This is a genomic window from Sporosarcina thermotolerans, assembly GCF_042658975.1.
GTDB lineage: Bacteria > Bacillota > Bacilli > Bacillales_A > Planococcaceae > Sporosarcina > Sporosarcina thermotolerans.
In genome coordinates this window covers 1-115,343 of record NZ_JBHSRM010000002.1, presented here as the reverse complement: position 1 = coordinate 115,343, position 115,343 = coordinate 1, and the positions used below count along the sequence as shown (strand labels likewise).

The window sequence follows — 115,343 nt, the reverse complement described above, 5'->3', positions numbered from 1 at the left end:
AGCAACTTATTAACGGGTCAACGTTTCAAATACCAGACGGTGTAGGTATACTACTTGCATCAAAGATGAAGAATGGAAAAATCCATTCCCGCGTAACCGGCGTCGACATGATGGCAAGACTGCTTAAATTCGCAGCAGACGAAAATCACCCCATCTATTTATATGGTGCTAAGAATGAAGTTGTCCAAAAAGCCGCCGAAAATATAAAACAACAAAATCCCGGAATCACCATTGCAGGAATCACGGATGGGTACGAACAGGATGAAGCTGCACTCATCCTACGCATAAATGAAAGTGGTGCTGAAATCATCTTCGTCGCCCTCGGTAGCCCAAAACAAGAACTTTGGATAAAACGAAACATGGACAACCTGAAGAACGTCTTAGTATTTCAAGGGGTCGGTGGAAGCTTCGATGTATTTTCTGGCACAGTCAAACGGGCACCAGCCCTCTTCAGAAATACGGGTACCGAATGGCTTTACAGACTGGCGAGCGATCCAAAACGGATAAAGCGCCAAATGAACTTGCCGCTCTTCCTCATGAACATCCTATTTAATAGAAGAAACTAAAAAAAGTAAGGAGTCACTAAAATGAAAAAGTCAATTTGCATCGTCGGTTTAGGATACATCGGATTACCAACATCAGTTATGTTTGCGAACCACGGACATAAAGTACACGGTGTTGATGTCAATGAAAGCGTTGTGGAAAGCATCCGAAACAAAAAGCTTCATATAGAAGAAAACGGTCTTCAAGAACGATTGGACGCAGCAATCGACTCGAACTCACTAACTGTTTCCACTACACCGGTAAAAGCAGACGTATTCATCCTTGCAGTTCCTTCACCGATCAGAGAAGACAAAACAGCGAACCTTGAATACATTCGTAGCGCATCCAAAGCGATAGCTCCATTTATTGAAAAGGGAAACCTTGTCATTCTTGAGTCAACAGTTCCACCAAGAACAGTTCAAGATGTCGTCATTCCTGAACTCATTCCGTCTGGTCTCGAAATCGGCACGGATCTCTTCGTCTCCCATTCACCTGAACGGGTAATTCCTGGTCGCGTTTTCGAAGAACTGATCACAAATGATCGCATCATCGGAGGCATCAATGAAGAATCAGCTAAAATGACTTCAGAATTATACCGTTCATTTGTCAAAGGCCAAATGCATGAAACAGACGATACAACTGCAGAACTCGTGAAAGTAATGGAGAACACTTACCGTGACGTCAATATCGCATTGGCAAACGAACTGGCAAAACTATGCGCAACAATCGGCGTGAACGTTTGGGAAGCGATCCGACTTGCAAACTTCCACCCGCGCGTCAATATCCATCAGCCAGGACCAGGAGTAGGCGGACATTGCATCGCAGTAGATCCTTGGTTCCTTGTTGAATTAAACCCGGAAATCGCAAAAATCATCAATCTATCACGTACTACGAATGATGGAATGCCTGCCTATACAGCAAATCTACTAACAACAATCCTCCAGGCAAAAGGTATTGAAACGCATTATGCAAAAGTGGCGGCCCTTGGCCTTTCATTCAAAGGAAATATCGATGACATGAGGGAAAGTCCGTCCATCGATGTCGTTGAGGAGCTTCAAAAGAAAGCATTGAATGTAGTAGCATTCGATCCACATATTAAAAAGAACAATCTTGAAGTTCAAACACAAAATATGGAAGAAGCATTGCAAGGCGCAGTAGCCGCTATCATCCTTACAAGCCACGATGAATTCAAGAATCTCGATCCAATCCAAATTGCCGGTATAATGGAAAATAAGATCATTATTGATACTAAGCAATGCATTGATCGAAAAAAATGGCAAGCAGCAGGATTTGAAGTGTATGTTTTGGGAGATTCCAAGAATAACCCGTTTTAAAAATCCTAAAGGCGGGTAAAGCCTTTAGGAATGGCTAAAAATAGTAATTGTTCAGAAGATATATCTAATATATCTTGAAATATTATTTTAGTTTGCTATACTTGTTAAAGAGCTGACGTGCCGTACTTCGTATTTTAATATATTTATACTTTCAACGGCTTCAATTCTACTATCATTTAATAGTAAAATTGAACCCAATTGAAAATTTAAGTAGATTAATATACGTATTGTTGGTATAATTCATATTGAATCTTGTACATAACGAGGTTCACTATGAGAGCTTCAATTAAAAGCATTATACAATAGGGAGGAATTCTACACATGGCTCATCAACCAAAAGCCTACAAAAAGTTTGTTGCAACTGCAGCAACAGCAACACTAGTTGCATCCGCAATCGCACCAGTCGCTTCAGCTGCTGCTGAAACGAAATCTTTCACAGATGTAAGCAGTGCTTACGCTGACGCTGTAAACTACCTTGTAGCACAAGACATCACTTCAGGTAAAACAGCAACAACTTTCGGTACTACTGAAAACATCACTCGTGGAGATGCAGCAGTATTCATCGCACGCGCTCTTAAACTTGATGTTGATAACGCGAAAGACCAAGGTTTCACAGACCTTAACAGCCGTGTTAAAAACGCAGTTAACGCAGTAGTAGCTGCTGAAATTGCTGGCGGTAAATCAGCAACTTCATTTGCTCCAGAAGCAAACATCACTCGTCAAGAAATGGCGAAAATGCTTGCTAACGCTTATGGCCTAACTGCAAAAGAAAATGCTAACTTCACAGACGTGAACAGCAACTGGATCGGATACGTTTCTGCTCTTAAAGAAGCTGGAATCACTCTTGGTAAAACAGACACAACTTTCGCTCCAACAGCTAACCTAACACGTGGAGAGTTCGCTCTATTCATGTTCCGTGCTGAAGGTGCTCCAGCAGCAGTAGGCGAAGTTGCATTGGCTTCTGTTAAAGCTACTTCTGCTAAAACAATTGAAGTAACGTTCAACCAAGCTGTTGATACAGAAAAAGCAAAAGTTGAATTGCTACGCGGTACATTCAAACAAAACGCTACACTTGAATGGGCAGATGACAAAAAATCTGTTAAGTTAATCGGCGCTGGAAACTTCCAAGCTGCTGACTACACTGTAAATGTTACTGGTTTAGGTGAAAAAACTTTAACTGGTTCTGTGAAAATCGAAGCTCAAAGAGTAGCATCTATCCAAATTTTGGATGACGTTGCCGTCGTATCTAAAGCTATGGTTGATGGTAAATTCACTGATACTACTGTAGCTACAGTTGGTTATTCTGTAAAAGACCAATATGGTGTAGATATGAATGCTACATTGAAAACAAATGATGATGCTAACATTACATTAAAAGATGGCGTAGTTACTATTTCCTCTGCACTTGTTAAAGGAAAAACTGTTGGAGATTTAGTACCTGTTGTAATTATTGACACAGCTACAGGAATCTCAACTACAAAAACCGTAAAACTTTCAGCAGAATCAACAGTATCTGATATTTCTGTTGCGGGCGTTTATAATGAAAAAGGCGAAGTTGTTGAATTGAGTGACAAATCTGATGCCTCAAAAGCATTTATTGTTCTTGACTTGAAAGATCAATATGGTAATGCTATCACTGATGCCGCAAAAGCTTCAGGAATAGTTGTTACAAATACTAATACTTCTAACATTGAATTAGAAACCGTAACAGTAGATCAAGTTAAAAAAGTTGTTATCAAAAGTGAAAAAATTGGTGATAAAAACAAACTTGTTATTGGCTTCGATTCAATTAAAAAAGCTGGAAATACTGATGTGTTATTAATTTCGACAACAAATGGTAAGTCAGCAACATACACAGTGAAGGTAGCAGAAACTTCAACAACTGATGTAATTACAGTTGGACAGCCGGAAGTGGCAGTTGTAGGTGAAGATACTTTAATTCCAGTAACAGTAACTGATAAAACTGGCAATGTAATTACAGATGTTAAGTTATTATCAGATGCTAATAAAGGAATTAAACTTGGCGATAAAACTGTAGATGTGAAGAAGTTGTCTGTTAAGGACGGTCAAGTTTACCTAACTCATAAATTTGATTCAAAAGGCACACAAGCATTAGTATTCACTACTTCAACTTACAAAGTAGCTACAATTACAATTGATGTAAAAGCTGCTGCTGAAGCTCAAGCAATCCGTGGATTACAAGAGCCTTTAGTTATTAAATCAGGTGCGGATAACGCTGTTACTGTAACTGCTGTAGATCACTTAGTTATCGAAGACCAATATGGTCGCGTTATGAAAAATGCTAAGGATGCAGTTACTGTTGAGTTAGTAGGTAAATCTGATGTTGTAAGTGTTGATGAAGACACTAACAAAGTAACAGGTCTTAAAAATGGTACTGCGACACTTAAAGTTCAATTGAAATCTGATACTAAAGGTGATTCCGCAGTAGAAGTAAAAGTACGTGTAACTGACGGTACTGAATACAGCGACTACGAAATTGTTACAATTGGTAAAGTTCAAGCTGCTGGTACAGAAGAAGATGCTGGACCAAAAGCATTCACTGTTAACGGTTTGTTGAATGGTGGAAAAGTTGCTCTTGATCCGAGCGAATTTACTGTTAAATTGACAGGCGGTAATTTTGAGCAAAACGAAGTAAATGTTAACAAAGGTAAATTCACTATTGATAAAGATGACTTGAGCAAAAACTCTTCTAGTAAGCCTATTGATACAGAATTTACTTTACGTGTGACAGTTAACGCAACAGGTAAAGTACTTGAACAAAAATTCGTAGTATCTCCTGCTAACAAATTAGTAGAAGACTTCTTCTTCACTGCTTCTTCTACTAGCACTACCTATGCTAATGCAAAAGGTATTACAGAGGCGATTGTTAAAGGCGGAACATACGCAATTGGAGAGAAAATTGTTGTAGATGATGCGGAAACGGCTCTAAATGTTGCAACAGTTGACCAATACGGCAACAAAAAAGTTGTTGCTGCTACAACTGCAAGCATCTTAACAATTGTTCCTGAAAAAGCAGGCAGTGTTGTAATTTCTGGTAACGGTACGTATAATGCAACAGCTGTTCTTGCTGAAGGAGTTAATGAAGCTGTAATAACTGTTAAAGTTAAAGTTGGAACAGCTACTAAAGAATTGAAAGTTACTTTGAAAAAATAATTAGCAATTGCTAATTAGGCTAACGAAGTCACTTAACAACAATCTATTTTTAAAATAGTATTGAAGTTTATATGAAAAAAGCTCCTGAATCGAGAAATCGATCCAGGGGCTTTTTCAATTTCAGGCTGAGTATTGATCGAAAGTTTAGTGTTCCTTAGAAACACCGAAACCTATAATAGAGTATATACGCTTGCCATAGTTCCCACCTACAGTACTTTACACCAGGTGCAGTTTCTCATTAAATATTCCCAGCACAAAAATCACTTTATAAATATCACAACCGCTTCAAATAACTTAGAGAACTTCTCGAATTATACAAAAACGACTTCTGCCGATAAAGCGAGAAAACTTGCTCGCGCTTTTGCAGTGGAGATGCAGAACCCTGAATTTATAGGGGTAATTGAAGTCCAAGATAATAACGATCCAGACGCTGGAGATACAAAAGCGGAGTAGAGTTATGAAAGACTGATTTAAGCAATTGTGGACGCTGGCAGAGTCAAATATAACTATGTGAAAATAGCCCCAGTAAACGGCAGGGATGGCGGACGACTGGGAGCGAAGATCCATGTCGGATTCCTTTACAAACCTGAACGTGTAACGTTGACCTAAGGCATTCCTCATGGGGATGCAACAACTGCAGACGACCCACCTGTCATTTCGGGTGGTGTCCAGTTTACAGGTGCATTTGCAGAACTCCTCGATAAAGGTTTTTAACAACAGAAGTTACAGTGAAACCTGTAGCAGCAAATGGAGGTGACGTCGCAAGAATGCTCTTTTACATGGCAACCCGTTATGAAAAAGGTGACAAAGTCGACTTGGAGTTGAATGAAAGTCTAAACAACGGAAAAAATCCATGCCGGGGAAAATTATCCATTCTTCTTGAATGGCATCTTCTCGATCCAGTAGGTGAATTTGAAATAAATCGAAACAATGTTATCCATGAAATACAAGGTAACCGCAATCCTTCATTGATCATCCGGATTGGGTTAATTTAATTTGGAAGAAACAAGGCAATTCCTATCAAAAGATTGCTTCTTAATAAATATAGATTAATAGAATGAACTTTAAGGGGAGCTTATTAAAAGTTCTCTTTTTTTATTAGCAGGAATTAATTCCTAATTACAATTACCAAGTAAATAATTTAATACTTTATTCAATCAAAGCATACTTTTTTACCTACTCTGTAATTTAACTCTCCCAAAATACCGAATTATATGATATATTCATAGAGACACGCTATTAATACAATTGCGTGAAAAAAGGTAAAAGGGGAGATGAGCTTGAAAAAGCGGGGTATTCTGAAGGCTTTAAGTAGTCTTTTAGCTTTCGTTCTTGTTCTGTCGCTGATGATGCCGTTTTCGGTGAGTGCATCGGCAGACCAAACAAAACCGTTCAAACCGAACACACAAAGCGAAAGCATTATGCAAATGAAAGCCGCGATTGCCGAGCAATTGAATCTGGCAAATGGCGGCCCGAAACTGCATAAGGATTTACAAGGACTTTCAGGTGATGAAGTAGTTGATGTTATTGTCAATCTATCTGAAGTACCTGTAGGACTCCAAAAAGGTATTAATGAGCTGTCTGGAAAGAAGTTTTCCTCAGCTGAATCATTGGCAGTACAAAAGAAAGTTAATGTACAGCAGCTTGATGTCAAAAAGGAAATGAAAGCACTTGAAATTTCCTATGAAGAAGGCTTCACATATGATACAGTACTAAACGGTTTTTCGGCTAAGATTAAAGCATCCGATATTCAAAAGTTACTACAAGTTCAAGGAGTAACTCTTGTTGAACCAGACGCTACTGTTTACGCATATGAAGATGTAGAAGCAAGTGGACAAGTTGAAGCAGCAATGAACACAAGTATTGACCACTTGGGAATCGAAGCTCTTTGGGCGGAAGGTTTTGAAGGACAAGGTATAAAAGTTGCAGTTCTTGACACTGGAATAGATGCTGATCACCCAGAATTTGAAGGCATCTACAAGGGTGGTAAAAACTTCGTTCCGCACACAGGAACCGACTATACACGCCCGCGTGCTGACGACGATGCATCTGAAACATCGCCGGCCGAGCGACCGAATCATAGAGATGAAGTAAACGATTCTGGTCGTACATTTTGGACTGATCACGGTACGCACGTTGCTGGAACCATAGCAGCAATCGGAAAAAACGAATATGGCGTTAAGGGAATAGCACCTAAAGTTGATCTTTATATGTACCGCGTTCTTGGTGCTTACGGTAGTGGATCGAATGCTGGAGTCATCGCGGCAATTGATTATGCTGTAAAACAAGAAATGGATGTCATTAACCTATCATTAGGTGGTGGTGTCAACACTGAAACTGCCAGTGATTCCTATGCGATAAACAACGCGATGCTTGCTGGAACAATTGCTGTTGTTGCAACGGGTAACTCCGGTCCGGGTCGTGGATCGATGGGAACGCCTGCAACAGCGAGACTTGGTATTGCTGTTGGTAACACGACGAATCCGGAATTATCGGCTGTCAAAGCTGAAGTAACGAACGGTGATTTCGAATTCTCCAAAGACGTGAAATTCTTCTTCACGCCACTTGGAATAGATCTTAAACAAGAATTGTCAGAGGAATTGGGTATCGTAGCAATTCCTAATGTAGGTAAAGAATCAGACTATGATGGGTTAGATGTCGAAGGAAAAGTTGTCCATGTTTCTCGTGGAGAAATCACATTCATGGATAAAATAAAATTTGCTACGGAAAAAGGCGCCAAAGCGATCATTATCTACAATACAAAAGATCATGCAGATGGAAACGATAATCCTATGTCAGGTGTAGGTGGCGGCGAGGTTTTCACTGTTGATATCCCTTCATTTAACTTCTCTTACAATGATGGGAAGGCAATCAAGGATGGTTTGGAAAACGGGGAAGGAAAAATCACATTCGATGTAGATAACATTGTTTGGACTGCTGGAGACGAAGTCAACAACTCTAGTTCACGTGGTCCATCCACTCCGAACTTTGATATCAAGCCAGATGTCACTGCACCAGGAACGAACATCTTGTCATCCGTACCGATGTATAAAGCGGACTACCCGGATGCTGAGTATGACAAAGCGTACGATCGCTTCACAGGAACATCAATGGCAGCTCCACATATTGCGGGGATTGTTGCATTGATTAAACAAGCAAACCCTGAATGGAGCCCATTCGATGTCAAGGTTGCGCTTTCTAACACAGCGAAGATTCTTGACACGGACAAGTACGATGTATTTGCACAAGGAGCGGGGCGTGTAAACGCTTATGCTGCTGCGCATCCTGAAATCCTTGCATATGCAATCGACGAGGCATTGCTTGTTGAAACAGGAGAAGTCGTTGAAAACTTGAAAGGTACAGTCACTTTCGGTCCTCAATCCCTTGAAGAAGGGGATATATCTGTTGAAAAGCAAATACTGGTTAAAGATGTTGCAGGAAACGGCGGGAAATATACTGTAACAGTCGATTATACAAAAGAGTTTGGCGATGCAGAAATCACAATAGATAATCCAACATTTACATTAGACGGCGAAATGATGTTAACAGTTACATTGACAGCATCCGCAGCAAGCACGAAAGCCGGCGATGAAATCCTTGGTTACATCTATATTACAGGTGGCGACACTACTATTTCCTTGCCATTCGCAGCCGATTTTGGCGGGGAAGTTGCAATTGAAATTCAAGATATGCGAATTACAGAAACAGATTTGAGCTTCAACGGCGATGGCGTGAAGGACGAAGCGATGCTTTACTTCACAATCACAGGCGATGTTGGCGAAAACTACCTTGAAATTTGGGATATGATGAATCCTGAAGGTGGCGTATTTGAGGATGGTTACATCGGCTACCTGCACGCGGGCGGTGCGCTTAAAGCCGGCTCATATGAATTAGCAATCAAAGGAAGCTATAGACCTTGGGATGGTTCTCCTGCAACAACGATTCCGGACGGTCTTTACACCATCGACTACAATGCATTGTCGGCATCCGGCAAAATCAGTGACTATGTCGGACCAGTTGTTGTAAAATCGACAGCAGGGACAATTGAAGGTTTCGTTGAGGGTACAACTGTCACTGGACAAGTTGATGATGCATATATAGGATATCAAGAAAAGTTGGTTTCTTACGGAATGGGTTATGACATTAATACAAAACTAAAAGCTTCATATGTAGTTTCCAAAGATGGTGTTGCTACAGATTCTGGTCCAATCACTTTAGAACAAGACGGGACATTCACTTTCGAATTACCGGAATTTGACGAAGAAAATGAAATACTTGTTATTAGATACGAGGATGCTGCAGGCAACAAGGCTCAGAGTGTAGTGGGGGGAGATCTTTTCGTGGACGATGCCCAATTGACACTCTACTCTGGCTCTGAGAAACAATTGAAAGTAACAGCAAAAATATTGCAACCTGACGGTACAGCTGTAGTGAATGATGTTACCGAAGCAGCCATTTATTCCTCAGGTGACGAGAAAGTTGTAAAAGTTAAAGAGGGACTATTAAGGGCAGTTGCATTCGGGGAAACTGATATTACAATAACGTATGGCGACAACGGACCGGTTATTGTAACTGTGAATGTAATAAACTCCGAAGTTATTGTTCCAAGTCCAGAAGCGCCAGCCCCTGAAGAGGAAAAGCCAGAGGTTGAAACACCAGAAGGCGAAAAACCAGATGGTGAAACTCCTGAAGGAGAAACACCAACAGTTCCAGATTTCAAGGACACTGCCAACACATTTGCTGCAAATGAAATCAATGCACTTGTAGCAAAAGGCATCCTTCAAGGAAAAACTGAAACTGAGTTTGCACCAAATGCACAAATCACACGTGCGGAATTCGCAGTATTGCTTGCTCGCGCTCTTGACCTTCCATTGGAAGAGTACGAAGGTAAATTCGGGGACGTGAACACAAGCAAGAAATGGGCATTTGCAGGAGTTGAAGCAGCAGCTCGCGCTGGAATCATCAACGGAACTGCAAATGGTAGCTTTAACCCAGACGCACCGATCAAACGCGAAGAAATCGCTGCGATGATCATCCGTGCAATCGAGTACCAAAACAAAGAGAAACTTGCAGGCCTTGAGGCACCAGCTAACTTTGGAGACCACGGATCGATCGGAACTTTCGCAATCGACTCCGTCTACAAAGCAGCATCACTTGGTGTCATCCAAGGAAACAACGGCAATTTCGTACCGAAGAACAATGCAACACGTGCAGAAGCAGCAGTTATGCTTTACCGCGCATTGGAAGTATTGGGATTGTTAGATTAATAGCACTATAAAAAGAGGAGCCCTCGGGTTCCTCTTTTTAAATGCGCGACTATTCAAGTGTTTCAAAGCAAGTATACCAGAAGTACTTTAATGGTTTACTAAAATATCACTGTAATATACCCAAACCTATTAAAAAATGATATATTATTATAGTCATATAAACCTTAATAATGCGATAAGTTGAAACACTCATGAGCTACAAGCAAGAAAGTAACATCATAGAAAGAGTAACGAGGTGAGGGTCTTGGTAAAGAAACAGTTTATAAAAATCTCTAAGAGTATAATAGCTTTTATTTTGGTTCTGTCCATGTTGACGCCGTTTTCATCAATCGTCAACGCAGAAGAAACTAGTCCGTTAAAAACAACAACAAATAGCGAAAGCATAGTACAAATGAAAGCCGCTATTGCTGAACAGTTAAACTTGGCAAACAGCGGACCAGTTATACATAAGGACTTAAGTGATCTATCGGGAGATGAACAAATCTCTGTCATCGTTCATCTATCAGAAACGCCTGCAGGGCTACAAAAAGGTATTAATGAATTGGCAGGGAAAAGCTTCACTGCCACACAAGAAACAAAAGCGCTTCAAAAAGTAAAAGCACAACAAAACCATGTCAAAAAGGAAATGAAAGCTCTACAAGTCTCCTTTGAAGAGGGTTATTCATTCGACACTGTCCTTAACGGCTTTGCAGCAAAAGTAAAAGCTGACGATCTTCAAATACTTCTCCAAGTCGAAGGTGTCAAATTAATTGAACCCGATGCAACTGTTTATGCTTTCGAAGATGAAGAAAATGTAATTCCAGCAGATGGTCAAGTTGACGCATTCATGGACACAAGCGTTGATTTCCTTGGTATCGAAAAGCTCTGGGCGGAAGGCTATGAAGGGCAAGGTATCAAGGTTGCCGTCCTCGATACGGGAATCGACGCCGACCATCCCGACTTCAAAGGCATTTATAAAGGAGGCAAAAACTTCGTCCCGCATATCGGTAACGACTATACACGCCCGCGTGCTGACGACGATGCTTCCGAAACATCACCGCTTGATCGTCCAGCAAATCGTCCTATATTCAATAGCAGTGGAAACACATTTTATACTTCACACGGCACGCATGTTGCGGGGATTATTGCCGCAATCGGCAACAATGAATATGGCCTGAAAGGAATTGCGCCAAAAGTTGACCTCTATGCATACCGCGTCCTTGGTGCGTACGGCAGCGGTTCTATGTCGGGTATCATTAAAGCGATCGACACGGCAGTTGCCGAAAAAATGGATATCATTAACCTGTCGCTTGGCGGCGGCGCAAACACTGAAACGGACGCTGCATCATTTGCCATTAATAATGCGATGCTTGCAGGAACTATCTCAGTAATTGCAACAGGGAACACTGGCCCTGACCGCGGAACGATGGGTACGCCATCCACATCCCGCCTCGGCATCGCAGTCGGGAACACGACAAATCCTGAAGCGCATTACGATGGAGAAGTGAATATCAACACTAACAGTTACAACCTGACCAAAAATTTAAACTTGATGGGAACACCATATGGCAAAGACATAGCTACTCAACTTGATGGTGTATTTGACATTGTCGCAGTACCTGGACTTGGTGAAACAAAGGACTATGAAAATCTTGATGTAAAAGGAAAAGTAGCCCTTGTCTCACGTGGCCAGGCCCCGTTCGTCGACAAAATTCAAGCTGCGAAAGACAATGGTGCGGTTGCTATCATCATCCATAACCATAAAGGCGGCTCAAACGCACCCGGCATATCAAAAACATTCCTTGGCGATGATTTTGACTTCATCCCCGCATTCGATATGTCCCAAACGGACGGCGAAGAAATCCGTGCGGCACTTAGCGAATCGGAAGGCACTATTACATTCGGTTCATTCAATAAAACATATATCGCAGGCGACGAAGTGAACAACTCAAGTTCACGTGGTCCTTCAACTCCGAACTTCGACATAAAGCCTGACGTAAGCGCACCGGGGACAAATATTATGTCTACAATCCCGATGTACAAAGCGGATAACCCGGATGCGAGTTACGAAAGGGCGTATGCCCGTAAAACGGGAACATCGATGGCTACCCCGCATATTGCGGGAATCGCAGCACTTATGAAACAGGCAAATCCTGATTGGAATGCTTTCGATGTGAAAGTCGCACTTTCCAACACTGCGAAACTATTAGATACGAAAAAGTATGATGTGTTCTCTCAAGGGGCAGGGCGTGTAAATGCTTATGCGGCCGCGCATCCAACCATTCTTGCTTATGCAATAGACGAAGCGGTGCTTGATGAATCAAATAAGATCGTTGAGAACCTAAAGGGAACAGTAACTTTCGGTCCTCAATCACTTGGAACAGATTTGAAAGTTACAAAACAAATTCTTGTTAAAGATATGAAGGGGAATGGCGGGGAGTATGACGTTACAGTAAATGTAACGAAATCGTTTGGCGACGCTAAAATTACCATCGATCAACCGAACTTCACGCTCGAAGACCAGCAACTCTTAAATATCACGCTGACTGCCTCTGCAAATACAAAGGCAAAAATTGGTGATGAACTGTTGGGCTATATCCACATTAAAAGTGGAGATGTAGAGGTGTCATTGCCATTTGCGGCAGACTTCAGTGGAGAAATTCCTGTTGAGCTGAAAGACATGAGCATATCGGAAACCGATCTCAACTTCAGCGGTGACGGTGTAAAAGACGAGGCAACGCTCTACTTCACCATCACGGGCGATGTTGATGCAAACTACTTGGAAATTTACGATATCATGAACCCTGATGGTGGCGAATTTGGTGATGGTTTCATCGGCTTCATGCACGCAAGTCCGTCACTTGACGCAGGCCAGTATGCATTTAAGATTAACGGAACCTATTCTCCATGGGATGATTCAGGAAAAACGATTATTCCAGATGGTCTTTACACATTCGATTTCACAGCAAAACCGAAATCCGGTATTCCGGCTGAAATTAATGACTACGTAGGACCAATTTTTATAAAGTCCACAAAACCCGTTGTCGAAGGTGTATTTAATGAAGGAACTCTAATCGGTAAAGTGACAGATAAGTATATTGAATTTAACGAGGCGTTGGCTCAATATGGACTTGACTATGATTTGAATGAAAAGCTGCATGCCTCTTATATAGTTTCGATAAACGGTGAAAACGCCAATAAATTACCGATTGTATTGGAACAGGATGGTACATTCAATATCAATATTGACTCGGAAGACTTCGACAATATTAGCAACTCTGCGAAAGTGACTATAATGATTGACGACGCAGCAGGTAATTCTTCTGAAACAGTCCTTTTTGAAAGAGATGCTCTTGGAGTAAAACTATCGGTAACTCCAACTGAGTTGAAATTGGTAGAAACACACCAGGCAAAGCTCACAGTAACAGAAACAACAATTACATCAGATGAAAAGACAACCGTGAAAGATGTAACAACGGAAGCGAAATACAAAGTAGCCGACGAAAGCATCATTACTGTTTCTGAAGGTACAGTCAAGGCAAATAAAGCTGGCAAAACAACAATTACAGTCAGCTACGGAAATTCTGAACCTGTAACAATCGATGTCCAAGTGGACAAGGCACCTGTTATTGTAGTTCCGGGACCTTCAATACCGCCAATCGTGATTCCTCCGGCGCCGGGCGGAGGAACACCTGAGGCCGGGAAGCCTTCTCAAGAGAAACCTGCTGAAGAGAAGCCGAAAGAAGAAAAACCAACGACACCACCAGCCTTCACGGATATTGCCAATACATTTGCCGCAAAGGAAATCAATGTATTAGCGGCAAAAGGCATAGTCCAAGGTAAGACGGCGACAGAATTTGGTGCGAACGCACAGATCTCCCGCGCTGAATTCGCGGTATTGCTTGCTCGTGCACTTGACCTTTCATTGAAAGAATATGAAGGTAAATTTAGTGACGTGAATACAAGCAAGAAATGGGCATTCGCAGGTGTTGAAGCTGCAGCTCGTGCAGGTATAGTGAACGGTACAGCAGACGGAAAATTCAACCCAGACGCGCCGATTAAGCGTGAAGAAATCGCAACAATGATTATGCGTGCAATCGATTATCGTGACAAAGCGAAACTAGCTAACGTTGAAAAGTTAGGTAACTTTGGCGACCATGGTTCAATTGGATCATTCGCCATCGAATCAGTTTACAAAGCAGCCGCAATCGGGATCATCAAAGGAAATAATGGATACTTCAATCCTAAAAACAATGCAACCCGTGCGGAAGCGGCAGTTATGCTTTACCGTGCACTAAATGTTTTGCAATTAATAGATTGATAGTGACGAAAAAAAAGGAGCCTTCGGGTTCCTTTTTTTATTACAATGAATCATTAGTACTTCCTGATGAAAGCTCCGAATTTCACACAAAATCCCATAACTCGAAGTAAATATAGGTTTAATTACCTTTTTAATTACATTATTTTTCATATTTTATTCCATTAATTAATTGCGACGTAATATTTTACCTATTTTTTGAGCCAATTCTCCCAAAGTATCAGACTTTATGATATATTCATAGAGACGCTCTATTTATACAATAGTGTGATCAATCAATTTAAAAGGGGAGATGGGGTTGAAAACGCGGGACTTTAGGAAGGCGCTAAATAGTCTATTAGCCTTCGTGCTTGTTCTGTCAATGATGATGCCGTTTTCGGCAAGTGCATCAGCAAAACAAGTAAAACCGTTCAAACCGAACACACAAAGCGAAAGTACCATGCAAATGATTGAAGGGTCCATTAATGGCACTATGGTCACTGGCCAAGTCGATGGTGAGATCACGTACTCCGTTAACTACGAATCACTACGGCTTGAACTCGGAGAAGGGCGGCAATTGACTGTAACTGAAACGACGACAAAGCCAGATGGCACTACAGTGGAGAAGGATGTAACAGCAGACGCAACATTTGCCTCAGCTGACAATACAGTTGCTATTGTATATGAAGGCTTTGTAACATCTGTTTATGCTGGAAAAACGTATATTACAGTTGATTATGGCGATTTCACTACTCTGGTGAACATTGAAGTAACGAGTCCTTCCCACGTAAACATGCATGAAATAAATATCGATGCTAACTCAGATGAAAGAATTATCAACTCTGGAAGAGGCATCCTATTAAGCAAAGTGCGTGATGGACAATATGGTAGATCTATAGACATGTCATGGTCTATAAGTAGTGAAGGAATTCATAAATTGAGTTTCCCTGCAGATTCTATTCAGCCGAATGACGAGTACAAGGTTATTTATTGGATTGAATATGAAGAAGACGGTGAGACCAACACTTATTATAATGAGATGGTTGTAAAAGGTGACGAACTATTGGAGGTCACTGGTAAAACCATCCCATCTGACGAGGATTTATTGAAAACAGCACTTAGTTCGGAAAATAGCGGTCTGGGTATCTATGAAATGCGATTCATACCGGTAGATAGAGAACAATGGAGTGATAACTACAACATACTTTATGTATCAAATGGATTGTTAGTCTCTGAAAACCCAATAATTTTGCAATATGTGATAGAAGGGGAAAAAGACGAAACAAAACATTTCCTTAATGGAAAGGTCACAATCGGTAAACCGATTGACTATGACACACTTTTGGCAGATTCTTCAAAGGTGGAGTTTGATGGAACTTATAATTGGGGTTATTTGAATTTGAAAAACTCCGATATTACTTTCCTTATTAACGAAGGTGAAAATGCAGCAATTCAACTGTCGAATGGAACTTATAATTTAAGTTTTTCAAATAACGCGAATTGGGATGGTGTGTTTGTAATTGATAGTGATCAAACAATACAAATTCCAACAGCGCCAACAAAATTAGAGTTTACAAGTCTAAACACAAATACGAATCATTTTTTGTGGGTGAATTATGAACTCACTTTAGGATCCGGTCAATTTAGGATGAGTGGAATTCCGGTGAACCCAATTGAGTTTGAACTATTCAACGGCTCGGAAAAAGTTTTTGAATGGTCCGACGAATATTTTCATTCATCAATCGAAATTGATGCTTCAACATGGAAAAGTGGTACTTACACAGTAAAGGCAACTTATCTTACCGAAGAAGGAAACGAGCTATCTGCAGAAGAATCATTTGTATTTGATTCGGGAGTTCAAGAATTAAAAGGAACTGTTTTTACTGCTGAAAACTCAAAAGGTGAACTACTACAATCAGGAATTGTCACTTTGTATGAAAAAACAGGTGAAAAAGAAAATCGTTATTACAATCGAGTAATTTCAAAAGAAATCAAATCAGTTAATGGTGTATATGAGGCATTCATTCCGGATGCTTATATTTTGGATGGCTTGAGCTATTACATGACAGTCGTAGATCATACTTCCAAAACAATGTATGCAAAAGAATTTACTGGTCAAGCGGATAAGAATTACCACTTCAGTGCAACCGACCTTGTGGAAATGAAAGTGGATACTGGATTCTTTAATACTGATTCAGTGAATTTCATGCTACTTGGAATGGATAACTCAACAAGTGTATCAGTGAATCTATTCGAATTTGGGTGGCATGTATCCAAGGATGCAAAATTCCTCGTTAACTGGGTTGGAACAAATGCAAACAATGAAAAATACAAATGGTTTGGATTTGTAAATGGGGATAATGAATTCTCATTGGATTTAACAAATGTGGATTGGCAATTATTAAAGCCATCTTCAAAATATGAGAATGCAAGTCTCTCCCTGTACCCATATGGGGAAACTTATTCCAAGCTATATGTTAGCGAAAAGATCATAGGCAATCCTTCTACCTATCTAACGGTAAGGGACGGAGATACGACTTATAAAGGACCAGTTCCTTATGGGAAAGATAAAAAAGAACAGGGGATTGAATTTACTACGTACGACGGTTACGCGTATACCAATTCAAATTCGACTATAGTCTTCACATACTTCGAAAATGACTATGGCCAATTGGATATTATAGGTGAAAACTCATTCACTTATGAAATTTACGATGAAAACGACAAACGTATCGGCGAACCGATTTTAACGCATTATTTCGATTCATTTGCATTAACGGAGCCGTTGAAAAAAGGCATCTATAAGATTAAATTGGTTGAAAGCACAGTTAATAAAGAAATCGTATCCCTCTCAATGGATTCATTCATTTACGTGGATGGGCAAGAAAAGCCATTGGCTATTCCGGTAGAGTTGGATACAAAATACGGTAAGTTCCAACCTCGACAAATGACTATTCAAAATGACGACTTGGACAGTCATGAGTACGGAAGAACATTCAACTTGAACTTGAACTTCTATGATATGCAATTTACTATGCCATATGGTTTGGAGTTGAATCCGGATTCACAGTATAAAATTTTACTGACTGGAACACTGCAAAATAATTTAGGTGTTATTGATATCCAAGCAATGAAAGGTGAGCAATTGCTGAACAGCAGTAAATCTAACCCATTGCAACTATCTGAAGACCTGAAGTCAATTAAAATTACGCATAATTTAAACCCGACAACTATTCAACGTGCGGAACTGAACTTTGGACTTGCTACAGATGGATACTCTCCATTTAGCCCAATACGTGTTAGTGGAAAAGAATCATTCCAAGTATTGGCGTCTCCGAACAACTATCATGGCCGCATAATAGTAGTTGACAATTCACAAAATGCAACGGTGTTAAACGTACCTAAAACAACTATTGCAGATAATATGGGAATCGAAGTCGATGGAAAAGACTTGGCTAAAGTTACTATTAAAGATATGAAGATTTCTGGATACGAGTACTATCCAAATAGATTCTCCCTTCATAGCGAGTCGGATTGGGTTTCATCCATGTCCCAACAAAAGGGGCAATACAGTCCACTAAGGTATTACATTGCTTCAAATGAGGAAAATGATACACCTTGGAGCTATAGTGTCGTTAAATTTGTCGATCTTAATGAAGACAAAGAATTCATTTTCGACAAAAAAGCAATATCAGGAAACATTTTCAATTTCCAATTAGACAAGATTGGAAATAAAAATTACTATTTACAAGCTTTTGTTTCACTCCACTCCGGTGACTTCCAAATAACTAACATTTACCGAGCGTTGGAGAATAATCCACAAATGATGTCGGCTGAAGCATCGGAAGATCCAATCAGGGATTATATTGGAGAATTCAGTGGAGAATACGATGTGCCTGTGGAGTATACAGTAAAAGATCATACAGGCAAGACAGTATGGCAAATGACAGGATCAATCAACGACCGAGAATTTGCCATTAATAAAGAGCTTATTGCAGGAACATACACATTTGAAGTGCATATCCCGACAGCTTTACGTCAATCCATTACTCTTAAAGAGGAATTTACAGTTACGGGAGAAAACACGCCATTCGTACAAATCCATACTCCGCAATCAGGTTTAATCACAAATGCAGAAAGCATTACAGTAATTGGTAAAGCAAATGCGGATGTAGAAGTAACATTGGAATTGCAAAAAGATGGTAAAAAAGTGAGTGGCACGGTTGTCGCGGCCGATTCAGAAGGTGCATACACGCATACATTCCATCCAGAAACTGATGGAGAGTATACGATTGTCGCATCCAATGAAGATGCTACAACAAGCGTTGTTGTAACAATCGACCGTACACCTCCTGAAAAAGCAAGTAATATTCAAATCACAAAAGAAGCAGGAAAACTAATTGTAACTTGGACAGGTGCAGAAGACGCTGTTTCCTATAAAGTTGAAGTTGCTGAAAACGATGGAGAGTTCACAGTTCTTAGCGAATCACAAAAGGGAACAACAGCAGTCATCTCGAACATTAAACCAGGCACAACGTATAAGGTGAAAATCACTTCATCAGATGCAGCTAAAAACACAAGCGTTTCAGATGTAGCCAGTTTCACTGTGGATGCATTCACTGCAACAGAAATTACACTTAAAGACGGTCGAAATGCAGATAAGCTGCTTTCAATCGGTGACGAGCTGGCTGTAACAGTGGATGGCTCTTATGAAGAAGGATTCACGGCGGTAGCGAATGTCTATGTAGACGGCAAAGCACACGAAGTGGTACTTTCTTACAATGAAACGTCTAAATTGTATGAAGGCATATTCATCGTAAAAGAAGGCCAGAAAGTCATTGAAAAAGTGACAGGTCAAATCTTGAATGGTGAAGAGAAAACCGAAGAAATTTCAAATGAACTTAATTGGTCTGTCGGTTCTACAGTTAAAGGACTTGTAAAGGACGGGCAACCTGTAGAGGATGCAACAGTTCGTCTTGTTTCGAATAAAACGTACACAGTGAAGACAGATGCTAATGGAGCTTTCGAGGTTAAAGGGCTTCCTTCAGGCAAGTACAAAATTTCAGTGCTTGTAAATGGAAATACTTATGCTCAACAAGATCTTGAAGTAGGTCAATCCAAGATTGTCGCTGCTCCAGATTACAAAGTACCTGCATTTACGGATGCTTCCATTACAATTTTCGATAAAGTTACTGACAAGCCTGTAACTGATGTACTGTCTGCGAGATTAACAGGTCCAAAAGGATATATTGTATTTGGATCTACAGTGAATGGTAAATTCACAACGAATAACGGGCAATCGGTATTAAAAGATTTGGAAACAGGCGAGTACAAATTGACAGTCTATGGTCAAGGTACTTACCTAACAACAACTGCATCAATCAATTTGGTGAAAGGGACGACGGATTATAAATTCGAAGTCGACAAGCTTACAATCGATGAAAAGACATTGACGATTAAATTTAATGCCGATGTCGAAAAAATTGATTCTATTTATTTGTATAGCTATTCAACTTATCAAAAACATGGTTACACCGGGGTTGGTAACTACTACAAGTACAATGTTAAGCCTGAAAATGGTGCAATTGTATTTGAAAATGTTGCTGCTGCGGATGACTACTGGTTAGACATCTATGCTGAAGGATTTATGTCCTATCATCAAAATGTTGTAGTGGCGGATAATCCCGAAATTAAAATCAATTTGGAGCAAGGACGTGTCATTACTGGTAAAGTAACGGATAGCCAAGGCCAGCCGGTAGCGAATGCGTACGTCTATGCTTACGGTGGATATACGAATGCGTACGCAGAAACAGATGCGACTGGTGAATACAAGCTGAGTGGCCTATCGAAAACAGATGATATTTGGATTGATGTCTATTCACAGCTTTACTTGTCTCATCAGGAAACAATTGTAGTTGGTGATGATGAAGTCGAGAAAAACATTCAATTGGCAAAAGCTGTAATGATGACTGGAAAAGTCGTCGACCCTAATGGCGATCCACTGGCGAATGTTTCAATTTCGGCAGATGGTCAAACAACTTATGGTTGGGGTCGTACTGCTACGGATGGAAGTTTTGCAGTAACTGGTTTGAAAGACACTGAGACCTACAATCTATCATTCTATTCTTACGGTTATCCGACTGTAACAATGGAAGGTAAGCAACCTAGCGATGTCGGAGAAGTAACGCTCCAAGCGAAGGGTGACGGAGATTTCGATGGTGACGGAAACTATCTTGCGGTTTCCAAAACTTCTGTCGTCTCTGGTGAAGAAGTCCAGTTCACGCTTGTCTATAAGAATAATGGAACTCAAAAGGCTGAGGATGTCCCTGTGACATTAACAATCCCTACAGGACTCAAGTTAATAGAAGAAACTGTTTCCCTGAATGGAAAATCAGTCAAATCTGATGGCAATAAAGTGGTTATTCCTGAAGTAGCTGCTGGAGAATCCGGTAGGATCACATTCAGTGCAACAGTTGGGGATGTTGAAGCTTCTTCCTTAACCGTAACTGCAAAAGTGACTGAAAAAGGATCAATCCTTTCGTCTACAACATCAGTCGTATTCGTAACACTTGAAGCACCAGCGCTTACGGGTGTAAAAAATATCAAGGTTTACGGTAATGCTAAATATGGTTCAAAAGTAGAACTGTTTGCAGGCAATAAAAAAGTCGGTGAAACAAAGGTCGACGGCAAATGGTGGTTCATCGATGTAGAATTGCCGGTAGCTGACTCTAAGGCGAAAGAAACATTCATACTGTCCGCAAAAGTAACTGACGGTCAGCAAACGACGATGTCCAAGCAACCGGTAACAGTCACTTATCAGCCAGACGTTCCGAAAATGACTGATGTAACAGTCCATGCAGGTTGGAATGGCGATGTAAAACTGAACCCTTATACGGGCGTTGCGACATTTGCAATTGTCGAGCATACACCACTCGATACGACAGTGAAATTCGATATGGATGTGGATTCAGCGAAAATCAGCTTCCTTGGAAAAGAGTATGACCTTGTCAAAGGTACAGATAACACATTCACATTTGACGGTAGCCTGCTTGGTCGTTGGACGTCATACGGTGAGCAATTGCTGGAAATCACGTTCAAAAAAGATGATGTGGAAATCACGCTTCCATTGATGAACATTATCGTCTTGATTGACCCATCTGGTTACGTATTCGAAGGCAGCATGGACAACAGACTTGAAGGAGTTCGTGCAGTTGTCGAAATGCAAGTTGGAGATGACGATGATACAGAGTGGGTACAATGGGATGCGGCAAAATATGGCCAAGTCAACCCACAAATCACTGACGAAGAAGGTCGTTACGGCTGGGATGTCATCGCAGGAAAATGGCGCGTCATCTTCACGAAAGATGGTTATGAGCCATACATTTCACGTATCATGGACGTTCCTCCTCCGGAAACGGAATTGAATGTTCCGATGGTGAGAATTTCGGATCCTGTAATTGTTACAACAGAAGTAACGGGAGACGATCTGACGATTGAATTCGATCGATTGATGAATACAGCTGACAAAGCGACACTTATCCAGCTGTTCGAAGAGGGCAGCGATACACCAATCGAGGGAACTGTTGAAACGATTGATCTAACAGGTTACAAGTCAATTGAAACACCAGATGATAAAAAAGATGGTCACGGCGGAAAAGATAACAACGATGAAGATGGATTCTTCGTTACAGATGACTCGAAGAAACTATCGAAAACGTTTAAATTTGTTCCAAGATCAAAATTGAAAGCTGGAACAACTTACCGCCTTGTTGTTAGTGAAGATATTGAAGATAGTTCAGGAAAGATATTAGGTGCAGATAAGGAATTAACGTTCACAACGGCGAAATCCGATGGCGGAACACCTGGAGGAGGCGGAGTATACATTCCACCAACACCACCAGTAGATCCGAAACCAGAAAAGCCGGAGCCGATCATTCCAGACTTCAAGGATATTAAAAACACATTTGCTGCAAAAGAAATCAATGCACTAGCAGCAAAAGGCATCATCCAAGGTAAGACGGAAACTGAGTTTGCTCCGAATGCACAAATCACTCGAGCGGAATTCGCAGTATTGCTTGCGCGCGCGCTTGACCTTCCATTAAAAGAGTATGAAGGGAAGTTCGGTGACGTGAACAAGAGCAAGAAATGGGCATACGCAGGAGTTGAAGCTGCAGCACGTGCTGGTATCGTTAATGGTACAACTAACGGGAAGTTCAACCCAGACGCGCCGATTAAGCGTGAAGAGATTGCAACAATGATTATGCGTGCGATTCTTTACCAAGACAAAGCAAAGCTTGAAGGCATCGAATTGCCTGCACACTTCAACGACCACGGTTCGATTGGATCATTCGCCATCGAATCAGTCTACAAGGCAGCAGCAATCGGCGTTATCAAAGGTAATACCGACAACTTCATGCCGAAAAACAATGCAACACGCGCAGAAGCGGCAGTCATGCTTTACCGTGCACTGGATGTATTGCGATTGATTGATTGAAAGTGGAGTTGGTCTATTTTAGTGAATAATAAAATAGCTCATTTACGTATAGTAGATAGTTTGGTAGATTATATTTAAGATCTTTTCTGAAGGTTTTACCATAGGAAAAGTACCGGGGGGTGTGCGGAAACACATCACCCGGGTCCCATTAAAATCTAAACCCACCCTATCTGCTTGTACTTTGATAGGGTGGGTTTTCATATACTCGTTAGGTGAAGTTATGAAGTAGTTTCAGTATAATAACTTTTTGTGATTATATTTCCAGGAAAGAAGAAAAATGTAAAACCTATTTCGACAAAAAGTTCCAATTGGCTTGTCTTAAATTGTGTTTTATATTAGACTATTAAATATGTAGTAAAAAATATATAGTGGGGTGAAGGAATGACAACGAAAAATACTAGCTCTAAAGTTCTAAAAGCAACAATGATTGGTGCAGTAGCATTGACACCGGTCCTTGCGGTAGGTGCTACTGCAAATGCAGCAGACTCTAAACCATTAGGTGCGGCGGCACAGAAAAAAGTCAATGACTTAATTAGCAATTTGAATAAAGCATTTGACAAGTTAAAATCTAAAGATGCAAACGCAGAAGTGTTGTTGAGAGAGGCGCACTTGGAAATTAAAAAACAACTTGCAGCAGGGGATTTCACTAAGGATATACTAAATTATCCAAACGATGAAAGCTCCATAAAAGTAGTAAATGCATTATTGGAATTCTTGGCTAATTCAACAACTGCGGTCGAAATGGGAGATGCTTTCGACACATTAACAGAAACTGTATCTGATGCAGATTTAAAAGCGGCTTTCGACCAAGAATCATATAAAGGCGATTTGCGTGATTTATTTGTTGAATACTTAGTTGATGTACAAACTAAAGTATTGTCAACTATGGACACGACAAAAGGATCACAGGCTGATAATTTTATTGATGCTTTATTTGGCGTATACCATGCAAACACTGATTACACTCCTATTAAGGATGGAGTTAATTATGCTGTTAAAAAGCTTCAAGTTGGACTTGCGTTAAATGAGATTGTTTCATCTGAAGAAATCACACAAGCTCACAAAGATGCTTTTAAAGCATTGGCCAAAGAATACAAAACTGTTCTAACTCCTCCTGAAGTAATTACACCTCCGGGAGTAGTAATCCCACCAACACCACCAACAACTGGCGACAATGCAGTTGAGGTTGATGGTTCAACTATCGGCAGCAACCCACAAGCTACTATCGATGCAATCGAGAAAGCAGATAAAGTTGATCAATTAGTTGTTAAAGTACAAGCTGGCACAACAGTTGCTGACATCCCTGCAACAATCTTGAACGCACTTTCCAAGAAAAACAGCAATGCTGTAGTTGTGCTACAATTCGGCGATGTTGCATATGAATTGCCGGCTAACGCATTTGACCTTGCTGCAATTGCAAAAGACTTGGATGTTGCTTCTGCTGAACTGAAACTTAATGTATCAGTTACAAAAGTGGACAACCCACTTGCGGGCAAAGCAGCATACAAAGTACTTGCAGACGCATTTGACTTCAACGTTTCAGTTGTTGCACCAGGCGGTAAGTCACAAGTATTGAACGTATTCCCAACACCAATTAAGCGTTCAGTACCTGCTGCTTCAGAACTAAACCCACTTACAACAGTTGGTGTAACAGTTGATGCAAACGGTAACGTAACTGCAGTACCGACATACGTAACGGAAGGTAAAAAGTCAGCAAACCTATACCGTTCAACAAACTCTGTTTATACATTGATTGAACACTCTAAATCATTTACTGACATCACTGCAGGTACAAGCTGGGCTGAAGAGTACGTTAATCCATTGGCTTCCCGCATGGTAGTCAACGGTGTAACAGCTACTGAGTATGCTCCTACTAAGGTGATCACTCGTGGTGAGTTTGCAGCAATCCTATCTCGCGGACTTGGTATCGTAGCGATGGATAAATCTGCAAATGTCTTCGCAGACGTATCTACAAGCCAAGCATTCAACAAAAACGGCGAAATCGCTGCAGTTGTTGAAGCTGGAATCGTAGCTGGTTTCACTGACGGTTCATTCCGTCCGTACGAAGAAATCACTCGCGACCAAGCGGCAATCATGATCAGCCGTGCAATCGACTATGTTGGTGCTGACAAAGTGACATTCGACACGAAGAAAGCATTGACAGCATTCAAAGATAACAAGGAAATCGGTGCAGCATCACGTAAACACGTTGAGCGCGTTTACCAAGCAGGCCTACTTGACGGCTACCTTGATGACACATTCCGTCCGAACGCTGACGCTAACCGTGCACAAATGGCGAAAATCATTTACAACTTCCTTGCAGAAATCAAATTCATTAACTAATTATGAAACTATCAAGCCCTTCAAAGCGTCTAAGCTTTGGAGGGCTTTTCCTATCTCTTTCAAACAGTACAATATTATAGTAGTCTAATATGAAGGAGGGAAACATAATGAAAAAAATAATAGTATTTATCGCAGCAGCCACTCTTTTCGTTACAGGCGGTGTAAATTCTGCCAAAGCGGAAGGTTTTACGGATGTAAGCGCCACCTACCAATTCTATGAACATATTAATTATTTAGCAGGCCAAGGGGTTATCAAAGGGAAGGAAGGAAACCGTTTCGCACCCGACGATGTAGTAACACGGGCGGAGGCGGCAGTCATGATTGCCAGAGCGTTGGATTTACCGACTGAAAAAAGGGCAACTATCTTTCCAGATGTCAGCAGCCAAAGCTTCGCATCAGGTGCAATCCAATCTGCCAATGATGAAGGGATCATCAAAGGCTATACAGACGGCAATTTTAAGCCTGATGAAACCGTAACAAGAGGGGAAATGGCAATCTTCCTTACAAGGGCATTCAAATTGACCGAGGAAGAACCGATGACATTCACAGATGTGCCGGTCAGCTCTGCGGGATATGCATACATACCCAAAATCATCGCCGCTGGAGTGACACAAGGCTATTCGGAAACTACTTTCGCACCGAATAATCCAGTCACGCGTGCACAATTCTCTGCATTCCTTGCACGTGCAACAAACGAAAACTTGCGCTTGACGGTGCATGCTTGCGGCTACAATCCGGCAAGCAAAGTGAACCCGGATCGCCAAACGTTAAATTGCCTCGTGACAAAAGCAGCAAGAAATGCGAATGTTCCACCTGAAATTGCAAAGGCTATTGTAGAAGTCGAAAGCGGCTGGAAACATTTCCTAAGCAACGGCGAACCGCTTATTAGTGAAGACAACGGAATCGGGCTTATGCAATTAACGAACAGAACTGAGTTCGACACTGAGCGCCTTAAATACGATATTGCTTACAATATCGAATCGGGTATTAAGGTCCTATCAGACAATTTCGTGAGGACAGATCTTCCTATTATCGGCACCAACGACCGCAACGTCCTTGAACATTGGTACTTTGCAGTCATGGCCTATAACGGAACAAAACCAATGAACAGTCCTTTTTACCAGGCGACAGGCGAAAGAAACCTGAAAGCTTACCAGGAAAAAGTCTATAGCAAACTGAGCAATGGCTTCGTCGCAACGAATATCAAATCCATCAACATGTCGATCGACGACTTCACATACGATGGCACAACAACAAGCAACATTGAATTCAATAAAAAAGCCTTCACAATGACAGGCGACAACACAATATCAGCAGAACTTCTCAAAGAAGGCTCAGTTGTAAACTACACCGGAAAAGGCCTTAGATCCAAGCCAAGCTCCGGCACTGACTCAATCCTAACAGAAGTTACCAAAGGCTCATTCACAATAATCGGTGGACCAGTCTACGACATGGACGCCAATTCACCCAACCAGTACATCTGGTACCCGGTAAAGACAACACTTAATGGCAAAGTAAAAACTGGCTTCATTGCGGCACCATATATCCAATAAACCTAACATCACCAAGGGGGAAGTCGATGGCTCCATCGCAATCGATTTCCCCTTGAATTTTTGCAACAAGAAGGAGAACGTGGAATGAATAAACGTTTACTGCAACTCTGCTTCGTCATCACCATCATATGCCTATCCATCATCGGGACATCAACAGCACATGCATCCACATTCAAGGACGTTTCCTACAAATACTGGGCCTACGAAGATATTCAATTTGCAGCACAACATAATGTAATCCGTGGATTTTCCGACGGCAATTTCAGACCCGGCTACGACATCAAACGTAAAGACGCAGCAGTCATGCTGACTAGAGTCCTTGATCTCTACGAACTAAACAGTGAACCGACACCAGTCGAAGACCTATTACCAACTTCACCCGGCTACAAGGAAATCATGATTGCACTTGAAAACAATTGGCTTTCACTTGACAAAGGTTACTTCCATCCAGACGAACCACTAACACGTGACGAAATGTCGAAAATGCTCGCAACTGCCTATGGATACGAAGGAAAGGGCGGCAGTCAATTCGTAGATGTGCCTTATGAGGATCCTTATTTCCTTTACATCGACGCCATTGCATTCGAAGAAGTGACAACAGGTTATAAAGACGGGACATTCCGTCCGGGTGAAACCGTGACTCGCGCCCAATTCAGCGCTTTCCTGAACAGGGTATACCAGAAGCCTGTCGCTTACGAAGTGAGAAACGAAGGAGAACTTGTTGAGATCGTGCGGAATGTCGATGACGCGATTGAACTTGCCCTTTATTATCCAAAGGGGACAGTACATCCCCAAAGTAATAAATTCAATAAATACCCACAAACGATCGCCGCTGCAGATAAAACCAATCTCAACAGCGGAGTACTCATTTACAACGGTTTCAATGAAACGGAGAATTTCTCACCTTACTTTTTCAGACAATACCTAAAAACGAAGCCAGTAAACAGTGGTCAAATAGACATGTTCGACACATTCGTTATCCTTGGTCTACGCTATAATGAAAGTGGTGATCAATTCGTAGATGGACCATCGAACCATGCAAACTACTCTGACTGGAGAACCTATATCGAAAGAACCTTCGCTCAAGACGGAGCGATTAATAACCTGAACATGACGGCTGGCTTTGTGAATAGGAATGTTGATGTATATATCGCAATCCCCTATCCAAAGAGAAATGAGCCTATCATTAATTTTAGTGGGGATAGTGTTGGAAGCGACGTCTACGCCCGATACGATCTTGTCAATTGGTATGTAAACGAAGTCATGCAACGCTTCGATAACGGTAAATATGACAATTTGAACTTCAAAGGTTTCTATTGGCTAAGTGAAACAGTCCGTACAGTCGACGATGAAGTCATCATCTCATCCATTTCAAGCATCTTGAAGAAGAATGACAAGTTCTTCATCTACTCACCACACGCAACATCTACAAATTTCTATAAATGGAAAGACTACGGCTTCGACGCCGCATTCCTCCAACCTAATGCATTCAGATCAACCATCAACAACAAAGAAGAACGGCTGCACCGCGCATTCCTGAACGCTCAAATATACGGCACAGGAATTACAATAGAAATCGATTCCTACCATATGGACAAAGCCGAACAAGGTGTTGAAGCATTCGACCTCTACATGGATATGTCAAAACGCTATGGCTTAGATGAAAAAGGCATGATGTTCTACCAAGGAGTAAACATGGTCGAACGAATGGCAACATTTAATCATCCTGTATACAAACGTTGGTATGAGCAGTTGACAGAAACGTTTTTTAATAAAGAAGAAGTGAAGAATTGAGGAGCGGTTTACCGCTCCTTTTTGATGAATCCTTTCCCAGTCCGAATCGTCCACATAATTATGAAATAAACCTGCCGATACATACTAACGCTATGTTATACTATTTAAATGTGAAACAACTACAGAAAGGGTCATTCCATGAATCTTAACCTTAGAGAAATGGCTGTGCCGATCATTGGGGTTCTACTCATCGCTGTGGCGCTCGTCATTCCGAATACTATGATTGCCTATGGCATCTCACTTGTTCTCGCAATCGCTGCATTGTTCAGGCCGAAACAGGCCATTTTATTTTTGCTTATCTACTTCCCGCTTCGCTCATTCCTGATCGAATTAAGCCCAGGATTAAAACTTGTTGGTGATTTAATCATCGTCTTCACTTTCCTTCGCGTACTTTGGGATGCTCGGAAAGACTGGAAGTCGATTTTCCGTTTCGAACTATTCGAATGGGCATTTATCGCATTCATCTTAATGGGAACCGTTTCGGCATTCCTATCAGGCGTCGTCCTAACGGCAATCATTTTCCAAATCCGCGCATTCGTAATCATGTTCCTTCTACTATATATCGTTAAACGATTGGACATTACGAAACGGGATATTATGAATTTCCTTGCTGTGACTTTATTTGTTACGGTTGTCCTTATCATCCAAGGAATCGTCGAAAAGCTATCTGCCCGTTCACTCCTCATGCCGGATCAATGGGTGAACCGTCAGCTTTCGAAAAATAACGCAAGCCGTATTTACGGCCTTGTAAACAACCCGAACGTGTTCGCCGTCTATTTAACGATTTCCGGCATTCTTATTTATTACTTAAAGACGTTGCTTCCGAAGTCGAAGCTTCAATGGTTGCTTAATATCGTTCTTGTAGTGCTTGCAGGTACATGGATTCTTACGTATAGCCGTGGAACATGGATTGCCTTCATCATTGGAATTGTCATCTACTTCCTGTTCACAAGGAATTGGAAGTTCGTCCTGAAAGCAGGACTTGTCGCTGCATTGGGCTTCGCGCTTATTACTGTACCGGTGACAAAGGCAGCACAATGGATCAGTTCGAACACTGAAATCGGTGAAATCGTACGGACAGGTGCACCTGAACCTAATGAAACTTTCGCCATTGAAACGACACGCATTAAAGAGACATTCCAGTCAGATACGTTTGAAAAGAGTAAGACAACTGGACGTTTGTTCATTGTATATAAAGGATTCGAGATCTTTAAAGACTATCCGGTAATCGGAACGGGCTTTGGAACGTTCGGGGATTCTGCTTCGAAAGTGTACTCGTCGCCATACTATAGCCAATACGACATCCGTTTCAATATCTATTCGGACAACCAGTACATCCAGGTCATTACTCAAAATGGTGTTGTAGGCGTATTGCTATTCGCCGTCTTCCTATTAGGCATGTTAGTCGTGTTCTGGAAGAGACGTAAGCAATCGGATAAAGCCATTCCGATGTTAGCTTTACTCATAAGCGTCTACTGGTGCGGGTTTATCTACAATATCTGGGAAGACAAGACGTTCACGATGTACTTCTACATTCTGACAGCTGTCTTCTTGGCTTATACTTCAAAGAAAAATACGCGTTTGCAATAAATAGAACAGCCCCTTTCCGAGTTTGTACTTGGAAAGGGGCGTTTTTTTGTTTAATGAACCCTAATTTGTCAAAAGCACTTCTCGCGACAGGAAAATATATTGCAAGATTGCATACCCGCGATCCATATGTCCCTCCAAATACACATATTCTGACCGAAATGCGCATAAATCCCATAACAAGCTTATAAATGCTTTGAAACACTCATATATCCCTCCAATTACGCATAAAGCGCTTGAATCACGCATAACTGCCCGCTGGGCTTTCTTTTTTTAGTAGTCTATTAGAACGAAAAGCTCCCATAACTATACAAATAAAATAATAAGAGATTATAATAAACATACATCAAATAACAAAGGGGAATGAATCATTGCATAAACGTAAACAACTGTCGAAACTCAGCACCCTACTCCTTGTGATCTTTCTATTAATACCAAATTTTGCATTTGCAGAAACATCAGATACTACCGCAGAAACAAAAGCGGTGGCACCTATTACAGAATCTACAAAAATCTCACAAGGTGTCCACTATGAATATACGAACACAACCATAAATAACGATCCACAAGCATTTAGCCAGTTAGTCGTTGACTTGAATGACCCATTCACAACAGTCGACGTCAGTTACCCGACGCCGCTTAACAAACTTGCAACTACTACAAGCCAAGCAAATGCCTACACAGCATTAGGCCAGCAAGTAGCAGGAGCTATTAACGGCTCGTTCTTCTGGTCATCCGACCAAGGCTATTTACCAATGTATCTCATCGCTTACCGCGATAGACTTATGAATGCCGGCATCATCGCATCCGGAAGAGACCAGTACGTCAACCAACCGATCGCATTTGGTATTGACAGCACTGGCAAAGGAAAGATAGATTCATATAACTTGAGTCTATCATTCAATCATAATGGACAAGAGTATCCGATCACATCGACGGACAAGCACCGTTCGAATGACAACTTGATCCTTTATACACCTCTCTATCCTAAACCGACTACAGAAACAAACGCCCTTGGCATTGAGCTTGTCCTTGAAGGTGTTACAGGCGGAACAGAACTTAACTTTGGTGAAACAGTAACAGGTAAAGTAACGCAAATTCGGGAACGCAACAACCCGACAGCATCTACTATCCCTAAGGACGGCTTCGTTCTGTCTGCTCATGGTGAAGCGATGCAACTCATCAAAGACATCGGAATCGGAGAGACAATCTCCATCACAGCAGATATCGATGACAAGTGGAAAGGCGCATCATTCATGCTTACGTCCGGTCCGGAACTTGTCAAAGACGGCAAAGTAAACCTTGGCATCGATCCGAACAGTGATCGTGCAACAGAACGTGCGCCCCGTACGGCGATTGCAATCGATAAAACAGGAACGAAAGTATTCATGGTGACGGTGGACGGAAGACAATCTGGTTATAGCCGTGGACAAAGCTTGAAGGAATTTGCTGAATACCTTGTCTCAATTGGCGCTCACCAAGCGCTTAACTTGGATGGCGGGGGCTCCACGACGATGGCTGTTCGTAAGCCTGGTGACTTTAACGTCTCGCTTTTCAATAAACCATCCGATGGCAGAGAACGTTCTGTCTCCACTGCGCTTTTTGCGGTATCAAATGCACCTGTAGGAACGCCTACAACAGTTGGTGCACATCTGTCAAAACCTGGAGTCTATTTAAAAGGGACGAAAGGTTCCGTTTTGGTAGATTACGTTATGGACAACTATTACAACCCGGTTACTTTCGATAAAGCAGCTGTTAAAATAGCATCTCCACAAGGTCTTATCGCAGTGAACGGCCTTGAATTTACGGCTCAAAAAGCAGGAGCTGGCGCAATTACTGCTGAGTTCAGTGGTGCGACAGCGAATATACCATTTGAAGTCGTTGACAGCATTCATACAGTTCAGCCATCAAGCCCGTCATTCGAGGTTAGAAAAGATGGACAAACGACATTAACTGTCAAAGCATTCGATGCTAAAAACAGAGAAGTCATCTTTGACCCTACACTTGTTAAATGGAGTGCTCCTGCAAGTATCGGCACAATCACAGCTTCAGGTGTCTTCACAGCAGCTTCAAAAGAAGGTACAGGCTCTGTAACAGCAACATTAGGTGGCAAAACGATCTCCATCCCAGTAACAATAACAGGTGATTACTCCAGTGTAGATAAAATGGAATTCCTAAATAACTGGACATCTACAACAACGAACGGCAAAGCAACACTTTCAATGAATAGCGACAAAGAGCCGGCGTTTGAAGGCGTTGGCTCCCTAAAATTAACATATGATTTCACTGGAACAACAGGCACTTCAGCTGCGTATATCGAAGCGAAGACACCTGTAAGCCTATCAGGTACTCCGGTTAAGATTTCCGCTCGTGTATATGGGGATGCCGGGGATACATGGCTGCGTGGACGTATCCAAGATGCCCAAGGTAAGGAATACACAGTCGACTTCACGCCTGAAAACGGCTTGAAATGGCTTGGCTGGAACTATGTGACGGCTACTATCCCTGCAGGGGCAACTGGTAATCTAACACTTAAACAAATCTATATCGCACAACCGACAGACAGCCTGAAAACGAAGGGCAGCATCAGAATTGATGACTTGAAAGCGGTATTCGCGAACAACTACAAAGAAGCACTTTTCAAAGACACTGGACTGACGTTCCGTGCGGAAGGTGAAATTACTTCCCTGGTCAATGATGGGGTTATTGCAGGCTTCGCGGACGGCAACTTCGGTCCATATGAAGAATTGACAAGACAGCAAGCGGCAATCCTTTTGGCAAGAGCACTTAAACTTCCACTCGACAATGTAACAGATCCGGGCTTTGAAGACATGGCGCCGACAATGACGTTCTATAAAGAAGTGGCGGCTGTCGCGAATTATGGAATCATCAATGGGAAGGAAAAAGGTAAGAAATTCGACCCGAACGGTAAACTGACTCGTGCAGAAATGGCAGCGATCCTTCAACGAGGATTCAAGCTACAGCTCTCTGAGAAAGATTACTTCACGGACAGCAATGGCAGCTTCGCGAAAGATGCAATCAATTCTTTGGCATTTAACAATATTACCCAAGGTATTGGTGGTGGGAAGTACGGACCTGCGCAAAACATTAGTAGAGCTGATTTCTCGGTGTTCTTACATCGAACAATGGCAATAAAGTAATAGAAAAATAGTCTTTGAGATTGCAGAAAATTATGGTACACTATCTATGTAGAGTTTTTCCTTTTACACTATAGAATCTTAATGGCCTTGGTTGATGGTGCGGCAAAAAATCTGTGAAGATCCCTTCTTCGCGGATTTTTTTGCGTTTTAAACGAAAAGCGAAAGGCGCTTGCTCAGATGCGACAGGCATAAGGCGAAGATGCGGAGTGGCGGTTTTTGCCACATAGCAACTTTGACTTATGACCCGAGCATCTAGCGCCTGTAGCTGGACACGACAATATTCATATAGAAAACTATATTTCTACTACATTCGACTTTTTATATCAAACTTCCAGTTCACTTCCTTTTTCATTCATGGTAGACTTATAGATATATGGATTTTACGAAAAGGAGTAAATTATGAAAAAAAAGCTGATTATCTCATTGTCTGCACTCTTAGTCATTGCACTTTGCGTGGGGGGCTATCTTTTATACATAATGAAATTCAAAGAATACGATATTGCGGACGAATCGGTTGCTGAAATCATAGAAGATCCGTTCGAAATCGAATTACCAGACGGTACAATTATTACCTTGGATGACAGCGGAGAAGACATAGTCCAAAAAGATTCCAATAAAGAATCCGGTAAAGAAGATGGACAAGCGTCATCCGATTCGACTGATGAATCAGAAGATGGTGGATCCATCCCTGTAAGCGGGAAAGGACAATCATCCAAAACACCAACTAATACATCTAACAACAAGCCAAACTCAAACACTGGATCGACTTCAACTTCCAAACCAAATACCGGTTCTTTAACTGCGGGGCCTGGAGCTAAAGTGACAGTGGCATCCATAAAAGAAAAATATAACCCTGCTTTCGCAGCTTTAGAAGGGCAAGCTGAAGATAAGTTGAATGCGCTTATTGGAAGAGCTAAAAACGAGTACTCGACAAAGAAGAATAATGGCGAGAAAATCGATTATGGCTATTTCTACAATAAGTACATGAGCGCTGCTACAGAACTGGAAGGCAGAACGGACAGCGTCTTCAATGGCGTTCTGAAAGCTATAGAAAAAGATCTTGAGAAAAATGGGTATGACAAGTCATACGCAAAGAGCTTTAAAAATGAATACGACGCACAAAAGAAAATTCGTAAAGAAAGCTTAATGAAAAAAGCGGTAGGAAGATAAATAGAAAGAGAAATCCGTCCTACACTAACTAAGAACGGATTTTTCTTTTAATGAAATCTGCCATTCCCGTTATGCTATATTACCTATCAACCTATTAAAAAGGAGACCGACCTTCATGGAAGAGACAATCAGCCTACAAGATTTGTTCAGAACGTTAAAGAAAAGATTCGTTTTGATCATCTCTCTAACAATCATCGCCATGGGCATCGCGGCAGTCGCAAGCTATTACTTCATGACGCCAATCTACCAGGCATCGACACAAATCTTGGTCAATCAAAAAAATGAACAAACAAGCCAGTTCAACACACAAGAAATTCAAATGAACCTTCAGCTTATAAACACATACAATGTGATCATCACAAGCCCTGCAATCCTATCAAAAGTGATTGAGAATTTGGATCTTGACATTACACCAGCACAACTTAAAACTCAATTAACGGTTAACAGTGCGCAAAACTCGCAAGTCGTCAATTTGACTGTACAAGACACGGAGCATTTTAGAGCAGTGGACATCGCAAATACGACAGCAGAAGTTTTTCAAGAAGAAATCCAAAAGCTGATGAACGTCGATAATGTCAATATCCTTTCACCAGCCGTCAATGTAGAATTTCCGTCTCCGGTTAAACCACAGAAACTCTTAAACATTGCAATCGCAGCAGTTGTCGGATTGATGCTTGGAGTAGGAATTGCATTCCTATTAGAGTATCTTGATACAACAGTTAAAACTGAACAGGACATTGAAGATTTAGTCGGTCTGCCGATCTTAGGTATCGTCAGCAAGTTTCCAAATGACGTTATGCAAAATACCTCAAAAAAACCTCTTGCAGATAGAAAGAAGGAGAAAGCACATGTTAATTAAACGTAAAAAGAAAGTCCTTCAAAAAGCTGCAAGAACCCTTATTGCACATAATGACCCAAGATCAGTAAACTCCGAGCAGTTCAGAACGATACGTACAGGTATCGACTTTTCAATGCCAGATAAAGAGCTTGAAACACTTCTCATCACATCCGCAGCACCGAGTGAAGGGAAATCGACTGTCGCAGCGAACATTGCTGTCGTTTATGCCCAAAACGGTAAGAAAGTATTGTTAGTCGATGCCGATTTAAGAAAGCCGACTGTTCATTATACTTTTTCCCTAGTGAATAATGTTGGATTAACGAATTTGCTGGCGAAAAATACGACTCTTCAAGTAGCTGTTAAGAAGAGTGAAGTAGAAGGGCTGGATATCCTTACATGCGGTTCTATCCCACCGAACCCTGCCGAGCTCTTAGGGTCAAAATCCATGGACAACGTGATAGAGATGCTGAAAGAACATTACGACCTTGTCATCTTTGATGCTCCACCACTTCTATCCGTGACAGATGGTCAAATCTTAGGGCAGAAATGCGACGGCATCATCTTGGTAGTAAGTGCCGGCTCCACTGAAAAAGAAAATATAGTCAAAGCGAAAGAAGCATTGGCGTTGACGAAAACAACGATTCTTGGTGTGGTGCTAAACAACTTCACCCTTACGAAGGATCATTATTACTACAACTATTATGGAGCGGAAGAGTAAAGGACGATTAATCCTTCTACTCTTTTTTCCATATTGGAGGTCGATTTCCAGTGATTGATATGCATACCCATATTTTGCACGGGGTAGATGATGGCCCTGATAATCTTGAAGGTTCCATGAAGATCATACATAGTGCAGTAAATGAAGGAATCACTGAAATGATAGCAACGCCCCATACATATAACCCGCATTTTCATGTGACTGCGCAGGAAACTTCAAGCCAAGTGCACATATTAAGGGAACTGCTGAAGCAAGAAGGTATTCCAATTACAATCCACACAGGTCAGGAAGTACGCCTGCACGACACGATTATTGAAAATTATAAAGCGGGCGAAATTCTGACGCTTGCCGAATCCAATTATTTGCTACTTGAATTGCCGTCACAGACAGTTCCATCCTATACGGTAAAAGTCATCGAACAATTAACCGAAATCGGTATTATCCCGATTATTGCCCACCCGGAAAGGAACAAGGCCATCGCAGAAAAACCGGAACGTCTTCAAAGACTTATCCGTCATGGGGCATATGCTCAAATCACTGCAGGAAGCCTTTCAGGTCACTTCGGCAAAGGGGTGCAAGATCTTTCGTTACGGCTAATAGAAGCGAACTGCATCCATACGTATGGTTCGGATGTACATAATATGGAGACAAGACCGTTGGAATACGAGAAAGGCCTTGGCGTGCTGGAGAAGAAGAAGCAGTTGGAAATGATTGATATTCTTTTGGAAAATAACGAAAGAATCATAGCTAATAAGCCTTTGACTCAGTTTGAGTTTGTGGAAGTTAGGAAAAAGAGTTGGTGGAAAATAGGTATGAAGGCATAGCGAGACGAGTGTGAAAGAGTTTTTTGTCAATATTACTCAAAATATTGTTGATAATGTAGTATATTGTCAGAAAAAAGCATAGTATTTAAGCTGGGAACTGGTATAATAGTAATTATTATTAAGGAATAATAGTTTATAAGAATAACTAAAGAGGGACGTGAGTCGCATATCTGTTAAGAATAGGTTGACAATGTTATTTTTAGTGGACTCCTTTATAGTCTTTTTTTCGATTTTCATAGGGTATTTTATCCTAAGTCCTTCAAGCAATCTATTTGCAAATAAAGTCCTGCTAATCAGTGTAGTGGCAATACAGATTGCACACCACTTCTTTGCTTGGTTTTTTGGTTTGTATAGGAAGGCTTGGACATACGCATCAATTGGTGAATTGAAGTTGATATTCAAGGCAGTTACAGTCGCGATTATGGTTGTTGCTTTGGTCCAATTATTTGTTGCCCAAGACATTTACTTCAGGGCATTAGCGATCACTTGGATGTTACATATTTTGCTGATTGGAGGTTCAAGGCTGTCGTGGCGGCTGTACCGTGATACGGTTAATCAGAAACAGAATATAGAAGCGAAACGAACGATGATTGTTGGGGCTGGACAAGCCGGCAGCATGATTGTACGTCAAATTCTACAAAATCCTGATTATGGGATGACCCCCGTCATTTTCGTTGATGATGACCGGAAGAAACAAGGACTTGAGATTTATGGTGTGAAGGTTAGTGGTGGAACTAAATATATCCAAGCAATCGCGGAAGACAATGGTATCGAAAAAATCATTATCGCCATTCCATCAATGGACAAACAAGAACAAGCAGAGCTCTTGAAACGTTGTGTAGATACTGGGATAAAGACACAAAAAATCCCGCGCATCGAAGACATTATGACGGGTAAGGTCTCTGTTACTGATATGCAGGACGTCAGAATCGAAGACTTGTTAGGGCGAGATGAAATACAACTTGATATGGAAGCAATAGCGAATAAGCTGACGGGCAAAACGATTATGATTACAGGAGCTGGCGGCTCGATTGGATCGGAAATTTGCCGACAAGTGAATCGGTTTACACCGAAGAAACTTATTTTGTTAGGGCATGGTGAGAACTCGATATACTTAATAGAACGTGAGCTTCGTGAAATAGTTTCGTCTGAAACTGAAATTGTTCCGGTTATCGCGGATGTACAAGACCGACAACGGATCTTTGATATCGTATCGGAGCATCAGCCGGATGTAATTTACCATGCTGCGGCTCATAAGCATGTACCGTTAATGGAAGCTAATCCGATGGAAGCTGTGAAGAATAATATATTTGGTACGAAGAATGTTGCGGAAGCGGCGGATATGTTTGGAGTTCCGCATTTTGTTTTAGTGTCGACGGATAAAGCGGTAAATCCTCCGAATGTGATGGGTGCGACGAAGCGTTTTGCGGAAATGATTGTTCAGAATCTGGCGAAGAACAGTGAAACGAAATTTGCGGCAGTTCGGTTTGGGAATGTTTTAGGGTCCCGTGGTAGTGTTGTACCTTTGTTTAGGAAGCAAATTGCGGCTGGTGGGCCGGTTACTGTTACGGATCCGGAAATGACACGTTACTTCATGACCATTCCTGAAGCATCTAGACTCGTCATTCAAGCAGGGACACTTGCACGCGGCGGCGAAGTGTTCGTTCTTGATATGGGCGAACCCGTTAAGATTGTTGACTTGGCCAAAAACCTTATTAACCTATCGGGCTATAACGAAAATGATATTAAAATAGAATTTAGCGGTATCAGACCTGGTGAAAAATTGTTTGAAGAGTTGTTAAATGAGAATGAACGGCAGAGTGAGTATGTCTTTCCGAAGATTTATGTTGGGAAGGCAACTCCGATATCTGAGTTGGAGCAAGAGTATGTCTTGGACAGGTTGTTAGGTATGGATACAGAGGAATTAAGGACTACCTTGGTTGGGTTGGCGAATCGGAAATTTTTGCAGGAAAATATTGAAACTGTGGTAAGAATGACAGACTAATCATATAGACATAGGTAATATTCTTGGAGGTGAAGTGTTGGCGCATATTACATTTGATTATTCGAAGGCAAGTGGGCATTTCGGGCATTATAAAGTTTCTTTTTTGGAGCATTCGGTTCAATCAATTCATAACCAAATGCATAGTGAAACAAGCGAACACAACAATTATTTAGGTTGGATTGACTTGCCTGAAATGTACGAACGGGAAGAGTTTGAACATATCAAGAAAACAGCAATAAGAATACGAGAGAATAGTGATATACTTGTAGTTGTTGGAATCGGCGGATCTTACTTAGGAGCAAGGGCTGCAATCGAGATGCTGAACCATAGTTTCTATAATATGTTGTCGAAAGAGAAAAGAGGCAATCCACAAATCGTTTTTGTTGGACATAATCTTAGCTCAACTTATATGACGCATGTGATGGACCTTCTTGAAGGCAAGAATTTCTCTATCAATGTTATATCGAAATCCGGAACAACAACAGAGCCGGCTATTGCGTTCCGTATCTTCCGTAAACTCCTTGAAGAGAAATATGGCAAGGAAGAAGCGAGGAAACGCATCTTTGCTACAACGGATAAGGAAAAGGGCGCATTGAAACAGTTAGCTGACAGGGAAGGGTATGACACTTTCGTAATACCTGATAATATTGGCGGGCGTTATTCTGTTTTAACGGCGGTCGGTCTATTGCCGATTGCAGTGAGCGGGATTAGTATTAATGAAATCATGGCAGGCGCATTACGAGCGCAACGGGAACTAAATAATCCGGTTCTTGATGAAAATGCTGCCTATCAGTATGCTGTCATTCGTAACATCCTTTTCCAAAAAGGAATGGCTATAGAAATGTTTGTCACGTACGAACCGGGTATGCATTATCTGGCAGAGTGGTGGAAGCAGCTATTTGGTGAGAGTGAAGGGAAGGATCGTAGAGGGATTTTTCCAGCGTCTGCGAACTTTACAACTGACTTGCATTCATTCGGTCAGTATATCCAGGAAGGTCAGCGTAATCTTTTTGAAACGATTGTTAAAGTGAAGAATCCGCTTGATGATATCGTAATTGAAGAAGATGAGGAAAATATTGATGGATTGAACTATCTCACAGGAAAAACGGTAGATGTAGTAAACAGCAAGGCGTTCGAAGGGGCGCTTGAGGCCCATGCGGATGGAGAAGTCCCAGGACTTGTTTTTGAAATACCGTCAATGGATGCTTATACATTTGGCTATCTCGTTTACTTCTTTGAAAAAGCTTGTGCGATGAGTGCGTATCTATTTGGTGTCAACCCGTTTGATCAGCCAGGTGTGGAATTATACAAACGAAATATGTTCACATTACTGGACAAGCCTGGTTATGAAAAAGAAGAAATAGCAGAGGTCTTGGAAACTGCAGGAAATTAATAATAATTATTTGACATAAGTTATTCGAGAAAGGATGTCGCAGCATGACGTGGAGAACGAGTTTGGATCAATGGCTCTCACAGCTAACAGATGAGGATTTGGTCAAACAGGATATATATAATATGACTGATGAAAAACAGCTGGAAGATTGTTTTTATAAGGAGCTGGAATTCGGTACAGGCGGCATGCGCGGCATTATCGGACCTGGTACGAATCGTATTAATATTTATACGGTGAGGAAGGTGGCATTCGGCCTTTCTCAATACATAAAAGAACAAGGTGAAGAAGCGATGGCGCGCGGGATTGCCATTGCTTATGATTCGAGGCATATGTCGAAGGAGTTTGCGTTGGAAGTTGCGAAGACGGTAGGTGGTGAAGGCATTCAAGTTTATTTGTTTGAGGACTTGCGACCTACTCCATTACTTTCCTTTGCGGTACGTTATATGTACGCCTTTGCAGGAGTTATGATTACGGCAAGCCATAATCCACCGGAATATAACGGATTGAAGGTTTATGGGCAGGATGGTGCGCAATTGCCTCCTGAGGATGCAGATGTTGTTCTTGGATTTATGAAGAGCGCTGGTACCAGGCTGATTACCGAGGTTGCGGGTGAAAGGGAACTATTGGCTAATAGAATACTTGTTTATATTGGGGAAAAGATTGATATGGCATATAAGCAAGCGTTGCAAGCAATTCAGTTGAATGAGGAGAAGCCAGAAAGGGATTTGTCGATTATTTTTACTCCTTTGCATGGAACTGGGAATATACCTGTACGCGAAGGACTTGAAAACTTTGGTTTTACCAATGTGACTGTTGTAAAGGAACAGGAAAATCCGGATCCTAATTTTTCTACAGTGAAATCACCAAATCCGGAAGAGTCCGCAGCGTTTGAGATTGCTATAGAGTATGGGTTGCGAGTGGATGCGGATGTCTTGCTTGCGACTGATCCTGATGCAGATCGACTTGGAGTCGCGGTCAAAAATGATTCAGGTGAGTATGTCGTTTTGACGGGTAATCAAATTGGTGCTTTGATGCTTCACTTTTTACTGGAGCAGAAAGAGAAGAATGGATGGCTACCACGGAATGGGGTAGTCATGAAGACGATTGTTACTTCGGAGTTAGGCCGTGCGATTGCTTCATCGTTTGGTGTGGAAACAATAGATACTCTTACGGGTTTTAAGTTTATCGCAGAGAAGATCAATGAATTCGAAGAGACTAAAGAGAAGAGTTTCCTTTTTGGTTATGAGGAGAGCTATGGATATTTGCTTGGTAATTTTGTTCGGGATAAAGATTCGGTTCAATCAGCTGTTTTTGTAGCTGAAGTGGCAGCTTATTACAAGTCACAGGGCAAATCGCTATACGATGGTTTACAGGAATTATATAAGAAGTTTGGTTATTACAAAGAAATTACATGTTCTATCACGTTGGAAGGTAAGGATGGAGCAGAACAAATTGATGCGATTGTGGAAGGGTTCAGAAATGAACAGCCTTCGGCATTAAATGACATTAGTGTTACAAACGTAGAGGACTATGCGAAAAATGAATCGTTGGATATATTGTCAGGTACTAAAACAAGTTTAGATTTACCGATATCTAATGTGCTTAAGTATAAACTTGAAGATGGATCATGGGTTTGTATTCGCCCTTCTGGCACCGAACCAAAATGTAAGTTTTATTTTGCGGTGAAGGGTGAAAGTGTGGAAGATGCTAATATAAAACTCGCTGCATTGCAGGACGTTGTCCTGCATGGAGTTAAATCATAAGGAGGAAGTAAATATGTATAAAAAGGTGCGTAAAGCTATTATACCGGCAGCTGGATTAGGGACACGTTTTTTACCGGTTACTAAGGCGATGCCAAAAGAAATGTTGCCGATTGTTGATAAGCCAACCATTCAATATATTGTCGAAGAGGCGATTGCATCAGGTATAGAAGATATAATTATTGTTACTGGAAAAGGTAAAAGAGCGATTGAGGATCATTTTGATAATAATTTTGAGTTGGAAGAAAATCTAATACAAAAAGAGAAATATGATATTTTGGAGAAGGTTAGACAGTCTTCGAATGTAGATATCCATTATATTCGTCAGAAGGAGCCAAAAGGACTTGGACATGCAGTTTGGTGTGCGCGGAAGTTCATTGGTGATGAGCCTTTTGCTGTTTTGCTTGGTGATGATATTGTACAAAGTGAAACACCTGGATTGAAGCAGTTGATTGAGCAGTATGATGAGACTCATGCTTCGGTAATTGGTGTGCAGACTGTTGCGGATGACGAGACGGATAGGTATGGGATTGTTGAACCTTCGGCTCAAATTGGTAGAAGGTATGCCGTGGAGAACTTTGTTGAGAAGCCGGCATTGGGAACAGCGCCCTCTAATCTTGCGATTATGGGCAGGTATGTGTTAACTCCGGAAATCTTTATGCTATTAGAAAAGCAGGAAAAGGGCGCAGGTGGTGAGATCCAGTTAACTGATGCCATTCAGCAGTTGAATCAGATTCAACGGGTGTTTGCTTACGATTTTGAGGGTAAGCGGTATGATGTTGGGGAGAAATTAGGGTTTATTACAACGACGATTGAGTTTGCTTTGCAGAATAAGGACATTAGTGCTCAATTGTTGGAGTATATGGCTGAGATAGTGGAAAAGAGTAAAGTGGGAAATTAATTTTTCCAATAAACCACGTAGTCTTTTCATCGGGAAATTTCAACTTTCTGACATAGGTTGCACAGTGCTTCACCTACAATATAAATGTTTCAATTAAGTCACCTAAACTACTAAAGAACATGTTTTGAGGAGTGAATCCGTATTATGTTTATGAAGGTTAAAAGATTGATTGACATTATTCTTTCTTTAGTTGGGCTTATTGTCTTATCGCCTATTTTAGTAATCCTAATTATTGCTATTAAGATTGATTCAAAAGGGCCAGTTCTATTTAAACAAAAGCGAGTTGGAATAAACAAGACACATTTCTATATATTAAAATTCCGAACTATGAAAATAGATGCACCGATTGATACTCCGACCCATTTATTAGACAAACCTGAACAGTATATTACTAGAATGGGAAAATTCTTAAGGAAGACTTCACTTGATGAACTCCCACAGATTTGGAACATACTTGTCGGTCAAATGAGTATTATCGGTCCAAGACCTGCATTGTGGAACCAATATGATTTAATAGCGGAAAGAGAGAAATATCATGCAAATGCTATAAGGCCGGGCTTAACAGGGTGGGCTCAAATAAATGGTAGAGATGAAGTTCCAATTGAAATAAAATCTAAATTCGATGGTGAATACGTCGAAAAGATGGGCCCGTGGATGGATATAAAATGCTTCTTCGCCACAATAATTAGTGTGTTTAAAAGTAAAGGTGTTTTAGAAGGTGGGACAGGTGCGATTGGAAAAACAAGATCTTCTGTAGGTTCAGTGACTGGAGAGAATTTCTCAAAATGAAAAAAGTACTGATTACTGGGAAAAACAGCTACGTAGGTAATTCATTAGAAAAATGGTTGTTGAATGATCCCAAGAAGTATTCCATTGATAAAATTAGTATGCGTGAAGATGATTGGATGAATACGGATTTTTCCCTATATGATGTTGTTGTTCATGTTGCCGGAATCGCCCATGTATCCACAGATCCAAATTTGGAAGAAAAGTATTATAAAGTAAACCGTGATTTAACTATAGAAGTTGCAAGGAAAGCAAAAAGTGAAGGCGTAAAGCACTTTTTATTCTTAAGTAGCATTATTGTGTATGGTGAAAATATATCTAACGGTGTAATAACTAAGGATACTGTACCTACACCTAGTAACTTTTACGGCTATAGTAAGTTGCAGGCAGAACAAGAAATTGTAACTTTAAATGATTATAATTTTAAGGTTGTTATTATAAGACCACCGATGATTTATGGCAAGGAATCTAAAGGCAATTATCCCAAATTAGCAATGGTTGCTAAAAGGTTTCCAGTTTTCCCGATTTTCGAAAATCAACGTAGTATGTTACATATAGACAATCTTTGTGAATTTATGAAGCTTATGATTGAGAATGAAGAAAACGGATTTTTTTTCCCGCAAAACAGTGAATATGTAAAAACTAGTGAAATGGTTAAAATGATAGCTATGTTTCACGGGAGGAAAGTTAAGTTTACAAAAAAAATAAATCCAATTATTAGAGTAATCATGAAGAAGTCAAATATTATTAATAAAGTATTTGGTAATTTAGTATACGACAAAAGTATGAGTAGTTATAAAGAAAACTACCAAATTAGGAGTTTAAGTGAATCAATAAAACTGACAGAAGGTAGTGACCAATGATGGATAGAAAATATAGTGTATTAATGTCAGTTTATCATAAAGAAAACCCTTCTTTTTTAAAAGCGAGTATAGACAGTATGATAAAACAAACACTTAAGCCAAACGACTTCGTTATTGTCAAGGACGGTAAATTAACTAAGGATTTAGATGAAATCATTAATGAATATAATGAAAGGGAACCAGACTTATTTAATATAGTGTCACTTGAGAAGAATATAGGCTTAGGGCGGGCATTAGATGAAGGATTGAAGTATTGTAAAAATGAATTAGTGGCCCGTATGGATAGTGATGATATATCTCTGCCAGCAAGATGTATGACTCAAGTTGAACTATTTATGAGCGATCCAAAGTTAAGTATTGTTGGTACAATAATAGATGAATTCCATGATTCACCAGATAATATTGTATCTTCAAGAGTTGTGCCAACAACGCATGATGATATTGTGAAATTTATAAAAAGAAGAAGCCCATTTAACCACCCAACAGTTATGTTTAAAAAATCTGAAGTAATTCGTTGTGGTGGTTATGGAAATTTTAGAAGAAAACAAGATTTGGACTTGTTTTCCAGAATGATAAACAATGATTGTAAAAGTGCGAATATTGATATTCCACTTCTGCTTTTTAGATCGAATGAGGGTAATTTTAAAAGAAGAAAAAGTTGGTCTTATTGTAAAAGTTATATTGAAGTTGAATACGCAATATGGAAAAGAGGACATTGCACTTTATTTGATTTAATTTATGTGGTAATTGGTCAATTTATAATGTACCTATCACCAATGTGGTTTTTGAAAATTCTTTCTAATAAATATTTGAGAAAAGAATATAGTAAATAACTATCAACTATAAACATTTTTTTATTTGACAAGAACAATGAAAAGGAACATTGGGGAACAGTTTATCCAAAGTAGGCGATTTTTCTTAAGTCCTATCAACTATTAAAGCTTGTTTTTTTATATGAATTCAAACTCACCTTTTATATTAGAGGAGATTATTATGAGGAAATCCTATAGGGAATTTATTATCCACTTAGAAAGGTGGATTTTGAAGATTGATGTTTTTAAGACATGGATTCTTGAATGGATCAATATTTATAAGAAAAGGAAGTTGTATTCACAAGTACAATTAACCCATGAACAGAAAAATGCGATTGATAAGGTTTGGAAACGTATATACGGTAAAAAGGTTTCTAAAAAATGGCATAGGCTTTATCAAAGCTATGCAGGGGTATATAATAAATACTATTTCCCAGAGATAATTTATTCCACAAAGTTAGAACCTCTTTTTAGTCCACCACATTTGGCTAAAGTATTGGAAGATAAAGCATTGACAGAAATACTTTTTTTTGAAAGCTCGATTAAAGTCCCAAAAACATTTGTTGTTAATAGTAGTGGAGTTTTTTATGATAGTAAACGGATTGTTAAAAACAGAAAAGACATAATTGAAAGTCTCCGGAATATTGGTAAAGTAGTAATTAAAGCCACAATTGGTTCCAATTCTGGTCGGGGAGTTGCTATGTTAGATATTGTTAATGGAGTAGATTTAATATCAGGTAAGACTCTTGAACAGATAATGGATAAATTCAAAACGAATTATATAATTCAAGAGCGTATGAAAGCCCATCCAAAATATGCCTCACTTTACGACAAGTCTATTAACACAATTCGTGTAATTACTTATATACTGGATGGAGTTATTTACAATGCTCCTTTGTCCATGAGAATTGGAAGATCCGGTAATGAAGTTGACAATATTCATGCAGGTGGAATAGTAATTGGTTTTAATGACAAGGGTATATTAAATAAAGAAGCATATAGCGAGATGCAGGAAAGATTCCGTCAGCATCCGGATAGTGGGATTAAATTTGAAGGATATGTTATCCCATATGTCAAGGATATCATTAAGGTAGCAAAGGAAAGTCATTCTAGGATTCCGCATATTAAAATGATTTCTTGGGACTTTATGGTGAATGAAAGTTCAGAAATTATATTAATTGAAGTGAATTTAAGATCCCAGAGTATTTGGTTCCCTCAAATGGTAAATGGCGAAAGTTTCTTTGGCAAAAACACAGAAAAAATAATTGAAATAATTTCAAAAAAATAATTGCTTTTAAAGTAATTACTTATTGAAAAGTACAACATAGAAGATATCCAACAGAACTCGAACGAATGTTGTCCGCTTAATAAAATTACTGAGGGGTATAAAATGAGTTTAAAAAAATATATTAAGCCTTCTTTTTTAAGAAGGATATACGGAATCCTTGATCTATTACCTGATGAGATAGTACTCAAACTTCAATATCGGGTGGCACTTGGCAGAAGGTTAAATATAAAGAATCCAGAACGATTCACGGAGAAGATACAGTGGTATAAAATGAATTACCGAATCCCGCTAATGACACAGTGTGCAGACAAATATAGGATGAGAGACTATGTCTTACAAAAAGGTTTTTCTGAATATCTTCCTACATTGTATCAAGTTTGCGATAAGTTTGAAGAGATTGAATTTATGAGTTTGCCTGAGAGTTTTGCAATAAAGTGTAATAATGGGTCGGGGACTAATATATTTATTGAAGATAAATCAAACATGGATATTTCATTCATTAAGAATACAATAAATTCTTGGTCAAAGGTTAACACATTAAGTATAGGAAGGGAATGGGCCTATAAGGATATTCCACAGAAGATTGTTATTGAAGAATTGCTTGATTCTAATGACAACGAAGACGGTAGTTTAAATGATTATAAAATCCTTTGCTTTAATAAGAAAGCTAAACTAGCATGGGTGGATACTACAAGACATGTTGATCATAGAAGGAATTTTTATGATTTGGAGTGGAATCAACTACAAGTTGTAAGTGATTGTCCAACAACTGAAAATACAATATCGAAACCATATGGGTTTGAAAAGATGATAGAAATAGCAGAGTGTTTCGCAGCTGATTTCCCATTTGTTAGAGTAGATTTTTATAGTGTAAATGGTAAAGTATATATAGGGGAAATTACGTTTTACCCGTGGAGTGGATGTGTTCAATTTACACCAGACAAGTTTGATTATGAATTGGGTAAATCGTTTAATCTTCCACCTATAACAAATTAATAAGAAGGTGATGTAAAGATATGAATGGTGAAAGGGTAAATCGAAATTTAAAGTGTTTACTGTTGGTTCCGAGAATGGGAGGTGGAGGGGCTGAACGTGTTTTAGCAACATTGGCAAATGAACTTAGCCAAAGAGGTTATGACATTGTTATTCTTACTCTTACATCAAATGAATCTTTTTATCAATTAGATCCAAAAGTGAAAATAATTGGGGCAGGGTACAAAATAAACCGTAGCAACAAATTATATGCGTTTTTAAATATTGCTGGTTATGGGGTTAAAAGTTTGTTCTTTGTAAAAAATTACATAAAAGAATGGAAGCCAGATATAATATTATCCTTTTTAACGCATACAAACATAATAGCCTTAATGGCACATTTGTTCAATCCACGGATTCCCCTTATCATATCGGAACGTACTGAGCCAAAGGTAAGAAAACTCCCTTTACGAATGGTCACTAAATATTTATATCCGACCGCAAATTGTATAGTGTGTCAAAGTAAAAAGGTTACCGAATTTTTCCCGAAATATGCTAATAAAAAAATGCGGGTTATACCCAATCCAATCAATTTAGGATGTATAGTCCGTGATGATCCAATAGTTCGAAGAAAAGCCATTATAGGTGTTGGCCGGTTATTTCCAGAAAAGAACTTCTCGCTATTGATTGAAAGTTTTAATGATTTGAAGGATGAATTTCCGGAACATGTATTAGAGATATACGGGGATGGGTACCTTAGAAATGAGTTGCAAGAGAAAATCAATCTTTTAGGATTACGAAATCGTGCCTTTTTAATGGGGCTTAAAAAGGATGTAATGAAATACGTTTATGATGCTGAGTTATTTGTTATGCCATCGAATTACGAAGGATTTCCTAATGCATTGGTCGAAGCTATGTCCTCAGGGGTTCCGGTTATTTCAACGGACTTTTCTACAGGTATTGCACGAGAACTGATAAAAGAAGAAAATGGCATCTTAGTTCCAGTTGATGACAAAGAACACATGAGAAACGCTATTAGAAGAATTTTGTCAGATAATAATTTGCGTAATAGCATGAGTAGGAAAAACCGCGAAATTCTGGATGTCCTTTCAGCTGATAAAATAGTCGACATGTGGATACATATTTTTGATGAATTACTTATGGAAAATAAAGTGTAATACTGTTTATCATATATAGGTTGGTGGATTAATTTGAAGACTATAGTATTTGTAATACCAAAATTAGGTGGTGGTGGAGCGGAAAGGGTTATTTCTACACTTGTCCGTCACATTGATAAAAAAAAGTTCAAAGTTCATTTAATAATTGTTCATGATGGTGGAGATTACCAAACTGACTTACCAGTAGATGTTAATCTAATAAAGTTACCTGTATCACAGGTGAGATATGCTATACCATCTTTATACTTAGAAATAAGAAGAATTAAACCTGACATTGTTTTCTCGTCGATTCGCGGTTTTTCAGCCCTAATCGCACTTTTTAAAACATTTTTACCAAGAAAAACCAAACTCGTTATTAGAGAAAACAATACGCCGAGTGAATCGATCTCCGAAAGCAAATACCCCCTTGTATGGAAGATTGTTTATAATACAATCTTTAAAAAAGTGGACAAAATTATATGTCAATCAGATTATATGGTCGAGGATTTCAAAAATGAATTCGGTTTTGATGAGAGTAAGTTAATCAGGATTTACAATCCCGTCGATATCGAAATGGTAAGACAAATGAGCATGCAAGACCCATCTCCTTTTGGTAAGGAAGGCTACAAGAATGTTGTTGTTGTTGGAAAGATGATGCCTCAAAAAGGTATTGATATCCTATTAAACTCAGTTGCAAAAAACAAAAATAAATTAAAGAATGTTAAGATTTGGATATTGGGAAATGGAAAGTACTTCAGGGATTATGTTAAGTTATCGGAAAACCTGGGTATTACTAATTATGTTAATTTTGTTGGCCGCCAAGCAAACCCGTTCATTTGGATGAAAAACGCTGATCTTTTTTTACTACCATCGAGGTATGAAGGTCTTCCGAACGTAGTATTGGAAGCAATTGCTTGTGGTTGTCCTGTGGTTAGCACAAGTCATCCTGGAGGAACTAAAGAAATTATGGAGTTAACAGGTAATATTCAAGGTGTTGTTGAAGAACTAACATGGGACAACAGCTGGTTTAATCAAAATAAAATAAAAGTAACTGAACTTGAAAATGTATTTGGCGTTAAAAGTATATTAATGCAATATGAAGACCTTCTTTATAATTTGAAAAATGTATAACTATTTAAGGTTAAAACATTCAGTGTTATTTAATTATTCCTTAATAATGAATATGCGTTTATAACTGTAATAATATAATATATAAAAAGTTGGCCCTAAAGAGAAGACCGTTTTTTCTAGTGATATACTTAATTCGATAATCTGCAGTGCATAGGAGAAAGAGATTATTATGTTTATATATATATTGAATTTAGTCATGATTTTTTTGTGGGCTCTATTTATAACTACTACAATTAAAAAAAACAAAGATCTTATTTTTATAATATTAATCTCTACTCAATTAATTTTATTGTCCTTATTAAGGGATTTAAATGTTGGGGCGGATACTGCAGTTTATGTAAATAGGTTTCATATAATAGCACAGACAGCTTGGGAAAGGATATTTCAACTTTCTGATATAGTTGATTTTGAAATTGGGTTTATAATTTTAAATAAATTAATAGGAATCGTATGGGAAAACGAAAGTTTTTTTTTAGCGGTCACTAGTTCAATTATCATTTTAAGTATTTCGAAATACATATATAAAAACTCAAAAATAGTATGGTTAAGCTTTGTTATATTTATTGCTTTTGGTTTTTGGGGTATGTCCTTAAATACTCTTAGACAGTTTATTGCAATTGCATTAATACTCCCCTCAATAAAGTATATAAAAAGTAGGGATTTGATTAAATTTGTTATTCATATTCTGATAGCATCTTTTTTTCATATATCCGCACTTTCTTTTTTGATTATTTACCCTTTATTTAAAATGAAAATAAACAAGTTCTATATTACTTTAGTAATTTGTATTGGTGTTGCAGTAAATTTGTTTTCAACCAAAATTATTTATTTCCTTATGGGGATATTTGGATACCATCTTTACGTTGGTAGGGTGGGAAATGGAAGTGGAACAGGAATGCTTTTAATGCTTTCTCTAATTGCAATTGCTGCACTGCTTTATAGGCGTTCAGCCATTAGAAATGGTGAAGATTACGATTTATATATCCATATTTTAATTGTTTCTATTTTATTAAATATATTAGCTTTAGATTTTAATTTAGCAGGCAGGGCGATGATTTACTTCACGATACACTGTATAATATTAATACCAAATATTATATATACGATTAAACCGAAAATGGATAGATCAGTAGGTATTTATATTGTACTTTTAGGAGCGATGTTTTATTATTTAATAATTTTAACTACAGATGTTGGCTCTGTTGTACCTTATCAAATAATGAGTCGTTAAAAGGATCGGTAGATATGTGATGGGATTTGCTGTGTAAATAAACAGTGAAAAGTCGTTAAGTAAAGCAAAGCGTTTGACGTTGAACAGTCCATTTGATAAAGCTGGTGTAGTTCAAATGCCTCATAAAATAGACTACTAATAGTTTGTTAGTTAGCACTATATTAAAGAAACAAGGAGAATATAAATGGAGTTTTATGAGAAAGTTAAAAAGGTGATTTCAAATCCCTTTTTGATAATTCCTTATATAGCATCGAAGAATGATTTTAAATGGGTTCCAGAAAAAATATATATTAAATTATTATATCGCGCAAGAGTTGGTAAGAGATTGAATATTGATGATCCGAAGACATTCAATGAAAAACTGCAATGGTTAAAACTTAATGATAGGAAACCGCATTATACAAAGTTAGTGGATAAATTTGAAGTCAGAGAATATATCTCTGAAAAAATAGGTGAAAAATATCTAATTCCATTGATAGGGATTTGGGATAACTTTGACGATATCGAGTTTTCGGAATTACCTAATGAATTTGTGCTGAAATGTACTCACGACTCCGGTAGCGTCTTTATTTGCACTAATAAAAGTAATTTCAATATTGAGAAGGTAAAACTTAGAATTAATAAAGCACTTAAAAGAAACTACTATTATCATACCAGGGAGTGGCCTTATAAGAATGTGAAACCAAGAATAGTTTGTGAGAGTTATATTGCAGATGCAGATATAGCACCTGATGATTATAAAGTAATATGTTTTAATGGTAAGGCTAAGCTTGTCCAACTGCACACCGATAGGCATGAAAATCATAAGCAGGATTTTTATGATTTAAATTGGAACAAAACAACAATTTCTCAAGGAATGCCATGTTCAGATAAAGTACATAAAAAACCTAAACAGTTTGAAGAAATGATAAAGTTATCCGAAAGACTAGCAAGTAACACATATCAAGTTAGAATAGATTGGTTTATTGTTCGTGACAGGCTTTATTTTGGCGAAATTACATTTTTTGATGGTTCTGGATTTATACCTTTCGATAAAGAAGAAGATGATTACTTACTCGGTAGTTGGATTAAAATACCTGGAAAGAATTCCGAATAAGAAAGGTAAATTAACTGTCGGGTAAAGGCATTTTGATTATTTAATCCTCTTTTAGTGTCATCAGCTTTAGGACAAAAAAACGAAAAGGTTATCCAGTTCTTGGTGAATTTATTCATTGAACTTCTATAGGTAGTAAAGCAGTTTAACTTAGCTTGTTATGAAATTGTAAAAAAAATCTATAAAGATGTTGGCGTTGAATTTTTTTTGCACTTGGAATACGAGCGATAGCGGGACCGTTTTATTTGACTTATAGAAAAATAATATAAATTTGATGGAGTTTTGACTTTGAATAATGCAATCCTGAAAAATAAAATGTTGAATGCGGCAAAATGGTCTTCAATTACAGAAATTACTGTAAAAATAATTGCACCCTTTACAAATATGGTATTAGCCAGAATACTTGCACCGGAGGCTTTTGGTATTGTTGCAACTGTTACTATGATTACAAGCTTTGCGGATATGTTTACAGATGCAGGTTTTCAAAAATACTTAGTTCAACATGAGTTTAGAGATAATAAAGAAAAGTATAAAAATGCAAATGTGGCTTTTTTAACCAATCTATTTTTATCTTTTTTAATATGGGGTATTATCGTTTCCTTTAGTGAGCGGATTGCTATCCTAATTGGCAATCCAGGTTTAGGAATTGTGATTTCAGTTTCTTGCTTACAATTGCCAATAACTGCATTTTCAAGTATACAGATGGCTCTTTATAGACGCGAATTTGATTTTAAGACCCTTTTTTTAGTAAGAGTAATTTCTATCTTCATACCCGTTTTGATTACTATTCCACTTGCGCTTTTGGGTTTTAGTTACTGGTCTTTGATTATCGGCAACATTTTTATGACTTTATCAAATGCAATATTTTTAACAATTAAGTCCAAGTGGAAACCGAAATTATTTTTCAGGCTTAAGATCTTGAAAGAAATGTTGTCATTTAGTATATGGTCACTTATTGAAGCGATCTCCATTTGGCTAACAATTTGGATTGATACCTTTATTATAGCTAGTGCTTTAAGTGAACATTACCTGGGAATATATAAAACTTCAACAACAATGGTTAATGCCCTTATGGCCACCGTTACAGCTTCGATAGTACCGGTTTTGTTTTCTACACTATCCCGGTTGCAAAATAATAACGAAGAGTTTAACAAGACATTTTTCCAAATGCAAAGGTTGGTATCTATTTTAGTTTTCCCGATGGGGGTTGGTGTATTTTTATTTAGTGATTTAGCAACTCGAATTTTATTGGGAAGTCAATGGACAGAGGCAGGGAGAGTAATAGGTATATGGGCATTGACCAGTGCAATTGTTATTGTGTTAAGTCATTTTTGTAGTGAGGTGTTTAGAGCAAAAGGAAAACCAAGGTTATCTTTTTTAGCTCAAATGCTGCATTTAATAGTTTTAGTTCCAGTCTGTATTATTAGTTCGAAATTCGGATTTTGGGCGTTGGTTTATGCACGTTCTTGGGTAAGATTGCAGGGGGTTTTAGTTGATTTTCTATTAATGTATTTCGTTATAAAGTTTCCGATATTTAAATCTATTACAAATATACTTCCGACCGCGACCGCTGCACTACTTATGGGTGTATTTGGTTATATTCTAAAGCAATTGAATGACAGTGTAGTGTGGGACTCTTTATCAATTTCTTTTTGTATATTTTTTTACTTTGGAATACTATACATATACCCAGTTACACGAAAGGAAATAAATGTAGTTATGAATAAGTTATTCCCGTCTCGATTTAGGAAGTCTAGTTAATTATTTTTAATATTAATATTATACATTTTTATTTAAAGTGTTTTTAGTGTTTTATATAATACGTTGATACTATTGGTTTTATCATTAGTTTTTGATTTTTTTATGCTTTTAATATTAGATGAATAGGAAAAAATAATCTAATCATTACACTCACCGATCATAAGGCTAAGGAAATTTGAATGGCCATAATATCTATTGATTTTCTCAATCTCCATTTTGTGCATGGAACGTTTGAAATGTTTACCTATTCATTAGGAGACTTGCAATAGAGATAAAATGGGAAGCCTATCATGAGATGCTTCTGGCTTATAATTGGATTGTTATTTCTTCTTCATTTATGTATAAAAGTATAATGTTAATAAAAGCCGAAATAAATCATATTTGCTTTACCAATAAAATTGTCAAGGAGATGAAACATATGAACACTAAACTGAATGATTGTACATATCTAGTCACTGGTTCGGCTGGTTTTATAGGCTTTTATTTAACTAAAAGACTACTTCAAAATGGGGTTCGTGTAATAGGCATTGATAATGTAAACGATTATTATGATTTGAACCTTAAAAAATCTCGTTTGGAACTACTTATGCAATATGATGGTTTCAAGTTCATTGAAGGCGATATTTCTGATAAGAACATGATAATGAAGACTTTTGAAAAGTACCGGCCCGAAATTGTGGTAAACCTGGCAGCACAGGCAGGAGTTAGGTATTCGATAGAGAATCCGGATGTCTACATACAAAGTAATATCATTGGCTTCTATAATATCCTTGAAGCTTGCAGACATTTTCCAGTAGATCACCTAATTTATGCTTCATCCAGTTCTGTATATGGCGCGAATAAAAAAGTTCCATTTGAAGAGACGGATTTTGTAGACAGCCCTGTATCACTTTATGCCGCTACGAAAAAGTCCAATGAATTAATGGCCCATACATATAGCCATCTGTATAAAATACCTGCTACAGGCCTCCGTTTCTTTACCGTTTACGGACCAATGGGTCGACCAGATATGGCATACTTTGGATTTGCGGACAAGTATTTTTCAGGAGAATCGATTAAAATCTTTAATAATGGTGATTTTAAAAATGATCTATACCGTGACTTCACCTATATCGATGATATTGTCGCTGGCATTGAAGGATTGATTGGCCATCCGCCTACTGAAACTGTTCCACACAAAGTTTACAATATTGGCAACAATAGTCCTGAAAAATTGATGACGTTTATAGAAACATTGGAGCAATGCTTAAGTAATGCTACGGGTAGAGAGGTTGTCTTCAAAAAGGAATTTGAACCAATTAAGCCAGGAGATGTTCCTGCGACTTATGCTTCCACTGATTTATTGCAAGAGGCAATTGGCTTTAAACCGGAAACACCGATTGCTGAAGGCTTGCAGAAGTTTGCCGATTGGTATGTTGATTATTACAACGTTAAGTGAGAAAGAAGGAAGTGGAATAGATGAAAATCACTATTGCAGGCACAGGCTATGTCGGTCTTTCCAATGCAGTCCTGTTAGCTCAACATAATGAGGTCATTGCTTATGATATTGTACAAGAAAAAGTAGATTTGATTAATAGCGGGCAATCGCCTATTCAGGATAAGGAGATTGAGTCTTATCTTGCTACGAAAGAATTGAACTTGTCTGCTACAACGGATGCTCAAGAAGCATTTCAGGAAGCGGAGTTTGTTATTATTTCTACACCGACGAACTATGATCCGGAGCGAAATTATTTTGATACAAGTTCAGTGGAAGCGGTTATTGATGCAGTGCAATCGATTAACCCTGATACAGTCATGGTGATTAAGTCGACTATACCTGTTGGTTACACGGAATCAGTACGTCAGCGTTTTAATACGGATAATATTCTGTTCTCCCCAGAGTTTCTTCGGGAGGGTCGAGCTCTCTATGATAATCTTTATCCATCAAGAGTCATTGTAGGGGAGCAGTCTAAACGTGCTCGGAAGTTTGCGGATTTGTTGGTGCAGGGGGCTAATAAAGAGGATGTCCCTGTCTTGTTTACGAATTCTACAGAGGCAGAAGCGATTAAGCTATTTGCTAATACATATTTGGCAATGCGGGTGTCGTTCTTTAATGAGTTGGATAGCTATGCGGAAGTGAAAGGGTTGAATGCCCAACAGATTATTGAAGGAATTGGGTTGGATCCTCGAATAGGGGGGCACTATAATAATCCTTCATTTGGTTATGGGGGGTATTGCCTACCTAAGGATACGAAGCAGCTATTGGCCAACTTTGAAGGCGTGCCGAATGCGATTATTAAGGCGATTGTAGACTCGAATGATACGAGGAAGGATCATATCGCTGATATGATTATGGAACGAAAGCCGAAAGTGGTTGGGATTTATCGTTTAACGATGAAGACTGATTCGGATAACTTTAGACAGTCGGCCATACAGGGTGTTATGCAGCGGTTGCAGGATGCTGGGGTAGAGTTGGTTGTTTATGAACCGGCGCTGGAGGATGCTGAGTTCGTTGGATGTAGGGTTTTTCGGGAGTTTGAGGAGTTTAAGGAGATTAGTGAAGTGATTGTGGCTAATCGCTTGTCGGAAGAGTTGGATGGTGTGAAAGAGAAAGTTTATACAAGGGATTTATTTGCTAGAGATTAAGTACTAAATAGCCTCAGCCATTGGCTGGGCTATTTTTTTTATTGTACCTTTGATTACGGCCAACGGAATGTACCACCTCTGCCATCTTTTTTACCACCGAATGACAACAAATGTACCAGAAAACGTCACGCGTTTACCACTACATACCTTTGTATACTTAATGGGCACACCAACAGGTGTGACATTTTTTATACGGAGGTATTTTTGGACATTCCCTCAAAGTAATGGAAGGCGTTCTCATGCATTCGTATAAGATCATTTGCACGAAATGGTCGGTCGAGCCACTCTACATACTTATATCTTGAATGGGCTAGTATAAACCCAATAAAGTATAGGCGTATGTAAGTCCCATCCAGCTTGGGAACCTTTGTCTGCCCGAAATCCACCTGAATCTGCTGCCCCATTGGAAGTTCAGGTACTGCACTAAACTCTCTTTCAGAAATCACTTTTGGAATGTGGTAGGACTCCCGCAACTCATTCACGTAATTCCTCACAGTCCCCTCAGAGACAGAGCTAAATTCTAATTTTTCCTCCAACCAATCAAATACCTGGGCTCCTGAAAGGTCAGGGTGTTCCTTTAGCCATTCAAGGATTTTTTCCCGAAAGGGATCAAGCTTTTTACCTCTGCTTTGTAGAGAGATGGCAAACAGGTAAAATTCATCTGGAGTCATTTTCCCGTATTCTATCACCCTATTTCTTGAAATCTTTAATTTCTTGGCAATCGCACTATTAGAAAATCCTTCTTTGCGAAGCCTATGAATCTCGTTGTAGGTTATCAACTTTTCCACTTCCTGTTCCTCACTTTCCATAGACTATTTCAAGTATATAGATTGTGAGATATTTAAGGTAAACTGTTGAATCTTATTTATCGATTTCTGTTTAACCTTATTTGTGGAAAACTGTTGATTATAGTTTAACGTTTACACTTGTAGCCAACTTTCTTACGCAGAGGCAACCTTATCAATGAATTTGCATTCATGGATAACTGCCCATAACAATGCGTATGCGTATTTTGGAGGCTCTACGCAGATAATAGTGCCGGACAATCTGAAAGCGAGTGTGACTAAACATACATCCAAGGAATTGGTCTTGAATTCAACCTACAGAGAAATGGCAGACCATTATAATACTGTGGTGATGCCCGCCCGGGTTCGATCTCCTAAGGACAAGTCTAGTGTTGAGGGAGCCGTTGGTGCCATTTCCACATGGATTATTGCAGCTTTACGAAATACGCACTGCTTTAGTATCGATGAATTAAACGAAGAAGTATGGAGGAAGTTGGAGGAATTCAATCGACGTCCCTTTACCCGCAAAAAAGGGTCTCGTCTGTCGGCATTTGAGGAAGAGGAGAAATTTGCGCTTTCTCCTCTCCCATCCACGCCATATCAAATATCCGTATGGAAAACGGCTAAGGTGCGCCCTGACTATCACATATCCGTCGAAAGCATGTTTTATTCCGTTCCATATGAATATATAAACCGCGATGTTGAAGTAAGGCTTTCAGACAGCCTCATTGAGATTTATTTTAATCATATGCGGGTCGCTACTCATAAACGATTATATGGGAAGTACGGTCAGTTATCCACCGTACGCGATCATATGCCAGATAATCATAAGCTATATGTTGATCAAACGCCAGACGCTGCAATTGAGTGGGCTGAAAACATAGGACCGTCCACCTTGAAAGTGGTTCGATATATCTTGGATGCATCGACGAATGAAAAACAAGGATTACAGTCCATATTCTCATTGAAAAAATCGGAGCGTAGCTACACGAAATATGAAATAGAACGTGCGTGTAAAATGATCGCATCCATGACAAATAGACCTACGGTCAAAAGTATACAAACTATCCTCAAGAACAATAAAAAGAATGATGCCGAGCAGGAACTGAAACGTAAGACAGAAATCAGCAAGAATAACTATGGCTTCACACGTGGGGCTTCATATTACGGGGGTAAAGATAAATGATGAACGAACAGACGCTGTCCAAATTACATGAAATGAAATTAAGTGGAATGGCAGAAGCCTACCAGGAACAGGCAAGAAACAAAGATTTCCAGAAGATGAGTTTTGAAGACCGCTTTTCACTTCTAGTCGATCTGGAACATTCTCGACGTAAAAGCAATAAGCTTCAACGCTTGATCAAAACAGCAACTTTTTTAAACCCAAGTGCTAGTATTGAAGACATAGAATATCACGAAGATCGAAAACTAGATAAAGACTTGATCTTGAAGCTCGCAAGCGGTGCCTATATTCTCGACAGTCACAATATCATATTGAAGGGACCCACTGGGTCCGGCAAGTCATATTTGGCCAGTGCATTCGGCATATCTGCCTGCCGTCAATTTCACACTGTTAAATACATCCGTCTACCGGAGTTACTTGATGAATTGACACTTGCGAAATTAGCCGCGGATGGGAGCTATCGCAAATTGATTAAGAAATATACGAATGTCGATCTTCTTATCTTAGATGAATGGCTACTGACCGATTTAACAACAGATGAGGCCGCAATCCTACTTGAAATCACTGAAGCACGCCATAAGGCAGCTTCAACTATCTTCTGTTCACAGATCGATCCTAGCGGATGGCATTTAAAATTGGGGAATGAAACGATTGCGGAGGCAATTTTAGACCGTATTATCCATGACTCCTATCAGATTCTCATAGATGGAGATGTTTCAATGCGAGAGCGCCATGGGTTAGGCGTGGAAGGTTGATATGGTTGTACTAACAAAAAAGGATCTTCGAAAAATGGAGGAAAACTATTACTGGTCTGGTTACAAAAGTTGGTACCCCTTCCCGAAAGAGCTGAAGAAGAAACTCTTGGAGGTCTATGGAGAAGAACCTTTCCCTTACAGCTATTTTGAGCAGGATATATATGAAGGCAGCAGAAAAATATTCATAGAGTACTCTGAGAACAAAAATAAATAAATAATCGAAGCCAAGCCCCTACAATTCAGCAATTCTGTAGGGGTTTTTAATTCATTGGTAAACACCTTGGCACTCTGTGGTAAATTCTTTGGCGTTTAGTGGTAAAAAAGATGTCACGAGTGGTAAAATCGGGTGGCCGTAATCATACCTTGACTGGAAATTGGGACTTTTTAATATTTAGTACAGTCATTGCAAAAATTTTCATAAAGTTTTCTGTAGGTGTGTTTGTTGAATGACTGTAAGCCCGAAATATAAAAAATCACACCTTTACGGCGTGCATCACGAATAGCCCTGACATTCGATTATTTTTTTCGAATGTAGGGCTATCTTTGCTTCCGCATGAAAGCAGGATGTTTTTTGACCATGGAAGAAAGTCGTCCAATATCTCTGGCATCTGCTGAAAATTCAGGTTCGGCAAATCCGTCAACAGCTTTTTGAGATAGGCATAGAAATCAACCCCCTGAATTTTAGCCGTTTCTGCGAGGCTTAAACAAATGGCGTTCGCTTGCGCGCCCGCTTCACTGACCGAGAATAGCCAATTTCTTCGACCAATCACATTGGGGCGGATGGCATTTTCAGCGGGATTATTATCGATTTCAATTCGGCCGTCATTTAAGAAAGCCTTCAATCCTTCCCCACGGTTCAGCGTGTAGTCCGCTGCAGTGGCAAGCGCACTTTTCCCATAGAAGGGGGACTGTTCCACCCATTGAAGGAATTCCTCAACAATCGGCTTCGAATACTTTCTTCTCATTTTTCGCCGTTTGCCGGGAGGCAAATGTTTGAACTTCCGTTCAAGCCGGTAAAGCTTATCGCAATATTCTACGCCAATCCGACCATTCTTGCTGTCAGCTTTAAGCCAGTATCGGCGTACATGCGCATAGCAGTTGGCAAAAGTAACGCCCTCCAGATTGCCATAAGCAGAATAGCCATCGCAAATGATGATTCCTTTGAAGCCGTGTGTGAAGTTTTTCAATACTTCACGGGAACGCGATAGGGAACTTTGAAAAAGGACCATTTCAGGTCCTTGTGTGTAGTGCAAAATAGAAGTACAGAGTTTTGAAAAGGAAAAGTACATAACGTTGCAACTTAAGTTTCAATAAAAAAGGCTTGCCAGCCTTCCAATATTTCTCTACTGTAATTGGTGTCGAATCAAATGCAGTGGAGGTTGAAAGGAATGCTGGCAATGCCTGAAATCAATTGTATCAAATTAATGAGGAATCAGAAATCCTTATCCATAAATAAAATATCAAAAACACTAGGAATTAATTGGAGAACAGCAAAAAAGTATGCCGATGGAGATCAGCTCCCCGTAGAAAATAAAAAGAAGAAATCTGGAATGATGTACGACGAACAATGGGGAGAAATTGTAGGAGATTGGCTTTGGAAAGATCTTAAACTTAAGAAGAAAGATAGAAGAACTAACAAGGGCATATTTACTGCACTTCAGAAGATGGGCTTCAAGGGGTCCTATCGGACCGTCTCATACTTTATTAAAGAGTGGCGTGAAGGAAAAGAAGATATCGAGGAAGAAACTAAGGATAAAAACTCAGAGCGTTTAATTCATCCTCCCGCCGAAGCACAATTGGATTTTGGTTTAATGGGGGCCGTTAAAGATGGAATGTATGTTGACATCCATTGTTTAGTTATGACTCTACCTTTTAGTAATAGCGCATATGCAATTCCCTTACCAGGGGAAAACCAAGAATGTCTTCTACATGGAATGAAAGTGATATTTAAGCAATTGGGTGGAGTCCCTAAAAAAATTCGTATCGACAATATGAAGACTGCCGTAGTCAAACCAAGAAATAAGCATGAAGAGGCTGTTTTTATAGACGAATTCCTTCAATTTGCAAATCATTATGGATTTAAACCACAAGCGTGCAATCCCTATGCAGGTAATGAAAAAGGAAATGTAGAAAATAAAGTTGGCTACGTTCGTTACAATTTTATAACTCCTGCGCCTGTCATAAAAGATTTAAATCACTTTACCCAATTACTTGAACAGCAGCTGAAGGAAGACCGACAACGCATTCATTATAAAAAACATGCGTTGTTTGATTGGGGGCTTACGAATGACTAATAGAAAGGGTGGAATATGGTGTACAAGGATTATTTGAAAGAAGTTTTTAGCCCCCTCGGCGAAATATTAATACAGCCATAGCAAACCACCTAACACCAATAAGTAAATCCTCCTACAATATATTAACTATTAAAATATATCGAATTAGTACAAAATTATTAGAATATTTTCAATAGCATGTGCTATAATGTGAGTTATCTGAAGATAGTTATAAAGGGGGAGATGGATTTTATGGTAGAAACTGTAAGTCTTCAGGATTTATTCAAGACGTTGAAAAAGAGGACTTTACTCATTTTTCTAACGACACTGTTAGCTGTAACAGCAGCGGGGGTCATCAGTTACCAACTATTAACACCGGTTTATCAGGCATCGACACAAATCCTTGTCAATCAGCAAAAGGGTGTGCAGAACCAGTTCAATACGCAGGATATACAAACCAATCTTCAGCTGATCAATACGTACAATGTCATCATTAAAAGCCCGGCGATTTTGTCCAAGGTGATTGAGGACTTGGATCTTTCAACGACGCTTGCGACATTGAATGGAAAAATCACGGTGAACAGCGCGCAAAATTCTCAAGTTGTTAACGTGAGTGTGCAAGATTCTAGTCCGAACATGGCGGTCGAAATTGCTAATACGACGGCGGAGGTTTTTCGGGTAGAAATCCAGAAATTGATGAATGTTGATAATGTCACTATCCTTTCACCTGCCGTATTGTCAAACAACCCGTCGCCAATAAAGCCCGATCCGTTCCTCAATATGGCGATTGCAGCGGTCATTGGTCTCATGCTTGGTGTCGGGATTGCCTTCCTACTTGAGTACTTGGATACAACATTGAAAACTGAACAGGATGTTGAGGAACTATTGGGCTTGCCCATTATAGGCCTTGTCAGCAAGATTACAGTTAAAGACATGCCCGACGATAAGAAAAAAACAAAACGAAAAAGAAGGAAGAGGGGTGACGGTCTTGTTCAGAAAAAGGAAACGGCAAATGTTAGCCACCTCACGTAAATTAGTGACAAGCGTCAATCCAAAATCATTTATCTCGGAGCAATTCCGCACAATCCGTACGAACATCAATTTCTCAACGCCTGACAAAGAGTTGAAGACATTATTGTTCACCTCCTCTTCACCCGGAGAAGGAAAATCAACAAGTGCTGCGAATGTCGCAATCGTCTTTGCGCAAGAAGGGAAGAAGGTGTTGCTTGTCGACGCAGATATGCGAAAACCGACGATGCACTTCACTTTCAAGACATCGAACAGTATAGGTTTATCCAACTTGCTGACTAAACAATTTTCACTTGAGGAAGTAACAAGAATCACAAATATTGAAAACCTGTATTTAATCACATGCGGACAGATTCCACCTAATCCCGCCGAGTTAATCAGTTCGAGTTCGATGGAAGCATTAATTGAAGAGCTTGCGTTAATGTACGATATAGTCATATTCGATGCTCCGCCACTACTTTCAGTGGCAGACGCACAAATCCTATCGAATAAATGTGACGGGACAATCCTTGTGATCAATTCCGGTACCACGGAAAAAGAAAGTGCAATTAAGGCGAAAGAATCTCTTATATCGGCTAAAGCGAACATACTTGGAATTCTAATGAACAATTTTGTGTTAGAGAAGGAAAATTCCTATTACCAATATTATGGGACAGAGTGAAGGGGCATTTAGCCCTTTTACTCTTTTTTTTATTTTAAAGAATAAAATCTACAAATTCATTCAAAAATAGCCAAAATGATTTAAAAAATCATGAGAAATATAGGAGAAAAGGAATGTTTCTGGTAGGCAAAACCGACATTTCGCCAAAAAATTCACTTCTTACGCGAAAAATGCACTAAATTGACTGAAAATAGTGTTATCTTTTTAATGACAGATTAGTATAATAGTAATTGTTGAGTAGTAGTTATAGACTGGTCCAATCATTAAGGAGGATGTGAGAGGTATTTCAATTAAGAACAGATTGACAGTGCTCTTTTTCGTAGACTCTACTATTGTCTTGTTTTCGTTATACATTGGGTATTATATCCTGAGTCCTACGATCAATCTATTTGCAAACAAATTGCTAATTGTTAGTGTCTTAACGATTCAAATTGCACATCACTTATTTGCATGGTATTTCGGATTATATCGAAAGGCATGGATGTATGCCTCAATAGGTGAGTTGAAGTCAATTTGCAAAGCCGTATCGTTGACGATTGTGGTAGTAGCATTGGTACAACTGATTATCGCCCAGAATATTAATTATAGGGCACTTGCAATTACATGGATGCTACATATTCTACTCATTGGTGGATCGCGTCTTTCATGGCGGATTTATCGGGATACGTTCCTTCATTATGAAGACTCGGCTGCAAAACGAACGATGATAATCGGGGCTGGACAAGCCGGATGTATGATTGTTAGACAAATCCATCAGAATCCCGATTGCGGTATAAGGCCGATTCTTTTCCTCGACGATGATACGAAAAAGCGTGGTCTTGAGATTTACGGTGTAAAAATAGTGGGAGATACGAAGAATATCCCAGCATTCGTAAAAGACAATGAAATTGAAAAAATCATTATTGCAATGCCTTCCGTTAGTAGGCAGCGGATGGCGGAGTTAGTAAAAATATGTATGGACACAGGTGCGAGAACCCAAACGATTCCTCGCATCGAGGATATCATGACGGGAAAAGTGTCCGTCACTGATATCCATGATGTCAAAATCGAGGATTTACTTGGACGCGATGAAGTGCAACTTGACATGGAAGCAATCGCGAACAAGTTGACAGGCAAGACAATCATGATCACAGGAGCGGGCGGCTCCATCGGATCAGAAATTTGCCGTCAAGTTAATCGGTTTACACCAAAAAAGCTTATTTTGCTTGGACATGGTGAAAATTCGATCTACTTAATAGAACGTGAACTAAGAGAAAAAGTTTCACCCGAGACTGAACTCGTTCCAGTTATCGCGGATGTCCAAGATCGACAACGCATCTTCGACATTGTATCCGAGCACCAACCGGACGTGATTTACCATGCGGCAGCGCATAAACACGTCCCACTTATGGAAGCTAACCCGATGGAAGCAGTGAAGAACAATATATTCGGTACGAAAAATGTGGCAGAGGCCGCCAACATGTTCGGCGTCCCACATTTCGTCCTCGTTTCGACAGATAAAGCGGTGAATCCACCGAATGTAATGGGCGCTACGAAGCGTTTTGCAGAAATGGTCGTTCAAAACATCGCAAAGAACAGCAAAACAAAATTTGCGGCCGTTCGTTTTGGCAATGTGTTGGGATCAAGAGGAAGCGTCGTTCCTCTTTTCAAGAAACAGATTGCAGCAGGTGGTCCAGTGACGGTGACGGATCCCGAAATGACCCGCTATTTTATGACAATTCCTGAGGCATCCAGACTTGTCATTCAAGCAGGGACACTAGCACGCGGCGGTGAGGTGTTTGTCCTTGACATGGGCGAACCAGTAAAGATTGTAGATTTGGCTAAAAACCTCATCCACCTTTCAGGTTACAACGAAAATGAAATTAAGATCGAATTCAGTGGAATCAGACCTGGCGAGAAGTTGTACGAGGAATTATTGGATGAAAGTGAACGGCAGAGCGAATATGTATTTCCGAAGATTTATATCGGGAAGGCAACACCCATTAGTGAGCTTGAGCAACAGGATGTGTTGGACAGGCTACTTGATATGAAAGTCGATGAGTTGAGGGAGACGCTTGTGGGATTAGCGAATCGAAAAGTTGTTGAGCCTCAAATGGGGATGACAGTTTAAGAATAATAGACAGGATGTGAATTGTTGGCACATATTACTTTTGACTATTCGAAGGCGAGCCAGTATTTTGGCCATTATAAAGTATCTTTTTTAGAACATTCCGTACGCTCGATTCATGAACAAATCCACAGTGAGTCAAGCACCCATCGTGATTACCTCGGATGGGTTGACCTACCAGAAAATCATGACTGTGATGAATTCAAAAACATTCAACATACTGCCGCAAGAATAAGAGAAACCAGTGATATTTTGCTTGTAATCGGAATCGGTGGATCCTATCTTGGTGCGCGTGCTGCAATCGAAATGTTGAACCATAGTTTCTATAATTTATTGTCAGAGGGGAAGAGGGGGAACCCCCAAGTGATTTTCGTCGGCCATAACTTGAGTTCGACTTATATGTCACATGTCATCGAGTTGCTTGAGGGCAAAGACTTCTCCATCAATGTCATTTCGAAGTCAGGGACGACGACCGAACCGGCAATCGCATTCCGGATTTTCCGTAAGCTGCTTGAAGTGAAATATGGAAAAGAAGAATCGAAGAGCCGGATTTTCGCAACGACTGATATGCGGAACGGAGAGTTGAAAGCGCTTTCAGATAAAGAAGGGTACACAACCTTCGTCATTCCAAACAATATAGGTGGGCGATACTCTGTCTTGACGGCTGTCGGACTCCTTCCGATTGCGGTTAGTGGTATCAATATCGATGAAATCATGGAAGGTGCATTGCGCGCCCAGCTTGAATTGAATAACCCGATGCTTGAGAAGAATGCCGCTTACCAATACGCGGTTATTCGCAACATCCTATTTCAAAAAGGGATGGCAATTGAAATGTTTGTCACGTATGAACCGGGGCTGCATTATCTCGCGGAATGGTGGAAACAGTTATTTGGCGAAAGTGAAGGGAAGGACCGAAGAGGAATCTTCCCTGCATCCGGTAATTTTTCGACGGACTTGCATTCGTTCGGCCAATATATCCAGGAAGGTCAACGGAATCTTTTCGAAACAATAGTAAAAGTGATAGAGCCAAACTGCGATATCCGCATTGATAAAGATGAAGACGATATCGATGGGCTGAATTATCTTGCAGGGAGAACAGTTGACGACGTGAATAGCAAAGCGTTTGAAGGGGCGCTAAAAGCCCACGTAGATGGCGGCGTGCCTGGTCTCGTATTTGAAATCCCTCGAATGGAAGCTTACACATTTGGTTATCTTGTTTACTTCTTCGAAAAAGCATGCGCAATGAGTGCCTACCTATTCGGCGTAAACCCGTTCGATCAGCCGGGTGTCGAGCAGTATAAGACGAATATGTTTAAGTTGTTAAATAAACCAGGATATGAAACGGAAGTGGTTGTGGGGGCTGAAAGCCGTAACTTATAGTCAACTATCCAACAGAAAGGATCTACTGACATGCAATGGAAACGAAGGCGGGATCAATGGCTAAAACAATTGCCTGAAAGTGATTCGTTAAAAATTGAACTATATAGTAACCTATCAAATGCAAAATTGATGGAAGATTGTTTTTATAAAGAACTGGAGTTTGGGACTGGCGGTATGCGTGGACTAATGGGACCGGGAACTAACCGATTGAACATTTACACAGTGAGAAAGGCAGCATACGGCCTTTCCATGTTCATAAAAGATCAAGGTGAACAAGCGATGTCAAGAGGAATCGTCATTGCATACGATTCAAGGTATATGTCCCGTGAATTTGCACTTGAGATTGCGAAGACAATTGGGCATCAAGGCATCCAAGTATATTTATATGAGGACTTGCGCCCAACGCCATTATTATCATTCGCAGTCAGACACTTACGAACATTTGCGGGAGTGATGATTACCGCGAGCCATAACCCACCTCAATATAATGGGTTGAAAGTGTATGGGGAAGACGGGGCCCAATTACCTCCGGAAGACGCAGATATCGTAGTCGACTATGTGAAGCAAGCCGAGTCGGAATTCCTTATTGAAGTAGCGGATCATGAACAACTTGTGGAAGAAGGGCTTCTTACTTATATCGGAGATGAAGTTGACCAGTCATATATAAATGCGCTACAGACGATTCAACTTAATACGACTGCTGATAAAGGAGATCTTTCGATTGTATTTACTGCGCTTCACGGAACGGGGACAATTCCCGCACAACAGGCATTTTCCGCGTTCGGTTTTACAGATGTGGTATTTGTTGAAGAACAATGCATACCGGATCCCAATTTCACTACAGTTAAATCTCCTAATCCGGAAGAAGCAGCTGCATTCGAATTAGCCATTCAATATGGAAAAAAGAATCATTCGGATCTTTTATTGGCTACTGATCCCGATGCAGATCGTTTGGGCGTCGCTGTGAAGGACGGGAAGGGAGAATACATTCTCCTTTCAGGCAACCAAATTGGCGCAATCATGATCAATTATTTGTTAGAACAGAGGCTAAATGCAGGTACATTGCCAAGGAACGGTGTCGTCATGAAAACAATCGTCACGACGGAATTGGCTCGGGCAATTGCTGAAAAATATATGCTTGAAACGTTGGATACGTTAACCGGATTCAAATTCATCGCAGAAAAGATTAAAGAGTTTGGAGAATCAAAAGAACATACATTCCTTTTCGGCTTCGAGGAAAGTTACGGCTTCCTTGTAAGTGATTTCGTCCGGGATAAAGATGCTATACAAGCGGCAGTTTTAATCGCGGAGGCGGCAGCCTTTTATAAATCACAAGGAAAATCGTTGCTGAAAATAATAACCAAGCTATATGAGGAGTTTGGCTATTATATAGAAGAAACTCGTTCAGTTACATTTGAAGGAAAAGAAGGCACTGAACAGATTGACCGGATAATGGGCAGTTTTAGAGAAAGCTTTCCATTAATATTAGGCGGCATCCGAGTTGAGATGATTGAAGATTACAAAATTGGAATAGCTACTGAACTACCTTCGGGCATGAAAAGCCAGATTGAATTGCCAGAAGCCGATGTCCTAAAATACAAGCTTGAAGACGGTTCATGGGTATGTATTCGGCCTTCAGGAACAGAACCAAAATGTAAATTCTACTTTGCAGCAAAGGGTAAAACTGAGGAAGAGGCTAAAGAAAGGCTTGCTGACTTGGAAGATGCCATCCTGCAAGGGGTTAAGTAATAAGGGGGAATAAATGATGAACAAAAAAGTGCGTAAAGCGATCATTCCGGCAGCTGGTCTTGGAACACGTTTCCTGCCTGCAACGAAAGCAATGCCGAAAGAAATGCTACCTATCGTTGATAAGCCGACAATCCAATATATTGTTGAGGAAGCGATTGCATCTGGTATCGAAGATATCATCATCGTAACCGGAAAAGGTAAACGTGCAATTGAAGATCACTTTGACAACAATTTTGAACTGGAAGAGAACCTTATCCAAAAAGAGAAATTCGATATCCTTGAAAAGGTGAGACAATCATCCAACGTAGACATCCATTACATTCGCCAAAAAGAACCAAAGGGGCTTGGTCACGCAGTTTGGTGTGCAAGGAAATTCATTGGAGATGAACCGTTTGCTGTTCTACTTGGTGACGATATTGTAACTGCTGACACGCCTGGACTTAAACAACTAATTGAACAATATGAAGAAACACACGCATCTGTTATAGGTGTTCAAACGGTTTCAGATGAAGAAACAGATCGCTACGGAATTATTGAACCATCCAGTCAAATCGGTAGAAGATATGCAGTGGAAAACTTTGTAGAGAAACCGGCTTTAGGAACTGCCCCTTCGAATCTCGCAATTATGGGTAGATACGTGCTTACTCCCGAAATCTTTAAGTATTTAGGAGAACATGAAAAAGGCGCAGGCGGAGAGATCCAGTTAACAGATGCAATCCAAAAATTAAATCAAGTCCAACGCGTATTCGCTTATGATTTTGAAGGAAAGCGGTTTGATGTTGGTGAAAAGTTAGGGTTTATAACAACGACTATTGAATTTGCATTGCTGAATGAGGAAATGCGGGGGCAGTTGTTGGAGTATATGGCCGAGAAAGTGAAGGAAAGTACAGTGAAGATATAAATTTCATTTTTTTTGGTGGGTCTTTTATATGCTTTGTTTTTTCTGATTAGCCCAAGATATTTAATGCTTTAAAACTAAAACCAAATAAAGCGAGGGTATGAACATGATTGAAACTAAATTAAGAGTTATTCCTTTCTCCCCACCAGATATTACAGATATGGAAATTGAAGAGGTAACAAAAGCATTAAAATCAGGTTGGATTACAACCGGATATAGAACGAAAGAATTCGAAAAAAGAATAGCGGATTATGTAGGTACGAATAAAGCCATATGTTTAAATTCTGCAACTGCTGCAATGGAACTGACTCTTCGAATCTTAGGGATTGGACCAGGTGATGAGGTGATTACTTCAGCCTATACCTATACGGCCTCCGCTTCCGTTATCGAACATGTTGGGGCAAAAATTATCTTGGTCGATACAGCTCCAGATTCTTTTGAAATGGATTATTCAAAATTAGCCGCTGCAATTACTGAGAAGACGAAAGCAATCATCCCTGTTGATATAGCCGGGAAGATGTGTGATTACGATACTTTATATGAGATTGTCGAAAGCAAAAGAGATCTGTTTTATCCTAAAAACGAAATTCAACGCATATATAATAGGGTCATTATTATGGCTGATGCTGCACACTCTTTTGGCGGAGAGCGAAAAGGAATGAAAAGTGGGCAAGTTGCCGATTTTACTTGTTTTTCTTTTCACGCAGTAAAGAATCTCACAACAGCAGAGGGGGGAGCAGTTGTATGGCGTAATGACCGTAATGTAGATGATGAATGGCTTTATAAGCAATACATGTTGTATAGCCTTCATGGACAATCGAAAGATGCGCTAGCAAAAACACAAAAAGGTGCATGGGAATATGACATTGTGTACACCGCCTACAAATGTAATATGACGGATATTATGTCGAGTATTGGTTTAATGCAACTGGATAGATATGAAGAAATGTTAGAGAGGCGTAAGGAAATTATTGAAATGTACGATAAAGCACTTTTGCCGTTAGGTATTCAAAGTCTACAGCATTATGGTGAGGACTTTTCTTCTTCAGGTCATCTTTATTTAATAAGAATCCCTGAAATCATTGAAGAAAAAAGAAATGATATTGTTATTGAAATGGCAGAAGCCGGAGTTTCCTGTAATGTCCACTATAAGCCATTGCCTATGTTTACAGCATATAAGAATTTAGGGTTTGATATTAGGGATTATCCGAATGCTTACAAACAGTATGCAAATGGAATTTCGCTTCCGCTTCATACTTTGTTGAGTGATGAGGATGTGGAGTATGTGATCAAGAATTTCATTTCCATAATTGAAGATTAAGGAAGGTAATGGTTGCTGAATAGAATAGCAGAGGGGGGAAGCAAAATTGGTTTTTAGGAAATGGAATGACTTACCGGATATCTTGCAAAACGATAAGGTTAAAAAGTATTATGACGTTTTAGATGAAAAAAGATTTGATTTATTCATTAAAAGGATTTTTGATTTTACTGTTGCTGTTTTTTTGCTTATTATCCTATCCCCTCTATTTATAATAATAAGCATTGCAATAAAATTAGACTCAAAAGGTCCTGTAATGTTTCGTCAAATAAGAGTCACTCAGTATTGTAATCAATTCAAAATCTGGAAATTCAGAACAATGGTAAACAATGCTGACATAATAGGGACACAAGTAACTACCAAAAATGATGTTAGGGTTACAAATGTTGGTAGGTTGTTAAGAAAGTCCAGGTTAGATGAGATTCCACAACTAATAAATATTATTTTAGGCGATATGAGCTTTGTCGGAACAAGGCCTGAGGTAGTAAAATACGTTGAAATGTATACAGATGAGATGAAAGCTACTTTATTACTTCCAGCAGGTGTAACTTCAAAGGCTAGTATTCTGTATAAGAACGAAGAAAGTCTAATGGCTAACGTCAATAACGCTGATGATATTTATATCAATGAGGTATTACCTCAAAAAATGAAATATAACCTTAGAAGTATATTGAGTTTCAGTATCTTTAGCGAGATTAAGACTATGATCGAAACGGTAATATCAGTAATAAAAAAAGATGGCAGTTCCGATTTAGTTGTTAAGGTTGAGTCGAGTAGGAATTCGAAGCCTATATAAATATCATATTGGAGGGCATATGGGGAACGTTGGAAAATTAATAGCATTGTTTACAAACCATGATGATGATGTGTATTGCTTTAGGAAAGAACTAATTGAAGGGTTAATTGACGAGGGATACGAATTATTAATCTCTTGCCCAAATGGGGAAAAACTAGAATTAATGAAAGATATAAGGTTTAAATATATTGACACACAGATTGATCGAAGGGGAACTAATGTTATTACTGATTTTAAATTGTTTGTTAATTATTATAAACTACTTAAAAAGCACAGACCTGACGTGATTTTAACTTATACTGCCAAGCCTAATATATATGCTGGCATAGCGGCGTCGGTACTAAAAATTCCATATATAAGTAATGTTACCGGTTTGGGTAGTGTTATAAAAAAGAAAGGTTTTACGAAACGGTTTATTCTCTATTTGTTTAAAAAATCATTTAAGAAATCTAGTTGCGTCTTCTTTCAGAATCAGGAAAACATGAAACTTGCTAAAGAAAGTAATTTAGTTACAGGGAAATGTGAACTAATTCCAGGATCGGGTGTTAATATCACCCGATTTCCTCTACAACCTTTTCCAAGTAATGAGGAAAAAATAGTTTTCAATTATATTGGAAGAGTATTAAAGGACAAAGGGATAGATGACTATATTGAAGCAGCAAAAATAATCAAGAAAAAATACGAGTATACAGAGTTCAATATCATAGGCTTTATTGAACCAACAGAAATGTCTTACAAAAAAGTACTTCAGGAACTGCAGGAAGAAAGTATTATTAATTACCATGGAAGTCAAAGAGATGTAAAGCCTTTCATTAAACGATCCCATTGTACCATTCATCCTTCGACATACGGGGAGGGTATGTCAAATGTTCTACTGGAAAGTGCATCTTCTGGTAGACCAATAATAACTACCGATGTTTCAGGTTGTAAAGAAACTGTTGAGGATGGTATCACGGGATATGTGTATAAAGCTGGTGAGATGGAAGATTTAGTTTCGAAAATTGAACTGTTCATAAAGCTAAATAATGAAGAGAGAAAGAAAATGGGTGCCCTTGGAAGAAGTAGGGTTAAGAATTCATTCTCACGAGATATAGTCGTAAATGCTTATGTTAAAGAAATAGATAATCTGTTGAAGGGAAGTAGTAGTGGATAGTCTGCGACGAGTTTTAACAGAGTATATCATAATAATTAGATGGAAAGAAGAAGATTAGATATGGAAACAAAACCTGTTAGAATACTCCATGTTTTAGGCGAATTGAATCGTGGGGGAGCTGAAACTATGGTTATGAACCTGTATAGATCGATAGACCGTAATAGATTACAATTTGATTTCATAATTCATGGAGATGGTGTATATGATTATACCCAAGAAATTCTTTCGTTAGGGGGACGCATTTATAAAGTAAAGCGATATAACGGAAAAAATCATATTGGCTATGTGAAAGCGTGGAAATCATTTTTCGGAAAATATCCTGAATATAAGATTATTCACGGTCATGTCAGGAGTACAGCATCTATTTATTTGAGCTTAGCAAAAAAAAATGGATTACTAACAATATCACACAGTCATAGTACTTCATCGGGGATTGGCTTGTCATCGGTGGTAAAAAACTTATTGCAATACCCAATTAGATATATTGCTGACTATTTTTTTGCTTGTTCAAATTCAGCGGGAATTTGGTTGTTTGGAAAAAAGACATCTAAAAAGGATAACTTTTTTGTTATCAATAATGCGATTAATACAAAAGAATTCATAATTGATTTTGAAAAAAGAAAGATGAAGAGAAAAGAGTTGGGAGTAAGCGAGAAGTTTGTAATTGGACATGTAGGGAGATTCGGTACAGAGAAAAATCATGAATTTTTAATTGATATATTTAATGAAGTATATCTTCGAAACAGGAATTCTGTATTAGTACTAGTTGGTGATGGAGAACAAAAACAACGAATACAGCAAAAGGTTAAAAAATTAGACTTGTCAAGTAATGTAATTTTTACAGGTGTTCGTTCTGACATACCCGATTTACTACGAGCAATGGATGTATTTGTTTTTCCTTCGTTATTTGAAGGTTTACCTGTTACCTTAGTTGAAGCTCAAGCTTCCGGACTACCATGTATTGTATCAAATAATATTACAGAGGAAATTAAGATAACATCATTAATAAAAAGTATATCCCTTAATAACGATGCCGGATATTGGGCCGAAAATATATTGAAATTTGCTAAGTCTAAAAAGAGAGGGAATACTTATTCTGATATAGTGAATTCAAATTATGATATCTCATTATCTGCTATAAGTTATCAAAATTTCATGCTGAATAAGTACGAGGAGTTGAAGGTATGAAACGGAAAATCGCTTTTCTAATTCCTTCTTTAAGGGGGGGCGGAGCGGAACGAGTAACAGTAAATATTATTAGAAATTTGGATCCAAATAAATTCGATATAAAATTGATTTTGTTGAAAAAAGAAGGACCATATTTACGTGATTTGCCTGAAAATATAGAAGTGGTCGACTTAAATACTACAAGAGTTAGAAATTCTTTGATTCCCCTAATAAAAGTATTAAATATAATTAGGCCTGACGTGATTTTCTCAACTATGGGGCACCTAAATATAGCCGTTTTAGCTATTAAGTATTTTATCAAAGGGAATCCGAAAATTATTGTTAGGGAAGCCAACACACCCTCCAAAGATATTAGAAGAAATAAAAAAATGTTTACTTTCTTATATAAGTATTTATATCCAAAAGCTGATTTAATAATAGCACAATGTGATGAAATGAAAAATGACATCATGCATTTTTCAAATGTTAAAGGAGAAAATATTCAATATATATATAATCCATTAGACATAAATAACATAAGGGAAATGTCAGTGGGAATAAGTCCATACTACGGTAAAATGGTTAATTTTCTTTCAGTAGGAAGGCTTACTCAACAAAAAGGATTTGATACGCTAATAAATGCCTTTACTATAGTTTCTAAAAATATCCCAAATGCTCACCTAACTATATTGGGAGAGGGTGAATTGAAAAGTACTCTACAAACTCAAGTTAATGTGTTAGGAATGAGGGAAAAGGTTTCGTTTGTTGGGTTTAAAAACAACCCATATCCCTATTACAAGAATGCGGATGTATTTGTTCTCTCGTCAAGATGGGAAGGTTTTCCTAATACATTATTAGAAGCACTAGCATGTGGTGTGAAAGTAGTTTCGACAAATTGTAAAAGTGGACCATATGAAATTTTAGGAGGAAATGAGTATGGGAATCTTTCTGAAGAGGGCGACTACAAATCTTTAGCGAAGGAAATGATTGCATCCCATATTGAAGTAAATAAAACAGGGAATAGGGCGGACGTTTTTGATATAAAACATATTATTAAGAAATACGAATCTATTTTTTTAACCGGAGGAAATTTTGCACTTAAAAATAATGAATAATTTAACTGCGGCTGCACGGTTTACTGATCCTTCTGGCTGGATACTCATGATTTTAAGGAATAATATTATTTTGGTAAGGAATGGAGTCAGTTATGAATGAAATTAGATTAGATAAAATCATTGATTCTATAATATTCTTTTATATTCTTAGTATCTATATATTTACATACCAGGAGGGGTTAAATGTAATTAGTAATGGGATAGCCGTGTTATTGCTTGCATTAATATGGGCGGCTTTCTTATTGAATAAGAAAAGATTGAGGTTTAAGTTTTACTTATTGGTGTATTTATTATTCATTTTCTCTTGTTTATTCTCGGCTTTCTATGCTATTAACCAGGGTACTGCTATTACTAAATTCACAACAATTTTTCTTGTTTTCACGCTAATGTTTTCGCTAATTAACTACTTGGATTCACAAGTGAAAATAAAAAGGATTTCGGCTAGCTTTGTTTACTCGGGTGTAATTGCAAGTATCTATATTTTATCCAACACCGACTTTACACAAATAACCAGGTCAGGTAGTGAACTTGGTAATGAAAATTCGGTAGGTATTATTTTAGGTATTAGTGCTGTTCTTTGTTTTTATTTTATTTTAATTGAGAAAAGGAAAGTACATTTATTCTTTTTTCCAATTCTTTTTTTAGTAATTTTGCTAACGGGCTCTAGAACAGCTTTATTGTTTACATTAATTAATATTATTTTATTTCTTTATTTTACAAATCAAAATAATGTTTTAGGGAAAATTAAGTTCATAACTATAGGTGTTACCTTTACATTAATTAGCTTCTATTTAGTATTCAATATTCCATTTCTTTATGATGTTATGGGGAGTCGTATTGGAAACATTTCTACTTTTATAGGCGAAGGATCAACTACTGAAGGATCTATAAATAACAGGGCCTATATGGTAAAGTTTGGACTTGAAATGTTTAGGGACAATCCTTTATTTGGTTATGGTATAGATAATTACAGGTATTTATTGGGTGAATCCTTAATCGGAAGAATAACCTATTCACATAACAACTTTATAGAGCTATTAGTAGGTGTTGGATTGGTTGGCACTATTTTATTTTACCTTGTACAAATAATAGTAATAAAAGATTTATATAAGGCTTCTAAACATAGTAATAATAAACCCTTAAATTTTGTTTTTATGGTATTTATAATAACCTATATGGTTTTATCGGTTTCACAAATATATTATTTTAGTAAACATTTTAGCATCATTCTTGTCATTGGTGCGATTCTTGGGAAAATGGTCGATAACTTAGATTTTAAGAAAGGATAGATTATCCATGTTATTAATTTCAGATGTAATTTATGAAGAAGAAGTATCTTTTTTAAAGAAATCAAAAAAGCTATTTGATGAATGGAATAATAAAAATATTAACTACTGTCATTGGAAAAGCAATGAACATTTACATGAGGGGTTAAACGGTATAACCGATGTAGATGTTTTAGTTTCCTCTGATGATAGACTTAGTTGTGAAAGTATACTAACGAATGAGGGGTACAAGAAATTTATTTCCCAGTCGGGTTCTAAATATAACAATGTGGATGAATGGTTAGGGTTTGATGAAGATACCGGGAAACTAATTCACATACATTTGCATTATGAGTTAATAACTGGAACAAAGTATTTAAAAGAATACTCTTTTCCCTGGTGCAGCTTAGCTTTGGATACCCGCATTTTAGATTTGGATACTAATGTTTATGTTATTTCACCTAATTTAGAACTAATATTATTATATTCACGTATAGTTCTTAAGTCTGCTGAAAACAGAAGAATTATTGTCTCTGATGACTATCTAAAGGAAATCGAGTACCTAAAAAAAAGAATGGATCCAACTAAGGTAAAATACTTGTGCTTAAGTTTATTTAACAAACATGGAGAAAAAATATTTGAATTAATTAACAAAGAGATTCTAACGAATAAAGATGCTATTATATTGCGTGAAATTATACAAAAAGAATTATCCCATTGTAAAAAAATGAATGGATTATTAGTATTTCTACACCATAAGTACTTTAAATATACAATAAGAATGAAAAAGATACTCAATTTATATTTTGGTTCTTTATACATTTTAAAGAAGGTAGTGGGAAATGAAGGTTTTTCGGTTTGTTTTATTGGGGCTGATGGTTCAGGGAAAAGTACGCTTAGCAAAGATATACAAAAATGGTTGTCATGGAAAATAGATTCAAAAAGTTTTTATCTTGGCAGTGGAGACCAATATAACAGTCTTTTAAAAGTGATGAAAAAGAATTTTCAACGGTTGCGTAAACCCGTAGAAAATAATGTGGATAAGGCTGAGAAGGATAGATTTAATAATAAGAATACTGGATCTATTAGATCGTCGGGTAAGATAAGTTTAATTAAATATATTTTCACCGTTGCGTATTCCTTTGAATTGTTAAGGATAGCTAAAACTAAACTGAAAACCCTGAAAAAAATAAATAAGTATCAAAAAAAAGGTGGAATTGCCATACTTGATCGTTTCCCACAAGTGGAGTTTGAAGGAATATATGACGGGCCAAAGATAGGATATATTTATAAAGATTATTTAAGGTTACCATTAATGAATTATTTAGCGAGTAAAGAAAAAAAGATTTTAGCAAACGCGATTAAATATTCACCCACTATTGTTTTCAAGTTGAATTTACCACCTAATGTCTCAATAAAAAGAAAGCCGGATCACAATTTAGAGGAGATTAAAGTGAAAGCTGAAATCACAAAAAAACTAAGTTTTACGGAGTCAGCAGTTTATAATATCGATGCCACTCAACTATATGATAACGAGTTGCTGGAGGTAAAAAGACAATTATGGGAAAAAATAAGTGTCCACTAATAATAGAGTTTAACGGCTTACCTGGAAGTGGGAAATCAACTTTATCAAATAGATTACTTAATAAGCTTCAAATAATGGGAATAAAAGCCGAGCAATCTGATTACTTTATTAATAGTTTAAATGCAGGGAAATATACTAAGTATCTAAGATTGTTTAAATATGGTGGTGTTAAGGTTCCTATATATCTATTGTCTTTCTTAATTTCGATAAAACCAATTAGTATAGCAAGAATTAAGTATATAAAAAGTATTTATTTATTTTATCTAATATACAAAAAGTACAGTATTAATGGTGATTATGATGCTATCGTTGTGGATCAGGGAATAATACAAGCGATTGTATCATCAGTGTACCTCGACAAAATGGATGCAGGGAAACTGGCCGAATTATTGAATAAATTAAACTTGAAAGAACTGAATTATTTAGTTGTGGATTGTATATCGGATGAACTAATGTCAAGCAAAAGAATTAACAGTCGAAAACTGGAACAAGGAAGGTTTGACTTCATGGAGATAGATTGCTTAAGAAAAAACCTGGAAATACAATCCAGTATTTTTGCAGAAGTTCGTTCCTGTTTAAATATTAAAGATATTGACCGTGTTGGATTGGATATGCGTACCCCAATAAATACAAATACAAATATTTTATATGAGATTGTTATCAAAAGAATTAGCAACAAAACAAATACTGCAATAGGATGATGAATAAATGGTACTATGAATTCCTTATAAGGTGTGAATTATAGTTGAAAAAAAATGAATCGTTAACTCATAGTACATTTAAAGGTTTATTTTGGATGTTTTGCGGAACTGGTTCGCAAGCCATACTACAATTTTTAGTTATGATATTACTAGCAAGGCTTTTATCTCCGTCAGACTTCGGGATAGTGAATGCTGCAATGGTTGTTATTTCATTTACAACAGTATTTTCAATGATTGGAGTAGGTCCGGCTTTAATCCAGCGTCCAAAATTAACTGATTCGCATATTCGAAGTGGCTTCACACTTACGATACTTTTAAGTATATTCTTTACAACCCTGTTATATTTTAGTTCATCTAGTATTGCTGTTTTTTTTAGAATGAATGATTTAAAAATCATTCTGCAGACTATGTCTTTGGTTTTTTTACTCAAAGGATTTTCCGTTGTTGCTGAGTCACTAATACAACGAAAAATGAAATTCAAATTGTTTACTAGTATTGAGGTAATTTCATATATAGCGTATGGATCTATAGGATCATTATGTGCAATGGTCGGTTTGGGATATTGGGCGCTAGTGTATGCAGTTTTAGGTCAGAATATTACAAAAACCATCCTTTTGTTTACTTTTGAAAGACACAATATGAAACCCCAAATTCACTGGGATTCTGTTAAAGAATTGCTATTCTTTGGGGGAGGATTTACAATTGCCCGGCTAAGTAATCAATTTGCTTTACAGGCAGACAATCTTGTAGTTGGTAGATGGCTTGGTTCATATTCCTTAGGTTTATACGGTAGAGCCTATCAATTAATGATAATGCCGGCAAATTTATTTGGACAAGTGATGGATAAAGTGCTATTTCCTGCCATGGCTCGTATTCAAAAAGAGCAGAACCAATTGTCATTGGCTTATCGTATCGGGATTACAGCAGTAAGTTTTGTTACAATCCCTGTTGGTATCTTTATTTGTTTATTATCAAGGGATATCGTTATTATCCTGTTTGGGAAAGACTGGCTCAGCCTAGTCCCTGCGTTACAAGTATTAGCGGTTGGTTTAGTTTTTCGAACCAGTTATAAGATAAGTGATTCTTTGGTGCGAGCAACAGGTGCTGTATATCGCAGAGCTTGGAGGCAAATTATATATGCATTAGCTGTATTTAGTGGAGCTTGGATTGGACAACATTGGGGAATTATTGGTGTTTCATATGGAGTACTATTTGCAATTATTATTAACTATTGTTTAATGACTCACCTAAGTATGCAATTTATCAACCTATCAGTTAAGGATATTTTGCAATCACATGTCCCAGGGTTGTTATTAGGTATGTTAGCGGTTATAAGTGTTTGGTTGATTGATTGGATTTCTATTGAGGTATCCATCTTAAGGATCTTTTTGTCAGGGATTCTATTTATCACCATTGTATCTATTCTGATTAGAATAAATACTGGTAGGATACTTGGTAAAGAAATGATATGGATAATGGATCAAGTGGTCGACATGATAAAATCCAGAAGGTTAAAAAAGTGATACAAGAAAGCATTTACTAACTAAATATGCAAGGTGCTTCCAAAAATAATAAGAAATAGTGAAAGTAACTATTTAAAGGCTGAATCAACCGGAGATTATATTGGAAGAGTCACTTTTACTTTTAAATTTGAGGGTAATAAATTGTGAAGCGTCTTACCGTATTTAAGGCCAAGTTGTTATTAAAAAGAATTTTATTGAAAGTAAGCCCTAAAAGTGTTTACAACAAATTGTATTAAATCTCGTGTATTTATAGGTATAAATCTATAGCCGATAGTGAAAAGATTATTTGGATTAAAGTAGATGAAATACAATGGAGAATTGTTGATGAAGAAAACAAAAAAGTATACTTTAGCAAAATTATGAGGGGGGATTGGGATCGGGATGTTAGTTCGGTAATTGGCACGAAATACTCTTCAATAATACAACATTTTGAGAATAAGGTTGCATGGGAAGATACTATGCTATTTAACAAATACAAAGAACGATTAATGAAAGAAAAGAAAATAAAAGGTTGTACAAGCATCAATGCCTTAAGAAGAAAATATGAAGAAGAAGTAGATGTGTTATTTAATAGAATAAAAAAGGAAGGTTTTTTATTGCCAACAGCCAATAATTCAAATATAGATGTTATTCATGTCTACATTGATAGGAATGGGAATTACCTTTACACAGCTAATGGTAATCATAGATTAGCTTTTGCCAAAGTTTTAGGTATAGAAAAAATACCGGTAAAAGTTAGGGCTAGGCACACAAATTGGGAAGAGATTCGTGAAGACATTTGGACAATGAGTAAGTATGAAGTAAAAAGGTTAGATAGGAAGCTTATTGAACACCCTGACTTAGAAGACATTATTAAGTATAAAATGTTAAAGGAAGGAAGCATTACTTAAGAAATTATTACTAATTGGTATTCCTTCTTGCGTACCGAACTTTTAAGAGGGGTGTAGGAATTGATCTACTATTTTCTATATTTATTTAAACGGGGGATATCATTCAAATGAATATACTAGTCACAGGTGGGGCTGGATATATTGGCTCACATACTTCTATAGCCTTAATTGAATCGGGATACAACGTAATAATTGCTGATAATCTTTGCAACAGTAGTCGAAAGACTGTTGAGCAGATAATGAAGATAACAAATAAGGAATTGACCTTTTTCCAAATTGACGTAACGGATCCTGAATCAGTTGAGACGATTTTTGAAAATTGCGAAATTGACAGTGTGATTCATTTTGCTGGACTAAAAGCAGTGGGAGAATCTGTAGTAAATCCTTTAGCCTATTATTATAATAATATTGTAAGCACGCTGGTTCTTGTTAATGCTTGCCGGAAATATGACGTGAATCGATTTGTCTTTAGTTCTTCAGCAACGGTATACGGTAATAATAAAATTCCTTTTACAGAGTCAATGGATCTTTTATCAACGACGAATCCATATGGCGAAACGAAAGCAATGAGTGAACGTATTTTAACTGACATTGCCAAAGCAAACCCAGACTTTTCAGTTACACTTCTAAGGTACTTTAACCCCGTGGGGGCCCATGAAAGTGGATTAATAGGCGATGACCCTAATGGAATACCGACTAACCTTATGCCATATATAACTCAAGTAGTAAAAGGTAAACTTAAAGAATTACAAGTTTTTGGGAATGATTATCCTACATCGGACGGGACGGGCATTCGTGATTATATCCACGTGGTAGATCTTGCTGCTGGGCATGTAGCTGCATTAGAAAACCTATCAGAAGGAGTTCATGTCTATAACTTGGGTACCGGAAAGGGTACTAGTGTTTTGGAGTTAGTAAAAGCCTTTGAGGAAGCTAATGATATTCGGGTTCCATACAAAATCGTAGAACGGAGACACGGAGATATTGCCGAGTGCTTTGCTGACGTTACAAAAGCGAAACGAGAACTTGGCTGGGCAACAAAACGGGATATAAAATCAATGTGTCAGGATTCTTGGAGATTCGCGAATAGGTACAAAGATAAAGTAGCTTTACGAAACGGTAACTAAGTGTAATTGAATATAAAGTAAGTGGAAAGCAAATCATTTTAGATTATGATAAGCATACTGCACGATTTAATAACTGAATATTCTTAATGTTATGGAGATATATTAAGACTCATCTTGGCGTCACAAAATAAAAATCAGGAGTTGAAACTATGAACTTCCCCCAATTGCCCAAATCAACGACATACCTAATCACCGGTACAGCAGGTTTTATAGGTTTTTATTTATCTAAACAATTACTTCAAAATGGTTTGCATGTAATAGGTGTTGATAATATAAATGACTATTATGATGTGAATCTTAAATATTCCCGTTTGGAACAACTTAAACAATATGAAAACTTCACGTTCATTAATGGGGATATTTCCGACAAAAATATGATAATAGAAACGTTTGAAAAATACAAGCCTAAAATCGTGGTAAACCTGGCGGCGCAAGCTGGTGTAAGATATTCGATTGAGAACCCGGATGTCTATATTCAAAGCAATCTTATTGGCTTTTATTATATCCTTGAGGCTTGCAGGCATTATCCGGTGGATCATTTGATCTATGCTTCATCTAGTTCTGTATACGGAGCCAATAAAAAGGTTCCTTTTGAGGAGACAGACTTTGTAGATAGCCCCGTATCCCTTTATGCGGCAACAAAGAAATCTAATGAGTTAATGGCCCATACCTATAGTCACTTGTATAAAATTCCTTCAACGGGGTTGCGTTTCTTTACTGTTTATGGTCCGATGGGACGGCCGGATATGGCTTATTTCGGATTTGCAGATAAGTATTTTGCTGGAGAACCGATAAAGATTTTTAATAATGGCGATTTTGAGAATGACTTGTACCGCGATTTTACTTATGTTGATGATATTGTTACTGGAATCGAGCGCTTGATACACCATCCACCTACTGACGAGGTTCCCCACAAGGTCTATAATATCGGAAACAACAATCCTGAAAAGTTGATGACATTCATCGAGACATTGGAACGCTGTTTGAGCAACGCTATGGGTAAGCAGGTTGTTTTTAAGAAAGAATTTGAACCAATTAAATTAGGGGATGTGCCTGCGACTTATGCTTCTACGGATGCTTTGCAACAAATGGTAGGATTCAAACCAGGGACACCGATTGAAGAAGGATTGCAGAGATTTGCTGATTGGTATGTAGATTACTATAAAGTGAAAGAAATCAACACCCTAACGCAAGGAAGTGTTTGAATATGAAAATAACAGTTGCGGGAACCGGTTATGTAGGGCTATCGAATGCAGTGTTATTATCTCAACACAATGAAGTAATTGCTTATGATATTGTTCAGGAAAAAGTAGATATGATCAACAAACGGAAATCACCGATACAAGATTCAGAGATTGAGGAATTTTTTGCGGAAAAGAAATTGAATTTAACTGCAACGACGGATGCCGAATTTGCGTTTCAAAATGCACAGTTTGTGATCATCTCAACTCCGACGAATTATGATCCGGAGAAAAATGCTTTTGATACGAGTACGGTTGAGGCAGTGATTTCAACTGTGTTGTCAATTAATCCTGATGCCGTGATGGTGATTAAGTCAACGATACCGGTCGGTTATACAGAAGCGGCGAGGAAGAAGTTTAGCACAGAGAATATTGTTTTTTCCCCAGAATTTCTGCGTGAGGGCCGTGCGCTGTATGATAATTTATATCCTTCCCGAATAATTGTTGGGGAGCAGTCAGAGAGGGCAAAGATTTTTGCGGGTTTGTTAGTTGAGGGTGCTGTAAAGGAAGATATTCCAGTTTTATTTACAAATTCAACGGAAGCGGAAGCTACCAAGCTGTTTGCAAATACGTATTTGGCTATGCGGGTTGCCTTCTTTAATGAGTTGGATACTTATGCTGAAGTGAAAGGATTGAACACGCAACAGATTGTGAATGGGATTGGCTTGGATCCTCGGATTGGGGAGCATTATAATAATCCTTCTTTTGGATATGGGGGGTACTGCCTACCGAAGGATACAAGGCAGCTACTGGCTAATTTTGAGGATGTGCCGAATGATATTATTGGGGCAATTGTCAGATCGAATAGTACGAGGAAGGATCATATTGCTGATATGATTTTGAGGTACAACCCGAAGGTAGTTGGGATCTATCGACTAACTATGAAGACTGGTTCGGATAATTTTAGACAATCGGCTATTCAGGGCGTTATGAAACGAATTCGGGCAGTTGGGGTTGAGGTTTTAGTATATGAGCCGGAGATCGATGGTGAGAAGTTTGATGGATTTAGGGTTATTAGTGATTTAAATAAGTTTAAAATCTTGAGTGATGTTATAATAGCGAACCGATTATCTGATGATATTAGGGATACGAAGGCAAAAGTTTATACTCGGGATTTGTTTGGGAGGGATTGATCTACTTACTTGAATTTAGGTCCAATTTGGTGCCCCCGAATAAAGGATCTGCATCTAAGAGAAAGATGCAGATCCTTTTATTCATATAGTTAATGGATTGTGGAATACGACGGAACAGGAGAAATATATGATGGATACTAAGTTTCAAATTGACCATTCATGCATGTCAAATGAATTGAAATTATTACTTCAAATTATGCATACAGAGAACATAGGATACGTTGTGACGTACAAAGATGATTTACTTTCGGAAGTTGATTGGGAGTTGTTCCTTGCGTTAGCAAGGCATCATCGAATCTTTCCATTACTTCATGCAAAACTAAGCAAAATGGATGGAACGTTAATTCCATCACACGTGCTCCATGCCTTGAATCAGGATTACAAAGAAAATACGTTTCAAATGCTAAAATTAAGTGGTGAAATGGAACGGATTAGCTTGTTGTTAAGAGAAAATGGGATTCGGTCCCTATTCTTAAAAGGTCCTGTAATTGCAAATGCAATTTTTGGTGATATTTCTCTCAGATTCTCTAAGGATTTGGATATACTAATTCCCAAATCTGATTTTGATAGAACAGAAGAAATATTAGTAGACAATGGGTATAAGAAAGAAGATATCTGTGTACTATCTAAATTGGAGAGATGGAAAAGTCATCATGTCATTTATTATCATCCCGTAAGGAATGTAGAAATTGAAATTCATTGGAGACTTTATGATCGTCCTTCGAAGGAACCTAATTTTGATGAATTATGGGAGCGGAAAAGGATAAGTGAACTGACAAGCAACCCTGTCCATTTCTTAGGTGAAAAAGATCTATTTGTTTACCTTGTTCGCCATGGGGCAAAGCATGGATGGTTCCGTCTTCGGTGGTTAGCCGATATTGATCAATTGATAAGTAATGGGACAATTCCATTAGAAGCGAGAGAGCAACGTCGTTTAATGGGGCAAGTATACCTTTTATCTTCTCAGCTATTCAAAACCAAAATTCCTGAGGAGTTATTACCATTAACAACAAAAAGAGGGGCAAGGAAATTTGCGAAAGCGGTAGTGTTTTACCTAATGAAAAATGATGTCTTGGATGTTAATCAAACACACACTGAAAAAGTGGATAGTAAAGCTAAAATTATTCTTAAATTAAGGCTGTTATATTGTCAATATACATTTAAGTCCAATATACAAAAAGCTATTTTTTTATTGTTGTTATTCCAACCGAATTATTTGGATATAGAGACACTAAAATTACCGAAGAATCTTTATTTCTTATACTATCCGTTAAAACCTTTTATATGGCTATGGAGGAATTCCGTCGGGGGTGTGAAAACTAAGAAAATAATTCAATGAACGAAAAATATAGGAACAGTAGTCACAATGATAGATTAGTTACACCCAATAACGTTGAAAGGCATGTGCTCGGTAATTACACCGGACACATGCTATTTGATTTTTACAAATACAGAAAAACTGCACCTTGTATTGTTAGCTTTATCTAACAACTTCCGGGCAGCTTAATGCCGAATAATAAAGATCTTCATGTTCATATGTTAGCGGAATAATTTCTCCATTATCGTTTACAAAAACCATTTTATCATGATCTATTCTTCCGGTAATAATCGAGAGGAAATGTGTCCTATCTTGGGACATTGGCATTGTAAAATGAATAATATCATGAATATGCGTAGATAAATCATGATAATTTGTAAAAACGTAATAGTCGTTCATCATATAAGCCTTTATTACCATCACCTACTTTTATCAAATATAAAGCTTTCCGTTTGCTTGAATATAGATTTATATTGCTTTTAATAATCGTTTTTGAGCGGTATCTGAGTAGTGGTAATAGTCTGTTACTATAATTAAACTATAACTTCTGTACTTTTTCAACAATACTTTATACCTATTAATAATGTATGGGAAATAGATTAGATTAATGGTCTTTAGTATTTCGACAATAGGTATTTTCACACTTAAAAAACCTTTCCTGTACATTGAAAGTCCTCAACCATGTACAAAAAAGGTTTTTTATTTCCCCTTTAAATCAGAAAAAGTTTGTAGAAAAGCTACTAACGCTGTTTTATCGGCTTTTTTAAGTTCTCGACCTTGGAAGGTTACTGGCATCATCATAATATTCTCTAATGCAAATTGTTTGTCCGAATTAACGTATTCAACAAAATGACTTTCCTCCTGCGACCCTTTCATTCCAGTATGTTCCGGTAAAAATCCAGCAAGCATTAGCAACTCATTCACGTCCGCGTCTAAAGGGGGGGCGAGAGAATGAATGGATTCCCTTGAAGGATTGTATCTCCCTTTTTCCAAAGAAGCGATAAATGAATAGCTTAAGTTGGACTGAGTCGCTAAACTTCGTAAGGTTAACCCTTTATTCTCCCGTAATTTACGTATACGAATTCCGAATTTGTTCATATAATCACTCACCTATTTTTATCTATTAGATTGCCATACAAAACAAGAAGGATGCTGTGCAGTGTAACTCTACAAATATAATAACCTAAATTGGCGAATAATAGTAGGACAAAACATCAGATAATGAGGAAAATTGTCAAATTAAGTCGTATGACCTATTTGGAGGTTTTTTAGTGTGTTTATCACTCATAAACCATGCGAAAAGTCATGAATGTGTGTTGACAAAATAAACAAAAAGAGGTATCATGTGTTGTACAGCGAAACAAATGGCGTTGATCGAAAGAGGAAATATAGTATTTCTTTTTTGGGAAAGATGTTTTGAAAGACGACACACTGGACATGCTTGGAAAGAATGGTTAATCAAATGGAAAGAGTAATGTTCTTAGGTTTCTATACATATCTTTTAACTATAATTGGACAAACAACTTTGGATAGTTTGGAACTGCGAGTTGTGAAGACAAGGGGGAGGAGGAATTATGAGTGCCATAGCAGGAATTTATCAATTAAATGGTGAGCCGGTGAAAATCGAGTATGGTCATGATGTGATGAAGGTCTTGAGGAGATATCCAGCGGATAAAGTTCAAACATGGCACTCAGATAATGTTTTTCTTGGTTGCCATGCACAGTGGATCACCCCCGAATCGGTCGGTGAGCAACTTCCGTTTTACGACTATGAAAGACAGTGTGCAATCACGGCAGATGCAATCATTGATAACAGGAAAGAGTTATTTGAAAAACTGCAAATTGAACCTGCGCATCAAAAACATATTACGGATAGTGAATTGATTTTGCGAGCTTACTATAAATGGAATGTTGATGCTCCGAAGTTTTTAGTTGGTGATTTCGCATTTATGATTTGGGATCGGAAACATCAGAGGTTATTTGGTGCAAGGGATTTCTCGGGGAGTCGTACGCTGTATTACTACAGCGACAATGAAAAGTTTACTTTCTGTACAGTTATTGAGCCTTTGTTCTCTTTTCCTTTTATAGAAAAGAAGCCGAATGAAGATTGGTTGGCAGAGTATTTGGCAATTCCGGGGATGGTTGATTCGGTAGATGCATCTTCCACGCCTTATAGGAATATAAGACAAGTACCTCCTTCACATAGCATTTTAATAGAAAAGAATAACGTTACGATGAGAAGATATTCTTTTATTATGCAAGGAAAAAGGCTGAAACTAAATAATGATGAATATGTTGAAGCATTTCAAGGTGTCTTTCATGAGTCTGTGTCCTCCCGTTTAAGGACGCATCGAAATGTTGGGTCGCATTTGAGTGGGGGACTGGATTCGGGGGCGGTTGTTGGATTTGCAGCAAAGCATTTACAAGTGGAAAACAAACAACTTCATTCATTTAGCATGATCCCAGCCAGTGATTTTGTTGACTTTTCACCAAACTATTTATTGGCAGATGAATCACCCTATATACAGTCCACTGCGAAATACGTAGGAGGTATAACCGAACATTATTGTAACTTTGACGGGAAAGATTCCTATTCAGAGATTGATGAATTTCTAGACATGTTGGAAATGCCTTATAAGTTTTTCGAGAATTCTTTTTGGCTCAGAGGGATATTTGAAAAAGCTCAAGAAAATGGCGTTGGTGTTTTGCTTAGTGGCGGTCGAGGGAACTTCTCGATTTCTTGGGGGGATGCCTATGAGTACTATGCTCTCCTATTAAAACAACTCAAATGGATTCGTTTATATCGTGAATTAACTAACTTTAATAATAGGGTCGGTGGGTCTAGAAAACGCAAACTGCGTATTATTACAAAGATTGGTTTTCCGATGATTAGTCAGGCACTTTCAGAAGGTACTGAATTTACACTGCCGACGTTGATTAATCCTTCGTTTGCAGCAAAGACTGATGTGTTTACAAGGCTAAACGAAGCTGGTATTAGTCATTTGGGAATGTACTCCAAAACCGATATTTTTGGGATAAGAAAAAAACATTTTGAAGATGTTTTTCATTGGAATGCGAGTAATACAGTATCGACAAAACTTTCGCTGCATACATCAGTATGGGAGCGTGATCCTACTAATGATATTCGAGTAATTCGCTTCTGCTTGTCATTGCCGGAAGAGCAATATGTACAAAATGGATTGGATCGTGCGCTTATTCGGAGGGCAACTCAAAACTACTTGCCGGATAATGTACGTTTAAATCAGAGGATTCATGGTGTTCAAGGAGCGGATTGGGTACACCGAATGATGCCACATTGGGATAGGTTCACTGATGAGCTCGTGGAAATGGGTAATGACGAGCATGCGAATAATGTTTTCCATCCTGAGGTTATTAGATTGGCAATAGAAAAGGCAAAACAACCACCCAAACCAGAGTTTTCAATAGATCCACATTATAAAGTTTTAATGCGCAGTCTAATTGTCTATCGATTTATGAAAAGATTCACTTGAAGGAGGTGATATACATATGAAAATGGAATGGAAAAAACCTGAATTGGAAGTTCTTGATGTGAATCAAACAATGCTTGGAAGAGGTGGACAATTCACGGATAAAGCTTTTGATGCGAAAACTCCTATTAGTGAAATCACTACAAGCTGACCAGTGTGGGACATCGTTTATAAGAAATCGGTGTATTGAAAAATAATAATTGCCCCCCTTTTTTATTGTGGAATTAAAAGGGGGTTCGCCTTTAATGCTGGAAGAAATATATAGGGCATTAATCGTTCAGCAAGAAGAAGGGTGCTGTCTAATAAATATGCTAAAGAATTTTAAAAAAACAACTTACAAAGCATTTGGGTTAACAATTTCCAGTGATATTTTCCTTCGCGAATTACCTTTAATAAGTATAAATGAAAATGAAACTGATGTAGTGATTGAAAAATCTGAGGACTCTACATTCCTGGTTGAATTAGATCTAAAAGATGTCTATATCAGTGAGGAAGATAAGGTCATATTTCGTGTGCCTGAAGTCGGGGTTTTCTTGATACATGATGGTAAAAGAATTGTCTTTAGGAAGTATGAGGGGGCCGATGAAGATCAAATACGACTCTTTCTGTTAGGAACATGTATGGGTGCAATTTTATTACAACGAAAAATCCTTCCTCTTCATGGAAGTGCAATAGTTATAGATGGAAAGGCTTATGCCATTGTGGGTGAATCTGGCGCGGGGAAATCTACTCTTGCTTCCGCTTTTTTACAAAGGGGCTATCAATTGTTGAGCGATGATGTGATACCGGTTACCTTAGATCGGGCGAATACGCCAATTGTTACACCCGCTTATCCCCAGCAGAAACTATGGCTGGAAAGCCTGCAGCATTTCGGAATGGAGTCTTCCAATTTTGAGCCGCTCTTTGTTAGGGAAACAAAATTTGCCATTCCAGTAGAGTCACAGTTTGCTACCGAACCTCTTCCGCTTGCGGGGATATTTGAATTGGTGAAAGGGGGCTTTGAGGAGATTGCCATTCACCCAATCGAAAAGATGGAACGTTTTTTTACATTGTATTCCCATACGTACCGCAATTTTTTCATGCACGGTTCCGGTCTGATGGAATGGCATTTCGACATGTCTTCTAAAATGATGAATAAACTGCAATTCCAACGAATTTGTCGCCCGATTACTCATTTTACAGCAAATGAGTTAGTCGACCTTATCTTAACAACCCTAAGAGCGGAGGAGAACAGAGATGATCAAAACACAGATAGAGTTAAAGAATTCAGTATTTAATCGAAATCAAGGAAATATTGTTAGTGATATGGATGGGGAAACAGTGATGTTAAGTATTGAAAGCGGGAAATATTATAATCTTGGAAATTTAGGCGGAGTGATTTGGGATCTAATGGGTGAGCCTATATCATTTGAGAAATTGATTGAAAACCTATTATCAAACTATGACGTTGAACAATCGGAGTGTGAAGCACAAGTTAGTGCCTTTTTGAAGCAATTGCTTGGAGAAGGCTTGATAATCGCGAATTAGGTGGAGGGCCACAATGCGTATATTAAAACGCGTCCGTACGTTTTTGAGATTAAATTGGGAGAGCAAAATGCTTCTGTTGGAGGCGTACTTGCAATTGGCAAGAGGGCGGTATTTGAAGAGCATTCCGTTTTCAAAAGTGGCTTCCGGCCTTGGTGATGAAATGAAAGAGACCTCTTTTTCTCCTACTGCTTCAAATAATGCAGAGTTGGCACGAGTATCGAAAGCCATTCATCTCATGAGCCGCTATACATTGTGGGAAAGCCAATGTCTTGTCAAAGCGATTGCCGGGATGAAAATGCTTGAGAAACGAAATATCAGTAGCACCCTTTACTTAGGTACCGCAAAAGACACGGATGGAAAAATGGTCGCGCATGCTTGGTTACGTAGTGGTCCCTATTATGTATCGGGTGCTGAAGTGATGGACAGGTTCACGGTTGTTGCGAAGTTTGCTAAAGAAATGAAACATTGAAACACGGCTGTCGAATGGAGGATTTGGTCTTGAAGCATTTCTTGCACTTTACAAAGCAAATACATGGCTACTCTGGAAAAATACTATATATCAATCTGATTTGTATGATGTTAATCGGCCTACTAGATAGTGCAAGTATTTTTTTGGTGATTCCTTTAATTGGATTGACAGGAATTATGGATCTAAATACGGACGGTCTTTCGTTTTTAAATTGGATGACGGACGTGTTTACGGGAATCCCGAAAACGGCTAGCCTACTGATCATATTGGGAATCTACGTCCTTTTGATGGTTGGACAAGGTGTATTCAAACGTAGTCAAACAATTTTAGGCGCTAAAATCCAACAAGGGTTCATTCGAAAACTAAAAGAGGATACGTATAAGGGTTTGCTTCATGCGAATTGGGGATTTTACCTTAAGAAGAGGAAATCCGACATTATTAATATAATGACGAATGAAATGTATAACGTTAGTGCAGGCATTTATTTATTTCTGCAGTTTATGTCTTCGATTATTCTTACTTTCATTCAAATCGCGATAGCGTTTTATCTATCTGTAAAGATGACAAGTTTCATATTGTTTTTCGGACTCATACTTATTCTTTTTTCGAAAAAGTTTATACGAAAATCCCATTCGTTAGGTAAAGAAACATTTGGGTTGACGGAGACATACATGGCGGACGTCACGGATCACTTGAATGGGATGAAGGATATCAAAAGTAATTCGTTGGAGGAAAACCATTTACGGAAGTTTTTCTCACTTACCGAAAAGATGGAGAAAAATCGAATCAAATTAGTGACTGTCAATTCGACCTCACAAATGCTCTTTAAAATGGTTTCAGCTATACTCATTGCCGCTTTTATATTCTTTTCGATTGAAATGGTGCAAGCTCAAACGGCGCAAGTCATGTTGGTCGTCATTATTTTCGCCAAGCTATGGCCAAGGATTACAGGCATTCAATCCAATCTGGAGCAACTTGGATCCACGATGCCATCACTAAAAGCACTACTGGATTTGCAAAATGAATGTGCGGATTCAAGGGAGTTGCAAAGTCTGGAAGTTAACGATGTGAAGCCGATAGTGATGAAATTTGGATTGAATTGCCTGAATGTTCACTTTAAATATGATTCGCAAAAGGATACGTATGCGCTCCGGAAAGTGGATGTGCATATTCCATTTAATCGGATGACCGCGATAGTAGGGGCATCTGGGGCTGGAAAGAGTACATTAATTGACTTGCTAATGGGCCTAAACAAAGCGGATCGAGGGATGGTAACTATTGATAATGAACCGCTCACAAATGAGAATGTAACTTCGTTGAGGAGATCAATCAGTTATATTCCGCAGGACCCATTTTTGTTCAACGCAACGGTTAGGGAGAATTTGCTGATCATTGACCCGGATGCAACAGAAGATAGGATTTGGGAGGCCTTAGAATTTGCGGCAGCAGCGGAATTCATAAGAAAGCTTCCGCAAGGTCTTGATACACGTATAGGAGACCGGGGAATCCGACTGTCCGGTGGGGAAAGGCAGCGTCTTGTATTGGCCCGGGCTATTTTACGGCAACCATCTATTCTCATATTAGATGAAGCGACGAGTGCATTGGATGTGGAAAATGAAGCGAAAATCCAGGAGGCAATCGAAAGGTTAAAAGGAAAGATGACGATTATCGTAATTGCCCACCGCTTATCAACGATTCGTAATGCGGATCAAATAGTGGTAATGGACGCTGGAGAAATCATTCAAACCGGTGATTATAACCGATTGGCGAAAGAAAAGGAGGGGGTATTTGGAAACTTACTTGATATCCAAATGCAAACCATTGCTTAATGAATAAAAAAACGGGGGGGTGAGGCCATTCATGAAAAGGGGCTTAAAAATACTGATAATTTTTTCTCTGGTATTTTTAGCTATTATTGCGTCTGGCGCATTATATTGGCATGTCCAGTATAAGAGCGGATTAGCTGTCGCGACTGAAGATTTTGCCCAGATTGAATTGTTAGTGCCCCAAACAACATTTAAGCCATTCGAAGGTGTGAAGTCGGAAGATGATGATGTCTTGAATATTCTTTTGGTAGGAAGCGACGCCCGTGATAATGAAGTCGGAAGATCGGATGCGTTAATGATCCTTCATTATAATCAGTCAAAAAATGATTTGAAGTTAGTATCCATCATGCGCGACACATACGTCGATATACCGGAACACGGAAAACAAAAGATAAATGCCGCATTCGCTTTCGGCGGACCGGAGCTTGTCCGGGAAACATTAAAGCAAAACTTTGACATCGACATTCAATACTACGCAACCGTCAACTTATCCGGCTTTTCAAAGATAATGGATGTCGTTGCTCCTGACGGGATAGAAATCGACGTATCCCAGTCGATTCCTTATAGGGGGGGCAAAATTCAACCTGGTAAACAACTTTTACATGGGGATGAGTTATTAGGATATGTCCGTTTCCGTAATGACAATCAAAATGACTTTGGTCGTGTGAAAAGGCAACAAGAAGTCATATCAAGAGTGAAGGAACAGGCTGTCGGCATGCATACACTTGTAAATTTCCCGAAGATACTTGGCATGGCAGACCCTTATATCGACACGAATATGAGCAAGAAAAAAATCTTCCAAATCGGGGAGGGAATATTTCGCGGGAAATCCGAAATGCAGACATTACGGATCCCACTTGAAGATTCCTATGAGCATAAACGCGTGGCAGCAGGAGCTGTTCTTAGTATTGATTTTGAGAAAAATAAACAGGCGCTGCAGGAGTTCCTATCACCCAATTTCAATGAAGAAATCGAAGAGGAAGCTGGGGAGCAGTAAAGCGTGACTTGTACTTTAGGTACTACTATAAATGACATAAAGGTGGAACCGGTTAAAAGAATAATAATGTGAGGAGAAAGCTTATGAGAAAATTATTCGGGAGATTGGTGTGTAAGCTAACGGGGTATCATCGCATTGGTTACTATTCTAGTTCATGTAGTCGTTGCGGCTATGTACGAAGGGGAGCACGTGAGCAGGTTAGGTTATAGGAGGTTGGAAGGAATTTAGGTTGCAAGGTTCTTGTTGAATTCCGAGTTGCCCAGGAACCTTGCACTCTAAATTGGATGGGGTATATCAATTTGCGCCCTTACTACAGTCATGGTGATTGTAGTTGGGGTGTTTTTGTTGCGAGCTGCGTTTGTTTGAATGCTCCGTTTGTTAAGGTACCTGTACATGGTTGAATTCAGTTTATTCACTATAATTGTATAAATGTAGAATTTAAAATATCTTTGATCGCAAGGAAATGTAATTTATTTATGACAACAGTTTATGAATATCAAGAGATGAATTGACAGGGAGGCAATCCATTTTTCAATTTCCTTAATTGTAATGTGTGTAAATCATACTTTTTATAAGTATCCTACTTGGTTCACACCAATGACGCCTCTTCGTAATAATGTAATCCCAAGAGTTTCGTAGGCAAATTGTTCATATTCAAAGGTGTGAAATTCAAAAGTAGAAGTTTCAAATAATTCTAATTGCGTTTGTTCGTATTCAAACGTAGATAATCCAATCTCATTTAGTAACTCATGTGGCATCTGATAATCTTGGTCGACGATACCAAACATGGTGAATCCAGAATCAATACAGAATGAGATATACGTTTTATATGAAGCGGTATAAGCAAAAGATCCGATGCTGGATCCGATAAAACTCCCTAACATAAATCCGAATACTGGGATTGCAATAAAACTTTGAGTAATGCCCCCAACAATTAGAGAACCTGCAGATACATACATGCCCCTAACCAAGTTGTCAATGAGTTCTCCTCTTGTCATTTTTTCGTTGGCGACTAAAAATGAATTCTTCATCACATCTAAAACTATTACTGTGACAACACCAATTACAGCGGGATTGACAGATTTTAATGCTTCGCCCCATAATCCTGCTTTACAGGCAGTTGTCAGTGCGGCAGAGATTGTACCACGAACGAACCCTTCTGATCCACCTTCCAAAGCAGCAAACCCTATTTTTTGAAATTGTTTTTCATCTAGTTCTCCAGTTTTAATTAAGTAGTCGATTGCTCTATATATTTCTGGGGCGGCCTTTAAGACGATGGATATAGTTGCTGCAGTTAGGCCTGCTTTAAAAGCTTGCTCCATAACATATTTGTATTTTACGAGTTCTTCTGTAGCAAAACCGTGTTCGCCAGAGTCAAATTCACCTTTTTTGGCTAACCGCGCAAGTAATTCTGACTCTTCTCTTGAGAGAGGGGTGGATTCTGTTCCTTGCGGTGTTTCTATTTTATCTTTTAACATCTTTAACGTATCTTCATACCGTTTAACTTGGTCAGGTCTGATGATGCTTTCCTTAGCGATTTTACTCTCAAGCCAGTTAATTGCTTCTTGCATTTGATCCTTTGGAATGACCCGTACTTGCCCAGAATATATAGGGTCATTTAGGAGTTGTATGTCATCGTAACCTCGTACTTTCATAAACTCCTCTAATGAATCAAATGGCTTGCCTACATTGAGCGACCTAACTTTGTATTTGACATACCGTTCAAAGATACTTTCAGCTTGGGCTTTAGCACTCTTTATCCCAGTCTGGTAGTATTTCAAACCATATTCGGTTCCATTACTATCGATAACGTCAGCGGATGCAAAATCATGACTTCTATCCACTGTTGTTCGGACCGATTTTCCTTTTAAAACGGCATCAATATTATGCGTACCTGAATGCCAAAATTCTGCGACATCGCCTTGTAAATTGGAGGTGTTTGTTTCAAAGCCTTGGAACCGATTGATTTCCGATTGAAATTTTTCAATTTCACTACTAATTGAAGAAATATATTCATTGCCAGCATGAGCGCCTACAAACGCTGAGGCATTTTTCCCAAAGAAGTCGTATCCCTTTTTAAAAGAATCCATGTATTAATCCTCCAAAAATGGAGTTAATGCATTCATATAGAAATGGTACACGCCAGTGTGGTATTGTTGTTTCATTATTTTTTTCTTTGCCTTCATGCTTGATACAATACTGAAAATGGCAACTGGGTATACATAAGGTAATAATAAGGCGAAGCCTTTCACTATATTTGGGGTTGCGTGTAATAGGTTGAGCTCTACTTTTTCTTTAAATTCTCTTTGTTGCTGTTCACAAAAAGTAGTGAAACTGTCATACTCTTCCTTTTTGAGTAATCTATCTTCAATATAAATTACACCCTGATTCCCAAGCCATCCATAATGAATTCCATGCTCATTGAATTTCTCTGAGACATTCGGAATTACTGATTTTGCAGATTTGCTACTACCAATAAATAAAATATTCTGGTCAGAAGAGATATTCGCCTCATTCGCAAGAAAGTGCTTTTCCTCCCAAACACTGGCTATAACAGAACCATCCTTACTTCCAATAACTTCGTTTTCACTATCATCTTTGGCACTAATAAGCTGAGATAATAGATTTGCATATACCTTCGTTTTGTTATCACATACAATAAGTAGCTTCTTTTTTTCTTCTTTAAACATTTATTTAATCCTCCCATAGAACTCAGTTCATTTGTTGTATACTTCATTCTACCAAACTATCGTCAGAGTCATTTGATTTTTTAAAGCTATTTTAAATATTGTTTACCACCTGGTGTATTTCGCAATTGAAAACTGAGCAATTTGTCAAATTACCTCGAGTACCAGGTACTCATTGAATTCGGAATTGTTCCAGAACCCGGTACCGCTTTTAGCTTGCAGGTCGTCCGGTTAATTAGTTGCGGAAATGGAGAAGGGGAATGGAATATTCAGAAATCTATGATATAATTTAGAAAACTGGATTGGATATCAACGAATTTTAAGGATATAAAAGCATATAATAAGAAGAATCAGTTAGCAGTATTAACGGATGAAGCTGCACAGCATTTAGAACTATTGGAGGTGATAAAATGTTAAATACAAATAATACAAGCAGACTTCGCTATGAAGTTGATTTAATGGTTCAGCATATCACTACGGAATTGATAAATGAGTTTGGTAAAAGCAAAGAAGAAGCGATGAGAATAATTAAAGACTCTGACGTGGAGGATTCTTTAAGTAAAGATAAAATGGGTTTTCATGAATCCCCCTATAATTGGGCAATCAGCATATTAACTGATCAAAATGATTATGAAGCATTGGAAAAACATTTTTATCAATAGGAAAGGAGAGACCATGTTAAAATTGGTTATATCTCCTTTCCTTTTTTAAATCCAAGATTTAGCATATCCAGGTTCTCATTGAATTCTGAATTGTCCTGGAAACCAAGTCAACTCATTATGCCGCTGCTTAATGTCCAATGCTACCTATATTACCTGTCCCAATTCTGACGGATTGAGTGTCTAAATTCGGGCGGACTCTATTAACCTAATGATGAAAAAGAGAAGAGCTTACTGATTGTCCAGAAGGTTTTTTCTCCTCTTTTCGCATCGATTTTGAATCTGACGTATGACAAGCAGTTCGGCAGGTGGCACTAGAAGTATACATACAAATTCATTCATCCCACTCATAGTCATCATTTTCTTTATCGCCGTATCTTTCAACAATCTTTTTTAAATCTACAAATGCTTGGTTAAATTCAAGAATTTTATACGGTGTTATTGACTCTCCTTTGCTTATCATCGCATTAATGGCCCACTTTCTCTTTCTTATACCCGATACGAAAGCAATCTATATCCTCTTTTGCTTCAAGCAAAAAATTATTGGTATTTTTCAGCTTCTTATTATTAAACCAGTTCCCAAACCCCAGTGTGTCTTTAACACTTCTAGTAGTTACTCTAATGGGCTTTCCATCTCTTTGAAGGATTGTTTCTATAGCCTTCTTTGCAAGTGTCAGACATTCCATATCCCATTGTTCCCAATCAATGAAATCCGCACTCCTTTTTCTGGTTTGTTTCTTGGCGTAACCTTTTCATACCAATTACGATCATGTCTAAATATCCATTTGTGAAGACCCTTGGGACATTGGATGCTTCAATTCTTCTCTCTGTCCCCTTTTCTCCATTCAGGAAACCAACCAATCTCCATTAGGGAAGTTGAAAGTATCCATGAAATAAAAGCTATTCATCTGCAAAAAGTCGGTATCCACCCAATCTCACTCCCACACCTACCCCAAATCCTTGCAGCTCTAAGCCCCCCCTTTTTTCCACCCTGAATTGTATTGAGCATTCTATCAACATTAAATAGATTTTACCTACGAGGGAAAAAAATTAAGAGATAAGCAAGAGAAAGAAGCAACAATTATATAAATTAGAAAAATGAATAAAGAAGAAATATGTCACCCAATTCAAATCCCTTATTATGATTCAACTTAGGAACGGAACTCGCATTTTCAATTTTCACCTTTTGTCAAACCGTTTATCCACAACAGTGAAATAATTAGTTTCTTTCCAACTTCAAATCTACGTAACTTACATACATAATAGCCAAGAACCACAATTCAATTCCATTATTATATCGGGATAGAAACTGGCAATGGTAATAAAAGTTTCAGTTGATACTAAGATTTAATAATTATTTAAGAATTTTATAAGAAGTAATTTAGAATGCCCTTGTATTATGAATTTGTAAACACGATTTGAAATACAGGAGGTGAACAAATTGGAAGTAAATAATAGTAGAATTCGTGTTGGAAGAATCATTTTTTTCATCTTAACAATTCTTTTTACCCTATGTATTTTTGTACAGTTTTATCTAGCAGGAAAAGCAATTTTTGAGTATCCAGTTTATTGGTCAAAGCATATTAAGTTTGTTCATTTGTTTGGATTTAATTTACCAGTATTAATGCTTATCTTCGCTATATTAGGTTCCTTACCACGTTGGGCTTATTGGCAGTTAAGTGGAATTTTTCTTTCAATTTATTTGATGTATTTTACCGCAAATATTAGGTCTGTATTACCATGGGTGGGATCTATACATCCGGTAGTTGGCATTCTGCTTTTTGTCCTATCATTTTTATTACTTTCAAAATCATGGAAATTAATTTTTCGCAAGAATCTATGAAAGGAAGATTGATGAATGAAACTATTATTAGGCATATTAGCGGGAATATTTGGCGGCTTTATTCTCGGAATCATCTTATCTGAGTTCATTGGTATATTGGGAATGCTTATATTCCAGAAACCAATAGGCATCAAATTTTTACCATTTTATACTGCCATCCTTTGTACATTAGTCGTGCTGATTTATAATAAAAAATAAGGAGTAGAGTAAATATGTTTTTAGCATTTAAAGAGATGAAACAATCAAAATTACGATACACGTTAATTAGTGTCATCACAATTGCAGTCTTGTTTTTAGTGTTTTTCGTCACAGGATTAGCCAATGGATTGGGCTTCAGTGATAGTTCTGCCATTAAAAATATTCAAGCAGATTATATTGTGCTGAACAAAGAGGCTGATGGTGCCATTATAAAATCGAATTTAACCTTGAAAGACGTGGAAAATATTAGTGAACAGCTGGAACAAAACGCTACACCATTAGCTATTAACATGTCCACTTTAGAAAGAGAGAATGAAAAAGATGTGGATGTTGTTTATTTTTCAGTGAATGCTAATCAATATTCAGATTTAGAAATAGTAAAAGGAAAAGACTTTAGTGGGCTAAACAAAAATGAAGTAATTGCTGATGAAAGTATTCAAATATTTGGAATCAAATTAAATGATGAGATTACAGACAAGAATACAGGCAAAAAAATCGTTATTGCTGGTTTTACGAAAGATCATACTTATTCGATGATGCCTGTTGTCTATGCAGATTTTGAACTGGGTATGAATGCTTTATATCAAGATAAACTTTCTTATAATGCAGTTGTTTATACAGGTGATAAAGCCCCTATAACTGGGTACGATACAATGGAATCTAATGAAGCGGTAAAGACTATACCCGGGTACAAGGAAACACAAGGTTCATTAACGATGATTGTTGTCTTTCTATTTATCATCTCTGCTTTTGTTTCAACAGTATTTTTTTACGTTATTACATTACAAAAAACAAATCAATTTGGGATTTTAAAGGCAATAGGAGCAACTACATCTTATATTGCAAAGGGGATTATTATTCAAGTTACGTTGATTACAATGATTGGTGTCGTATTTAGTAGTTTATTCGTTTACGGTATGACTCAAGTAATCCCAGAAGGAGTGCCTTTTAGAACTTCACCTACTTTAGTATTAAGTACAGCGGCGTTATTTTTAGTTTTAAATTTATTAGGTTCGTTATTATCTGTCAATAAAGTTGCAAAAGTTGATGCACTAGAAGCAATTGGGAGGGTTGAATAATGGCAAAGGAAATATTGAGACTTGAGCATATTCAAAAAAGATTTGGTGACGGTGATTCGTCTATCACTATATTGAAAGACATTTCATTAACATTAAAAAAAGGAGAGTTTATTGCCATCGTTGGACCATCGGGTTCTGGTAAAAGTACACTTTTATCCATTATTGGTGCATTATTATCACCAAGCAGTGGAAATGTGATACTAGATCAAGAGAATATAGCAGCCTATAAACCGTCTAAGTTAACTTCTGTAAGAAAGAACAAAATAGGATTTATTTTTCAATCATCCAACTTAGTATCTTATTTAACAGTTAAGGAACAATTAATGTTAATAAGTGATATTTCTAAAACAGGCAAAAAAGAAAATGTGAAAAAGGCTACTGATTTAATAAATCATTTGGGGCTAAGTCATAGATCAAAGTCTTATCCTGCTAAGTTATCTGGTGGGGAAAAGCAAAGGGTTGCTATTGCAAGGGCATTTATGAATGATCCTGATATCGTATTGGCAGATGAGCCGACTGCTAGTTTAGATTCGGAACGTGGAAAACAGGTTGTTGAAATGATATCTCATGAAGTAAAGACAAGGAATAAAGCAGCAATTATGGTGACACACGATGAAAGAATATTGCACCTCTGTGATCGGGTCTTGCGTATAGAAGATGGACAGATATTTGAAAAGATATAATTTAGTCAAATTGTGAGGGGCTGTTGATTTTGGCAGTCCCATTTGTTTCATTAAACGAGTCATTATGTCATGATTAAAAATAGCATAGCGAATTTCGCTAATGGGGGTGAGTGGTGTTGTCTATAAAAAAACGATTGATTTTATCCAATATAGGAATGATTATTATTCCAATTACTGGATTCTTACTAGCGGAAATAGTTTTGGGTTATTTACTCTTTTACGTTTTTAGAGGTAATTTACAAGATTCGGGCATGGGGTTGTTTTTAAGTTATCGTTTTATTGCTATGGTTTTTATTATCATCATAACAAATGGCCTACTAACTTATTATGTGTCAAAAAGCATCATATCTCCAATCAAGGAGCTATCTGTTGCTGCAAAGAAAATCAGTAATGGTAATTTGGAATACAGCATCAAGTCTGATCAAAAGGATGAATTAGGCGAGCTAACCAATACATTTGAAGCGATGCGTATAAAACTAAAAGAAGCCCAGTCCGCCCAACTTCAATATGAGCAAAACCGACAAGAGCTGATTGCAAGTATTTCTCATGATTTGAAAACACCACTGACATCCATCAAAGGTTATATAAAAGGCATTCAAGATGGCGTGGCTAATACTCCGGAAAAGTTAGAGCGATATATGGACACGATATATAAGACAGCAAATCATATGGATGGACTGATTGATGATTTGTTTTTATTCTCTAAGTTGGATTTACAACAAACCCCTTTTTACATCGAAGAAGTGAATTTATATACGTTTTTTGTTGATTTTGTTGAGGAATTATCGTTTGAATTGGCAAAAGAGCAAGGTTCAATAATTCTTTTGGCCAACAAGGAAGATTCCTATTTAGTAAAAGCAGACAGAGAAAAATTGCGACGTGTTGTAACAAACATTACCCAAAACAATTTGAAATATATGAATAAAAAACATAAGGAAATCCAAGTCCGTTTATCAGCTGGAATAGATGAAGTAACTGTAGAAATTAAAGATAATGGTAGTGGCATCGAAAAAAAAGATATCCCTTATATTTTCAATAGTTTTTATCGAACAGATCTTTCAAGAAATTCTTCTACAGGTGGGAGTGGACTTGGATTATCCATCGTTAAAAAGATTATTAATGAACATGGTGGCAATGTTTGGGTTGATAGTAAATTAGATGCGGGTACAAGTATTTATTTTAATATGAAAAGGTGATGTAAATGCAAAGAATTTTAATCATAGAAGATGAGATGAATATTGCAGTATTGGAACAGGATTATTTAGAGGTTAATGGGTTTGAAAGTGATATTGCAACAACCGGTGAAGAAGGTCTAAGACTCGCCACAACTAATTTATATAATCTTATTCTTTTAGATTTAATGCTTCCTGGGATGGATGGTTTCGAAATATGCAAAAAACTCAGGGAAACATTAGTCATACCTATCCTAATGGTAACAGCCCGAAAAGAAGACATAGATAAAATTCGGGGCTTTGACCGAGGTGCCGACGATTATATTTTGAAGCCGTTTAACCCCAATGAATTAGTTGCTAGGGTAAAAGCTCATATATCAAGATATGACCGCCTAATGAACCGTAAACATAAACAAAATGACATTCAAGCTGGGGGGCTACTTATACAAAGTGACTCAAGGCGTGTGTTTGTAAATGATGAAGAGAAAACACTTACTGCCAAGGAGTTTGATCTTTTAAAATTTTTAGCCACAAATCCAAACATCGTTTTTACCAAAGAACATTTGATGGAGCGAATCTGGGGCTATGATTCAATTGGGGATGTAAATACAGTTACCGTTCATATAAGGAAGATTAGGGAAAAGATTGAAAGGGACCCATCGAATCCACAATTTGTCGAAACAATTTGGGGAGTGGGTTATAGATTTAAAAAATGAGGGATGGATTAAACTTGAATGTCCACCCCTTAAACCCTTTATTTCCTCACCACATATCACTCTTACAGAATGGTATCCTCATGAAAAAATGAACCCCTATTCTATTCACTAATTCCGTTAAAGCCCCCGTTAGCTATATTCCTCCAACGCTTCCAAAATTAATTTTCTTACTTCTTTGTTGCTTCCGCCAAACCCCGCATACAATTGAATTTTATACGGTGTTAATTTCTGGTACCAGGTTCTCGTTGAATTCTGAATTGTCCCAGAACCTGAGTCAATTCATTATGCCGCTGCTTAATGTCCAATGCTGCCGATATTAATTTCGAGTACCAGGTTCTCATTGAATTCTGAATTGTTTTAGAACCTGGTACCTTTCACTATCTGACGTATGACAAGCAGTTCGGCAGGTGGCACTAGAAGTATACTTACAATTTCGGGTACCAGGTTCTCATTGAATTCGGAATTGTTCCAGAACCTGGTACCTTTTCTGGTTCAAAAAGCTCAGTACAAAGGAAAGACAGAACTTACATATACTCTCCAAAATCGTCCCAAAAGAGAAAAGACAGCAATTAGCTTTAAAGGGCATGAGATCGAGGAGGGCTTTGAAATTTCGGTTGTTACAATTACTTTAGAAAACGTTAAAAAAGACTTAATGCAACCTCTCTTCCCAGATGACTTAAGAGAACAAATGTTGAAGATAGCAAAGTCCAAACAAAACAATAATGATTGAATAAGTTACTAATAGGGTATAAAATGCAACATAATAGTTAAACTGTAACTTAGACGTACAAATATACATATTTAGGGGTGAAAAAGAATGGTATCATCTACATTGGGGGTTAGTGCTATGGTTGGCAATAAACCTGTATACACACAAGACTATGAGTTTTTGGATAGTGATCAGAAATACGTTGTAAAGAACGTACCTTGTAAAGTTTTTAATAATAACTTTGAAGAGCCAGTTTTTAGTGCTAAAGTTTCCATGAAAGTAGCCACTCTAATTGACCTTATGAGATCTCGTGAAATTGACGTAAATGAACTCGACTATCAAGACTTTGCACATATAGAAGTTTCTTTGTAACAACTAAGAGAGTCCTCATTTGAGGGCCCTTTTTCATAGATTTCGGATACCAGGTTCTCATTGAATTCGGAATTGTTCCCGAACCCTGGTACCGTTTTTAATTTTAAATACTTTTGTTGAAGGAGTTCCACTTTAAAGAAGCACTTATTAAGACATACATCATAACAACCGCTCCTGGCGCGAAAGCTAAGAAAACTAATAAAGATTCGGAAACACCCGCTCGATTGGTAAAATGTGAATAAGTATCATTGTAGTAAACTTGGGTTAAATACATACAACTTATATAAGCGGACAGAAGTGTTTTGTATTGTGATTTACTAATTAATTTTATATGATTCTGTACTTCCAATTTATTTAAAGAGTCTAATGAAAAAAGGCCGATGAGTAAGACGATAAAGGAAATGACAGCTAATATTGTTACAATATGGCTTGAAATAAATATTAATATAGATATTAATACAATACCTATTATAATAATAAAGAATAAATTTTTCATAACATATAAATCCCCCTAAGAATTTAAATTATTTGACGGGTCTCCGTCCGGATTCGTTCTTATGTATCCTCCGCCATCTTCTTTTGATAAATTGATGTCAGTATTACCGTCTCCGTCCCTGTAATAGCCCTCAACAACAGTTCCATCACCTCGAGTGTAGCCACTTACATCGTGTGGATTAACGAAATGGCTGTTTACTATATCGTCTTCCCCTACACTGATTCCAAGATCAGCACTCTCACCAAAAATTATATCACCCATTAATGCGTCAATAGCTAAAGTAAAAGGAATTAATATAATGGCGAATCTTAGTATGAATAAAGGTATGTACCTAATAGTACGGTTCCAAATTAGTAGATTGAGCCATAAAAGGTTCCAAACCGTTGAAATCCACCCATCTAAATTCATAATTAAAGTGAAAGCTAATGTAGTAAATACTATGCTGATGATTAAACCTAATCTATTAACACTCCATATTTTTGCAAAATCTTCTATTATCTTTGTAGCTCGATAAAATTTAAATATTATACCCAATACAATTAATATTGATATGCCAGCAAACATCTTGTGTCACCTCTTTTTTCTTTGTTAGTTCCTAACATTTTTCTATACTATCAAAATCTTACCATAAAAGTCCCAACCTTAAATTATATTATTTTTCTAAATTCTTCGGGTACCAGCGTATAATGTAATATAAGTCAAGCCATCTAATTCAAGAAAAATGGCCGCACGAAACCAAAGCTTTCAAAGTTATTTTTTAAAAACTTCACCATCACAGAACGTTATAGGCGCGTGTTTCCGCGACGCGAAAGGATCTTGCGTTTTCATCCTGCAGGGATACAGCCTATTCAATATAAACTCGTGATCGTTTCACGTATGATTTTCGGGTAACAGGTTCTCATTGAATTCGGAATTGTTCCGGAAACTGGTAGCCTACACTAAACTTATTGCTGTCATGGTGATTAAGTCTACTATGTTGGCTACACGGAATCGGTACGTCAGCGTTTTAAGACGGATAATATCCTTTTCTCTCCTGAGTTTCTTCGGGAGGGACGAGCTATCTATGATAATCTTTATCCGTCAAGAGTTATTGTAGGGAGCGTAAGCGTCAAATAGCCCCCAACTTACAATAGATGGGGGCTTGTATTATCATTTTGATAACTTATTAAAAACTATGCATGTAACGGGCAACGTAATTTCAAGTACCAGGTTCTCGTTGAATTCAGAATTGTTCCGGAACCTGGTACCGTTTTTTCTTAAAAAAGTTGCGGGCTTTTCAGATGGATCCGGATGCCTATCTAGAAAAGCACAAGCAGCGTTATCATTCGAACTCAAAGAAGAATTCCAATTAATTTCGGGTACCAGGTTCTCGTTGAATTCTGAATTGTTCCAGAACCTGGTACCGTTTTTTACGTAACCCGATCGAAACGAAGAGGCCAATGGTCGTAGCAATGGATTACTACCCGTTTCATACCGTTTGTAATACTATGGACAGAAATTAATTTTTTTTTGTCTTCTATGGTAAAATAAAGCAAAGTGCCAACGTAAGGGCATTTTGCTTTATTTTGTTTAATTGATAGTGTTATATTTTTAAAGTTGTGTTTTTTAAAAAAGGGGGAGATTCGATGGAAGCACAAAATAGAGAAACCATCATTATTCAAAATCAATCAAATGGTGCAGCCACAACGGCATTGGTATTAGGAATTATCGGATTTATTGTAGGCTTAATACCCTATTTAGGCTGGTTTATGGCACCTGTTTGGTTACTCGCAGTTATTTTCGGATTAATAGGGATGAGAAAGAAATACAAAAGAGGCACGGCGATTATCGGACTTATATTTGGGTTACTAGGTGCAGCATATAAAATTGGTTTTTGGATTGTAGCTGCAGGGGGTATTCTAGCTGCCTCTTACACGCTTTCGGGCGGAACTGACGATGCAGATAGTGGAACTGTAAATTCTACTGAAGTAAAAGTCGGTGATGTCGCTCCCGATTTTACCCTTACGGATATCGACGGGAATCAACATCGTTTATCTGATTATAATGGCAAAGCTGTGTATCTGTATTTTTGGGGAACTTGGGCTGCGCCCAGCAAAAGTGAGATGCCTGATCTTAATAAACAATACCACCAATTTAAAGACCAGGGCGTTCAAGTTTTTGCTGTTAATATTGGACAATCGGAGTCTGCTGTCAATGAATTTGCCAGCAACTACAAGCTGGATTTCCCGATAATGATCGATACGGGCCGAGAAGTCATGGACTTATATAATATAGTCCCACTTCCGACGACGGTCTTGATTAACCCAGACGGAATAATTGTGGACATTGTTACAGGCCAATTAACAGAAAAGACGATTAAAGAACATATGAATGAAATAAAACCTTGATAAGAAATACCGAAGACATTTGTTCTTCATCGTATGGACTAAATACACCTCAGCAACTCTAAGTTCGGTGCCTGGCACCAACACAATTCAGATTACTTCTTTGCTATAGCTTCGTAGAGAGGAATCTCTGCGGGGCTTTTTCTGTGCGCCAGGCATGCGCTATAACTTGGTGGTGAAAGTCCACTACAGGCTTGGCAGTAGGAACTGTTAGCTGAAGGCAAGGGTGTCCACCGCCATCGCAGCACTATAGCAATCCATACAAAGCGGCTGTCCGTCGAACTGTACGCGCACCGGGCCGATTCCACAAATTGTACATTCCATCCAAATCACTCCGTTTTTATCTTCATCTTATCACATGACTTAGAGTGGATATAGGATACCAGGTTCACATTGAATTCGGAATTGTTTTAGAACCTGGTACCTGTTTTCACCTTCGGAATCTAGTTTGACGGTGGAGGAGCGGGATAGGGTAATAGGGGTTGTTAGTGGGGGTTTGTGTGGGCAGGGTGTTGTTGGAGATATGGGAATAGAATAGGATGATTTTGCCTCAGCTTTTATAGCTGGGGTTTTTCTTGGGGCCTGCTGTCATACTATTCGAATTTTCGATTCATTAAAAGATTAATACTTCGCGGAGCCAGCGCCGAAGAGTATCAATAGAAGTTTTATTCCCCTATCTTCCAAGACCCGCTATGGGCGAATGGCTAATTCTTACCTGAACGAATCCCCCTCGTTATATGCTGTTGATTAAAACGCTTATGCTTGTTAAGATTGTTATAGTATTTCCAAATATAGGGGGAATTGGAATGAAGGGAACATTCAGTTTAATAATGTCACTTGCTTTGGTAATTTCTATGTTTACGGTATCGGTTTTTGCAGAAGAATACACAACCGAAAAGAATGAACAAAGTTTGCAGAAAGGGACAGATTCAGGTTTAGAGACAACTTTTGAAGAGATTGTATATGAAGCAGCAGGAATAGTAAAAGATTTTTCTAAAAAGACTGTAACGACAGGGGTACATACAGTTATTAGGATACCTTACTACCAAGATGGTTTAACATATATCCCAACTTTCACTTTAGTTCACAGAACTAAAACAGGGAAAGATATAAGCCTTATTGAAATCGGGCCTAAACAATTCGATAGAGAGACTGGGGAATATCATGTAATCTTTAAAAACCCAGGATTCAAACTAGGAGAAGAGTATCAGATTTACCTTTCAAAAGCGGATAGCTCTGTGAATGAGCTTTCTTTGGAAGAGCGATATTTTCAAGGAGATAATTTAATTTATAACACTACAAAACTCAAAGTAGGTAACTATGCTTCCTTTAAAGTACGTAAAGTAGAATACAGCGAAGGAGAGTATAGTGAGATAGGGGTATTAGACCTACAACCATCTGAGTATTTCCCAATAAGAGGTGATTTGATAACTGATAGTTCCAAAATTGCTATCAAACTTCAGAATGAAGCAGGAGTACCTTTAAAGAACGAAAAAGTTATATTAAAGTTTACAAATGACAAAAAGATGTCAGTAACATCCGACAATACAGGTATTGCGTGGGTAGACAAAAAGGATATAACCCAAGAATTCCAAATATACTCTGAAACAAGAGAGACGGTTGACAATAATGGGGAAGCGATTTTCAGAGATCCGGGGATGACATTAGGAACAATGGAATTTACGGTTCTATTTAAAGGTAAAGAAAAGGAACAGCTTACGTACAATGATTATCAGGAGAATCAATATTGGTCACAAGACATGTTATGGTCTATAGAAAAAGGCTATATACGGGGGTATAATAACACGACACACCCGACAAACGGGATTATTATGACGATTGGTAACTGGTTAGACCCACAAGGGAACCTGACTGAAGCTCAGATGCTAACTATTTTATTGAGACATTCAAAACCGCAGGAACTAAACACAACAAAACCCACACAACCAAACTACTTTGCATCTGTCCCGTATCAAATAGCTGAAAAGTACAAAATACCAGTAAAAGGTTCGCTTACAAATAAAGCGCTTGCCGACCAAGTAGTGACAAGGGGCGACTTAGCAAGAGCGATGGCTTCACTCCACTATGGTAAGTCGGTATCTTTACAAGAAGCGGTCAAATTCATGTATGATGCCAACATCTCATCAGGTTTAGTAGTAAACGGCAAATCACCGAAAACTTATCAATCTTATGGGGTAAACGACCCATTAAAGCGAGCTCACATCGTATCTTTCGTAAAACGCTACGATGACTTTTTAAACAGTGGAGGGCAAGTACAAAATCCATCCAATCCGTAGTTCAAAAATCATTTCGGGTACCAGGTTCTCATTGAATTCGGAATTGTTCCAGGACCTGGTACCTTTCAATTTTCTCCTCTTTTCGCATCGATTTTGAATCTGACGTATGACAAGCAGTTCGGCAGGTTGCACTAGAAGTATACATACAATTTCATTCCTCCCACTCATCCGCCAAATCCTTCATTTCGATCTTCACCTGAAAGCCTTCAAATGCCTGCAAAAGACGGCCGACTTCTTTCCATGTATATGGTTTGCCGTCTATGATGACGAGCGGTGCTTCGCTGTTAGTTTCACTATAGGACAGCACGCCTTTCAAGTGATCGCCTTTGACAGTGATGTACGGCTCGCCACTTGGATACTCTCCTGTTTCGAGATAAGTCTTCGACAGCCCCCGTTTGGTCTTTTCTTTGAGTTGGTTGAACAGTGTATGTTGATCGGCAACTAACTCTCCATCCACTGCAAATTCATAGCAGTGCTCCCATCGTTCGCGGGCTGTCAGCAAAATTCCTGTACCCATGATCCGGCGTTCGACTTCAAAAATTCGATGAATACCATTTTCATCGTCCACGGAAAATGTTGTGGGTAGTTTGGGAAGGTCCACCCCGAACTCCTCCGCCATTGCAGCATTATAGCAATCCATACAAAACGGCTGTCCGTCGAACTGTACGCGCACCGGGGCGATTCCACAAATTGTACATTCCATCCAAATCACTCCGTTTTATCTTCATCTTATCACAAGGTCTTTGATTCACTAATCATAGTTTTAACAAGCAAATCTAAAGTTACTTTCAAAATAAGTATTTCGGGTTCTCATTGAACTCGGAATTTTCCTGTGCCCTGTACCGATTTTAGCATGTTGGTCGTCCGGTTAAATAGTTGCGTAAATGGAGAAGAGAAATGAAATATTCAGAAACTCATGATATAATTTAGAAAACTGGAATGGAGTCAATATGATTGTTAATTAATTATGATCCTAATTTACCCTTATATCATGGGACGATAGATTTATACTCTGATAGCGTTATTAAACATGGGGTGAAGATATTTCCAAGGAAAAAAGGCGGAGTTGATTTTGGACCAGGTTTTTACTTGACAAGTAATTTTGTACAAGCCGAGAATTGGGCAAAACGGCGTACAGAAAAACCGATTCCTATTAAATCAATTCTGGAATTGTCTAGTATAACAATCGGTGATTTTCTCGGCATGAAAAAGGATTTTCAACCCACTGTTCTCAAGTTTAGGATTAAGGATGCTGCCGAATGGGAAGAGTTAAACTATAAGGTATTCGGGGCTGAAGATTCGGTGTGGAAAGAATTTGTATGGAATATGCGCCAAGGGAATCAAGATCCCGTAAAATCTAAAGATTGGATTTATGGCCCTGTTGCTGACGGTGGTTTATTGTCAACGAATTTTAAGGATATAAAAGCATATCATAATAAGAATCAGTTAGCGGTATTAACGGATGAAGATGCACAGCAGTTAGAACTATTGGAGGTGATAAAATGTTAAATACAAATAATACAAATAAACTTCGCTATGAAGTTGATTTAATGGTTCAGCATATCACTACGGAATTGATAAATGAGTTTGGTAAAAGCAAAGAGGAAGCGATGCGAATAATTATAGACTCTCACGTGGAGGATTCTTTAATTAAAGATAAACTGGGTTTTCATGAATCCCCCTATAATTGGGCACTCAGCATATTAACTGATCAAAATGATTATGAAGCGTTGGAAAAACATTTTTATCAATAGGAAAGGAGAGGCCATGTGAAATATGGTTATATCTCCTTTCCTTTTTTGATACCGGTTTCTGAACTTCAAGTACCAGGTTCTCATTAAATTCGGAATTGTTCCGGAACCTAACACCTTTTTACTACTGAATACGAAATTGGACAAGAACCGAAAAAGAAAAGTCTTCGACAGCCCCCGTTTGGAAGCGAGTCAGATCTTTCGTGATAAAGTGAAATATGCTTCGTTCCGAGAGCGATTAATCCAACAGGAAATGGATATCGGAAACTATGATGAGGTCATCAGGTTGGCTTTCGATGGTGAAAGAATGGATAGGGATTATTTAGGTTTGTTGACGGGTTGGATAAAATAGCGCTACGATGCGTACAAGAAATTTAATTCACCGAATGTGCAATCGAAGTTAGGACGCGAATTGCTCATGGAAGGGCATTTTGAATATTATTGGGACTTGAAAGAACTTGCTATGGAAGATTACACAGTATTTTACAACCAATTGAAACGGGAATTAGAGGTTGGAAATAGAAGTATGTACCTCTAACTTATTGAGGCTGAAAAAGATGTTGATGCTTTACTTTCATACGTAAGAGCAAATCCTTCGCAGATCGAGAAGTACTTGGAGTACATAGTGGTTTCTCATAAAGATGAAGCCTCCCTCTTATTTAAAAGCCATATAAAAACAATGGCGGATGCTACTTCCAACAGAAATCGGTATAGGGATGTGTTAGGACGATTCCGTAAGATTGCTGGTCGAGAAGACGAAATGCTTTTGTTGGATGAGTTGAAAGTAACATACCATAGACGCCCCGCCTTTATGGATGAATTAAGCAAGTTTTAACTTCGTGGGATGTCTGCCCATACAACCTCCCTCATAAGTCTGATTACTTATCAAGAGATTACTGAAAGGGGCTATTTTTATGGAGAAACAGATCAAGGAATTGACATTATTGCTGCTTTATTTGACATCATGGGAAGAGGATGAATATCCAGACGGGATAAGAAGGAGCTGGAAAAGCTATCCTTTTGACGCGTTGGATGCATTGTCCGAGGAAGATTGGTTACGAAGAAGCAAGCGCTCCAAATCCGTCTATTTGACCGATACAGGAATAAAAGAGGCTGAAGCATTGATGAAGAAATATAGATTATAGAAGAATTTTGATGCCAGGTTCTCATTGAATTCGGAATTGTTCCGAAACTGGTTTCGTCTTTAAAAAATCCTATTCCAATGACTGTAAATGAGAAAAAAAGCCTTCTAACCGCTGTCGGTTAGAAGGCTTTTGCCATATCAGGAAACAAAATTGAATCGAATATAAAAAAGTATTCAACACATTGTGTATTAGTAGTTAATCTATAAGTTACAACGTGGGTTGAACTAACTTAATGAAAAATAACCCTATTAAAAAATAGGAGTATAAGAGTACAATAGGAATGGTTCCTGCAAGTCTGGTATGGTTCTAAGTCACATCCCGGCCTTAATTGTATTCGGGATTGTTCTTATTACCTTTTTAAATGTTTTTTATTATTTAAGCGACAAGTTTAAGTTTGGCCGGATGATTTGTTTTCTGGAACTAAAGGAACATAGAACCTTCTGCCATAATATCTTAAACACAATAGAAAACTGTGTATACGTTTGTGGTATAAACTCACCAGTAGCACCAATAATGAAAATCAATAGATCCATTTTTATCATATCCTCTCTAAGCTATCTTTCCAAACATAGAGCGACAGAACTTCTAAATAAATAGTACCCTAAAATCCTTTCTGCCCAACTTCTTAAATTAGCCCCCCTTCACCTTTAAGATAATCAAAAAGAGATCCAATCCTTTCTGAAATTGATGTTTTATAACCATCATCGTATCTGTCCTTAAAGTAAACCTCATATTTGTCCCGTATCTCGACAGTCAATATTTTCATATTCTCAATCTCGCCGCTTGATAAAAAATAATATAAGATAAGTAAATACATTTGTTCATACATATCGCTTTCCTATCATTCTATTCAAGCTAATGGTTGTCTTATGTTTCTAAAGGAATTTAGGATACCAGGTTCTCGCTGAATTCCGAATTGCTCCATAATACGGTGCCGTTTTTACCGTTTTTAATATGAAAAAGATTCCGGGGCGAATTACGCTTATGGAATCTTTTTTTGATGCTAAGTTCAGAATGAATATGGAAAAATACAAAAAACCTTCTACCCAAAAAAGAAATTTTGCATAACCCTCATTTAATTCAATAAACCGCATGTTTATTGGATTTGTCGTTAATTTTGAATCTGTCGATATAAATAATTATTCCCCCAAAACCCCTCAAATCCTCATTATTCTCCTTTTTAGAAAGTTTACGTAAAAGTCAGTTTACTGTATGGTGTGGGAAAAGATATGGGGTGAGGTTGTGGGCTATGTATTGAGCGTTGGGCTGGAGGGGATGAAAGGGCATAGAGTGATGGTGGAGGCGAATGTACGGGATGAGAAAGAGGCTTGTGTTATTATCGGATTGCCGGATGCTCCGATGAAAGAATCGAAGGACCGGATATTGATGGTTGTTGGTGGCTAATAAGAAGAGGGATTGGCATCCGAACGGCTTTTATCACATCATTGTCCGGGGCAACAATCGACAGAACATATTCAATACTGAACGAGATATGTATGAATATTTTAGGAACCTGAACTTTGTAAATAGCAAATACCCATTCGAATTGTATGCGTATTGTATCATGTCCAACCACGTCCACTTGCTGATGCGTTCACCTATCGTTCCACTTGGGAAAATCATGATGCGTCTTAATCGTCGGTACAGTGACTATTACCGTAAAAAATACAACTATGTTGGTCAAATCTATCAAAACAGGTATTACTCAAAAGAGATTGTCGATCCAATTGGTTTATTGAATGTTGGATCGTATATACATAGGAACCCGATTGAAACGAAAGAGCCGATGGTTGATTCGATGGAACAATATCGCTACTCATCTTATCAATATTATTTTTATGAACAGAAAAGCCCCCATGCGTTTTTGGATCTGAAGTTATTGCCGTCCTTATTGCCTGTTGGTTGGGAAAAGACGGGGAGGGAGTATGCGAGGTATTGTAGGGAAAGGGGGGAGGAGTTGTCAGAGTCTCGCTGAATTTTTGTCATATACTAGAAGGTGGTGTATGTTGTTGCCTAGAATAAGTAAATTTGGTGGCATTATAATAGTGCTATATTACAACGATCATGACCCGCCACATTTTCATATTGTTGGGGAGTATAAAACGAGAATTGAAATTGCAACTGGGCAATACCTAAAGGGGGATAGCCCACTACCTTCAAGTAAGGAAAAAGATGTGATAAAGTGGCTGGAAAAATAGCGAGATGATATTATGAAAGGGTGGAACGATTGCCGTGATGGGAAAGCACCCAACAAAATTCCACCACTCTACTGAGGAGGTGTTAAAATGGTTTTAGTCAAATCGGTAAAACCACTTCCTGACGGCTGGCTATATATCACCTTTGACAACGAAGAACAGAAAATTGTTGATATTAAGCCTCATATGAAAGGTATACTGGAAAAACTTAAGGACTCTGAGTTCTTTAAACAGGTGTTTGTTGACCCGGAGCTTGAAACAGTTAGCTGGCCAGAAGAACTTGACCTCGACCCGGACAATTTTTACAAGCAAGGTATTAACATAGGTGTAATTGAAAATTTATCTAAGATCTTGTCTAAAGAAAAATTGGCCGGAAAGATAAAGTTTGATGAAAATAATCATCGAGAAAAAGCATAATTATTTTATGGCTTGGGAGTCCTTTGTGTGCTGAAAGGGCTTTTTTGTTGGGTACCGGGCTCTTAGTAAACTTAGAATGAATTTCAAGTGCTAGGTTCTCATTGAATTCTGAATTGTTCCAGAACCTGGTACCGTTCACTGGCGTTGCATAGCTGTAAAAAATAGTAAAATAGCATAATAACTTGAAATTGAAAACTTGCAGAAAA

The 115,343-nt window shown here is 38.3% G+C and carries 93 protein-coding genes and 3 pseudogenes (1 of these 96 running past the window's edge); 86 read left to right on the top strand and 10 right to left on the bottom strand.

All coding sequences use genetic code 11. From position 1 onward, the window contains the following. The 33 genes from ACFPZG_RS01550 to ACFPZG_RS01390 all read left to right on the top strand — a co-directional run. A protein-coding gene (locus tag ACFPZG_RS01550) for a WecB/TagA/CpsF family glycosyltransferase (protein WP_283733016.1) crosses the window boundary here: on the top strand, positions 1-566 show its 3' portion. 154 nt of this gene lie to the left of the window's left edge; the window shows 566 of its 720 coding nt (coding positions 155-720); its start codon lies beyond the left edge, outside the window; it ends in the stop codon at positions 564-566. A 21-nt stretch (positions 567-587) separates the two neighbouring features. After that, on the top strand, positions 588-1,877 hold the full coding sequence (locus ACFPZG_RS01545) for a nucleotide sugar dehydrogenase (RefSeq protein ID WP_283733015.1): 1,290 nt from the start codon (positions 588-590) through the stop codon (positions 1,875-1,877). Between the two features lie 321 nt (positions 1,878-2,198). Next, positions 2,199-5,051, top strand: a complete 2,853-nt coding sequence (locus tag ACFPZG_RS01540) for an S-layer homology domain-containing protein (RefSeq protein ID WP_317940371.1) — start codon at positions 2,199-2,201, stop codon at positions 5,049-5,051. A 132-nt stretch (positions 5,052-5,183) separates the two neighbouring features. Then, positions 5,184-5,504: a hypothetical protein gene (locus ACFPZG_RS01535; RefSeq protein WP_283733013.1), complete on the top strand. Its 321-nt coding sequence runs from the start codon at positions 5,184-5,186 to the stop codon at positions 5,502-5,504. Between the two features lie 275 nt (positions 5,505-5,779). After that, entirely contained in the window at positions 5,780-6,046 is a 267-nt protein-coding gene (locus ACFPZG_RS01530) for an endonuclease (protein WP_317940370.1), read from the top strand. A 285-nt stretch (positions 6,047-6,331) separates the two neighbouring features. Next, positions 6,332-10,318, top strand: coding sequence for a S8 family serine peptidase (locus tag ACFPZG_RS01525; protein ID WP_283733012.1), 3,987 nt, complete (start codon positions 6,332-6,334; stop codon positions 10,316-10,318). Positions 10,319-10,562: 244 nt separating this feature from the next. Continuing rightward, positions 10,563-14,618 carry a S8 family serine peptidase gene (locus tag ACFPZG_RS01520; protein WP_317940369.1) on the top strand — a complete coding sequence of 1,352 codons (4,056 nt, stop codon included), beginning with the start codon at positions 10,563-10,565 and terminating at the stop codon, positions 14,616-14,618. 295 nt (positions 14,619-14,913) lie between these two features. Next, positions 14,914-23,088 carry a carboxypeptidase regulatory-like domain-containing protein gene (locus ACFPZG_RS01515; RefSeq protein WP_317940368.1) on the top strand — a complete coding sequence of 2,725 codons (8,175 nt, stop codon included), beginning with the start codon at positions 14,914-14,916 and terminating at the stop codon, positions 23,086-23,088. 381 nt (positions 23,089-23,469) lie between these two features. Further along, entirely contained in the window at positions 23,470-25,431 is a 1,962-nt protein-coding gene (locus ACFPZG_RS01510; RefSeq protein WP_317940367.1) for an S-layer homology domain-containing protein, read from the top strand. 107 nt (positions 25,432-25,538) lie between these two features. Continuing rightward, positions 25,539-26,984 carry an S-layer homology domain-containing protein gene (locus ACFPZG_RS01505; protein ID WP_283733005.1) on the top strand — a complete coding sequence of 482 codons (1,446 nt, stop codon included), beginning with the start codon at positions 25,539-25,541 and terminating at the stop codon, positions 26,982-26,984. 84 nt (positions 26,985-27,068) lie between these two features. Next, positions 27,069-28,778 carry a DUF4855 domain-containing protein gene (locus ACFPZG_RS01500; protein WP_317940366.1) on the top strand — a complete coding sequence of 570 codons (1,710 nt, stop codon included), beginning with the start codon at positions 27,069-27,071 and terminating at the stop codon, positions 28,776-28,778. Positions 28,779-28,916: 138 nt separating this feature from the next. Next, positions 28,917-30,368, top strand: coding sequence for an O-antigen ligase family protein (locus ACFPZG_RS01495; RefSeq protein WP_283733002.1), 1,452 nt, complete (start codon positions 28,917-28,919; stop codon positions 30,366-30,368). A gap of 368 nt (positions 30,369-30,736) precedes the next feature. Then, a complete protein-coding gene (locus ACFPZG_RS01490; protein ID WP_317940365.1) occupies positions 30,737-33,526 on the top strand; it encodes a phosphodiester glycosidase family protein in 2,790 nt (929 codons plus the stop codon). A 399-nt stretch (positions 33,527-33,925) separates the two neighbouring features. Next, positions 33,926-34,696 carry a hypothetical protein gene (locus ACFPZG_RS01485; RefSeq protein WP_283732999.1) on the top strand — a complete coding sequence of 257 codons (771 nt, stop codon included), beginning with the start codon at positions 33,926-33,928 and terminating at the stop codon, positions 34,694-34,696. Between the two features lie 115 nt (positions 34,697-34,811). Beyond that, positions 34,812-35,555: a YveK family protein gene (locus tag ACFPZG_RS01480; RefSeq protein ID WP_283732998.1), complete on the top strand. Its 744-nt coding sequence runs from the start codon at positions 34,812-34,814 to the stop codon at positions 35,553-35,555. Next, complete coding sequence (locus ACFPZG_RS01475) at positions 35,545-36,252, top strand: CpsD/CapB family tyrosine-protein kinase (protein ID WP_283732997.1); 708 nt, start codon at positions 35,545-35,547, stop codon at positions 36,250-36,252. Before ACFPZG_RS01480 ends, ACFPZG_RS01475 begins: the two co-directional genes overlap by 11 nt. Positions 36,253-36,311: 59 nt before the next feature. Continuing rightward, a complete protein-coding gene (locus tag ACFPZG_RS01470) occupies positions 36,312-37,076 on the top strand; it encodes a tyrosine-protein phosphatase (protein ID WP_283734705.1) in 765 nt (254 codons plus the stop codon). A gap of 166 nt (positions 37,077-37,242) precedes the next feature. Further along, the gene (locus ACFPZG_RS01465) at positions 37,243-39,081 is read left to right on the top strand and encodes a polysaccharide biosynthesis protein (protein ID WP_317940424.1); all 1,839 of its coding nucleotides are present in this window, start codon (positions 37,243-37,245) and stop codon (positions 39,079-39,081) included. Positions 39,082-39,115: 34 nt separating this feature from the next. After that, the gene (locus ACFPZG_RS01460) at positions 39,116-40,474 is read left to right on the top strand and encodes a glucose-6-phosphate isomerase (protein WP_317940364.1); all 1,359 of its coding nucleotides are present in this window, start codon (positions 39,116-39,118) and stop codon (positions 40,472-40,474) included. Between the two features lie 44 nt (positions 40,475-40,518). Then, positions 40,519-42,237: a phospho-sugar mutase gene (locus ACFPZG_RS01455; RefSeq protein ID WP_317940363.1), complete on the top strand. Its 1,719-nt coding sequence runs from the start codon at positions 40,519-40,521 to the stop codon at positions 42,235-42,237. A 13-nt stretch (positions 42,238-42,250) separates the two neighbouring features. Further along, entirely contained in the window at positions 42,251-43,135 is an 885-nt protein-coding gene (galU, locus tag ACFPZG_RS01450) for a UTP--glucose-1-phosphate uridylyltransferase GalU (RefSeq protein ID WP_317940362.1), read from the top strand. Between the two features lie 144 nt (positions 43,136-43,279). Beyond that, on the top strand, positions 43,280-43,924 hold the full coding sequence (locus tag ACFPZG_RS01445) for a sugar transferase (RefSeq protein WP_283732996.1): 645 nt from the start codon (positions 43,280-43,282) through the stop codon (positions 43,922-43,924). Continuing rightward, entirely contained in the window at positions 43,921-44,784 is an 864-nt protein-coding gene (locus ACFPZG_RS01440; RefSeq protein WP_283732995.1) for an NAD-dependent epimerase/dehydratase family protein, read from the top strand. Before ACFPZG_RS01445 ends, ACFPZG_RS01440 begins: the two co-directional genes overlap by 4 nt. After that, positions 44,781-45,617, top strand: coding sequence for a glycosyltransferase (locus ACFPZG_RS01435; protein ID WP_317940361.1), 837 nt, complete (start codon positions 44,781-44,783; stop codon positions 45,615-45,617). Before ACFPZG_RS01440 ends, ACFPZG_RS01435 begins: the two co-directional genes overlap by 4 nt. 160 nt (positions 45,618-45,777) lie before the next feature. Then, positions 45,778-46,884, top strand: coding sequence for a sugar-transfer associated ATP-grasp domain-containing protein (locus ACFPZG_RS01430; RefSeq protein ID WP_317940360.1), 1,107 nt, complete (start codon positions 45,778-45,780; stop codon positions 46,882-46,884). A gap of 102 nt (positions 46,885-46,986) precedes the next feature. After that, positions 46,987-47,880: an ATP-grasp fold amidoligase family protein gene (locus tag ACFPZG_RS01425; protein WP_317940359.1), complete on the top strand. Its 894-nt coding sequence runs from the start codon at positions 46,987-46,989 to the stop codon at positions 47,878-47,880. Between the two features lie 20 nt (positions 47,881-47,900). After that, positions 47,901-49,034, top strand: coding sequence for a glycosyltransferase (locus ACFPZG_RS01420; RefSeq protein WP_283732991.1), 1,134 nt, complete (start codon positions 47,901-47,903; stop codon positions 49,032-49,034). A gap of 33 nt (positions 49,035-49,067) precedes the next feature. Beyond that, a complete protein-coding gene (locus tag ACFPZG_RS01415; protein ID WP_317940358.1) occupies positions 49,068-50,144 on the top strand; it encodes a glycosyltransferase in 1,077 nt (358 codons plus the stop codon). 184 nt (positions 50,145-50,328) lie between these two features. Beyond that, positions 50,329-51,375 (top strand): EpsG family protein, encoded by a 1,047-nt coding sequence (locus tag ACFPZG_RS01410; protein WP_381426383.1) that lies wholly within the window; start codon positions 50,329-50,331, stop codon positions 51,373-51,375. A 184-nt stretch (positions 51,376-51,559) separates the two neighbouring features. Then, positions 51,560-52,471, top strand: coding sequence for an ATP-grasp fold amidoligase family protein (locus ACFPZG_RS01405; protein ID WP_283732988.1), 912 nt, complete (start codon positions 51,560-51,562; stop codon positions 52,469-52,471). Positions 52,472-52,756: 285 nt separating this feature from the next. Next, on the top strand, positions 52,757-54,229 hold the full coding sequence (locus tag ACFPZG_RS01400) for a lipopolysaccharide biosynthesis protein (RefSeq protein ID WP_283732987.1): 1,473 nt from the start codon (positions 52,757-52,759) through the stop codon (positions 54,227-54,229). Positions 54,230-54,647: 418 nt separating this feature from the next. Next, positions 54,648-55,667, top strand: coding sequence for an NAD-dependent epimerase/dehydratase family protein (locus ACFPZG_RS01395; protein WP_317940356.1), 1,020 nt, complete (start codon positions 54,648-54,650; stop codon positions 55,665-55,667). Positions 55,668-55,687: 20 nt separating this feature from the next. Then, positions 55,688-56,854 carry a nucleotide sugar dehydrogenase gene (locus tag ACFPZG_RS01390; RefSeq protein WP_317940355.1) on the top strand — a complete coding sequence of 389 codons (1,167 nt, stop codon included), beginning with the start codon at positions 55,688-55,690 and terminating at the stop codon, positions 56,852-56,854. 188 nt (positions 56,855-57,042) lie between these two features. Here the strand turns inward: ACFPZG_RS01390 and ACFPZG_RS01385 are convergent, their stop codons facing one another. After that, a complete protein-coding gene (locus ACFPZG_RS01385; protein ID WP_381426382.1) occupies positions 57,043-57,663 on the bottom strand; it encodes a hypothetical protein in 621 nt (206 codons plus the stop codon). A 154-nt stretch (positions 57,664-57,817) separates the two neighbouring features. Between ACFPZG_RS01385 and ACFPZG_RS01380 the strand changes: the two genes are divergently transcribed. Genes ACFPZG_RS01380 through ACFPZG_RS01370 form a run of 3 tightly spaced genes read left to right on the top strand, consistent with a single transcriptional unit; the run spans position 57,818 to position 59,791 of the window. Beyond that, entirely contained in the window at positions 57,818-58,825 is a 1,008-nt protein-coding gene (locus ACFPZG_RS01380; RefSeq protein WP_317940354.1) for a Mu transposase domain-containing protein, read from the top strand. Further along, positions 58,822-59,577, top strand: a complete 756-nt coding sequence (gene istB / locus ACFPZG_RS01375) for an IS21-like element helper ATPase IstB (RefSeq protein ID WP_317940353.1) — start codon at positions 58,822-58,824, stop codon at positions 59,575-59,577. Before ACFPZG_RS01380 ends, istB begins: the two co-directional genes overlap by 4 nt. 1 nt (position 59,578) lies before the next feature. Then, positions 59,579-59,791 carry a hypothetical protein gene (locus ACFPZG_RS01370; protein ID WP_283732983.1) on the top strand — a complete coding sequence of 71 codons (213 nt, stop codon included), beginning with the start codon at positions 59,579-59,581 and terminating at the stop codon, positions 59,789-59,791. Between the two features lie 334 nt (positions 59,792-60,125). Here the strand turns inward: ACFPZG_RS01370 and tnpC are convergent. Beyond that, positions 60,126-60,821, bottom strand: a pseudogene (gene tnpC / locus ACFPZG_RS01365) (IS66 family transposase); the annotation flags it as partial. Between the two features lie 144 nt (positions 60,822-60,965). Between tnpC and istA the strand changes: the two are divergent. The 21 genes from istA to ACFPZG_RS01260 all read left to right on the top strand — a co-directional run bounded on the left by istA (position 60,966) and on the right by ACFPZG_RS01260 (position 86,027). Next, on the top strand, positions 60,966-61,871 hold the full coding sequence (gene istA, locus ACFPZG_RS01360) for an IS21 family transposase (protein ID WP_317940351.1): 906 nt from the start codon (positions 60,966-60,968) through the stop codon (positions 61,869-61,871). Positions 61,872-62,102: 231 nt separating this feature from the next. Beyond that, positions 62,103-62,882, top strand: a complete 780-nt coding sequence (locus ACFPZG_RS01355; RefSeq protein WP_283732979.1) for a YveK family protein — start codon at positions 62,103-62,105, stop codon at positions 62,880-62,882. Continuing rightward, positions 62,863-63,540, top strand: a complete 678-nt coding sequence (locus tag ACFPZG_RS01350; RefSeq protein WP_381426394.1) for a CpsD/CapB family tyrosine-protein kinase — start codon at positions 62,863-62,865, stop codon at positions 63,538-63,540. The genes ACFPZG_RS01355 and ACFPZG_RS01350 overlap by 20 nt, the downstream gene beginning before the upstream one ends. Positions 63,541-63,823: 283 nt before the next feature. Then, entirely contained in the window at positions 63,824-65,650 is a 1,827-nt protein-coding gene (locus ACFPZG_RS01345; RefSeq protein ID WP_317940423.1) for a polysaccharide biosynthesis protein, read from the top strand. A 21-nt stretch (positions 65,651-65,671) separates the two neighbouring features. Beyond that, entirely contained in the window at positions 65,672-67,027 is a 1,356-nt protein-coding gene (locus ACFPZG_RS01340; RefSeq protein ID WP_317940349.1) for a glucose-6-phosphate isomerase, read from the top strand. 30 nt (positions 67,028-67,057) lie between these two features. Then, a complete protein-coding gene (locus ACFPZG_RS01335; protein ID WP_317940348.1) occupies positions 67,058-68,776 on the top strand; it encodes a phospho-sugar mutase in 1,719 nt (572 codons plus the stop codon). A 16-nt stretch (positions 68,777-68,792) separates the two neighbouring features. Then, the gene (gene galU / locus ACFPZG_RS01330; RefSeq protein ID WP_317940347.1) at positions 68,793-69,677 is read left to right on the top strand and encodes a UTP--glucose-1-phosphate uridylyltransferase GalU; all 885 of its coding nucleotides are present in this window, start codon (positions 68,793-68,795) and stop codon (positions 69,675-69,677) included. 103 nt (positions 69,678-69,780) lie between these two features. Further along, a complete protein-coding gene (locus ACFPZG_RS01325) occupies positions 69,781-70,995 on the top strand; it encodes a DegT/DnrJ/EryC1/StrS family aminotransferase (protein ID WP_317940346.1) in 1,215 nt (404 codons plus the stop codon). 46 nt (positions 70,996-71,041) lie between these two features. Then, positions 71,042-71,788 carry a sugar transferase gene (locus ACFPZG_RS01320; protein WP_283732977.1) on the top strand — a complete coding sequence of 249 codons (747 nt, stop codon included), beginning with the start codon at positions 71,042-71,044 and terminating at the stop codon, positions 71,786-71,788. Between the two features lie 19 nt (positions 71,789-71,807). After that, positions 71,808-72,941, top strand: a complete 1,134-nt coding sequence (locus tag ACFPZG_RS01315; protein ID WP_317940345.1) for a glycosyltransferase family 4 protein — start codon at positions 71,808-71,810, stop codon at positions 72,939-72,941. Between the two features lie 39 nt (positions 72,942-72,980). Continuing rightward, positions 72,981-74,129, top strand: coding sequence for a glycosyltransferase family 1 protein (locus ACFPZG_RS01310; RefSeq protein WP_381426381.1), 1,149 nt, complete (start codon positions 72,981-72,983; stop codon positions 74,127-74,129). Further along, positions 74,126-75,223 carry a glycosyltransferase gene (locus tag ACFPZG_RS01305; RefSeq protein WP_317940344.1) on the top strand — a complete coding sequence of 366 codons (1,098 nt, stop codon included), beginning with the start codon at positions 74,126-74,128 and terminating at the stop codon, positions 75,221-75,223. The genes ACFPZG_RS01310 and ACFPZG_RS01305 overlap by 4 nt, the downstream gene beginning before the upstream one ends. Positions 75,224-75,642: 419 nt before the next feature. Next, positions 75,643-76,512, top strand: a complete 870-nt coding sequence (locus ACFPZG_RS01300) for an O-antigen ligase family protein (protein WP_381426380.1) — start codon at positions 75,643-75,645, stop codon at positions 76,510-76,512. Positions 76,513-76,519: 7 nt separating this feature from the next. Next, positions 76,520-78,073, top strand: a complete 1,554-nt coding sequence (locus tag ACFPZG_RS01295; protein WP_317940342.1) for a hypothetical protein — start codon at positions 76,520-76,522, stop codon at positions 78,071-78,073. Beyond that, positions 78,049-78,774, top strand: coding sequence for a hypothetical protein (locus ACFPZG_RS01290; RefSeq protein WP_283732969.1), 726 nt, complete (start codon positions 78,049-78,051; stop codon positions 78,772-78,774). Before ACFPZG_RS01295 ends, ACFPZG_RS01290 begins: the two co-directional genes overlap by 25 nt. Positions 78,775-78,818: 44 nt before the next feature. Further along, positions 78,819-80,297 carry a lipopolysaccharide biosynthesis protein gene (locus ACFPZG_RS01285; RefSeq protein ID WP_317940341.1) on the top strand — a complete coding sequence of 493 codons (1,479 nt, stop codon included), beginning with the start codon at positions 78,819-78,821 and terminating at the stop codon, positions 80,295-80,297. Positions 80,298-80,656: 359 nt separating this feature from the next. After that, positions 80,657-81,187, top strand: a complete 531-nt coding sequence (locus tag ACFPZG_RS01280) for a hypothetical protein (RefSeq protein ID WP_381426379.1) — start codon at positions 80,657-80,659, stop codon at positions 81,185-81,187. Between the two features lie 107 nt (positions 81,188-81,294). Continuing rightward, a complete protein-coding gene (gene galE, locus ACFPZG_RS01275) occupies positions 81,295-82,314 on the top strand; it encodes a UDP-glucose 4-epimerase GalE (protein WP_317940339.1) in 1,020 nt (339 codons plus the stop codon). Positions 82,315-82,463: 149 nt separating this feature from the next. After that, positions 82,464-83,519, top strand: coding sequence for a GDP-mannose 4,6-dehydratase (locus ACFPZG_RS01270; RefSeq protein ID WP_283732965.1), 1,056 nt, complete (start codon positions 82,464-82,466; stop codon positions 83,517-83,519). A 2-nt stretch (positions 83,520-83,521) separates the two neighbouring features. Next, a complete protein-coding gene (locus ACFPZG_RS01265) occupies positions 83,522-84,688 on the top strand; it encodes a nucleotide sugar dehydrogenase (protein WP_317940338.1) in 1,167 nt (388 codons plus the stop codon). A gap of 130 nt (positions 84,689-84,818) precedes the next feature. After that, positions 84,819-86,027: a nucleotidyltransferase domain-containing protein gene (locus tag ACFPZG_RS01260; protein ID WP_317940337.1), complete on the top strand. Its 1,209-nt coding sequence runs from the start codon at positions 84,819-84,821 to the stop codon at positions 86,025-86,027. A gap of 141 nt (positions 86,028-86,168) precedes the next feature. Here ACFPZG_RS01260 and ACFPZG_RS01255 read toward each other — a convergent pair whose 3' ends face one another. Beyond that, complete coding sequence (locus ACFPZG_RS01255) at positions 86,169-86,429, bottom strand: hypothetical protein (protein ID WP_283732963.1); 261 nt, start codon at positions 86,427-86,429, stop codon at positions 86,169-86,171. Between the two features lie 276 nt (positions 86,430-86,705). Further along, positions 86,706-87,104: a helix-turn-helix domain-containing protein gene (locus ACFPZG_RS01250; protein WP_317940335.1), complete on the bottom strand. Its 399-nt coding sequence runs from the start codon at positions 87,102-87,104 to the stop codon at positions 86,706-86,708. A gap of 476 nt (positions 87,105-87,580) precedes the next feature. Here ACFPZG_RS01250 and ACFPZG_RS01245 point away from each other — a divergent pair, with 476 nt between their 5' ends. From ACFPZG_RS01245 to ACFPZG_RS01215, 7 genes are all read left to right on the top strand, one after another. After that, a complete protein-coding gene (locus ACFPZG_RS01245; protein WP_317940334.1) occupies positions 87,581-89,518 on the top strand; it encodes an asparagine synthase-related protein in 1,938 nt (645 codons plus the stop codon). A gap of 16 nt (positions 89,519-89,534) precedes the next feature. Then, complete coding sequence (locus tag ACFPZG_RS01240) at positions 89,535-89,666, top strand: paeninodin family lasso peptide (protein ID WP_283732961.1); 132 nt, start codon at positions 89,535-89,537, stop codon at positions 89,664-89,666. 157 nt (positions 89,667-89,823) lie between these two features. Then, positions 89,824-90,792 carry an HPr kinase/phosphorylase gene (locus ACFPZG_RS01235; RefSeq protein WP_283734702.1) on the top strand — a complete coding sequence of 323 codons (969 nt, stop codon included), beginning with the start codon at positions 89,824-89,826 and terminating at the stop codon, positions 90,790-90,792. Further along, positions 90,752-91,042, top strand: a complete 291-nt coding sequence (locus ACFPZG_RS01230) for a lasso peptide biosynthesis PqqD family chaperone (protein WP_283732960.1) — start codon at positions 90,752-90,754, stop codon at positions 91,040-91,042. The genes ACFPZG_RS01235 and ACFPZG_RS01230 overlap by 41 nt, the downstream gene beginning before the upstream one ends. A 13-nt stretch (positions 91,043-91,055) precedes the next feature. Continuing rightward, positions 91,056-91,511 (top strand): lasso peptide biosynthesis B2 protein, encoded by a 456-nt coding sequence (locus ACFPZG_RS01225; RefSeq protein ID WP_283732959.1) that lies wholly within the window; start codon positions 91,056-91,058, stop codon positions 91,509-91,511. A gap of 29 nt (positions 91,512-91,540) precedes the next feature. Further along, positions 91,541-93,340, top strand: coding sequence for an ABC transporter ATP-binding protein (locus tag ACFPZG_RS01220; RefSeq protein ID WP_317940333.1), 1,800 nt, complete (start codon positions 91,541-91,543; stop codon positions 93,338-93,340). A gap of 31 nt (positions 93,341-93,371) precedes the next feature. Next, entirely contained in the window at positions 93,372-94,334 is a 963-nt protein-coding gene (locus ACFPZG_RS01215; protein WP_317940332.1) for an LCP family protein, read from the top strand. A 569-nt stretch (positions 94,335-94,903) separates the two neighbouring features. Here ACFPZG_RS01215 and ACFPZG_RS01210 read toward each other — a convergent pair. Beyond that, positions 94,904-96,424, bottom strand: a complete 1,521-nt coding sequence (locus ACFPZG_RS01210; protein ID WP_317940331.1) for a hypothetical protein — start codon at positions 96,422-96,424, stop codon at positions 94,904-94,906. A gap of 3 nt (positions 96,425-96,427) precedes the next feature. After that, on the bottom strand, positions 96,428-97,024 hold the full coding sequence (locus tag ACFPZG_RS01205) for a hypothetical protein (RefSeq protein ID WP_283732953.1): 597 nt from the start codon (positions 97,022-97,024) through the stop codon (positions 96,428-96,430). A gap of 407 nt (positions 97,025-97,431) precedes the next feature. Between ACFPZG_RS01205 and ACFPZG_RS01200 the strand changes: the two genes are divergently transcribed. The 9 genes from ACFPZG_RS01200 to ACFPZG_RS01160 all read left to right on the top strand — a co-directional run bounded on the left by ACFPZG_RS01200 (position 97,432) and on the right by ACFPZG_RS01160 (position 104,452). Next, positions 97,432-97,683 (top strand): hypothetical protein, encoded by a 252-nt coding sequence (locus ACFPZG_RS01200; protein WP_283732952.1) that lies wholly within the window; start codon positions 97,432-97,434, stop codon positions 97,681-97,683. Positions 97,684-99,121: 1,438 nt separating this feature from the next. Further along, complete coding sequence (locus ACFPZG_RS01195) at positions 99,122-99,523, top strand: DUF6220 domain-containing protein (RefSeq protein ID WP_317940330.1); 402 nt, start codon at positions 99,122-99,124, stop codon at positions 99,521-99,523. A gap of 15 nt (positions 99,524-99,538) precedes the next feature. Beyond that, entirely contained in the window at positions 99,539-99,721 is a 183-nt protein-coding gene (locus tag ACFPZG_RS01190) for a DUF5957 family protein (protein WP_283732949.1), read from the top strand. Between the two features lie 14 nt (positions 99,722-99,735). Continuing rightward, the gene (locus tag ACFPZG_RS01185; protein ID WP_283732948.1) at positions 99,736-100,800 is read left to right on the top strand and encodes an ABC transporter permease; all 1,065 of its coding nucleotides are present in this window, start codon (positions 99,736-99,738) and stop codon (positions 100,798-100,800) included. After that, positions 100,800-101,483, top strand: coding sequence for an ABC transporter ATP-binding protein (locus tag ACFPZG_RS01180; RefSeq protein ID WP_317940329.1), 684 nt, complete (start codon positions 100,800-100,802; stop codon positions 101,481-101,483). Before ACFPZG_RS01185 ends, ACFPZG_RS01180 begins: the two co-directional genes overlap by 1 nt. Before the next feature lie 113 nt (positions 101,484-101,596). Continuing rightward, the gene (locus ACFPZG_RS01175) at positions 101,597-102,679 is read left to right on the top strand and encodes a sensor histidine kinase (protein WP_283732947.1); all 1,083 of its coding nucleotides are present in this window, start codon (positions 101,597-101,599) and stop codon (positions 102,677-102,679) included. 5 nt (positions 102,680-102,684) lie between these two features. Next, positions 102,685-103,371: a response regulator transcription factor gene (locus ACFPZG_RS01170; RefSeq protein WP_283732946.1), complete on the top strand. Its 687-nt coding sequence runs from the start codon at positions 102,685-102,687 to the stop codon at positions 103,369-103,371. Positions 103,372-103,822: 451 nt separating this feature from the next. Continuing rightward, positions 103,823-104,101 (top strand): hypothetical protein, encoded by a 279-nt coding sequence (locus ACFPZG_RS01165; RefSeq protein ID WP_283732945.1) that lies wholly within the window; start codon positions 103,823-103,825, stop codon positions 104,099-104,101. 87 nt (positions 104,102-104,188) lie between these two features. After that, positions 104,189-104,452 carry a hypothetical protein gene (locus ACFPZG_RS01160; protein ID WP_283732944.1) on the top strand — a complete coding sequence of 88 codons (264 nt, stop codon included), beginning with the start codon at positions 104,189-104,191 and terminating at the stop codon, positions 104,450-104,452. 103 nt (positions 104,453-104,555) lie between these two features. On the opposite strand, the gene ACFPZG_RS01155 is transcribed toward ACFPZG_RS01160, so the two are convergent. After that, positions 104,556-104,948: a hypothetical protein gene (locus ACFPZG_RS01155; RefSeq protein WP_381426378.1), complete on the bottom strand. Its 393-nt coding sequence runs from the start codon at positions 104,946-104,948 to the stop codon at positions 104,556-104,558. 15 nt (positions 104,949-104,963) lie between these two features. Further along, a complete protein-coding gene (locus ACFPZG_RS01150) occupies positions 104,964-105,512 on the bottom strand; it encodes a DUF3892 domain-containing protein (RefSeq protein WP_283732943.1) in 549 nt (182 codons plus the stop codon). Between the two features lie 411 nt (positions 105,513-105,923). On the opposite strand from ACFPZG_RS01150, the pseudogene ACFPZG_RS01145 reads away from it, so the two are divergent. The 3 genes and pseudogenes from ACFPZG_RS01145 to ACFPZG_RS01135 form a co-directional block, all read left to right on the top strand. After that, positions 105,924-106,055, top strand: a pseudogene (locus tag ACFPZG_RS01145) (UDP-glucose 6-dehydrogenase); the annotation flags it as partial. Between the two features lie 518 nt (positions 106,056-106,573). Next, positions 106,574-107,335, top strand: coding sequence for a thiol-disulfide oxidoreductase ResA (resA, locus tag ACFPZG_RS01140; protein WP_283732942.1), 762 nt, complete (start codon positions 106,574-106,576; stop codon positions 107,333-107,335). Between the two features lie 803 nt (positions 107,336-108,138). Beyond that, positions 108,139-109,629: a hypothetical protein gene (locus ACFPZG_RS01135; protein WP_317940328.1), complete on the top strand. Its 1,491-nt coding sequence runs from the start codon at positions 108,139-108,141 to the stop codon at positions 109,627-109,629. Between the two features lie 151 nt (positions 109,630-109,780). Here ACFPZG_RS01135 and ACFPZG_RS01130 read toward each other — a convergent pair whose 3' ends face one another. Next, positions 109,781-110,230, bottom strand: a complete 450-nt coding sequence (locus tag ACFPZG_RS01130; RefSeq protein WP_381426377.1) for a DUF7686 domain-containing protein — start codon at positions 110,228-110,230, stop codon at positions 109,781-109,783. 6 nt (positions 110,231-110,236) lie between these two features. Beyond that, positions 110,237-110,332: pseudogene (locus ACFPZG_RS18710) on the bottom strand (DUF7685 domain-containing protein); the annotation flags it as partial. 251 nt (positions 110,333-110,583) lie between these two features. Between ACFPZG_RS18710 and ACFPZG_RS01125 the strand changes: the two are divergent. From ACFPZG_RS01125 to ACFPZG_RS01080, 10 genes are all read left to right on the top strand, one after another. After that, positions 110,584-111,138 carry a DUF3990 domain-containing protein gene (locus tag ACFPZG_RS01125; protein ID WP_283732938.1) on the top strand — a complete coding sequence of 185 codons (555 nt, stop codon included), beginning with the start codon at positions 110,584-110,586 and terminating at the stop codon, positions 111,136-111,138. After that, positions 111,132-111,383, top strand: a complete 252-nt coding sequence (locus tag ACFPZG_RS01120) for a hypothetical protein (protein WP_283732937.1) — start codon at positions 111,132-111,134, stop codon at positions 111,381-111,383. Before ACFPZG_RS01125 ends, ACFPZG_RS01120 begins: the two co-directional genes overlap by 7 nt. 136 nt (positions 111,384-111,519) lie before the next feature. Next, positions 111,520-111,732 (top strand): hypothetical protein, encoded by a 213-nt coding sequence (locus ACFPZG_RS01115; RefSeq protein ID WP_317940327.1) that lies wholly within the window; start codon positions 111,520-111,522, stop codon positions 111,730-111,732. Between the two features lie 36 nt (positions 111,733-111,768). Next, positions 111,769-111,918 carry a hypothetical protein gene (locus tag ACFPZG_RS01110; RefSeq protein ID WP_381426376.1) on the top strand — a complete coding sequence of 50 codons (150 nt, stop codon included), beginning with the start codon at positions 111,769-111,771 and terminating at the stop codon, positions 111,916-111,918. Between the two features lie 87 nt (positions 111,919-112,005). Then, positions 112,006-112,215 carry a hypothetical protein gene (locus tag ACFPZG_RS01105; RefSeq protein WP_283732935.1) on the top strand — a complete coding sequence of 70 codons (210 nt, stop codon included), beginning with the start codon at positions 112,006-112,008 and terminating at the stop codon, positions 112,213-112,215. Positions 112,216-112,294: 79 nt separating this feature from the next. Next, complete coding sequence (locus ACFPZG_RS01100; protein ID WP_283732934.1) at positions 112,295-112,525, top strand: DUF6429 family protein; 231 nt, start codon at positions 112,295-112,297, stop codon at positions 112,523-112,525. A gap of 1,242 nt (positions 112,526-113,767) precedes the next feature. Beyond that, positions 113,768-113,929, top strand: coding sequence for a hypothetical protein (locus tag ACFPZG_RS01095; RefSeq protein ID WP_283732933.1), 162 nt, complete (start codon positions 113,768-113,770; stop codon positions 113,927-113,929). Then, positions 113,922-114,500, top strand: coding sequence for a transposase (locus tag ACFPZG_RS01090; RefSeq protein ID WP_317940326.1), 579 nt, complete (start codon positions 113,922-113,924; stop codon positions 114,498-114,500). The genes ACFPZG_RS01095 and ACFPZG_RS01090 overlap by 8 nt, the downstream gene beginning before the upstream one ends. Then, positions 114,451-114,723, top strand: coding sequence for a DUF4160 domain-containing protein (locus tag ACFPZG_RS01085; protein ID WP_381426375.1), 273 nt, complete (start codon positions 114,451-114,453; stop codon positions 114,721-114,723). The genes ACFPZG_RS01090 and ACFPZG_RS01085 overlap by 50 nt, the downstream gene beginning before the upstream one ends. Before the next feature lie 87 nt (positions 114,724-114,810). After that, a complete protein-coding gene (locus ACFPZG_RS01080; RefSeq protein ID WP_283732931.1) occupies positions 114,811-115,137 on the top strand; it encodes a DUF2442 domain-containing protein in 327 nt (108 codons plus the stop codon). Positions 115,138-115,343: the final 206 nt, after the last annotated feature.

Coding starts and splice junctions, on each gene's coding strand:
- ACFPZG_RS01120 (WP_283732937.1), top strand. CDS start 111,132: ATGTTAAATACAAATAATACAAATAAACTTCGCTATGAAGTTGATTTA.
- ACFPZG_RS01425 (WP_317940359.1), top strand. CDS start 46,987: ATGAGTTTAAAAAAATATATTAAGCCTTCTTTTTTAAGAAGGATATAC.
- ACFPZG_RS01225 (WP_283732959.1), top strand. CDS start 91,056: ATGCGTATATTAAAACGCGTCCGTACGTTTTTGAGATTAAATTGGGAG.
- ACFPZG_RS01100 (WP_283732934.1), top strand. CDS start 112,295: ATGGAGAAACAGATCAAGGAATTGACATTATTGCTGCTTTATTTGACA.
- ACFPZG_RS01200 (WP_283732952.1), top strand. CDS start 97,432: ATGTTAAATACAAATAATACAAGCAGACTTCGCTATGAAGTTGATTTA.
- ACFPZG_RS01315 (WP_317940345.1), top strand. CDS start 71,808: ATGGGGAACGTTGGAAAATTAATAGCATTGTTTACAAACCATGATGAT.
- ACFPZG_RS01370 (WP_283732983.1), top strand. CDS start 59,579: ATGGTTGTACTAACAAAAAAGGATCTTCGAAAAATGGAGGAAAACTAT.
- ACFPZG_RS01180 (WP_317940329.1), top strand. CDS start 100,800: ATGGCAAAGGAAATATTGAGACTTGAGCATATTCAAAAAAGATTTGGT.
- ACFPZG_RS01355 (WP_283732979.1), top strand. CDS start 62,103: ATGGTAGAAACTGTAAGTCTTCAGGATTTATTCAAGACGTTGAAAAAG.
- ACFPZG_RS01215 (WP_317940332.1), top strand. CDS start 93,372: ATGAAAAGGGGCTTAAAAATACTGATAATTTTTTCTCTGGTATTTTTA.
- ACFPZG_RS01435 (WP_317940361.1), top strand. CDS start 44,781: ATGATGGATAGAAAATATAGTGTATTAATGTCAGTTTATCATAAAGAA.
- ACFPZG_RS01085 (WP_381426375.1), top strand. CDS start 114,451: ATGCGAGGTATTGTAGGGAAAGGGGGGAGGAGTTGTCAGAGTCTCGCT.
- ACFPZG_RS01325 (WP_317940346.1), top strand. CDS start 69,781: ATGATTGAAACTAAATTAAGAGTTATTCCTTTCTCCCCACCAGATATT.
- ACFPZG_RS01380 (WP_317940354.1), top strand. CDS start 57,818: ATGAATTTGCATTCATGGATAACTGCCCATAACAATGCGTATGCGTAT.
- ACFPZG_RS01455 (WP_317940363.1), top strand. CDS start 40,519: ATGACGTGGAGAACGAGTTTGGATCAATGGCTCTCACAGCTAACAGAT.
- ACFPZG_RS01190 (WP_283732949.1), top strand. CDS start 99,539: ATGAAACTATTATTAGGCATATTAGCGGGAATATTTGGCGGCTTTATT.
- ACFPZG_RS01170 (WP_283732946.1), top strand. CDS start 102,685: ATGCAAAGAATTTTAATCATAGAAGATGAGATGAATATTGCAGTATTG.
- ACFPZG_RS01205 (WP_283732953.1), bottom strand. CDS start 97,024: ATGTTTAAAGAAGAAAAAAAGAAGCTACTTATTGTATGTGATAACAAA.
- ACFPZG_RS01155 (WP_381426378.1), bottom strand. CDS start 104,948: ATGAAAAATTTATTCTTTATTATTATAATAGGTATTGTATTAATATCT.
- galU (WP_317940362.1), top strand. CDS start 42,251: ATGTATAAAAAGGTGCGTAAAGCTATTATACCGGCAGCTGGATTAGGG.
- ACFPZG_RS01430 (WP_317940360.1), top strand. CDS start 45,778: ATGAGGAAATCCTATAGGGAATTTATTATCCACTTAGAAAGGTGGATT.
- ACFPZG_RS01150 (WP_283732943.1), bottom strand. CDS start 105,512: ATGTTTGCTGGCATATCAATATTAATTGTATTGGGTATAATATTTAAA.
- ACFPZG_RS01245 (WP_317940334.1), top strand. CDS start 87,581: ATGAGTGCCATAGCAGGAATTTATCAATTAAATGGTGAGCCGGTGAAA.
- ACFPZG_RS01210 (WP_317940331.1), bottom strand. CDS start 96,424: ATGGATTCTTTTAAAAAGGGATACGACTTCTTTGGGAAAAATGCCTCA.
- ACFPZG_RS01265 (WP_317940338.1), top strand. CDS start 83,522: ATGAAAATAACAGTTGCGGGAACCGGTTATGTAGGGCTATCGAATGCA.
- ACFPZG_RS01260 (WP_317940337.1), top strand. CDS start 84,819: ATGGATACTAAGTTTCAAATTGACCATTCATGCATGTCAAATGAATTG.
- ACFPZG_RS01280 (WP_381426379.1), top strand. CDS start 80,657: ATGAGGGGGGATTGGGATCGGGATGTTAGTTCGGTAATTGGCACGAAA.
- ACFPZG_RS01335 (WP_317940348.1), top strand. CDS start 67,058: ATGCAATGGAAACGAAGGCGGGATCAATGGCTAAAACAATTGCCTGAA.
- ACFPZG_RS01135 (WP_317940328.1), top strand. CDS start 108,139: ATGAAGGGAACATTCAGTTTAATAATGTCACTTGCTTTGGTAATTTCT.
- ACFPZG_RS01510 (WP_317940367.1), top strand. CDS start 23,470: ATGACAACGAAAAATACTAGCTCTAAAGTTCTAAAAGCAACAATGATT.
- ACFPZG_RS01295 (WP_317940342.1), top strand. CDS start 76,520: ATGTTATTAATTTCAGATGTAATTTATGAAGAAGAAGTATCTTTTTTA.
- ACFPZG_RS01390 (WP_317940355.1), top strand. CDS start 55,688: ATGAAAATCACTATTGCAGGCACAGGCTATGTCGGTCTTTCCAATGCA.
- ACFPZG_RS01470 (WP_283734705.1), top strand. CDS start 36,312: ATGCATACCCATATTTTGCACGGGGTAGATGATGGCCCTGATAATCTT.
- galU (WP_317940347.1), top strand. CDS start 68,793: ATGAACAAAAAAGTGCGTAAAGCGATCATTCCGGCAGCTGGTCTTGGA.
- ACFPZG_RS01350 (WP_381426394.1), top strand. CDS start 62,863: ATGTTAGCCACCTCACGTAAATTAGTGACAAGCGTCAATCCAAAATCA.
- ACFPZG_RS01475 (WP_283732997.1), top strand. CDS start 35,545: ATGTTAATTAAACGTAAAAAGAAAGTCCTTCAAAAAGCTGCAAGAACC.
- ACFPZG_RS01270 (WP_283732965.1), top strand. CDS start 82,464: ATGAACTTCCCCCAATTGCCCAAATCAACGACATACCTAATCACCGGT.
- ACFPZG_RS01485 (WP_283732999.1), top strand. CDS start 33,926: ATGAAAAAAAAGCTGATTATCTCATTGTCTGCACTCTTAGTCATTGCA.
- resA (WP_283732942.1), top strand. CDS start 106,574: ATGGAAGCACAAAATAGAGAAACCATCATTATTCAAAATCAATCAAAT.
- ACFPZG_RS01420 (WP_283732991.1), top strand. CDS start 47,901: ATGAATGGTGAAAGGGTAAATCGAAATTTAAAGTGTTTACTGTTGGTT.
- ACFPZG_RS01160 (WP_283732944.1), top strand. CDS start 104,189: ATGGTATCATCTACATTGGGGGTTAGTGCTATGGTTGGCAATAAACCT.
- ACFPZG_RS01250 (WP_317940335.1), bottom strand. CDS start 87,104: ATGAACAAATTCGGAATTCGTATACGTAAATTACGGGAGAATAAAGGG.
- galE (WP_317940339.1), top strand. CDS start 81,295: ATGAATATACTAGTCACAGGTGGGGCTGGATATATTGGCTCACATACT.
- istA (WP_317940351.1), top strand. CDS start 60,966: ATGCTGGCAATGCCTGAAATCAATTGTATCAAATTAATGAGGAATCAG.
- ACFPZG_RS01290 (WP_283732969.1), top strand. CDS start 78,049: ATGGGAAAAAATAAGTGTCCACTAATAATAGAGTTTAACGGCTTACCT.
- ACFPZG_RS01545 (WP_283733015.1), top strand. CDS start 588: ATGAAAAAGTCAATTTGCATCGTCGGTTTAGGATACATCGGATTACCA.
- ACFPZG_RS01305 (WP_317940344.1), top strand. CDS start 74,126: ATGAAACGGAAAATCGCTTTTCTAATTCCTTCTTTAAGGGGGGGCGGA.
- ACFPZG_RS01230 (WP_283732960.1), top strand. CDS start 90,752: ATGATCAAAACACAGATAGAGTTAAAGAATTCAGTATTTAATCGAAAT.
- ACFPZG_RS01185 (WP_283732948.1), top strand. CDS start 99,736: ATGTTTTTAGCATTTAAAGAGATGAAACAATCAAAATTACGATACACG.
- ACFPZG_RS01310 (WP_381426381.1), top strand. CDS start 72,981: ATGGAAAGAAGAAGATTAGATATGGAAACAAAACCTGTTAGAATACTC.
- ACFPZG_RS01500 (WP_317940366.1), top strand. CDS start 27,069: ATGAATAAACGTTTACTGCAACTCTGCTTCGTCATCACCATCATATGC.
- ACFPZG_RS01385 (WP_381426382.1), bottom strand. CDS start 57,663: ATGGAAAGTGAGGAACAGGAAGTGGAAAAGTTGATAACCTACAACGAG.
- ACFPZG_RS01445 (WP_283732996.1), top strand. CDS start 43,280: ATGTTTATGAAGGTTAAAAGATTGATTGACATTATTCTTTCTTTAGTT.
- ACFPZG_RS01440 (WP_283732995.1), top strand. CDS start 43,921: ATGAAAAAAGTACTGATTACTGGGAAAAACAGCTACGTAGGTAATTCA.
- ACFPZG_RS01395 (WP_317940356.1), top strand. CDS start 54,648: ATGAACACTAAACTGAATGATTGTACATATCTAGTCACTGGTTCGGCT.
- ACFPZG_RS01540 (WP_317940371.1), top strand. CDS start 2,199: ATGGCTCATCAACCAAAAGCCTACAAAAAGTTTGTTGCAACTGCAGCA.
- ACFPZG_RS01405 (WP_283732988.1), top strand. CDS start 51,560: ATGGAGTTTTATGAGAAAGTTAAAAAGGTGATTTCAAATCCCTTTTTG.
- ACFPZG_RS01505 (WP_283733005.1), top strand. CDS start 25,539: ATGAAAAAAATAATAGTATTTATCGCAGCAGCCACTCTTTTCGTTACA.
- ACFPZG_RS01080 (WP_283732931.1), top strand. CDS start 114,811: ATGGTTTTAGTCAAATCGGTAAAACCACTTCCTGACGGCTGGCTATAT.
- ACFPZG_RS01240 (WP_283732961.1), top strand. CDS start 89,535: ATGAAAATGGAATGGAAAAAACCTGAATTGGAAGTTCTTGATGTGAAT.
- istB (WP_317940353.1), top strand. CDS start 58,822: ATGATGAACGAACAGACGCTGTCCAAATTACATGAAATGAAATTAAGT.
- ACFPZG_RS01495 (WP_283733002.1), top strand. CDS start 28,917: ATGAATCTTAACCTTAGAGAAATGGCTGTGCCGATCATTGGGGTTCTA.
- ACFPZG_RS01235 (WP_283734702.1), top strand. CDS start 89,824: ATGCTAAAGAATTTTAAAAAAACAACTTACAAAGCATTTGGGTTAACA.
- ACFPZG_RS01480 (WP_283732998.1), top strand. CDS start 34,812: ATGGAAGAGACAATCAGCCTACAAGATTTGTTCAGAACGTTAAAGAAA.